Source organism: Micrococcus sp. 63XJN7_8_ISO-PGPR-S23-253, from assembly GCF_056173425.1.
On the sequence record NZ_CM149673.1, the window covers coordinates 954,933 to 1,070,275 of the forward strand.

General features: G+C 74.0%; 93 protein-coding genes and 2 pseudogenes (2 of these 95 cut by a window edge). 62 read left to right on the plus strand and 33 right to left on the minus strand.

Translation table 11 applies throughout. The features are described from left to right. The 3 genes in view from AC0VX4_RS04450 to lipB are tightly spaced (at most 26 nt apart) and all read right to left on the minus strand, a layout consistent with a single transcriptional unit that may run on beyond the window. On the minus strand, positions 1-513 hold the 5' portion of the coding sequence (locus AC0VX4_RS04450) for a DUF4191 domain-containing protein (protein ID WP_049161034.1). The gene continues 300 nt to the left of window position 1, outside the view; 513 of the gene's 813 nt are visible here — the first part of the coding sequence; it begins with the start codon at positions 511-513; the stop codon falls past the left edge of the window. A 26-nt stretch (positions 514-539) separates the two neighbouring features. After that, positions 540-1,547: a lipoyl synthase gene (gene lipA / locus AC0VX4_RS04455; protein ID WP_002857341.1), complete on the minus strand. Its 1,008-nt coding sequence runs from the start codon at positions 1,545-1,547 to the stop codon at positions 540-542. Beyond that, entirely contained in the window at positions 1,544-2,245 is a 702-nt protein-coding gene (gene lipB / locus AC0VX4_RS04460) for a lipoyl(octanoyl) transferase LipB (RefSeq protein WP_036335047.1), read from the minus strand. Before lipB ends, lipA begins: the two co-directional genes overlap by 4 nt. 108 nt (positions 2,246-2,353) lie before the next feature. Between lipB and AC0VX4_RS04465 the strand changes: the two genes are divergently transcribed. Then, positions 2,354-4,027 (plus strand): serine/threonine-protein kinase, encoded by a 1,674-nt coding sequence (locus AC0VX4_RS04465; protein ID WP_098471775.1) that lies wholly within the window; start codon positions 2,354-2,356, stop codon positions 4,025-4,027. A gap of 116 nt (positions 4,028-4,143) precedes the next feature. On the opposite strand, the gene AC0VX4_RS04470 is transcribed toward AC0VX4_RS04465, so the two are convergent. The 4 genes from AC0VX4_RS04470 to AC0VX4_RS04485 form a co-directional block, all read right to left on the minus strand. Then, entirely contained in the window at positions 4,144-4,488 is a 345-nt protein-coding gene (locus AC0VX4_RS04470; RefSeq protein ID WP_010078527.1) for a hypothetical protein, read from the minus strand. A gap of 18 nt (positions 4,489-4,506) precedes the next feature. Beyond that, on the minus strand, positions 4,507-6,372 hold the full coding sequence (gene sucB, locus AC0VX4_RS04475; RefSeq protein WP_144823936.1) for a 2-oxoglutarate dehydrogenase, E2 component, dihydrolipoamide succinyltransferase: 1,866 nt from the start codon (positions 6,370-6,372) through the stop codon (positions 4,507-4,509). 98 nt (positions 6,373-6,470) lie between these two features. Further along, complete coding sequence (gene lpdA, locus AC0VX4_RS04480) at positions 6,471-7,850, minus strand: dihydrolipoyl dehydrogenase (protein ID WP_036336938.1); 1,380 nt, start codon at positions 7,848-7,850, stop codon at positions 6,471-6,473. A gap of 115 nt (positions 7,851-7,965) precedes the next feature. Continuing rightward, the gene (locus AC0VX4_RS04485) at positions 7,966-9,498 is read right to left on the minus strand and encodes a leucyl aminopeptidase (RefSeq protein WP_144823937.1); all 1,533 of its coding nucleotides are present in this window, start codon (positions 9,496-9,498) and stop codon (positions 7,966-7,968) included. Positions 9,499-9,732: 234 nt separating this feature from the next. Here AC0VX4_RS04485 and AC0VX4_RS04490 point away from each other — a divergent pair, with 234 nt between their 5' ends. The 3 genes from AC0VX4_RS04490 (at position 9,733) to AC0VX4_RS04500 (ending at position 13,479) form a co-directional block, all read left to right on the plus strand. Further along, positions 9,733-10,689, plus strand: a complete 957-nt coding sequence (locus AC0VX4_RS04490; protein ID WP_144823938.1) for a PAC2 family protein — start codon at positions 9,733-9,735, stop codon at positions 10,687-10,689. Between the two features lie 36 nt (positions 10,690-10,725). Further along, positions 10,726-11,784 carry a DUF4192 family protein gene (locus AC0VX4_RS04495; protein WP_206480853.1) on the plus strand — a complete coding sequence of 353 codons (1,059 nt, stop codon included), beginning with the start codon at positions 10,726-10,728 and terminating at the stop codon, positions 11,782-11,784. 234 nt (positions 11,785-12,018) lie between these two features. Further along, positions 12,019-13,479 (plus strand): RNA polymerase sigma factor, encoded by a 1,461-nt coding sequence (locus AC0VX4_RS04500; protein ID WP_144824167.1) that lies wholly within the window; start codon positions 12,019-12,021, stop codon positions 13,477-13,479. Positions 13,480-13,544: 65 nt separating this feature from the next. On the opposite strand, the gene AC0VX4_RS04505 is transcribed toward AC0VX4_RS04500, so the two are convergent. Then, on the minus strand, positions 13,545-13,754 hold the full coding sequence (locus AC0VX4_RS04505; RefSeq protein WP_002858172.1) for a DUF7455 domain-containing protein: 210 nt from the start codon (positions 13,752-13,754) through the stop codon (positions 13,545-13,547). A gap of 252 nt (positions 13,755-14,006) precedes the next feature. Here AC0VX4_RS04505 and AC0VX4_RS04510 point away from each other — a divergent pair, with 252 nt between their 5' ends. Next, positions 14,007-16,112: a DNA gyrase/topoisomerase IV subunit B gene (locus AC0VX4_RS04510; RefSeq protein WP_065573151.1), complete on the plus strand. Its 2,106-nt coding sequence runs from the start codon at positions 14,007-14,009 to the stop codon at positions 16,110-16,112. A gap of 123 nt (positions 16,113-16,235) precedes the next feature. Here the strand turns inward: AC0VX4_RS04510 and AC0VX4_RS04515 are convergent, their stop codons facing one another. From AC0VX4_RS04515 to AC0VX4_RS04530, 4 genes are all read right to left on the minus strand, one after another. Next, entirely contained in the window at positions 16,236-17,309 is a 1,074-nt protein-coding gene (locus AC0VX4_RS04515; RefSeq protein ID WP_144823940.1) for an NAD-dependent epimerase/dehydratase family protein, read from the minus strand. Then, positions 17,306-20,242 carry an alpha/beta fold hydrolase gene (locus AC0VX4_RS04520; protein WP_400268623.1) on the minus strand — a complete coding sequence of 979 codons (2,937 nt, stop codon included), beginning with the start codon at positions 20,240-20,242 and terminating at the stop codon, positions 17,306-17,308. The genes AC0VX4_RS04515 and AC0VX4_RS04520 overlap by 4 nt, the downstream gene beginning before the upstream one ends. Before the next feature lie 18 nt (positions 20,243-20,260). Then, the gene (locus AC0VX4_RS04525; RefSeq protein ID WP_002858168.1) at positions 20,261-21,292 is read right to left on the minus strand and encodes a 3-oxoacyl-ACP synthase III; all 1,032 of its coding nucleotides are present in this window, start codon (positions 21,290-21,292) and stop codon (positions 20,261-20,263) included. Positions 21,293-21,432: 140 nt separating this feature from the next. Further along, positions 21,433-24,039, minus strand: coding sequence for a DNA gyrase/topoisomerase IV subunit A (locus tag AC0VX4_RS04530; protein WP_136940480.1), 2,607 nt, complete (start codon positions 24,037-24,039; stop codon positions 21,433-21,435). Between the two features lie 48 nt (positions 24,040-24,087). Here AC0VX4_RS04530 and AC0VX4_RS04535 point away from each other — a divergent pair, with 48 nt between their 5' ends. The 3 genes from AC0VX4_RS04535 to AC0VX4_RS04545 are packed head-to-tail and all read left to right on the plus strand — an operon-like array spanning position 24,088 to position 28,721. After that, entirely contained in the window at positions 24,088-26,817 is a 2,730-nt protein-coding gene (locus AC0VX4_RS04535) for a bifunctional acetate--CoA ligase family protein/GNAT family N-acetyltransferase (RefSeq protein ID WP_144823942.1), read from the plus strand. Between the two features lie 57 nt (positions 26,818-26,874). Then, on the plus strand, positions 26,875-27,543 hold the full coding sequence (locus AC0VX4_RS04540; protein WP_049158347.1) for a DUF5998 family protein: 669 nt from the start codon (positions 26,875-26,877) through the stop codon (positions 27,541-27,543). Further along, positions 27,540-28,721 carry an alkaline phosphatase family protein gene (locus tag AC0VX4_RS04545; protein WP_144823943.1) on the plus strand — a complete coding sequence of 394 codons (1,182 nt, stop codon included), beginning with the start codon at positions 27,540-27,542 and terminating at the stop codon, positions 28,719-28,721. The genes AC0VX4_RS04540 and AC0VX4_RS04545 overlap by 4 nt, the downstream gene beginning before the upstream one ends. Before the next feature lie 19 nt (positions 28,722-28,740). Here the strand turns inward: AC0VX4_RS04545 and sepH are convergent, their stop codons facing one another. Further along, positions 28,741-30,165, minus strand: a complete 1,425-nt coding sequence (sepH, locus tag AC0VX4_RS04550) for a septation protein SepH (RefSeq protein WP_475464645.1) — start codon at positions 30,163-30,165, stop codon at positions 28,741-28,743. 291 nt (positions 30,166-30,456) lie between these two features. Here sepH and AC0VX4_RS04555 point away from each other — a divergent pair, with 291 nt between their 5' ends. Then, a complete protein-coding gene (locus AC0VX4_RS04555) occupies positions 30,457-30,756 on the plus strand; it encodes a DUF4193 domain-containing protein (RefSeq protein ID WP_002858157.1) in 300 nt (99 codons plus the stop codon). Positions 30,757-30,775: 19 nt separating this feature from the next. Here the strand turns inward: AC0VX4_RS04555 and AC0VX4_RS04560 are convergent, their stop codons facing one another. Further along, complete coding sequence (locus AC0VX4_RS04560) at positions 30,776-31,318, minus strand: DUF3093 domain-containing protein (RefSeq protein WP_002858155.1); 543 nt, start codon at positions 31,316-31,318, stop codon at positions 30,776-30,778. 117 nt (positions 31,319-31,435) lie between these two features. Between AC0VX4_RS04560 and dut the strand changes: the two genes are divergently transcribed. The 4 genes from dut to AC0VX4_RS04580 are packed head-to-tail and all read left to right on the plus strand — an operon-like array spanning position 31,436 to position 33,733. Beyond that, positions 31,436-31,918 carry a dUTP diphosphatase gene (gene dut / locus AC0VX4_RS04565; protein WP_002858154.1) on the plus strand — a complete coding sequence of 161 codons (483 nt, stop codon included), beginning with the start codon at positions 31,436-31,438 and terminating at the stop codon, positions 31,916-31,918. Further along, the gene (locus AC0VX4_RS04570) at positions 31,915-32,691 is read left to right on the plus strand and encodes a DUF3710 domain-containing protein (protein ID WP_002858153.1); all 777 of its coding nucleotides are present in this window, start codon (positions 31,915-31,917) and stop codon (positions 32,689-32,691) included. Before dut ends, AC0VX4_RS04570 begins: the two co-directional genes overlap by 4 nt. Continuing rightward, entirely contained in the window at positions 32,688-33,005 is a 318-nt protein-coding gene (locus AC0VX4_RS04575; protein WP_002858152.1) for a single stranded DNA-binding domain-containing protein, read from the plus strand. Before AC0VX4_RS04570 ends, AC0VX4_RS04575 begins: the two co-directional genes overlap by 4 nt. Before the next feature lie 23 nt (positions 33,006-33,028). Further along, a complete protein-coding gene (locus tag AC0VX4_RS04580) occupies positions 33,029-33,733 on the plus strand; it encodes a DUF3159 domain-containing protein (RefSeq protein ID WP_060774506.1) in 705 nt (234 codons plus the stop codon). Here AC0VX4_RS04580 and AC0VX4_RS04585 read toward each other — a convergent pair. Together AC0VX4_RS04585 and AC0VX4_RS04590 are read right to left on the minus strand one after the other, a co-directional pair. Beyond that, positions 33,685-34,398 carry a potassium channel family protein gene (locus tag AC0VX4_RS04585; protein WP_060774505.1) on the minus strand — a complete coding sequence of 238 codons (714 nt, stop codon included), beginning with the start codon at positions 34,396-34,398 and terminating at the stop codon, positions 33,685-33,687. The genes AC0VX4_RS04580 and AC0VX4_RS04585 overlap by 49 nt on opposite strands. After that, complete coding sequence (locus tag AC0VX4_RS04590; RefSeq protein WP_060774504.1) at positions 34,395-35,096, minus strand: potassium channel family protein; 702 nt, start codon at positions 35,094-35,096, stop codon at positions 34,395-34,397. The genes AC0VX4_RS04585 and AC0VX4_RS04590 overlap by 4 nt, the downstream gene beginning before the upstream one ends. A gap of 134 nt (positions 35,097-35,230) precedes the next feature. Here AC0VX4_RS04590 and AC0VX4_RS04595 point away from each other — a divergent pair, with 134 nt between their 5' ends. The 4 genes and pseudogenes from AC0VX4_RS04595 to AC0VX4_RS04610 all read left to right on the plus strand — a co-directional run. Next, complete coding sequence (locus AC0VX4_RS04595; RefSeq protein ID WP_060774517.1) at positions 35,231-37,183, plus strand: APC family permease; 1,953 nt, start codon at positions 35,231-35,233, stop codon at positions 37,181-37,183. 159 nt (positions 37,184-37,342) lie between these two features. After that, positions 37,343-38,815, plus strand: a complete 1,473-nt coding sequence (locus tag AC0VX4_RS04600) for a class I SAM-dependent RNA methyltransferase (RefSeq protein WP_002858141.1) — start codon at positions 37,343-37,345, stop codon at positions 38,813-38,815. A gap of 201 nt (positions 38,816-39,016) precedes the next feature. Further along, positions 39,017-41,719, plus strand: a complete 2,703-nt coding sequence (gene acnA, locus AC0VX4_RS04605; RefSeq protein ID WP_002858140.1) for an aconitate hydratase AcnA — start codon at positions 39,017-39,019, stop codon at positions 41,717-41,719. A 225-nt stretch (positions 41,720-41,944) separates the two neighbouring features. After that, positions 41,945-42,369: pseudogene (locus tag AC0VX4_RS04610) on the plus strand (transposase); the annotation flags it as partial. A gap of 386 nt (positions 42,370-42,755) precedes the next feature. Here the strand turns inward: AC0VX4_RS04610 and AC0VX4_RS04615 are convergent. The 4 genes and pseudogenes from AC0VX4_RS04615 to AC0VX4_RS04630 all read right to left on the minus strand — a co-directional run bounded on the left by AC0VX4_RS04615 (position 42,756) and on the right by AC0VX4_RS04630 (position 46,719). Then, on the minus strand, positions 42,756-43,379 hold the full coding sequence (locus AC0VX4_RS04615; RefSeq protein ID WP_136940484.1) for a CueP family metal-binding protein: 624 nt from the start codon (positions 43,377-43,379) through the stop codon (positions 42,756-42,758). 181 nt (positions 43,380-43,560) lie between these two features. Next, positions 43,561-43,910: pseudogene (locus AC0VX4_RS04620) on the minus strand (metal-sensitive transcriptional regulator). After that, positions 43,907-46,042, minus strand: a complete 2,136-nt coding sequence (locus tag AC0VX4_RS04625) for a heavy metal translocating P-type ATPase (RefSeq protein WP_475464646.1) — start codon at positions 46,040-46,042, stop codon at positions 43,907-43,909. The pseudogene AC0VX4_RS04620 and the gene AC0VX4_RS04625 overlap by 4 nt, the downstream one beginning before the upstream one ends. A gap of 89 nt (positions 46,043-46,131) precedes the next feature. After that, entirely contained in the window at positions 46,132-46,719 is a 588-nt protein-coding gene (locus AC0VX4_RS04630; protein WP_136940486.1) for a YdhK family protein, read from the minus strand. 266 nt (positions 46,720-46,985) lie between these two features. Here AC0VX4_RS04630 and dxs point away from each other — a divergent pair, with 266 nt between their 5' ends. Genes dxs through AC0VX4_RS04650 form a run of 4 tightly spaced genes read left to right on the plus strand, consistent with a single transcriptional unit; the run spans position 46,986 to position 50,832 of the window. Next, positions 46,986-49,001: a 1-deoxy-D-xylulose-5-phosphate synthase gene (gene dxs / locus AC0VX4_RS04635; RefSeq protein ID WP_255166029.1), complete on the plus strand. Its 2,016-nt coding sequence runs from the start codon at positions 46,986-46,988 to the stop codon at positions 48,999-49,001. Next, complete coding sequence (locus AC0VX4_RS04640; protein WP_475464647.1) at positions 48,998-49,516, plus strand: hypothetical protein; 519 nt, start codon at positions 48,998-49,000, stop codon at positions 49,514-49,516. Before dxs ends, AC0VX4_RS04640 begins: the two co-directional genes overlap by 4 nt. A 3-nt stretch (positions 49,517-49,519) precedes the next feature. Beyond that, the gene (locus tag AC0VX4_RS04645; RefSeq protein WP_098471758.1) at positions 49,520-50,494 is read left to right on the plus strand and encodes an aldo/keto reductase; all 975 of its coding nucleotides are present in this window, start codon (positions 49,520-49,522) and stop codon (positions 50,492-50,494) included. Continuing rightward, positions 50,494-50,832, plus strand: a complete 339-nt coding sequence (locus AC0VX4_RS04650; protein WP_002857087.1) for a PLD nuclease N-terminal domain-containing protein — start codon at positions 50,494-50,496, stop codon at positions 50,830-50,832. The genes AC0VX4_RS04645 and AC0VX4_RS04650 overlap by 1 nt, the downstream gene beginning before the upstream one ends. A 7-nt stretch (positions 50,833-50,839) precedes the next feature. Here the strand turns inward: AC0VX4_RS04650 and AC0VX4_RS04655 are convergent, their stop codons facing one another. Further along, positions 50,840-51,352, minus strand: coding sequence for a Rieske (2Fe-2S) protein (locus AC0VX4_RS04655; RefSeq protein ID WP_049160898.1), 513 nt, complete (start codon positions 51,350-51,352; stop codon positions 50,840-50,842). Between the two features lie 94 nt (positions 51,353-51,446). On the opposite strand from AC0VX4_RS04655, the gene AC0VX4_RS04660 reads away from it, so the two are divergent. After that, positions 51,447-52,103 carry a hypothetical protein gene (locus tag AC0VX4_RS04660; RefSeq protein ID WP_002857084.1) on the plus strand — a complete coding sequence of 219 codons (657 nt, stop codon included), beginning with the start codon at positions 51,447-51,449 and terminating at the stop codon, positions 52,101-52,103. Positions 52,104-52,144: 41 nt separating this feature from the next. On the opposite strand, the gene AC0VX4_RS04665 is transcribed toward AC0VX4_RS04660, so the two are convergent. From AC0VX4_RS04665 to msrB, 4 genes are all read right to left on the minus strand, one after another. Beyond that, a complete protein-coding gene (locus AC0VX4_RS04665) occupies positions 52,145-54,316 on the minus strand; it encodes a 3-hydroxyacyl-CoA dehydrogenase NAD-binding domain-containing protein (RefSeq protein ID WP_475464648.1) in 2,172 nt (723 codons plus the stop codon). 76 nt (positions 54,317-54,392) lie between these two features. After that, on the minus strand, positions 54,393-55,643 hold the full coding sequence (locus AC0VX4_RS04670) for an HRDC domain-containing protein (protein WP_065573133.1): 1,251 nt from the start codon (positions 55,641-55,643) through the stop codon (positions 54,393-54,395). A gap of 71 nt (positions 55,644-55,714) precedes the next feature. After that, positions 55,715-56,329 (minus strand): DUF3000 domain-containing protein, encoded by a 615-nt coding sequence (locus AC0VX4_RS04675; RefSeq protein ID WP_036334927.1) that lies wholly within the window; start codon positions 56,327-56,329, stop codon positions 55,715-55,717. 75 nt (positions 56,330-56,404) lie between these two features. After that, a complete protein-coding gene (gene msrB / locus AC0VX4_RS04680) occupies positions 56,405-56,920 on the minus strand; it encodes a peptide-methionine (R)-S-oxide reductase MsrB (RefSeq protein ID WP_065573132.1) in 516 nt (171 codons plus the stop codon). An 87-nt stretch (positions 56,921-57,007) separates the two neighbouring features. On the opposite strand from msrB, the gene AC0VX4_RS04685 reads away from it, so the two are divergent. Continuing rightward, the gene (locus AC0VX4_RS04685) at positions 57,008-58,414 is read left to right on the plus strand and encodes an alpha/beta hydrolase family protein (protein ID WP_065573131.1); all 1,407 of its coding nucleotides are present in this window, start codon (positions 57,008-57,010) and stop codon (positions 58,412-58,414) included. 6 nt (positions 58,415-58,420) lie between these two features. Here AC0VX4_RS04685 and AC0VX4_RS04690 read toward each other — a convergent pair whose 3' ends face one another. Next, positions 58,421-60,514, minus strand: coding sequence for a M3 family metallopeptidase (locus AC0VX4_RS04690; protein WP_065573130.1), 2,094 nt, complete (start codon positions 60,512-60,514; stop codon positions 58,421-58,423). Between the two features lie 99 nt (positions 60,515-60,613). On the opposite strand from AC0VX4_RS04690, the gene AC0VX4_RS04695 reads away from it, so the two are divergent. From AC0VX4_RS04695 to AC0VX4_RS04730, 8 genes are all read left to right on the plus strand, one after another. Next, positions 60,614-61,375: a YebC/PmpR family DNA-binding transcriptional regulator gene (locus AC0VX4_RS04695; protein WP_065573129.1), complete on the plus strand. Its 762-nt coding sequence runs from the start codon at positions 60,614-60,616 to the stop codon at positions 61,373-61,375. A gap of 47 nt (positions 61,376-61,422) precedes the next feature. Continuing rightward, on the plus strand, positions 61,423-62,058 hold the full coding sequence (ruvC, locus tag AC0VX4_RS04700) for a crossover junction endodeoxyribonuclease RuvC (protein ID WP_053090895.1): 636 nt from the start codon (positions 61,423-61,425) through the stop codon (positions 62,056-62,058). Between the two features lie 80 nt (positions 62,059-62,138). Next, positions 62,139-62,783 carry a Holliday junction branch migration protein RuvA gene (gene ruvA, locus AC0VX4_RS04705; RefSeq protein WP_144823953.1) on the plus strand — a complete coding sequence of 215 codons (645 nt, stop codon included), beginning with the start codon at positions 62,139-62,141 and terminating at the stop codon, positions 62,781-62,783. Continuing rightward, positions 62,780-63,802 (plus strand): Holliday junction branch migration DNA helicase RuvB, encoded by a 1,023-nt coding sequence (gene ruvB, locus AC0VX4_RS04710; RefSeq protein ID WP_049159124.1) that lies wholly within the window; start codon positions 62,780-62,782, stop codon positions 63,800-63,802. The genes ruvA and ruvB overlap by 4 nt, the downstream gene beginning before the upstream one ends. A 59-nt stretch (positions 63,803-63,861) precedes the next feature. Then, a complete protein-coding gene (gene yajC / locus AC0VX4_RS04715) occupies positions 63,862-64,329 on the plus strand; it encodes a preprotein translocase subunit YajC (RefSeq protein WP_002857067.1) in 468 nt (155 codons plus the stop codon). Between the two features lie 70 nt (positions 64,330-64,399). Continuing rightward, positions 64,400-66,226, plus strand: a complete 1,827-nt coding sequence (gene secD, locus AC0VX4_RS04720) for a protein translocase subunit SecD (RefSeq protein WP_065573127.1) — start codon at positions 64,400-64,402, stop codon at positions 66,224-66,226. Further along, complete coding sequence (gene secF, locus AC0VX4_RS04725) at positions 66,223-67,263, plus strand: protein translocase subunit SecF (RefSeq protein WP_002857063.1); 1,041 nt, start codon at positions 66,223-66,225, stop codon at positions 67,261-67,263. The genes secD and secF overlap by 4 nt, the downstream gene beginning before the upstream one ends. 136 nt (positions 67,264-67,399) lie before the next feature. Beyond that, positions 67,400-69,679 carry a RelA/SpoT family protein gene (locus AC0VX4_RS04730; RefSeq protein WP_065573125.1) on the plus strand — a complete coding sequence of 760 codons (2,280 nt, stop codon included), beginning with the start codon at positions 67,400-67,402 and terminating at the stop codon, positions 69,677-69,679. An 11-nt stretch (positions 69,680-69,690) separates the two neighbouring features. Here AC0VX4_RS04730 and AC0VX4_RS04735 read toward each other — a convergent pair whose 3' ends face one another. Continuing rightward, on the minus strand, positions 69,691-70,308 hold the full coding sequence (locus tag AC0VX4_RS04735) for a hypothetical protein (protein ID WP_049159132.1): 618 nt from the start codon (positions 70,306-70,308) through the stop codon (positions 69,691-69,693). Between the two features lie 85 nt (positions 70,309-70,393). Beyond that, positions 70,394-71,890, minus strand: coding sequence for a DUF349 domain-containing protein (locus tag AC0VX4_RS04740; protein WP_002857058.1), 1,497 nt, complete (start codon positions 71,888-71,890; stop codon positions 70,394-70,396). 174 nt (positions 71,891-72,064) lie between these two features. On the opposite strand from AC0VX4_RS04740, the gene hisS reads away from it, so the two are divergent. Beyond that, positions 72,065-73,441, plus strand: a complete 1,377-nt coding sequence (gene hisS, locus AC0VX4_RS04745) for a histidine--tRNA ligase (protein WP_060775688.1) — start codon at positions 72,065-72,067, stop codon at positions 73,439-73,441. Positions 73,442-73,500: 59 nt separating this feature from the next. Here hisS and AC0VX4_RS04750 read toward each other — a convergent pair whose 3' ends face one another. Next, entirely contained in the window at positions 73,501-74,790 is a 1,290-nt protein-coding gene (locus AC0VX4_RS04750; protein WP_098471746.1) for an APC family permease, read from the minus strand. Between the two features lie 145 nt (positions 74,791-74,935). On the opposite strand from AC0VX4_RS04750, the gene aspS reads away from it, so the two are divergent. Continuing rightward, on the plus strand, positions 74,936-76,750 hold the full coding sequence (gene aspS, locus AC0VX4_RS04755) for an aspartate--tRNA ligase (protein ID WP_144823954.1): 1,815 nt from the start codon (positions 74,936-74,938) through the stop codon (positions 76,748-76,750). 139 nt (positions 76,751-76,889) lie between these two features. Here the strand turns inward: aspS and dtd are convergent, their stop codons facing one another. The 3 genes from dtd to AC0VX4_RS04770 all read right to left on the minus strand — a co-directional run bounded on the left by dtd (position 76,890) and on the right by AC0VX4_RS04770 (position 79,972). Next, positions 76,890-77,342 carry a D-aminoacyl-tRNA deacylase gene (gene dtd / locus AC0VX4_RS04760; protein ID WP_002857049.1) on the minus strand — a complete coding sequence of 151 codons (453 nt, stop codon included), beginning with the start codon at positions 77,340-77,342 and terminating at the stop codon, positions 76,890-76,892. Positions 77,343-77,501: 159 nt separating this feature from the next. Next, positions 77,502-79,241 (minus strand): choice-of-anchor I family protein, encoded by a 1,740-nt coding sequence (locus AC0VX4_RS04765; protein ID WP_144823955.1) that lies wholly within the window; start codon positions 79,239-79,241, stop codon positions 77,502-77,504. 140 nt (positions 79,242-79,381) lie between these two features. After that, the gene (locus tag AC0VX4_RS04770) at positions 79,382-79,972 is read right to left on the minus strand and encodes a DUF1697 domain-containing protein (protein ID WP_144823956.1); all 591 of its coding nucleotides are present in this window, start codon (positions 79,970-79,972) and stop codon (positions 79,382-79,384) included. Between the two features lie 52 nt (positions 79,973-80,024). Here AC0VX4_RS04770 and AC0VX4_RS04775 point away from each other — a divergent pair, with 52 nt between their 5' ends. From AC0VX4_RS04775 to AC0VX4_RS04895, 25 genes are all read left to right on the plus strand, one after another. Beyond that, positions 80,025-81,422 (plus strand): replication-associated recombination protein A, encoded by a 1,398-nt coding sequence (locus tag AC0VX4_RS04775; RefSeq protein ID WP_475464649.1) that lies wholly within the window; start codon positions 80,025-80,027, stop codon positions 81,420-81,422. Positions 81,423-81,725: 303 nt separating this feature from the next. Continuing rightward, complete coding sequence (rpsD, locus tag AC0VX4_RS04780) at positions 81,726-82,352, plus strand: 30S ribosomal protein S4 (RefSeq protein WP_002857042.1); 627 nt, start codon at positions 81,726-81,728, stop codon at positions 82,350-82,352. A gap of 184 nt (positions 82,353-82,536) precedes the next feature. Further along, positions 82,537-82,926: a hypothetical protein gene (locus AC0VX4_RS04785; protein ID WP_002857041.1), complete on the plus strand. Its 390-nt coding sequence runs from the start codon at positions 82,537-82,539 to the stop codon at positions 82,924-82,926. Further along, complete coding sequence (alaS, locus tag AC0VX4_RS04790; RefSeq protein ID WP_475464650.1) at positions 82,923-85,634, plus strand: alanine--tRNA ligase; 2,712 nt, start codon at positions 82,923-82,925, stop codon at positions 85,632-85,634. Before AC0VX4_RS04785 ends, alaS begins: the two co-directional genes overlap by 4 nt. Then, positions 85,594-86,163: a Holliday junction resolvase RuvX gene (gene ruvX / locus AC0VX4_RS04795; RefSeq protein ID WP_144823960.1), complete on the plus strand. Its 570-nt coding sequence runs from the start codon at positions 85,594-85,596 to the stop codon at positions 86,161-86,163. The genes alaS and ruvX overlap by 41 nt, the downstream gene beginning before the upstream one ends. Next, positions 86,160-87,428, plus strand: coding sequence for an endolytic transglycosylase MltG (gene mltG / locus AC0VX4_RS04800; protein ID WP_002857038.1), 1,269 nt, complete (start codon positions 86,160-86,162; stop codon positions 87,426-87,428). Before ruvX ends, mltG begins: the two co-directional genes overlap by 4 nt. Further along, entirely contained in the window at positions 87,428-88,351 is a 924-nt protein-coding gene (locus tag AC0VX4_RS04805) for a shikimate dehydrogenase family protein (protein WP_144824168.1), read from the plus strand. Before mltG ends, AC0VX4_RS04805 begins: the two co-directional genes overlap by 1 nt. A 79-nt stretch (positions 88,352-88,430) precedes the next feature. Beyond that, positions 88,431-89,666 carry a chorismate synthase gene (gene aroC / locus AC0VX4_RS04810; RefSeq protein ID WP_475464651.1) on the plus strand — a complete coding sequence of 412 codons (1,236 nt, stop codon included), beginning with the start codon at positions 88,431-88,433 and terminating at the stop codon, positions 89,664-89,666. Continuing rightward, positions 89,663-90,367, plus strand: a complete 705-nt coding sequence (locus tag AC0VX4_RS04815) for a shikimate kinase (RefSeq protein ID WP_144823961.1) — start codon at positions 89,663-89,665, stop codon at positions 90,365-90,367. Before aroC ends, AC0VX4_RS04815 begins: the two co-directional genes overlap by 4 nt. Then, entirely contained in the window at positions 90,364-91,533 is a 1,170-nt protein-coding gene (aroB, locus tag AC0VX4_RS04820) for a 3-dehydroquinate synthase (protein WP_002857032.1), read from the plus strand. Before AC0VX4_RS04815 ends, aroB begins: the two co-directional genes overlap by 4 nt. Before the next feature lie 118 nt (positions 91,534-91,651). Further along, entirely contained in the window at positions 91,652-92,215 is a 564-nt protein-coding gene (efp, locus tag AC0VX4_RS04825) for an elongation factor P (RefSeq protein ID WP_002857030.1), read from the plus strand. Beyond that, entirely contained in the window at positions 92,208-92,660 is a 453-nt protein-coding gene (nusB, locus tag AC0VX4_RS04830; protein WP_049159157.1) for a transcription antitermination factor NusB, read from the plus strand. The genes efp and nusB overlap by 8 nt, the downstream gene beginning before the upstream one ends. A gap of 169 nt (positions 92,661-92,829) precedes the next feature. Next, on the plus strand, positions 92,830-93,438 hold the full coding sequence (pyrR, locus tag AC0VX4_RS04835) for a bifunctional pyr operon transcriptional regulator/uracil phosphoribosyltransferase PyrR (RefSeq protein ID WP_002857026.1): 609 nt from the start codon (positions 92,830-92,832) through the stop codon (positions 93,436-93,438). 3 nt (positions 93,439-93,441) lie between these two features. Then, positions 93,442-94,425: an aspartate carbamoyltransferase catalytic subunit gene (locus AC0VX4_RS04840; protein ID WP_002857024.1), complete on the plus strand. Its 984-nt coding sequence runs from the start codon at positions 93,442-93,444 to the stop codon at positions 94,423-94,425. Further along, on the plus strand, positions 94,422-95,801 hold the full coding sequence (locus tag AC0VX4_RS04845) for a dihydroorotase (protein ID WP_144823963.1): 1,380 nt from the start codon (positions 94,422-94,424) through the stop codon (positions 95,799-95,801). Before AC0VX4_RS04840 ends, AC0VX4_RS04845 begins: the two co-directional genes overlap by 4 nt. Further along, positions 95,798-96,424, plus strand: a complete 627-nt coding sequence (locus AC0VX4_RS04850; RefSeq protein ID WP_002857020.1) for a PH-like domain-containing protein — start codon at positions 95,798-95,800, stop codon at positions 96,422-96,424. Before AC0VX4_RS04845 ends, AC0VX4_RS04850 begins: the two co-directional genes overlap by 4 nt. Next, complete coding sequence (gene carA / locus AC0VX4_RS04855) at positions 96,421-97,605, plus strand: glutamine-hydrolyzing carbamoyl-phosphate synthase small subunit (protein WP_144823965.1); 1,185 nt, start codon at positions 96,421-96,423, stop codon at positions 97,603-97,605. Before AC0VX4_RS04850 ends, carA begins: the two co-directional genes overlap by 4 nt. A gap of 3 nt (positions 97,606-97,608) precedes the next feature. After that, complete coding sequence (gene carB, locus AC0VX4_RS04860) at positions 97,609-100,914, plus strand: carbamoyl-phosphate synthase large subunit (RefSeq protein WP_144823966.1); 3,306 nt, start codon at positions 97,609-97,611, stop codon at positions 100,912-100,914. Then, entirely contained in the window at positions 100,911-101,798 is an 888-nt protein-coding gene (pyrF, locus tag AC0VX4_RS04865) for an orotidine-5'-phosphate decarboxylase (protein ID WP_144823968.1), read from the plus strand. The genes carB and pyrF overlap by 4 nt, the downstream gene beginning before the upstream one ends. Before the next feature lie 138 nt (positions 101,799-101,936). Then, the gene (gene mihF / locus AC0VX4_RS04870) at positions 101,937-102,251 is read left to right on the plus strand and encodes an integration host factor, actinobacterial type (RefSeq protein ID WP_036334906.1); all 315 of its coding nucleotides are present in this window, start codon (positions 101,937-101,939) and stop codon (positions 102,249-102,251) included. Positions 102,252-102,322: 71 nt separating this feature from the next. Further along, entirely contained in the window at positions 102,323-102,973 is a 651-nt protein-coding gene (gene gmk, locus AC0VX4_RS04875; RefSeq protein WP_049159167.1) for a guanylate kinase, read from the plus strand. A 66-nt stretch (positions 102,974-103,039) separates the two neighbouring features. Beyond that, positions 103,040-103,480: a DNA-directed RNA polymerase subunit omega gene (gene rpoZ / locus AC0VX4_RS04880; protein ID WP_049159169.1), complete on the plus strand. Its 441-nt coding sequence runs from the start codon at positions 103,040-103,042 to the stop codon at positions 103,478-103,480. 7 nt (positions 103,481-103,487) lie between these two features. Beyond that, complete coding sequence (gene coaBC / locus AC0VX4_RS04885; RefSeq protein ID WP_144823969.1) at positions 103,488-104,780, plus strand: bifunctional phosphopantothenoylcysteine decarboxylase/phosphopantothenate--cysteine ligase CoaBC; 1,293 nt, start codon at positions 103,488-103,490, stop codon at positions 104,778-104,780. Between the two features lie 15 nt (positions 104,781-104,795). Continuing rightward, complete coding sequence (metK, locus tag AC0VX4_RS04890) at positions 104,796-106,058, plus strand: methionine adenosyltransferase (RefSeq protein ID WP_081091314.1); 1,263 nt, start codon at positions 104,796-104,798, stop codon at positions 106,056-106,058. A 61-nt stretch (positions 106,059-106,119) separates the two neighbouring features. Then, positions 106,120-108,234 carry a primosomal protein N' family DNA-binding protein gene (locus AC0VX4_RS04895; RefSeq protein WP_241252942.1) on the plus strand — a complete coding sequence of 705 codons (2,115 nt, stop codon included), beginning with the start codon at positions 106,120-106,122 and terminating at the stop codon, positions 108,232-108,234. Between the two features lie 8 nt (positions 108,235-108,242). On the opposite strand, the gene AC0VX4_RS04900 is transcribed toward AC0VX4_RS04895, so the two are convergent. Beyond that, positions 108,243-109,298 carry an alpha/beta fold hydrolase gene (locus AC0VX4_RS04900; RefSeq protein ID WP_144823971.1) on the minus strand — a complete coding sequence of 352 codons (1,056 nt, stop codon included), beginning with the start codon at positions 109,296-109,298 and terminating at the stop codon, positions 108,243-108,245. 207 nt (positions 109,299-109,505) lie between these two features. Between AC0VX4_RS04900 and AC0VX4_RS04905 the strand changes: the two genes are divergently transcribed. From AC0VX4_RS04905 to AC0VX4_RS04920, 4 genes are all read left to right on the plus strand, one after another. Further along, positions 109,506-110,831 (plus strand): YkvI family membrane protein, encoded by a 1,326-nt coding sequence (locus tag AC0VX4_RS04905; RefSeq protein ID WP_144823972.1) that lies wholly within the window; start codon positions 109,506-109,508, stop codon positions 110,829-110,831. A gap of 157 nt (positions 110,832-110,988) precedes the next feature. After that, a complete protein-coding gene (leuS, locus tag AC0VX4_RS04910) occupies positions 110,989-113,496 on the plus strand; it encodes a leucine--tRNA ligase (RefSeq protein WP_041103717.1) in 2,508 nt (835 codons plus the stop codon). A 46-nt stretch (positions 113,497-113,542) separates the two neighbouring features. Further along, positions 113,543-114,517 carry a DegV family protein gene (locus AC0VX4_RS04915; protein WP_144823974.1) on the plus strand — a complete coding sequence of 325 codons (975 nt, stop codon included), beginning with the start codon at positions 113,543-113,545 and terminating at the stop codon, positions 114,515-114,517. A gap of 129 nt (positions 114,518-114,646) precedes the next feature. Continuing rightward, positions 114,647-115,343, plus strand: partial view of a ComEA family DNA-binding protein gene (locus AC0VX4_RS04920; RefSeq protein ID WP_144823975.1) — the 5' portion only. The gene runs 161 nt beyond the window's last position; the window shows 697 of its 858 coding nt (coding positions 1-697); the start codon lies at positions 114,647-114,649; the stop codon falls past the right edge of the window.

Genomic DNA, 115,343 nt, shown 5'->3' on the forward strand with positions numbered 1-115,343 from the left:
CACCACGCCCGGCCGGCCCACGGCGCGGTAGACGAGGTCCTGGGTCTTCGGATTCACGGCGGCCGGCTGCTCGGGCACGATCCAGCCGCGGCCCAGCGTGGAGAGCGCGGCGCCGGCGGCGCCGGGGCGGCCCTCGAGCTGGGCGAACCCGGCGCGGCGCGCCTTCCGGTTCAGGATGACGACGGCGGCGAGCACACCGAACGGGATCGCGATGAGCAGCCACGTGATCCAGTTGTCCAGCAGGAGGCCGATGACGAGGCCTACGACGAGGGCGCCCAGGAAGGCCAGCAGCATCCACAGGCCGACCTTGGGGTCGTGCGCCTTGGTCATGGCGTAGGCCTGCTTGAGCTGGGAGATCACGCCCGGGCCCTTCGCGGCGCGCTTGTCCCGGCGCTGGGCCTTCGTCTGCTCCTTCTCGTGGCGGCGACGCTCGCGCTGCATGGCCTTGACCTCCTTGAGCGTGGCGGAGGTGGAGCCGGAGGAGGACGCGGGGGGCTGGCTGTTCTTCGTCATGAGGGGGTCCAGTCTAGTCGGGCGGCTCAGGACATCTGGGCGACGACGGCGGAGGCCTCCTGGCGGGCGGTCTTCTCCCCGGCCAGGTGCGCCAGGTTCTCCGGCAGGGTCCGGCCGAGGCGCTGCATGGCCTGCGCGTAGAGCTTGCCCGCGCGGTACGACGAGCGCACCAGCGGGCCCGCCATGACGCCCTGGAAGCCGATCTCCTCGGCGCGCTGGGACCACTGGACGAACTCCTGCGGCTTCACCCAGCGGTCGATGGGGTGGTGCAGCTTCGAGGGCCGCACGTACTGCGTGATGGTGATGATGTCGCAGCCGGCCTCGTGCAGGTCCACCAGGGCCTGGTCGATCTCGTGGTCCTCCTCGCCCATGCCCAGGATGAGGTTGGACTTGGTGACGAGCCCGTCGGCCTTGGCCATCGTGAGCACCTTGAGGGACTTCTCGTACGTGAAGGCCGGGCGGATGCGCTTGAAGATGCGCGGCACCGTCTCCAGGTTGTGCGCGAACACCTCGGGCCGCGCGTCGAACACCTGCTGGACGAGCTCCGGCACCGCGCCGAAGTCCGGCGGCAGGATCTCGACGCCGGTCCCCGGGTTGAGCGCGTGGATGCGGCGGATGGTCTCCGCGTAGAGCCACGCCGCGCCGTCCTTCTGGTCGTCACGGGCCACGCCCGTGACGGTGGCGTACCGCAGGTCCATCTCACGGATGTTCTCGGCGACCTTCTGCGGCTCCTCCATGTCCAGGGGACGCGGCTTGCCGGAGGTGATGTCGCAGAAGTCACACCGGCGGGTGCAGATGTCGCCGCCGATGAGGAACGTGGCCTCGCGGTCCTCCCAGCACTCGAAGATGTTGGGGCAGCCGGCCTCCTCGCACACGGTGTGCAGGCCGGCGGACTTGACCTTGTTCTTCAGGCCGATGTACTCGGGGCCCATGTGGACCTTGGCCTTGATCCACTCGGGCTTGCGCTCGACGGGCACCTCGGCGTTGCGCGCCTCCACGCGCAGCAGGCGGCGGCCTTCGGGGGCGAGGCTCATGCGGGGATTCCTTCCGTGGGGGTGACGGCGATGTACGCCGGCCCGAGCTCGTCCAGATGACGGGTGAGCACCGGGACGACGTCGGCCGGCGTGATGGTCCGGCCCGTCTCGACCGACAGGGTGGTGGTGGCGGCGTCCGTGATGCCGCACGCGATGATCCCCTCGTAGGGGGCCAGGGAGTTGGAGCAGTTCAGCGCGAAGCCGTGCATCGAGACGCCGTCGTGGATGGACAGGCCGATGGCGCCGACCTTGCGGTCCGGGCGGGCCGCGCCGTCGTCGTCCCGGTCCGCGAGGACCCAGATGCCCGCCCGCCCGTCCACGCGGACGGCCGTGACGCCGAACTCGGCGGCGGTGCGGATCAGCAGCTCCTCGAGGAACCAGACGTAGTCCTTGACGTGGGCACGGTCGCGCAGCCGGACCACGGGGTAGCCGACCAGCTGGCCCGGCCCGTGCCATGTGATCTTGCCGCCGCGGTCCACGTCCACGACGGGGGCGCCGTCCGTGGGGCGCTCGGCGTCCTCGGTGCGGCGACCGGCCGTGTAGACGGCTTCGTGCTCCAGGAGGAGGAATTCGCCGTCGGAGCGGCCGGCGACGACGTCCGCGTGCAGGGCGCGCTGGGCGTCCCAGGCGGCGTGGTAGTCCACCAGGTCGGGCGCCAGGCCGAGCACGCGCAGGGGCGGCAGGGGTGTCTCGGGCATGACGTCCACTGTAGTCCTCGGGCCCGGACCTGTGGACAACCGCCGTGACGCTCGGGGACATGCGGCACCCTGGGCTGGAACGGACGGCGCGGCGGAGAGGGGAGACCGATGCGGGACTGGGACGAGGCGGACGGCGGCGCGGCCGGACGCGTCGGCGGCGGGCCGGAGACCGAACCGGAGAGGTCGTCGGAGCCGGGCACGGCTGCGCCGCGCGCCCCGGGCTGGGAACCCGTCCGGCTGCTCGGCGCGGGCGCCCAGGCGGAGGTCTGGCTCGTCGAGGACGGTCGGGGCGTCCGGGCCGCCCTGAAGGTGCCCCGTGCCGGCGCGGCGCCGGATGCGCTGGCGGCGGAGGCGCAGGCCGGACGGGTCGCGCATCCCCATCTGCTGCGCGTGCTCGGCGTGGTGGAGACGGACCGGGGCCTCGGGGTCCTCACCGAGCACCGCGCGGCCGGCACGCTGCAGGACATGGTGCAGCGGGTCGGACCCCTGAGCCCGGGGCAGGCCGTCACCGTGCTCGTCCCGATCGCCCAGGCTCTCGCGTGCCTGCACCGCGAGGGGGTGGTGCACGGCGACGTGTCCCCGGCGAACGTCCTGTTCGGCGTCGACGGCAGCCCGGCCCTCGCCGACCTCGGCGTCGCCCGGGTGGTCGGCGGGGCGTCGGGGGCCGGGGCGACGCCGGGCTTCGCGGCCCCCGAGGCGCTCGCCGCGGTGGAGGGGGCCGGGGCGGAACCGGGGGCGTCTCCGGCGGTGGGGGCGCCGAGTGACGTCCATGCGTGGGCCGCCCTGGGCTGGTACGCGCTCACCGGTCGGGCGCCGGGCGCCGCCGGGCATCGGGCGCCGCTGCCCGTCCTGGTCCCCGAAGCGTCCCCCGAGCTCGCGCTGCTGCTCGATGCGGCGCTCTCCCCGGACCCGGCGGCGCGGCCGAGCGCGGAAGAGGCCGCCGCAGCCGTATACGCGACGGCCCGGCCCGAGCCGGTCCCGCTGGGAGAGGCCGCCCCCGCCGAGGTGGCGCACCTGCTGCCCACGGTGCTGCCGGGCTCCGGGCCCACGCGGCGACGCCGGGGACGACGCGCGGCTCCGGGACGGCGCGCGCTCGCGCGCCGACGGGGGGCGGCGCCACGCCGGGGCGTCCTCGTGGCCGCCGGGCTGGCCACCGCGCTGGCCCTGGGCGGCGGCACCGTGGGGCTGTGGTGGCCGGCGTCCCTGGGCGACGCGACGGAGGGGGCGCCGGAGCCGGCGGGCGCGGTGCCGGCCGGCACCTCGGTGAACGCGGCGCGCCCGGAGGACGGGACGCCGGAGAGCGGGACGCCGGCGAGGGTGCCGGACGCGGGTGCCCCCGGGGAGGACGCCGCCGGGGAGGACGCCGTCGACGTGGGCGAGGCGCTGGCCGCGGTCGGCCACGCCCGGACGGCCGCGCTCATCGACCCGGAGCCTGCGCGACTGGACGCCTACGCCGTGCCCGGGGGACCGGCGTGGGAGAACGACCGGGATCTGCTGCGCCGGCTGACGGACGAGGGGTTCGCCTTCTCCGGCCTCGAGGTGACGGTGGAGCAGGCCGGACCCGCCCGGCGGGCCGGGGACGACGCGCTGCGTGTCGACGCCGTGCTCCGGACGTCGGCCCACACCGTGCTGGACCGCGCGGGACGCGTGGCGGCGCATCGGGAGGCGACGGCCGAGGAGGTCGTGCTGGTCCTGCGCAGCGGCCACGGAGAGGGCCCCGAGGGGCGGGACGGCGGCGCGGCGGGTCGGACGTGGCGGGTCGAGACCGTCGATCCGCGCTGACCCCGGGCCCGGATCCAGCGCCGGAGGCCGGCGGTCCAGACGGGGGGACGCCGCGGGCCCCGGGGAGAAGCTCCCCGGGGCCCGCGGCGTGGTGCGGCGTCAGCCGCCTGGGCTGCTCACTGCCAGAGGACGGCGACCAGGATGTTCACCAGGCCCAGACCGCCCACCGCGTGGGCCAGGCCCGTGGGCACGACCTCCCCGCGGTTGGACTTGCGGCGGCCGATCAGGGCGGCCACGAAGACGATGACGCCGATCAGGAACTTGACGCCCAGCTTCATGTGGTTCGGCTCCCCGCTCATGGCGAGGCCGAAAAGCACCACGCCGGAGACGATCATGCCCACGGAGCCCCACCACTGCGAGGTGGTGACGGTCGGGTTGCGGAAGTGCGCGAACCAACCGCCCACGATCGCTGCGGCGGACACGATGTGCACGGCCACCAGGATGCTGTGCAGGATATCCACAGTCCTTCTCCCTTTCCGTCAGAGACCCAGCTCGTTGGCGAACTCGCCGCCCTCGAGACGCTGACGCAGCGTCGTCAGGAAGCGGCCCGCGTCGGCCCCGTCCACCAGGCGGTGGTCGTAGGTCAGGGACAGGTACATCATGTGGCGGATGGCGATCGAGTCGTTGCCGTCCGCGTCGGTCACCACCATGGGGCGCTTCACGATCGCACCGGTGCCCAGGATCGCGACCTGCGGCTGGTTGATGATCGGCGTGTCGAACAGCGCGCCCACGGAGCCGATGTTCGTGATCGAGAACGTGCCGCCCGAGAGCTCGTCCGGCGAGATCTTGTTCGTGCGGGTGCGCTCGGCCACGTCGGCGATCTTCTGGGCGAGGCCCGTCAGGTTCAGGGAGCCGGCGTCCTTGATGACGGGCACCAGCAGCCCCTTCTCCGTGTCCACGGCGATCGCGATGTCCTCAGACGCGTGGTACGTGATCTCCTTGTTGTCCTCGGAGAACGACGCGTTCAGCTTGGGGTGCTGCTTGAGGGCCTCGGCGACCGCCTTGGTGATGAACGGCAGGTACGTCAGGTTCACGCCGGCCTGCTGCTGGAAGGAGGCCTTGGCCTTCTTGCGCAGCTGCACGATGCGGGTGACGTCCACCTCGTGCACCTGGGTCAGCTGGGTGGACAGGTCGAGGGACTCGCGCATGCGCTGGGCGATGACCTGGCGGATGCGCGGCGCCTTCTCCACCTCGCCGCGGACCGAGGGGTCCACGGAGGAGCTCGCGGCCGGGGCGGACGCAGCGGCCGGGGCCGACGACGGGGCGGCAGCCTCGGAGGCCTGCTCGGCCGGAGCCTCGGACCCGCCCGCGGCGGCCTGCGAGGCCAGCGCGGCGGCGAGCACGTCCTGCTTGCGGATGCGGCCGCCGACGCCCGTGCCGCGGACCGTGGACAGGTCCACGTTGTTCTGGTGGGCCAGGCGGCGCACCAGCGGGGTCACGTAGCCCTGGCCGGGCTCGGTGGCGGAGGGCGCCTCGGCGGACTCGGCCTGCGCGGAGTCGCGCTCAGCGGACTCGCGCCGGGAGGCCTCCTCGGACGGGGACGCCTCGGGCGTCTTCTCCGACTTCTCGGCGCCGGCGGCTTCGGCGGCCTCCTCGGTCTCCTCGGGGGCCTCGGCCTCGGTCGCCTTGTCCTCGATCTCCTCGGCGGACGCCTCGTCCTGACCGGAGGAGCCCTCCGACGGGGCGGAGCCGCCGCCGGCGGAGCCGGAGCCGACGAGCGCGAGGACGGCGCCCACCTCGACGGTGTCGTCCTCCTCCGCACGGATCTCCAGGAGGGTGCCCGCCACGGGGGAGGGGATCTCGGTGTCGACCTTGTCGGTGGAGACCTCGAGCAGCGGCTCGTCGACCTCGACCTCGTCGCCGACGGACTTCAGCCAGCGGGTCACGGTGCCCTCGGTCACGGACTCGCCCAGCGCGGGCAGGGTGACCTCGGAGGCCTCGCCGCCGGCCGACGGGGTCTCGTCCGAGCCCTGGTCGGTGGAGGCGCGCTCCTCCGGAGCCGGCTCGCCGGCGGGCTCCTGCTGGGCGTCGTCCTGCTGCGCCTCCTCGACGGCGGGCTCCTCGGCCGCGGCGTCGTCCTCCGACGCGTCGGCGGATCCGCCGCCGGAGCCGTCGCCGATCGTGGCCAGCGGGGCGCCGACCTCGACCGTGTCGTCCTCCTCGACCAGGATCTCCTCGAGCACGCCGGCCACGGGGGACGGGATCTCGGTGTCGACCTTGTCGGTGGAGACCTCCACCAGGGGCTCGTCGACGGCGACCTCGTCGCCGACGGCCTTGAGCCAGCGGGTCACGGTGCCCTCGGTGACGGATTCGCCCAGGGCGGGCAGGTTCACGGTTTCAGACATGGTTCCGATGCTCCTCATGAGGGGTGGGCGCCGGGGGCGCCCACCCGGGGTTGCGAGGTGGGCCCGACGCACGGACCCGGGATGGTCAGTGCGGTGGGTCAGCTGTGCAGCGGGTGGCCGAACAGGGCCATGGCGGCCTCGCCCAGGGCCTCGTTCTGCGTGGGGTGCGCGTGCACGAACTGGGCGACGTCCTCGGGGTAGGCCTCCCAGTTCACGATGAGCTGCGCCTCGCCGATCTGCTCGCCGATGCGCTTGCCGATGCCGTGCACGCCCACGATCGGGCCGTTCTTCTGGCGGATCATCTTGATGATGCCGCCGGTGCCGAGGATCGAGGACTTGCCGTTGCCGGCCAGGTTGTACTCGGCGACCTCGACGTTGTCCTTGCCGAACTTCTCCTCCGCCTTGGGCTGGGTGTAGCCCACGGACATGATCTCCGGCTCGGTGAAGGTGACCTTCGGGATGTTGATGTCCTCGACGACCATCGGCTTGTTGCCGGCGATCTCCTCGGCCACGAAGATGCCCTGCTGGAAGCCGCGGTGCGCCAGCTGCAGACCGGGGACGATGTCGCCCACGGCGTAGATGTTGCCGACGCCGGTGTGCAGGCGCTCGTCGGTGAGGACGAACCCGCGGTCCATCTTGACGCCCTGCTCCTCGTAGCCGAGGCCCTCGGTGTTCGGGCCGCGGCCGACGGCGACGAGGCACACCTCGGCCTCGAACTCCTTGCCGTCCGCGAGGGTCACCTTGACGCCCGAGTCGGTCTCCTCGACCTTGTCGAAGAACGTGCCCAGGTTGGTCTTGATGCCCTTCTTCTTGAACTCGCGCTCGAGGACCTTGATGATCGCCGGGTCCTCGTTGGGGACCAGGGTCTTCAGGCCCTCGATGATGGTGACGTCGACGCCGAAGGAGTTCCACAGGGACGCGAACTCGGAGCCGATGACACCGCCGCCGAGCACGATGGCCGACTTCGGGGTGTAGTCCAGCTCGAGGGCCTCCGTGGAGGTCATGATCTTCTTGGAGATGGGCAGGCCCATGGTCTTGGCCACGGAGCCGGAGGCCAGCACGATGTTCTCCGCCGTGTAACGGGTGCCGTCGACCTCGACCTCGTTCTTCGAGACGAGCTTGCCCTCGCCCTCGATGACCTGGACCTTGCGCATCTTCAGCAGGCCGGCCAGGCCCTTGTGCTTGCCGGCGACGATGCCGTCCTTGTAGTCGCGCACCTTCGCCATGTCCACGGACTCGAGGGTCGCGTTGACGCCGAACTTGGCGGCGTTGCGGGTCTCGTCGGCCACCTCGGCGGCGTGCAGGTAGGCCTTCGTGGGGATGCAGCCCCAGTGCAGGCAGGTGCCGCCGACCTTGGACTTCTCCACGAGGGCGACGGACTTGCCGTACTGCACAGAACGCAGGGCTGCGGCGTACCCGGCGGAGCCACCGCCGAGGACGAGGACGTCGAATTCCTGAGCGGTTGCCTTGTCGGCCACGGTGTTGCTCCTTGGTGCTGGGGTCGGTGGATCGTGGTGGTGGTGCGTCACCGCCACCCCCGGCCGTCGGCGGCGGGCCGCGCGGCCGGGGATGCGGTGGACATCGGGACCAACCTTACCGGGCACGCCCCTCGATGAGACCCACCAGGGTCCGCACCATCACGCCGGTGGCGTCCTGCGGGGTGTAGCCGTACGCGGCCGACTCGTTGAAGGAGGGACCGGCGATGTCGAGGTGGGCCCAGGGGGTCCGCGCGGCGGCGTCGCCCTCCGGCCGTCCGGCGTCGACGAATTCGCGCAGGAAGGTGGCGGCGGTCATCATGCCGCCGAAGCGGTCGCCCATGTTGGAGATGTCCGCGACGCGCGAATTGAGCGAGGCGCGCAGCTGCTCCGGCAGGGGCATGCCCCACGCGAGCTCCCCGGCGGCGTCGGCCGCGGCGACGACCTCGTCGCGCAGCGCGTCGTCACCCATGACGCCCGTGTGGCGCACGCCGAGGGCGACCAGCTGGGCGCCGGTGAGGGTGGCCACGTCGAGCACCGCGTCGGGGCGCTCGTCGGTGGCCGCCACGAGGGCGTCGGCCATGACGACGCGGCCCTCGGCGTCCGTGTTCATGACCTCCACGGTCTTGCCGCCGTACATCGTGATGACGTCGGACGGGCGGATGGCGGTGCCCGAGGGCATGTTCTCGGCCAGCGCCAGCCAGCCGGTCACCTTCACGGGGACGTCCAGGGCCGCGGCGGCGCGCACGACGGCGAAGACGGTGGCGGCGCCGGCCATGTCCGACTTCATCGTCATCATCGAGGCGGCGGGCTTCAGCGAGATGCCGCCCGTGTCGAAGGTGATGCCCTTGCCCACCAGCGCGATGTGCGCGGCGGCGTCGGCCGGCGCGTGCTCGATGCGCACGAGCCGCGGTGGGCGGGAGGAGCCCTGGCCGATCGCGAGGATGCCGCCGAAGCCCTCGGCGCGCAGGCGGTCCTCGTCCCACACGTCCACGCTCACGGGCGAGTCCGCGAGGTCCTCGGCGACGGCGTCCGCGAACGTGGCCGGGTAGAGGTGCGAGGGGGCGGTGTTCACCAGGTCGCGCACGGCGCAGACCGCGTCGCCCACGACGGCGGCTCGGCGCAGCACGGGGTCGGCGTCCGCGGCGGCGAGCGGGGTGACGACCTCGAGCTCGCGGACGGGCCGGGACGTGTCCGCCTCGGCGCGGGCGCGCTCGGACTTCTGGGCGGTGAAGGCGTACGCACCCAGGGCGGCGCCCTCGGCGACGGCGGCCAGCCGGGCCGCGGTGTCGGCCGGCAGGGCCAGAGCCACGGCGTCGGTGCCGGCCAGGGAGCGCACGGCAGCCCCGGCGGCGCGGCGCAGGGACTCGTCCGCGGCCTCGCCGTCGTCGTCCAGAGCGCCGACGCCGGCCAGGACCAGCAGCGGCACCGGCACGCCGCCCAGGCCCGGGAGGCGGTGGACCTCGTCCTCGGCGCCCCGCACGCCCAGCAGCTCGAACGAGGCCTCGAGGGCGGTGGCCGCCTCGGCCGGCAGCGCGTCCGTCAGGAGCACGGGGCCGTCCGGGCCGGTGCCCACCCCCACCACGAGGGCGGAGGCGGTCAGGTCCTCCAGGGCGCGGGCGGTCAGGGTCGGGCGGTCCAGGGTGATCACGGACGGGCCTCTCTTCCGGGGGTGGGGGGATGCGCCCGGCGGGGTGGGCCGGGCCGTCCCGCGTCATCCTAGCCAGAGGGCTCGCGCGCCCGTCCAGGGCGCGCGGGCGCGGAATAGGAGGGTGCCGTGCCGTGGTTGACTGACGCCAGAGGACAGGGAGGGATCCGCGTCCGTCGCCATCCGGGCGGCGGGGACGGCTCTCCCGCAGACGGACCACCGGAAGGGGAACGAGACGTGCAGGACGCCGCGCCGCTGTACACCCGTCATGAGGGGGCACCCGTGCCCCCCGGCCTGGGCATGCTCGTGGCCCTGACCGGGCACATGGACGCGGGCCGGGTCGCTCGGCAGGTGCGGGCCGCCCTGCACGAGCACCTGACCCATCGGACCGTCGTCTCCTTCGACGTCGACTCGATGTTCGACTACCGCGCCCGGCGTCCCCGGCTCCGGTTCGACCGGGACCGCTACCGCGATCTGCGTCTGCCCGCGCTCGAGGTGCAGCTGGTCGAGGACCTGCTCGGTCACCCCTTCCTGCTGCTGTCCGGTCCCGAGCCGGACTTCCGGTGGCATGCGGTGACGGAGGCTGTGCTGGGCCTCGCGCAGGAGTGGAAGGTGGACTCGCTCACGTTCCTCGACGCGGCCCCGCTGCCCGTGCCGCACACGCGACGGCTCGGGGTCACGACCCACGGGTCCCGCGCCGACGCCGTGGAGGGGCTGTCCACGTGGAGCCCGGAGGCGGACATCGTCGCGGGGCTGCTGCAGATGCTCGAGCTGCGCGCCGAGGAGGCGGACCTGCCGACGGCGGGCTACACCGTCCATGTGCCGCACTACGTGGCCGAGGCGTCCTTCCCCCAGGCGGCCGTGGCCGCGCTCGAGTACGCGGGGGCCGCCATGGGGCTCATGCTGCCCTCGGACGACCTGCGAGACGCCTCGCGGGACATCGAGGCCGAGCTGGAGCGTCAGGTCTCCGGGTCCGGAGAGATCCAGCAGATGATCGCCGGCCTGGAGCGCAACTACGACCAGAACGCCGAGGACCAGGAGCGGTCGCTGCTGGAGACCGAGCAGGGCCTGCCCGACGGCGACGAACTCGCCTCCGCCGTCGAGGCGTACCTCGCCGCGCGGGACGCCGGCGGCGGGTCCGCTCCTGCACAGGAGGACGGACCCGGTCGTCCGTCCACCGACGACGGGGACTGATCCCACCGCGGGTGCCCGGTCGGCGAGGGTGGCGGCATGGAAGCCCCCACCTCGCTCGACGCCCCCGTCCTGCCGGCCCGCGGCCCGGAGGACCTGCTCGCCTACGTCGGCCACGCCCTCGGGCGGTTGCCCGAGGACAGCCTCGTCCTCCTCACCCTGCGTGACGGGCGCCTGCGCGCCGTGGTGCGGGTCGATCTGCCTCCCGAGGAGGTCGACGTCGGCGCCTGGGCCTGTGCCGTGGCCGAGGTGTGCCGGCGGGACGCGGCAGCGGACGCGACGCTCTGCCTCGCGTTGCCGGACGGCGCCCGGGCCACGCTGACCCGTCCCGGTTGGGCCGCGGCGCTCGATGACGCCCTGGCGTCCGCGGGTCGCCCCCTGGCCGCGGCCTGGACGTGCGCGCACGGACGGGCGCGCCCCTGGTGGGGGAGCAGCGTCGCCGAGGAGGGCCCGCTCGACCCCCGAGCCGCGCCGCTGTCCCTGCACCTGATGACCCGCGGTTCGGTCTGGGCCCGCGCGGCGGTGCCCGACCCGGTCCCGCGCCGTGGTCCCGCCGCGGCCCGGCCCGACGACGCGCGGTGGCGGCCGCCCGAGCAGGACGTGCCCCGGGCACGCCGCGCGTGGCTGGCGCAGTGGGAGTCGGTGCTGACCGGCACGGCGCGTGGCCGCGGTGCGCCCGCACCCGCCGTGCTGGGCTCGCCTTTGACGCGTCCGGCCTGGCGCGACGGCCTGCTGCTCCATGCCGCCGCGCCGTCCGGCGTGGCCACGGGGGATCCGGGGGACGAGGAACGGATCCTCACCGCGGCTTCGAGCCGGGCGCCGGCCTGGGACCGGCTGGACGCGCTGCGGGCGGGGCTGCGCGCGCTCGTGCCCGTCGCGACGCCGGCCGTGGCGGCTCAGGCCCTGGCGCTGGCCGGGTGGGTCGGCTGGGCCCGCGGCCACGGCTCCGACGCGGACGCCCACCTGACGGCGGCGGCGGCGCTGAGTCCCGACGACCCGTTCGTCTCCGTCCTGCGACGCATCGTGGCCGCAGGGTGCGTCGCCGGCTGGGCGACCGACCCGGCCACCGCGTGGCGGTCCGACGGTGGCGGCCCATGAGAGAATGATGCGGCTTCACGACGGTACGGCCGACCGCAGCCCGTTTCCGGGGTTCGGAATAGATCGGTCTCAGCCGTCGTTGACACTCACGGACCCTGCAGTCGGCGGGCCCGGACGACGTCGGTCGTCCGGGCCGCGACTTGACAGGGTCACGTGTATATGGACTGCAAGGATCCGCGGGTGGCCGCGGACGAGACGGAAAGGCCTCGAGTGACCACTTCGACGACCAGCGGTGTGCAGGACGGCAAGGAGACCACTGCCTCCGAGGCCACGACCACGCGCACCCGCTCCACGGCAGCCAAGAAGTCGGCAGCCACGAAGAGCACCACGACCCGGACGACCGCGACGAAGTCGGCGGCGACCAAGACCGCTGCCACGCCGACGGCCAAGAAGAAGGCGACCCGGAAGCCCGCCGCGGCCAAGACCACCGCCACGGCCAAGACCACCGCCGCGAAGAAGACCGCCACGACCCGGGGCAAGAAGGCCACCGCCTCCGCCGCCTCCGCCGAGCAGGCCGAGGACGACGAGGAGCTCGTCGAGGCGCGCGAGCGCACCGAGGCCGCGGACGCCGTCGAGGAGGACGTGGTGGCGGACGAGACCGCCACCGAGGACTCGGACGATGAGGACGCGGACGGCTCGGACGCTCCGGAGCGCCCGGCGATGGACGCGGAGGCCGTGACCGGCACGACGGCCGCCACAGGCCAGAAGGTGGCCCAGTCCAAGGGCGCGTTCGTCATGGACGACTCCGAGGACGACGCCCCGGTGCAGCAGGTGGTCGTGGCGGGCGCCACGGCGGACCCGGTGAAGGACTACCTGAAGCAGATCGGCAAGGTCGCCCTGCTCAACGCCGAGCAGGAGGTGGACCTGGCCATGCGCATCGAGGCCGGCCTCTACGCCGAGCACGTCGTGCAGCACGAGGCCTCCGACGACTACCGCGAGCGCCGGGACATCCAGCTGATCATCGCGGACGGGCGCAAGGCCAAGAACCACCTGCTCGAGGCCAACCTGCGTCTGGTGGTCTCCCTGGCCAAGCGCTACACCGGTCGCGGCATGCTGTTCCTGGACCTCATCCAGGAGGGCAACCTCGGCCTGATCCGCGCCGTCGAGAAGTTCGACTACACCAAGGGCTTCAAGTTCTCCACGTATGCCACGTGGTGGATCCGTCAGGCCATCACCCGTGCCATGGCGGACCAGGCCCGCACCATCCGCATCCCGGTGCACATGGTGGAGGTCATCAACAAGCTGGCCCGCGTGCAGCGGCAGATGCTCCAGGACCTCGGCCGTGAGCCCACCCCGGAGGAGCTGGCCAAGGAGCTGGACATGACCCCGGAGAAGGTCGTGGAGGTGCAGAAGTACGGCCGCGAGCCCATCTCGCTGCACACCCCGCTCGGCGAGGACGGCGACTCGGAGTTCGGCGACCTGATCGAGGACTCCGAGGCCGTGGTGCCCGCAGACGCCGTCTCCTTCACGCTGCTCCAGGAGCAGCTGCACTCGGTGCTGGACACCCTCTCCGAGCGCGAGGCCGGCGTCGTCGCCATGCGCTTCGGCCTGACCGACGGCCAGCCCAAGACGCTGGATGAGATCGGCAAGGTCTACGGCGTGACGCGAGAGCGGATCCGCCAGATCGAGTCGAAGACCATGTCCAAGCTGCGTCACCCCTCCCGCTCGCAGGTGCTCCGGGACTACCTGGACTGAGTCGGAGCGGCATGACGAAGGGCCGGACCCCCGCGGGGGTCCGGCCCTTCGTCATGCCGGGCGCGTCAGGCGCCGGCGGTGAGGCGGTCCGTCTCGTCCTGCCACAGCGCGGCCTGGGGACGCAGCGCGTCCTCGACGGCGCGGGCGTGGTGGGCGCAGAACTGGAGGGCACCGCCCGAGTGCAGCACGGCGCGGACGTAGGCCTGCGCGCCGCAGCGGTCGCAGCGGTCGGAACGGGTGAGGGCGGCCGGCTCGGCCACGGCGGTGATGGACATGGTGTCCTCCTCGGGTCTCTCGGGGCTGGAGGGCGACGACGCCGGTGGGGCGGGCCGGTCCTCCTCTTGTCCCATGGAACAGCAAGGATGGCAGGGAACTTCCCCGCGCGCCCGCCCCGCACCCGCGTTTCGCCACCCGCGTACGCGAGCGCCCGGGCCGGGCGGCCCGGGACGACCGGCTCGGATCCTGGCGTGTCCGGCCCGCGGAGTAGGCTGGACCGGCCGCCGTCGTCCACCGAAAGGCCCGCCCCCGTGCCCGCGAACACCGAGTACAACGCCCGCCACCTCTCCGTGCTGGAGGGGCTCGAGGCTGTCCGCAAGCGGCCGGGCATGTACATCGGCTCCACCGATTCCCGCGGCCTCATGCACTGCCTCTGGGAGATCATCGACAACTCGGTGGACGAGGCCCTGGCCGGCTTCGGGCAGTCCATCGAGATCACCCTGCATCCGGACGGCTCCGTCGAGGTCGAGGACAACGGGCGCGGCATCCCCGTGGACGTGGAGCCGCGCACCGGCCTGTCCGGCGTCGAGGTGGTGTTCACCAAGCTCCACGCCGGCGGCAAGTTCGGCGGCGGTTCCTACGCCGCCTCGGGTGGCCTGCACGGCGTGGGCGCGTCGGTGGTCAATGCCCTGTCCTCGCGCCTGGACGTGCAGGTGCTGCGCGGCGGCAAGGTCCACCAGATGTCGTTCCGGCGCGGCGAGCCGGGCCGCTTCCAGGACGGGTCGCGCCCGTCGCCGGACGCCCCGTTCGAGCCGTCCACGGACGCCTCGCCGCTGGACGTCGTCGGGAAGGCCAAGCGCGGGCAGACCGGCACGCGCGTGCGCTACTGGGCGGACGAGCAGATCTTCGTGAAGGACGCGACGTTCTCCGCCGAGGAGCTCCAGGCGCGGGCGCGCCAGACCGCCTACCTGATCCCGGGCCTGCGGATCACGGTCAAGGACCTGCGCCGCCGACCCGGCACGCCCGGCGCCGACGGCCCGGTCGAGGAGGTCTTCCAGTACGACGGCGGCATCTCCGAGTTCGTGGAGCACCTCACGCCCGCCACCCCGGCGACGGACGTGTGGCGGATCCAGGGCTCCGGCACCTTCAAGGAGCGGGTCCCGGTGCTCGGCGAGGACGGGCGCACCTCCATGCAGGATGTGCAGCGCACGTGCGAGGTGGACGTCGCCCTGCGCTGGGACGTCGGCTACGACACCGTGTTCCGGTCCTTCGTGAACATCATCGCCACACCCAAGGGCGGCACCCACCAGTCCGGGTTCGAGGCGGCACTGCTGAAGGTGTTCCGCGCCCAGGTCGAGGCCAACGCGCGCCGGCTCAAGGCCGGGTCGGACAAGGTGGAGAAGGACGACGTGCTGGCCGGCATGACCGCCGTCCTGACGGTGCGCCTCGCCGAACCGCAGTTCGAGGGGCAGACCAAGGAGATCCTCGGCACCTCCGCGGTGCGGCGGATCGTCTCCCAGGTGGTGGAGAAGCAGCTGACCGCCCGCCTCACCTCCACGGCCCGCGCGCAGAAGCAGCAGGTGCACACGCTGCTGGAGAAGGTCGTCGCCGAGATGAAGTCGCGCATCTCCGCGCGCACCCACAAGGAGAACCAGCGACGCAAGAACGCCCTGGAGACCTCGACGATGCCGGCCAAGCTGGCGGACTGCCGCAGCAACGACGTCGCCTCCTCCGAGCTGTTCATCGTCGAGGGCGACTCGGCTCTCGGCACCGCCAAGCTGGCCCGGTCCTCCGACTTCCAGGCCCTGCTGCCGATCCGGGGCAAGATCCTGAACGTGCAGAAGGCCTCCGTCTCGGACATCCTGGCCAATGCCGAGTGCGCGGCGCTGATCCAGGTCGTCGGAGGTGGTGCGGGGCGCAGCTTCGACCTGGATGCGGCCCGCTACGGCAAGGTCGTGCTGATGACGGACGCGGACGTGGACGGTGCCCACATCCGCACCCTCCTGCTGACGCTCTTCTTCCGCTACATGCGACCCATGGTCGAGGCCGGGCGCGTGTACGCAGCAGTCCCGCCGCTGCACCGGATCGAGGCGGTGACCCGCGGCGTGAAGGAACGCGAGGTCATCTACACGTACTCCGAGCAGGAGCTGCACGCGACGCTCGCCCGCCTGGAGCGGGAGGGCCGCTCGTACCGCGAGCCGATCCAGCGCTACAAGGGCCTGGGCGAGATGGACGCCGACCAGCTGGCCGAGACCACCATGGACCCGCGCCACCGCATGCTCCGCCGCGTGAACATCGCCGAGGTGGAGGCCGCCGAGCGGGTCTTCGACCTGCTCATGGGTTCCGCGGTGGCCCCGCGCAAGGACTTCATCGTCTCCCACGCCGACGAGCTGGATCGCGAGCGTATCGACGCCTGACCCCCGCTTTCGTTCGGGAAACGGCGGCGCGGCCGCCGCCGTCTCCCGAACGAAAGCGGCGTGACCCGCGCCGTTTCCCGAACGAAAGCTCTGGGTGGGCGCCCGTTCCGGCCGCGGCGGACGTCAGCGGTCGCGGTAGTACGCCGCGACGCGGTGCAGGCCCTCGTCGATGCTCACGGTCGGCGTCCACGAGAGGACCTCGCGGGTGCGACGCTGGTCGAACCAGTGGGAGGTCGAGAGCTGTTCGGCGAGGAACTCGGTCAGCGGCGGCTCGCCGTCGTCGGAGCCCACGCCCCGGGACCGCAGCCCGAACAGGTCCCGCTCCCACGCCCGCTCGATCAGGGCGCCGGCGCGCCGGGCCAGGCCCGCCGGGACGCGGCGCTCGGGCTCCGCGGCGCCGCCCGCCAGCGCGATCTGGCGGATCAGCTCGCCGACCGGTCGCGGCTCGCCGTTGGTCACCACGAGGGCCTCGCCGTGGTGCACGTCCGCCGCGGACACGGCCGCCACCACGGCCTCGACGGCGTTGGCCGTGTACAGCGTGTCGACCAGGGGAGCGCCCGTGCCGAGCACGGGCATCCGCCCGGCCCGCGCGCGCTGCACGATCCGGTCGGTGAGCTGCAGGTCCCCGGGCCCCCACATCAGGTGGGGGCGCAGCACGAGGACGCGGAAGTCGTCGCGGTCGGCGGCCAGGGCCAGCCGCTCGCCGGCCGCCTTCGTGCGGGCGTAGGGTCCGCGCGCGTGCTCGGGGCTGGCGGCTCCGGCGCCCTCACCGACGATGGAGTCGCCGGCGTGCGCCACGGAGGGGGAGGAGACGTGGACGAAGCGTCGCACGCCGTGGCGCTGCGCGGCATGCAGGAGGATGCGCGTGCCCTCGACGTTCACGGCCTCATACTCGTGCTCGGGGCCGGACACGGACACCTTCGCGGCCACGTGCACCACGGTGTCCGCGCCGGTCAGGGCCTCCTCGACGGCGGCCGGGTCGGTCACGGACCCGCGCACGTCCCGCGCACCGGGCACGCCCGACGGACGCCGCTGCAGGGTGGTCACGTCGTTGCCGGCATCGGCGAGCACCCGGGCGACGCCCGCACCCAGCAGCCCCGAGGCGCCGGTCACCAGGACGCGGCGGGACTCGAGGCGCTCGACGAGGTCGGGCATGCCGGCGGCATCGAGGCCGACGTCGTAGCCGAAGCCGCTCACAGCGCACCCGCCTTCCCGCCGGCGAGCACGGACTCCGCCCAGTCGGCCACCCGGGCGCGGTCGATCTTCGAGTTGTGCCGGATGTCCGTGGGGATCTCATCGGCCACGAGCACCGCGGCCACCGGCAGCGGCTCGAGGGCCGCGCGCACGGCGGAGGCCAGCGCGGTCGGGGCGAGGCCCTGCTTGGGCCGGCCGTCCCGGTGGTGACCCGGGCGCCGCGCCGGGCGCGTGGCCGGCACTGCCGCCTCCACGACGACGACCACGGCCTGCGTGCCCCGGGGCCCGACGCCGACGACGGCGCTGCGCCGCACCGGCCCGAGGGCGTCGACGGTCTTCTCGGGCCCGCCCGGACCGACCGGGCCCTCGGGCGTGGTGATCACGTGCTGGAGCCGACCCTCGAGCCAGACGCGGCCCTCGGCGTCGAAGTGGCCGACGTCGGCGGTGCGGTGCCACACCCGGCCGTCCCGCCGCCACAGCCCGTCGCGCTTGCTCTGCTGGTCGGTGTGCCAGAGCGCGTCGTAGCGGTCCTTCAGGTGGGGGGCGCTGACCACGATCTCACCGAGCACGCCGTGGCCCCGCGCGGGGTCGAGGATGACGTCGTCGGCGCTGCCGTCCTCGAGCAGCGGCGCGATGGCCAGGGACACCGTGGGCAGCGCGGAGCCCACGCAGACGCCCTCGTCGTCGGCGGTGCGCAGGCGCTGCACCTCGGCGCCGTCGATGTCCGTGAGCAGCAGCCCCTCGGTCATGCCCCACGGCGTGTGGACCCGGGCGTTCGGCATCAGGTCCGAGACCTGACGCATCAGCTGCGGGTGCACGGGGGCGCCGGCCGAGAGCACGAGACGCACGGCGTCGAGCGCCTCGCGCCGGGGCGCGTCGAGGCCGTCGGCGGTCGCGACCACGTTCGCCAGGGCGGCGGGAGAGGCGAACAGCACGCTCGACTGCCCGGCGATCGCGGCGTCGGCCAGCTTCTGCGCGGTGAGGGTGGCCGGCTGGGTGACGTCCATGTCCGGGGAGACGGACGCGGCGCCGAGGGCGGGCCCGAGCAGCGCGAACGGGGCGAAGCCGGCCAGCAGGGAGCCGCCCGGACGGATGCCCAGGGTGCGGGAGATCAGCGCCACGAGGCGGCCCAGCCGCTCGTGCGTGTACACGACGCCCTTGGCCGGGCCCGTGGAGCCGGACGTGAACAGCACCGCGGCGTCCGCGTCCAGGGCGGGCTCGGGCAGCACGGTGCCGTGCTCGTCGACGGCGTCGCCCGCAGCCGGGTCGCGGTGGCGGTCGACCATCGCGTAGAGCGAGTCGGAGACGTCGAGCAGGCGGCGCTGGGCGGCGCCGGGCTCGGTCACGGAGATCCGGGTGCCCGGCCAGGACTGGGCGCGGGCGAGTGTCAGCCCGGGGTTGCGGCCGATGATCCAGCGGGGGCGGGCCGACTTCATCGCCCGGGTCATGCCCTTGACGCCGAGGCCCTGGTCCGCCACCACGGCGACGGCGCCCACGCGCAGCACGGCGTACAGGGCCGCCGACAGGTCGCGGCCCGGCGGCACGAGCATGGCGACCCGGTCGCCCGGCCGCATGCCGGCGGCCCACAGCCCGGTGGCGATGGCCGAGACCATCTCCTGCAGCTCGCCCCAGGTGACGGCCACGGGTCGGCGGGCGGTGCCCACGAGCGAGCGGCCGGCCTGGGCGCCGGCCATGTCCACCAGCGCGGTGTACTCGCGGTGGTCCGAGCCGGGGGCGCCCCAGTCTCGCAGGTGGTCCCAGAGTCGGACCGCGCCGGGCTCGCGGGCTCCGGGCTCCTGGCCGAGGTCCACCTCCAGGCCCGGGTCGGCGGCCGCGTCGGCGGTGGCGTGCGGGACGGGGCCCGGCAGCCCCGAGGCGGGGTCGGAGAGTTGGCCGCCGCGCAGCAGCTGGGCCCACTGCAGCAGGGGCGCGGTGATGTCGCGGTCGTCCACGAGCAGGTGCCCCGCCCGCTCGTAGCGGTGCACGCGCGCGTGGGGCAGGCGGTCGCGGAGGTCGTCGAGGTAGCGGTCCAGGAAGACCGGGTCGTCGGCGCCCCACAGGATGAGGGCGGGCACGTCGGTGCGGCCCAGGGCGGCGAGGTCCTCGCCCACCCGCTGCAGTTCGGGATGGCTGCCGTGGCCGGGGTCGGCCGGGATGTCCGCGACGAAGCCGCCGACGCCGCCGCGTCGGGCCGCCGTGTCGTAGGGCAGGTGGTAGGCGGCTCGGGTCTCGCGGTCGAGGGCCGGGGTGGCGAGGGAGGTCGTCACGGAGAGGAAGGCGTCCGTGGTGACGGTGGAGGCCGGCAGGACGGGCCCGGCGAGGGCGGCCTGCAGCGGGGCGGGGATCGGCGCCCCCTCGGGCTGGTGGACCGCGGTGTTCAGGGTCGCGACGCCGGCCACCAGCTCCGGATGACGCGCCGCCCAGCCGAGGGACACGACGCCGCCCCAGTCGTGGCCGAGCGTGATCAGCGGGTGGCCGGTGGCTGCCAGTTCGCGCAGCCCGAGGGCCGCCAGCAGGGCGTCCAGGTCGGCGATGCGGCCGCCCAGCGTGCGGTAGGTGTCGCCGGCGCGGCCCATCGACGCGGCGGACGGGGAGCCCGCGTGCGCGAGGCGCTCGGAGAAGCCCATGTCCAGCTGGTCCGGCGCCACGACGCGCCACGCGGCCATGCCCCGGCGTGCCCGGCGCACCGTCTCGGCGAGCAGGGACCGCCACAGCCAGGACCACGTCGGGTTGCCGTGCACCGCCACGATCGTGCCGACGATCTCCGCCCCGGCCGCCGCGAGCACGGGACCGGTGTCCGCCACGTGCAGCGTCCGCACAGTCCCCTCCGGGTCCGCGGCGGAGCGGATCTCCACGAGGCGGGACCACGCCGGGTCCCAGCCGGGCAGTCGGTCGGCCGGGGGCAGGGCGGCGGGGGCGGCGGGGATCTGGGGCATGGCTCTGTCTCCTTCAGCTCACCATTCGATCTCGAGCATCGCGGTGTTCAGGCCCGAGCCCACGCCCAGGCAGACCACCGTGTCCCCGTCCTCCAGGGCGTCCATCTCCCGCACGAGGGTGATGGGCAGCGACGCCGGGCCGACGTTGCCCAGCGTGGGGAACGTCGTCGGGATGCGCGCCGGGTCCAGGTGGGCGGACTCCGCGATCGCGTCGGTGTGCATCTGCGAGACCTGGTGGGTGATGAACCGGTCGGCCTCCGGCCACGCCCACTCCGCCGGGACGTCGTGCCACGCGTCCATCACGAGCTCGAGACCGTCCTTGAGCAGGGCGGTGGAGTCGGTGTACATGCCGTGGTGGTCGCCCACGCACAGGCCGTGGTGGTCGGTGCCGGCGCGGGTGATCCCGCGGACGATCCGGTGGGCGTCCGGATGGTCCTCGATGCGGCCGACGACGGCGGCGGCAGCCCCGGAGCCCAGCGTCAGGGACGCGAACTGCTCCATGAAGTTGCCGCGGTGCGTGGTCTCGGCGTGCAGGTTGGCCACGGTGGCGGCCTGCACCTTCGAGGCGTCCTCGGCGGCGACCACGACCGCGTAGTCGATCTGGCCGGCGTCCACGAGCGTGGAGGCGAGCATGAGGCCGTTGACGAACCCGAGGCACGCGTTCGTGATGTCGAAGTTGGTCGCGGAGGTCGGCAGCCCCATGAGGTGGTGGATCCGCACGGCCACGGAGGGCTCGAGCGTGGCCCGGGTGACCGAGGTGTTCACGAGCAGCCCCACCCGTTCCCGGGGGACGCCGGCCTGCTCCAGGGCCGCGACGCCGGCGCGGGCGGCGGCCTCCTGGAAGTCCTCGGTCTCGTCCCAGTTCCGTCGGCTGCGCACACCGGCCACCCGCTCCAGGAGGGAGCCGGGCAGGCGCAGGCGGGTGAGCACCTCCGCCAGCTGGTCGTCGAGGTCCTGCGAGGTGACTTCGACGGGGGCCTCCACCTCGGTGACCGCCAGGAGGGCGGCGCGGGAGTACTCGTAGCTGGCGTTGCCGGACACGTTCGTCACCAGGACCAATCTGCGGGGGGTCGGGGGAGGGGGTGCTCACCTGCGGTGAGACGACAGCCCACTGTATCGGAGGGGCCGGGTGGGGCGCCCATCGGGGGCGTCGATCGGCCCGGGGCGAACAGGGTCGCCCCGGGCCGGGATCAGTCCGCGGACACGGCCACGGCGTCGTCCTCGGCGGGCGGGGCCGGGACGAGTTCGGGGGAGGCGCCGGCGCCGACGGCCTCGATGCGCTGGTCCACGGGCACGCCCGAGCCGTCCCGGCGCCCGTACTCGATCGGCAGCGCGCGGGCCACGCCGGCCCGGGAGGCCGCGAGCGCGGGCGCGGCGCCGATCCAGCCGAGCTCGAGGCCGCTCTCGCCCTTGAGCAGCCGGTGGGCGCGCACGCCGCCGGTGCCGCGGCCCTTGGCCGGGTACTCCCCGAGCGGCGTGACCTTCACGGAGCCTGGGGCGGAGCCGAGCACGTCCGCCTCGCCGTCCGTCACGGTCACCACGACGGCGGGCCGCGGGTGGGCCGCGGCGTCCGCACCGGTCTCGGTGAGGGAGGCCGCGGGGGCCACCCCGAACGCGAGCACCGTGTCCCCGGCGGCCAGCCGGATGCCCGCGACACCGCCGCCGGCCGGGCCCTGGGGGCGCACGGCGGAGGCGGCGTAGCGCAGCAGCTGGCCGGTGCGGGTGAGGAAGACGAGCTGGTCGGCCTCGTCCGGGGCGGGGGCGGCCCCGACCACCGCGTCGCCGTCCTTCAGGGCGACGGCGTCGACGACCTGGCGGTTCAGGGGCCACTCGGGCCGGACGCGCTTGACGACCCCGTGGGCGGTGCCCAGTGCCATGACGGTGTCCAGGGGGACCAGGGCCACGAGCGTCTCGCCCTTGGCCAGGGGCACCAGCTCCGCGGCGGGGAGGGCCGTGGTCATCGCGGGGGCCGCGGACGGCTCGCCGGCCACCGGCAGGTCGACCGCCTGGAGGCGGTGCAGCGCGCCGGCGGAGGTGAGGGCCCCGATCTCGCCGCGGGCCGTCGTCGGGACCACGGAGGCGAAGGCGTCGTGCTTGCGGCGCCGGCCCTGCGGGGCGATCGGCGTGCGGTCCGCGGTGCGCAGCAGGCGTCCGGAGGTGGAGAGCAGGGCCCAGCACGCCGTGTCCGGGACCATCAGGTCCGCCCCGGCCTGACCGGCGCCGGCGGGGGTCGGCCCGGACGGCGCGGGCCCGGCGGCGGGGGCCGCGGCGGTCTCGGCCTCGAGCAGGACCGTGCGGCGGTCGTCGCCGTGCTCGTCGGCCACGGCCTGCAGCTCGGACGAGACCACCTCGCGCAGCCGCGCGTCGGAGGCGAGGATCGCCTCGAGCTCGGCGATCGCGGCCTGCAGCTCGTCGCGCTCGGCCTCCAGCTCGATGCGGGAGAACTTCGTCAGCTGGCGCAGCCGCAGCTCCAGGATGTGATCGGCCTGCACCTGGGTGAGGTCGAAGACGCCCATGAGGCGGGTGCGCGCGGCCGCGGTGTCGTCCGAGGAACGGATGATCTCGATGACCTCGTCGATGTCCACGAGCGCCAGCAGCAGGCCCTCCACGAGGTGGAGGCGGTCGCGGTGCTTGCCGAGGCGGTGCCCGGTGCGGCGCCGCACCACGTCCAGACGGTGGTCCACGTAGACGCGCAGCAGGGGCAGCAGGCCCAGGGTCTGCGGCTGCCCGTCGACGAGCGCCACGTTGTTGATCCCGAACGTCTCCTCGAGCGGGGTGTGCCGGTAGAGGGCGGCCAGCACGGCCTGGGGGTTGAACCCGGACTTGAGCTCGATCTGCAGGCGCAGCCCGTTCTTGCGGTCCGTCAGGTCCACGACGTCGGCGATGCCGCTGAGCTTCTTCGCGTCGACGCCGGCCTTGATCCGCTCGATGACCTTCTCGGGGCCCACGCCGTACGGCAGCTCGGTGACGACCAGGCCGGTGCGACGCGCGGTGACCTGCTCCACGGCGACGGCGGCCCGCATGCGGAACGTGCCGCGGCCGGTCGCGTAGGCGTCGCGGACGCCGTCGAGCCCCACGATCCGGCCGCCCGAGGGCAGGTCGGGGCCGGGGATGTGGGCCATGATCGCCTCGAGGTCCGCCGCGGGGTCCGCGAGCAGGTGGCGCGCGCCCGCCACGACCTCGCGCAGGTTGTGCGGGGCCATGTTCGTGGCCATGCCGACGGCGATGCCGGTGGTGCCGTTGACGAGCAGGTTGGGGTAGGCGGCGGGCAGCACGGCCGGCTGCTGGAGCTGGTTGTCGTAGTTGGGGATGAAGTCGACGGTGCCCTCGTCGAGGTCCGCGGTGAGCGCCAGGGCGGCCGGGGCCATGCGGGCCTCCGTGTAGCGCGGGGCCGCGGGGCCGTCGTCGAGCGAGCCGAAGTTGCCGTGCCCGTCCACCACGGGCAGGCGCAGGGAGAACGGCTGGGCGAGGCGGACCATCGCGTCGTAGATCGCGGCGTCGCCGTGGGGGTGGAGCTTGCCCATCACCTCGCCCACCACGCGGGCGGACTTCACGTGGCCGCGGTCCGGGCGCAGGCCCATGCGGGACATCATGTAGAGGATGCGCCGCTGCACCGGCTTGAGGCCGTCGCGGGCGTCCGGCAGGGCGCGCGAGTAGATCACCGAGTAGGCGTACTCGAGGAAGGACGCCTCCATCTCCTCGGAGACGTCGACGTCGACGATGTTCTCCTGCTCCAGCGGCAGCGGGCGCGGGGCGTCCTGCTCGGCGGGGCGGGAACGGGATGAACGGGCCATCATGGTGGTCGGGGAGTCCTCACGGCGTCGGGGATTGTCTACAGTGATCCTATGGGTGAGACCGAAGCCGACCGCGGATATCCCTCCCATTGGGAGGCCGATGTGGTGCTCCGTGACGGCGCCACGGCCCACCTGCGGCCCATCTCGCCCGAGGACGCCGCCGAGTTGCAGCGCATGCACGCCGGGCAGTCCGAGAACTCCATCTACCTGCGCTACTTCACGTACAAGTCCGAGCTAAGCGCCAAGGACCTGGACCGGTTCACCCACGTGGACCACCGGGACCGGGTGGCGTTCGTGATCACCCGCGGCGGCCGCCTGCTCGGCGTGGGCCGCTACGACCGCTACGGGGACTCCGACACCGCGGAGGTCGCCTTCAACATCTCCGACGCCGCGCAGGGCCGCGGACTGGGCTCCATCCTCATGGAGCACCTGGCCGCGGCCGCCCGCGAGAACGGCATCCGCCGCTTCACCGCCGAGGTCCTGCCCGAGAACCGCAAGATGCTCTCGGTGTTCCAGGAGTCCGGCTTCGAGGTGACCCGCCGGTTCGAGGACGGCGTCGTGGCCGTCGAGTTCCCCATCGACCCCACCGCCCGGTGGCGCGCCGTCGTCGAGTCCCGCGAGCACCGGGCCGAGTCCCGCAGCGTCGCCGAGCTGGTCGAGCCCGCCTCCGTGGCCGTCGTCGGCGCCTCCCGCGATCCGCAGGCCGTGGGCTCGCTCGTGCTGCGCCACGTCCTCGAGGCGGGCTTCACGGGTGCCGTCCACGCCGTGAACCGCGCCGCCGAGGACGTCCAGGGCCTCACCGCCCACCGCTCCCTGGCCGACATCGGCGAGCCGGTCGACCTCGTCGTCGTCGCCGTGCCCGCCGACGAGGTCGAGGCCCTCATCCCCGAGGCCGCCGCGGCCGGGGCCCAGGGGCTGGTCGTCCTCACCTCGGGCTACGCCGACGCCGGCGCCGAGGGACTCGAGGCCCAGCGCCGCCTGGTCTCCCTCGCCCGCGCCCACGGCATGCGCGTGATCGGCCCGGCCTCCACCGGTCTGGTCCGCACCGACCCCGCGATCCGCCTCAACGCCTCCCCGTCCCCGGGCCTGGCCCAGCGCGGCCCCGTCAGCCTGTTCAGCCAGTCCGGCGCCGTCGGCGCCATGGTCTCCGCCGGCGTCAAGCGCCGCGGGGTGGGGATCTCCACCTCGATCAGCGCCGGCAACCGTGCGGACGTCTCGGGCAACGACGCCATGCAGTTCTTCGAGGCGGACCCCCACACCGCCGCCGTCGGCGTGTACCTCGAGTCGTTCGGCAACCCGCGCAAGTTCTCCCGCATCGCCCGGCGGCTCTCCCGGACCAAGCCCGTCGTGGTGGTCCGCTCCGACGTCACCGGGCGCTTCCTGCCCCCGGGCCACGAGACCCGCACCACCCAGGCCCCCGAGGGCACCGTGGACTCGATGCTCGACCAGACCGGCGTGCTCGAGGCCCACACGCACGAGGCCATGCTCGACATCCTCATGGCCGTGGCCAGCCAGCCGCTGCCCACGGGCCACCGCGTCGTCCTCGTGGCCGACTCGCTCGCCCTGGACCGGCTGGGCCGCGACGCCGCGGCCGAGGCCGGGCTCGAGGTCACGGCCACCGTCGGCCTCGTCGGCAGCGAGCAGGGCATCGCCCCGCCCGCCGACACGCTGGTCTCCGCCGTCCGGGACGCCGTCCGCCACGAGCGGGCCGACGCCGTCGTGGTGCTGGCCCGCCTCGGCCTGCACCAGGCGGACGACGAGCCGGAGCGGCTGGCCCAGGCCCTCGCCGACGCGACCCGGGACGCCCGCATCCCCGTGCTCGGCTGCCTGACCGACGTCGTCTCCCCGCGCTACCGCGGCGCCACGCTCGGCGCCGCCGGGCCCGTGGACGACGACGCCGAGCCCGGCTCCCTGCAGCCCGGCCTGCCCTTCTACCCGTCGCCGCAGCAGGCCCTGTCCGTGCTCGGCGCGCTCGCGGACTACGTCCACTGGCGCTGCCAGGAGGTCGGCGAGCCGCTCGAGCCGACCGGCCTGCACCCGCATGAGGCCGAGGAGCTCGTGGAGGCGGCCGCCGCGCGCGCCGAGGGCACCGAACTCGTCCGGCTCCCCGACGAGGAGACCGAGACGCTGCTGGGCCACTACGGGATCACCGTGCTGCCCTCGGCCCGGTTCGAGACCGCCGACGAGGCCGTGGCGGCCGCCGAGCGGCTCGGCTTTCCCGTGGCCCTCAAGGCCGTGGACCCCCACCTGCGGCACCGTCTCGACCTGGGCGGCGTCCGCCTGAACGTGGTGGACGCCGACTCGCTGCGCCGCAACGTCGAACAGATGCTGCGTCTGCTCGCGCCGTTCGGCGTGCGCGAGCTCGAGGTCCAGGCCATGGCCCCCGCCGGGCAGGCCTGCATGCTCACGGCGCTCGAGGACCCGCTGCTGGGCCCCGTGGTCTCCTTCGGCATCGCCGGCGACGCCACGGACCTGCTCGGGGACTGGGTGCACCGCGTTCCCCCGCTCACGGACCGGGACGTGGCCCGCATGGTCCGCGCCCCCCGCGCCGCCGTGAAGCTGCGCGGCACCGGCGGGGTGCCCCCCGTCGACCTCGCCGCGCTCGAGGACCTCGTGGGCCGCGTCAGCGTCCTCAAGGACGACCTGCCGCAGGTCGCCCGCCTGCGCTTCGCGCCCGTGCTGGCCGCCCCCGAGGGCGTGACGGTGCTGCAGGCCGAGGTGCACGTCGCCAACGCGGCCCGTCGCACCGACTCGGCCCGGCGCGCGCTGCGCGGCCGCTGACCGGGCCGTCCACAGCGGGCCCGGGCGGCCCGGCGCCGGACCCGTAGCATGGGGGACATGAGCCCGTTCCGCAGGAGTCACGAGCCCGGCCGTCCCGACCACCGCCCCGGCACCCCCGAGGCCGAGGGCCGGCAGCGCGAGGCCCGCACCCTGGACGGCAGCGGCGGCCTCGACGCCTCGCTCGTCCGCGCCGGCTTCTACCCGGACCTCGTGGCGCACGCCATCGCCGTCGAGCTCGAGGGCCGCACCCCGGACGCGCACCTCGTCCACGTGGACACGCACTTCGACTACGAGGAGATCCACCGGCACATCACGGCCCTCGTGCTCGCCGGGGACACCCTGCTGGCCGTCCACCTCGACGATCACGCCGCCGACCCGGCCGGCCAGGCGGTCCTCGCCCAGGTCTCCACCGAGATGGTCCCGGTCCGCGCCCTCGGCTCCGTGGTCCTGACCACGGGCCACGCCGACCCCGCCCGCTTCCGGCCGTCCGACCCCGTGGCCGAGATGACCCTCGGGTTGATGTGGGCCGGCGGCCAGCGCCTGGACCTGCAGCCCGCCGGCTGCGCCGACCCCCAGTGCGACCTCGACCACGGCTACACCGGCACCGCCACCCGCGAGGACCTCGTGATCCGCGTCGCCGCCGACGCCGACGGGCAGGGGGCCGTCGACGGCGCCCTGGCCTTCGCCCGGGCCCTGCGCCGCGCCCACCTGGCGGCCACCACGTGACGGGGCCCGCCCTGCCCGCCGGCGTGGTCCCCCCCGACCGCGCCCTGCGCTCCGTCCTGACCTCCGCCGCGGCCGCCCTCGGCGTCCCGGGCTGTGAGAACGCGCTCGCGGTCCCGGAGGGGCGCCGCGTGGTCGTGGCCCTGGTGGACGGCCTCGGACGGTCCCTGCTGAAGCGCTTCGGCGGCCACGCCCCCACGCTGCGCGTCGCGATGGCCGACGGCGGCCGCGTCCTCGAGGTGGCCGTGCCCACCACGACGGCCGCCTCCCTCACGAGCCTGGGCACCGGGCTGGACGTGGGGGAGCACGGCGTGGCCGGCTACGACGTGCTCGACCCGGACCGGGGCGTGGTGATCAACCAGCTGGGCGGCTGGGACGAGGCCACCGACCCGGTGGGGTGGCAGCCGAAGCCCACCGTGTTCGAGCGCGCCGCCGCGGCCGGCGTGGACGCCGTCACGGTCTCGCTGCCCGCCTTCGAGCGTTCGGCCCTGACACGGGCGGGGCTGCGTGGCGGCCGGTTCGTGGCCGGCCGCACGCTGATCGCCCGCACCCAGGCCGCCGAGCGCGTGCTGAATGACGCCCGCGTGCCCACGCTCGTCTACTTCTACGTCAACGAGCTGGACAAGGCCGGTCACCGGGACGGCGTGGGTTCGGACCGGTGGCTGCACGCCCTCGAGGAGATCGACGCGGCGGTGCGGCGCCTGGTGGACCGCGTGCCCGCCGGCACGGTGGTGCTCGTCACCGGCGACCATGGCATGGTCGACGTGCCGCCGTCGCGCCGCGTGGACTACGCCGCCCTGGACGAGGCCGGGGAGCTCGCCGACCCCACGCTGCTCGAGGGGATCGCGCACACCGCGGGGGAGCCCCGTCTCGTGCAGCTGCACTTCCGGTCCGATGCGGGTCCGGACGTGCGCGCGAGGGTGCGGCGCGCCTGGGCCGAGCGCTGCGGGACGCACGCGTGGGTGCTCACGCGGGACGAGGCCGTCGACGCCGGCTGGTTCGGCACCGTCGTCGAGGACCGGGTCCGTGCCCGCATCGGGGATCTGCTCGTCGCCGTGCACGGGGATCTGGCCCTCTACGACGGCCGGCGGGTGCCCCCGCACGCCTTCGAGATGGTGGGCCAGCACGGCGCGCCCACGCGCGCTGAGCGGGAGGTCCCGCTGCTCACCTGGCACCGCTGAGCCCGCCCCGGGGCCGGGGTCAGTCGCCCTTGCGGCCGAAGACGATCTCGTCCCAGCTGGGCACGGACGCTCGGCGCGCGGCCGACCGGGCCCGGGGGCGCGGTGTGACGGTCGGCATGGCCGGGCGCGCCGCACGCTCGCGGGGCGCGGGCTCCGCCCCCTCGTCCTCGACACCCGGCTCCGCGACGTCTGCGGCAGTGTGCTCGGCGCGGTCGGTCTCGGTGGCCGGTTCCGGCTCGTCGATGCCCGGGGCGTCGTCGGCGGTCGTGAGGGCACCCTCGGCGTCGACCGGGGCGAGCCGCTCGGGCGCCGGGGCGGCCTCGCGCTGACTCCGGTCCTGGTGCTCGCGGGCGATCAGGTGGGCGAGCGCGTCGTCCGACTCCAGGTCCGCGCCCACGCGCTGACCCCGGCGCACCCGCAGGATCTCCAGCAGATCGGCGTCGCGGTCGGCGGCGGGCGAGTGCGCACCCGCGGGGGTCACGGCGTCCTCGGCGTCCACGTCGTCCGTCACCGGTTCAGCCGCGGGGGCGCGGGGGACCAGGTCCCAGGCCTCCGCCTCGGACAGGGCGCGGGCCCAGGCGTTCTCGGGTTCGAGGTGGCGTCCGGCCGGGCGGAACGTCCAGAGCGCCGGGGGCGCCTCGTGGGTGGGCAGACCCCTCGCACCGGCCACGGCGAACCGGGCGGCCACGGTCCAACCGGCCTGATCCTCGCGCCACGCGTCCCACTCGAGGCTCGCCTCGTCCACGCCCAGCTCGGCGAGCCGGTGCGCGGCGAGCTCGCCGAGCGTCGTGGGGCCGCCGTCCTGGACGAGGTCCGAGTAGAGGTCGGGCCCGCCGACCCAGACCTCGACGGCGCGGGCCTGCCGGGCGATCCAGTCGCGCTCGGCCAGGACGGGGTGACCGTAGGTGCGGATGCGCGAGAAGGCGTTCCCACTCTCCCGGGCCACCTGCTCCACGGAGGCGCCCGCACGGATGCGCTGCTGGATCTCCCGGGGGGTGAGGGGCACGGCCTCCTGGGTCGCGGCGGCCTTGACGGACTCCTGGTCGGTCAGCGGCGCCGGGGTCGGTCCGTCCGCGGTCTCGTCGTCGGCCACGGGCCGCGGGTCGATGCGCGGGGTGAGCGCGAGGTCCTCGTCCGGCCGGGCCGGGCCGGAGGGCGCCTCGGGAGTCCGCTCGCCCTCCTCCGCGGCATCGTCGGTGTGCGTCGTCGCGTCTACCGGTCCCTCGGCGTCCTCGTCGCCCGTCCCGGGGACGTCCGTCTCCGTCATGTCGTGCCAGGCCGCGGGGCCGTCCTCGGCCGGTCGCCCGTCCTCCGGCGCAGCGCCCTCGATGACCAGCCGGCGCAGATAGGGAGAGAGGGCGAGCGTGTGCTCCTCACCCTCCGGCCCGGACAGGCGCAGCGCGTCGCCGTCCTCGGTGGGTCCGGTCAGTCGCAGCTCTGCCATGGCGGTGGTCCCTCCCACGTCGTGTTCTGGTCACCGGGCATGCGGACGCCCGGCCGGGCATGCCCCGATCCTAGCCGCCGGGCCGCAGACCACGGCCCGGGCGAGGGACGAGTGCCCGCGCGAATCCGCCCTGGGCGAGCATGCCGGTCAACATTTGGCACGGGTTCGGCCATGGTGCACAATCTACGCGCAACGGCGCAGGCCGGTGATGCGTGGCCCGTCCACGACGCCGTCCGCGCAGTGCCGGCACCGGTCCCGGTGCCGTCCCCCACCAGCGGAGCGTGAAACCCCATGGCCACTGACTACGACGCCCCTCGCAAGAACGAGGAAGAGCTGAGCCAGAACTCCATTGAGGAGCTGAAGGCACGGCGCACGGACACCCAGTCCGCCGTCGTGGACGAGGACGAGGCGGAGGCCGCCGAGGGGTTCGAGCTGCCCGGCGCCGACCTCTCGGGTGAAGAGCTGATGGTGCGGGTGCTGCCCGCCCAGTCGGATGAGTTCACCTGCGCCTCCTGCTTCCTGGTCCGCCATCGCTCGCAGGCCGCGCGAGAGAAGAACGGCCTGATCTACTGCACCGACTGCGAGGGCTGAGCCCCCGCCGCCGGGGCGGTCAGCGGTCCTCGGCCGCCCCCTCCTGCCGGGCCATGGTCCCGCCGAGGGCCGCGACCAGCTCCTCCGGACGCCGGGTGCTGGTCAGCCAGTAGGGCGTGCGGTCGCGCTCGTCGGTCAGCTGGATCCGCACGACGGGCGCGATCCAGCCGCGCACGTTCACGAAGGCCAGCCCGTGCAGCAGCGGGCCGCGTTGGGCCCGGGCATCCTCGCCGCGATACCCCGTGACCTGACCGACGTGATGCCGTTCGATGCTGGCGCGGCCCACCTGGAGAGTGCGTTCGCGCACCACGATGCGCGGGGTGGTGGCCACCAGGATCAGGACCTCGACGGCCAAGAACACGACGGCGGCCGCGATGCCCAGCCCGAGGTCGATCGGCGCGAACACGAGGATCGTCAGCGCCGCCAGCATGAGCGCCACGGCCCAGACCCCCGCGGAGGGCGTCAACCGCTCCTCGAACAGGACCGGATCGGGTCCCGCCGCAGCACCCTCGGGGGCGCGGCGGGAGGCATCGGCGACGGGGTGCTGCTGGGGATCACGCATGGGTCCCAGCTTCCCACATCCGGACTCCGGTCCCGCCGCGCGGCACCGGCGAGGGCGCCCGCCCGGCCGCCTCGACACGGCCCCGGGCCGACGGGTGCTCGTGTAGGGTCGGGCCTCGTGACCGACTCCGCCGAGCTGCCCGTGCCCCTGCACGCCCTCGATCCGGGCCTGGCCCCGCCCGCCTACGCGCAGCGGGGCGACGCGGGCGCGGACCTGCGCACCGCCGTCGACGTGACCTTGGCCCCGGGCGAGCGCGCCCTCGTGCCGACCGGCGTGGCGCTGGCCATCCCGGAGGGCCACGCGGGGTTCGTGCACCCCCGCTCGGGCCTCGCGGTCCGCCACGGCCTGAGCGTCGTCAACGCCCCCGGCACCATCGACGCCGGCTACCGCGGCGAGATCAAGGTGCCCCTGATCAACCTGGACCCGACCGAGCCGATCGTGCTGCGCCGCGGCGACCGGATTGCCCAGCTCGTGTTGCAGCCGGTCGTGCGCGCCCGCTTCGAGCCTGTGGACGCGCTGCCCGACTCCGAGCGCGGGGTCGGCGGCTTCGGCTCGACCGGCGGCTTCACCGCCGACATCACCCCTGGGAGGACGTCGTGATCTTCGGACGTAACCGCACCGTGCGCCACGAGCAGGTCAGCCTGCCGGACGAGCTGCTGGAGGAGCGCGACCTCGAGATCGCCGCCGCGCCGGAAACTGTCGACGTCGGTCCGCACGACGTCGCCACCCGCCCGGACCCCGCGGGCATGATCGACCTGGGGTCGCTGCGCCTGCGGGCCGTCCAGGGCATGAAGCTGCGCCTCGACGTCGAGGACGCGACGAAGCGGATCGTCGCCGCCACCGTCAGCCTCGGACGCTCGGCCCTGCAGGTCCAGGCGTTCAGCGCCCCGCGCCGCACGGGTCTGTGGGACGACCTGCGCGCCGAGCTGCACGACTCCCTGTCGACCACCGCCCACGCGACCGTGCAGGAGCAGTCCGGCCGCTTCGGCATTGAGATCCTCACGCGCGTGCCGGCGGCGCTGCCGGACGGCTCGCCGGGGTGGAACGTCGCCCGGTTCGTGGGCGTGGACGGTCCGCGCTGGTTCGTCCGCGGTGTGTTCCACGGCGAGGCCGCCTTCCAGCCGGAGGCCGCTGAGGCGCTGGAACAGGTGTTCTCCGACCTGGTCGTGGTGCGGGGCGACGAGCCGCTTCCGCCGCGCGAGCTGCTGCCCCTGCGTCCGCCTCCCAACGCGCGCCCGCTGCAGCGTCGCCGCCCGGCCCCGGACGAGGGCCGGGACGTGCTCGCGGACACCGCTGCCGGCCCGGGGGACGGCGCGGCACCGGAGGCCACCGCGCTGCCCGAGCGCGGTCCGGAGATCACGGAGATCCGGTGAGTTCCGCCGTCGCGCCCCGCCCGGTCGGGGCCGCGGGCCGCATCGAGCGCCGCGGCGTCATCGCCTCCGTCACGCTGCCCGGCGCGGACGAGGCGACCGTCTTCCGCGCGTCCCTGGCCGACCGCCCGCCCGCACCCGGGAGCATGGCGCCCGCCGAGACGCTGCAGCTGGTCTGGCACGGGCGGCGCCGCGTGCCCGGCGTCATGCCGGGGGAGTGGCTGACGGTCCGCGGCCGCGTCACCCAGATGGACGGCGTGCCCACCCTGCACAACCCCGAGTTCGACCTGGTCGACGCGCCCGGCGCCACGCTCTGAGCACGGCCCCGAGAGGAGAGCCCATGACCGAGCCGCATGGCCCCGCCACCGCCGCCCCGGACGGCGCCGGCCCCCTGCCGTCTCGAGCCCGTCTGGATGAGCGCGGCCGCCTCGACGCGCTGGGCAGCGTCGGAGGCTGGCGCGGCATCGTCGAGGCCTCCCTGCCCACCCTCGTCTACATGGTCGGCTACGTCGCCACCCAGCAGGTGTGGCCCTCCGGCGTGGCGGCCGTCGTGGTCGCACTCGTGCTGGGCGTCGCGCGCCTCGTCCAGCGCCAGTCGCCGGTCCAGGTACTGGCCGGCCTCGCCGTCGTCGTCCTGTCCGTCGTGGTCTCCCTGACCACCGGCCAGGCCCGCGACTACTACCTGTGGGGCTTCGTCACCAACGCCGCCTATGGCCTCGCGTTCGCGGTGTCCGCCCTCGTGGGCTGGCCCGCGGCGGGCCTGGTGCTCGGCCTCGTGCGCGCCGAGGGGACCCGCTGGCGGGCCCAGCGGCGTCGGCGCCGCGCCTACGCCGCGGCCACCTGGATCCTGGTGGCCGTGTTCGCGCTGCGCCTGGCGGTGCAGGTGCCCCTCTACCTCGGGGACGCCGTCACCGCGCTCGGGGTGGCCCGCCTGGTGATGGGCCTGCCGCTCTATGCCCTGGGGCTCTGGCTCGCCTGGTCCGTCAGCTCGCCCGGTCAGGACGACGGCGTGCCGGCGGACTCCGCCGCCTCCGAGCGCCCCTGAACGCGGCCCTCGCCGACGAGGAGGCGACGCAGGGCCGGCTCGGCGGAGCCGGCGGCCAGGAAGAAGAGCTCGTCGCCCACCTCCAGGACCTCGTCCGCCGACGCCTGCCGGGGGGCACCGTCGCGCACGACCGCCACGAGCGGAGCCTCCTGCGGCCAGGACACGGTGCCGATGCGCCGGCCCTCGAGCCAGTGCCCCGCCGGGACCCGGAACTCGGACAGCGCCGCGCCGCCGGCCTCCAGTCTGAGCAGACGCACGAGGTCCCCGGTCTCGACGGCCTCCTCCACGAGCGCCGTCATGATCGAGGGGGTGGACACGGCCACGTCCACACCCCACGACTCGTCGAAGAGCCAGTCGTTGAGCGGGTTGTTGACGCGGGCCACGGTGCGGCCGACGCCGAACTCCGAGCGGCTCAGCAGGGAGCACACGAGGTTGACCCGGTCGTCGCCGGTCGCCGCGACGAGCACGTCCGCCTCCAGGGCGCCGCACTGCTCGAGCACGGTCAGGTCGCATGCATCCCCGAGGACGAGGCGCGCGCCGCCGACATCGGCCTTGCGGGCCGCGTCCGTGCGCGCCTCGACGACGACCACCTCGTGGCCGTGCGCGTGCAGCTCCCGCGCGATGGAGGCGCCCACGGCGCCCGCTCCGGCGATGACGGCCCTCATGCCCGTCCCTCCTCGTCCTCGTCCGTGCCGTCCGGCACGCGTGCCTCGCCCTGCAGGGCGGCCTCCACCCGGTCCCGGCGGTCCACCGGGTAGACGGCGTGGAGCACGTCGCCCTCCTGCAGGCGGTCGCCCGGCCGGGGCAGCTGACCGTCGCCGAGCCGGGTGAGGTAGGCGATGCGCATCCCCACCGTGGACTCGACGTCGCTCAGCCGACGGCCCCACCACGAGGAGTGGGGGACCAGCTCGGTCACGAGCAGTCGGCCGGAGCCGTCGCGGTGCTCCGCGTCGGCGGTGCCGGCCGGCAGCAGCCGGTGCAGCACCTGGTCGGCCGTCCACTGGATCGAGGCGACCGTGGGGATGCCCAGGCGCTGGTACAGCCGGGCCCGGTCGGTGTCGTAGATGCGCGCCACCACGTGGTCCACGTGGAAGGTCTCGCGGGCCACGCGGGCGGCGATGATGTTCGTGTTGTCGTCCGCGGTCACGGCCGCCAGGCCCTGCGCGCGGTCGATGCCCGCGGCGAGCAGCGCGGAGCGGTCGAAGCCCACACCGGCCACGAGCTCGCCGGAGAAGCCGGGGGCCAGCCCCTCCACGGTCCGCGGGTCGCGGTCCACGAGGGCGACGCCGTGACCGGCCGCGTCCAGCGCGGCCGCCAGCCGGGTGCCCACCCGTCCGCCGCCGACGATCACGTAGTGGGCCATGCCCGTCCCTGCCTCTCGTGCGGTGCTCCGTGCGCCGGGGAGCCGACGCGGGCTCCATCCTCGCATCCGGCGGGCACGTCCGGGAGCATCCGCGTCGCCGCGGTGCCCGGGCCCGGCGGGGGTACCGTGGTGCGGTGGCCTCGCTGTCCTCCCTCCTGCGCCGCGGCCTCCTCGGTCGCCCCGTGACGTCGCACGCCGCCGACGAGCCCCGCATGAACCGGTGGCGGGCGCTGCCCGTGACGTCGTCGAACGCCCTGTCCTCCCTCGCCTACGCCCCGGACGAGGTCATCCTCACCCTGGTCGCCGCCGGCACGTCCGCGCTCGCGCTCGGACCCGCCGTCGGCTGGGCCGTCGTCGCGGTGATGTTGCTCATCGTCGTGTCCTTCCGCGCCGCGGTCGCCGCCGTTCCGCACGGCGGCATCTACCACATGGCCGGCACGAAGTTCGGCCCGAGGGCCGGTGTCGTCGCCTCGGCCGCGCTCCTGCTGGACTTCGTGTTCACCGCCGCGGTCTCCGTGGCCGCCTTCGCCCACTTCGTGGCGGCGTTGGCCCCCGGGCTCACCGTCGGCAGCCGCGTGCTGGTGGCCTCGGCCGCGCTCGTGGGCGTGCTGCTGGCCGCACTCCGCGGGGTGCGGCTGTCCCGGTGGGTGCTGCCCGTGCTCGTGGGCGTGTTCGTCGCCCTGACCGGGCTGCTCGTCCTGGCGGGTCTGTGGCAGGAGGGTCGTGGGCTGCTCGGCGCGGCGCCGACGGCCGGGTGGACGCAGGAGGGCGCCGGGGTCGGCGAGACCGTCGGCACCGTGGCGACGGCGCTGCTCGCCCTGCGCGCGTTCAGCGCGGGATCGGTGCTGCTCACCGGCGTCGAGGTGCCGGTGTCGAGCACCCGCCTGATGGCCCGGCCGGCCGTGCCCATGGTGCGGTGGGTGCTCACCGTGATGGCCCTCACCCTCGGCGCGCTGACTGTGGGCGTCATGCATCTGGCCCAGCGCACCGGCGTCGTCGTCGGGCTGGAGCTGGAGAACCTCCGGGACGCCGCGGGCGCGGAGGTCACGCCCGACCGCGCCCCCGCCCCCGTGCTCGCCCAGCTCGCGGACACCGTGTACGGCCCGGGCAGCGTCCTGTCCGTCGCCACCATCGCGGCCACCGCCCTGCTCCTGCTGTTCGCGGCCAAGTCGGCGTTCCGCTCGTTCCCCGCCCTGGCCGCGCGCGTGGCCGAGGACGGCTACCTGCCCCGGCAGCTGAGGGTCCGCAGCGACCGGCTCGTGCACACGTGGAGCGTCCTCGGGATGGGGGCCGTGGCCCTCTCGCTCGTGTTGTTCTTCGAGGCCCGGACCGCCCTGCTGGTACAGCTCTACGTCATCGGCGTGCTCCTGGCCTTCACGCTCGCGCAGGCCGGCATGCTGCGGCTGTGGCGCCGTCGGCTCGTGCACACGCCGGGCGCCCGGGCCCGCGCGGCCGTCCGGCTGCGCCTGATCATCACGTCGGTGGCCTGGGTGGTCACGGCGCTGGCGGGCGTCGTCGTCCTGGTCACCCGCTTCACGCAGGGCGCGTGGGTGGCGCTGCTGGCGATCGTGCTCGGCTCGCTGGTGATGGGGCGGATCCGCCGCCACTACGCGGACGTGGACCGCGAGCTCGCACCGGACCCCCAGGACGACGCGCGGGCCCTGCCCTCGCGGGTCCACGTGGTGGTCGTCGTGACCACGCTGGACCGGCCGGCACTGCGGGCGCTGGCCTACGCCCGCGCGTCGCGGCCGTCCTCGCTCGAGGCCGTCGTCGTGGACGCCGAGCGCGCCGCCACCCTGGAGGTGATCGACGCCTGGGAGCGCGCCGGCCTGCCGATGTCGCTCACCGTGATCGCCTCGCCCTACCGCGACACGGTGGCCCCCCTGGTGCGGCATGTGCGCGAGCACCGACGCCGCTCCCCGCGGGACCTGACCATGGTGTTCATCCCGGAGTACGTGGTCCGGCCCGGCTGGCGCACGCTCCTGCACAACCGAACCGCCACCCGCCAGACGCGGCGGCTGCAGCGGGAGCCGGGCGTGATGGTGGGCTCGGTGCCGTGGCAGGTCCACGAGGGCCAGGGCTCCTGACCGCCCCGGCGCCCCCGGCGAGCGGCGGATGACGCCGTCCGACGGCGCGCCCAAGATCGAGGCGACACAGCCGCATCGGTCTGCAAGGATGGTGATGATCTGGCCAGTCGATGCTCAGGGCAAGACCTGAAGCGCGCTGCGATGCGAGAGGAGCCAGAGATGGCAGTCGTCGACACAACCACAGACGTCACCGGGATCGGAGGGACCATCGAGGTGGAGGTCGGGGCCATGGCCCACGGCGGCCATTGCGTGGCCCGGCACGAGGGGCGGGTCGTCTTCGTGCGCCACGCCGTGCCCGGCGAGAAGGTCCGGGTGGCCCTGACCGAGGCCGAGGAGGGCGCCCGCTTCTGGCGCGGCGACGTCGTGGAGGTGCTGCGGCCCTCCGAGTTCCGCCGCATCCACCAGTGGAAGCTGGCCGACATGCTGCGCGCCCACGCCTCGGGCCGCCCGCCCGTGGGCGGCGCCGAGTTCGGCCACATCGTGGTCCCGCACCAGCGCCGGCTCAAGGCCCAGGTCTTCCGGGACACGGTGCACCGCATCGCCGACCTCGCGGTGGAGCCGGAGGTGTGCTTCGCCGGCTCCGAGGACGAGCCCACCGGCCAGCGCTGGCGCACCCGCAACGCGTTCGCGGTGACCCCTCAGGGGCACATCGCGATGCACGCCTACCGTTCGGCGACCCTGCTGCCCGTGCGCAACATGCCGCTCGGCGTGCCCGCCCTCGACGCGCTCGCCCTGTGGGACTGGGACTTCACCGGGGCGGCCCGCGTGGACGTCGCGACGCCGGCCTCCGGCTCCCGCCCCCTCGTGCTGGTGACGCCCACCCCGCAGACGCGGGCGGACGAGGTCAAGCTCGGCCGGCTGCGCACCCGGATCCGCCAGGCCGCCAATGCGTGCGGCGTGGACGTCTCCACCGGCCTGGCCCTGCCCGGCCCGAAGCGGTTCCTGCCGGTCAAGGTCGAGCGCATCACCGGGAAGACCTGGGTCGAGGAGACCGTGGAGTCCGAGCGCGGCGGCACCAAGCGCTTCCGTGTCACGGGTGACGGCTTCTGGCAGGTCCACCAGCACGCCCCGGCCACCCTCGTGGACGCGGTGCTCGAGGACGCGCGCGTCGAGCCGGGCCAGGTCGTGGCCGACCTCTACGGCGGCGCCGGCCTGTTCAGCGCGTACCTGGCGGACGCCGTGGGACCCGAGGGCCGCGTGTACTCGGTGGAGGCCTCCCGCCAGGCCTCGAAGGACGCCCGCCGCAACCTGCACGACCAGCCGCAGGCCTCGGTGCTCAACGGCCCCACGGACAAGGTGCTCGGCAGCTGGCTGAAGTACCCCGAGCGCCCCGTGGCCGACGGCGGCCTCGGCGGTGCCGCGCTGGACACCGTCGTCCTGGACCCGCCGCGGGCCGGCGCGGGGCGGCGGGCGATCGAGCGCATCCTCGCGCTCGAGCCGGGCCGCATCGTGTACGTCTCGTGCGATCCCGCCTCGTTCGCCCGTGACCTGGCGTGGCTGCGCGACGGCGGCTACGAGGTGGAGCGCGCCCGCGTGTTCGACCTCTACCCGGACACGCACCACCTCGAGTCGGTGACCGTGCTGGTGCCGGCCGCCCAGAGCACCCCGGCCGCGGCCGTCGTCGAGATCTGATCCGGCATCCGCGCGGCGGCCTGCGGGCCGCCGCGCGCCATGCCCGCGTCACACGGGACCGGCGCGGTACCCTGGGACGCAGTGCGGCACCTGTGACGCAGACGACGCCCGTCCCGGACGGCGCGCGGTCCGCGACCGCGGGTGACCACCCCCCACTGGACGAGCGCCCGGAGGAAACCGGGCGGGAAGAGGAGTCCTCTTGTGACCACCGTCGACAGCTTCGGCTCCAAGGGCGTCCTGGACGTCAAGGGCGCCGAGTATGAGATTTTCCGTCTGAACAAGGTCGAGGGGGCGCAGAAGCTGCCCTACTCCCTGAAGGTGCTGCTGGAGAACCTGCTGCGCACCGAGGACGGCGCCAACGTGACCGCCGACCAGATCAAGGCCCTGGCCGCCTGGGACCCGAACGCCCAGCCGGACACCGAGATCCAGTTCACGCCGGCGCGCGTGATCATGCAGGACTTCACCGGCGTGCCCTGCGTCGTGGACCTGGCCACCATGCGTGAGGCCATCCAGGACCTGGGCGGCGACCCGGAGCGCGTGAACCCGCTCTCCCCGGCCGAGCTCGTGATCGACCACTCCGTGCAGATCGACTCCTTCGGCAACGACGCCGCCATCGAGCGGAACATGGAGATCGAGTACGAGCGCAACGGGGAGCGCTACAAGTTCCTGCGCTGGGGCCAGACCGCCTTCGACGACTTCAAGGTCGTCCCCCCGGGCATGGGCATCGTCCACCAGGTCAACATCGAGAACCTGGCCCGCACCGTGATGACCCGCGAGGTCGACGGCGTGCTGCGCGCCTACCCGGACTCCTGCGTCGGCACCGACTCGCACACCACCATGGTCAACGGCCTGGGCGTGCTCGGCTGGGGCGTCGGCGGCATCGAGGCCGAGGCCGCGATGCTCGGCCAGCCCGTGTCCATGCTGATCCCGCGGGTCGTGGGCTTCAAGCTGACCGGCAGCATCCCGTCCGGCGCCACCGCGACCGACGTCGTGCTGACCATCACCGAGATGCTCCGCCAGCACGGCGTGGTCGGCAAGTTCGTCGAGTTCTACGGCGAGGGCGTCGGCTCCGTGCCCCTGGCCAACCGCGCCACCATCGGCAACATGTCGCCCGAGTTCGGCTCCACCGCCGCGATCTTCCCGATCGACGAGGTCACCCTCGACTACCTGCGCCTGACCGGTCGCTCCGAGGAGCAGGTCGCCCTCGTGGAGGCGTACACCAAGGAGCAGGGGATGTGGCACGACCCGTCCTCCGAGGTCGCGTACTCCGAGTACCTCGAGCTGGACCTGTCCACCGTGGTGCCCTCCATCTCCGGCCCGAAGCGCCCCCAGGACCGCATCGAGCTCACCGACTCCAAGGACCAGTTCCGCAAGGACCTGCACAACTACGCCACGCAGGACGAGGCCGGCGAGGGCCGCCCGTCCAAGCTCGTGGACGTGGCCATGGCGGACGGCCGTCAGTTCCAGCTGGACCACGGCGCCGTGTCCATCGCCTCGATCACCTCGTGCACCAACACGTCCAACCCGTCCGTGATGATGGCGGCCGGCGTGCTGGCCCGCAACGCGGTCGCCAAGGGCCTGAAGTCCAAGCCGTGGGTGAAGACCTCCGTGGCCCCGGGCTCCCGCGTGGTCACCGACTACTACGAGAAGTCCGGGCTGCGCGAGTCCCTCAACGACCTCGGCTTCAACGTGGTCGGCTACGGCTGCACCACCTGCATCGGCAACTCCGGCCCGCTGGAGTCCGAGATCTCCGAGGCCATCCAGGAGAACGACCTGTCCGTGACCGCGGTGCTCTCCGGCAACCGCAACTTCGAGGGCCGCATCAACCCGGACGTGAAGATGAACTACCTGGCCTCCCCGCCGCTGGTGGTCGCCTACGCCCTGGCCGGCACCATGGACTTCGACTTCGAGAACGAGGCCCTGGGCCAGGACACCGAGGGCAACGACGTCTTCCTCCAGGACATCTGGCCGGACCCGACCGAGGTCCAGAAGATCATCGACGCGTCGATCGACACCGAGATGTTCACCTCGCAGTACGCCACGATCTTCGACGGCGACGAGCGCTGGCAGTCCCTGGAGACCCCCTCGGGCTCCACCTTCGAGTGGGACGAGAAGTCCACCTACGTGCGCAAGCCCCCGTACTTCGAGGGCATGACCATGCAGCCGGACCCGGTGTCGGACATCTCCGGCGCCCGCGTCCTGCTCAAGCTGGGCGACTCCGTGACCACGGACCACATCTCCCCGGCCGGCTCCTTCAAGTCGGACACCCCGGCGGGCCGCTACCTGCTGGAGAACGGCGTGCAGCGCAAGGACTTCAACTCCTACGGCTCCCGTCGTGGCAACCATGAGGTGATGATCCGCGGCACGTTCGCGAACATCCGCATCAAGAACCAGCTGCTCGACGGCGTGGAGGGCGGCTTCACCCGCGACTTCACCCAGGAGGGCGCCCCGCAGGCCTACGTGTACGACGCGGCGCAGAACTACGCCGAGCAGGGCACCCCGCTGGTGGTCCTGGGCGGCAAGGAGTACGGTTCCGGCTCCTCCCGTGACTGGGCGGCCAAGGGCACCGCGCTCCTGGGCGTCAAGGCCGTGATCACCGAGTCCTTCGAGCGCATCCACCGCTCGAACCTCATCGGCATGGGTGTGCTGCCGCTGCAGTTCCCCGAGGGTGAGAACGCCGACTCGCTGGGCCTGACCGGCACCGAGACCTTCGACATCTCCGGCATCATCGCCCTCAACGAGGGCACCACGCCGAAGACCGTGAAGGTCACGGCCACCGGTGAGGACGGCAAGGTCACCGAGTTCGACGCGGTCGTCCGCATCGACACCCCCGGTGAGGCCGAGTACTACCGCAACGGCGGCATCCTGCAGTACGTGCTCCGTCAGATCGCCTCGAAGGCCTGATCCACGGGACACCGCGCGCGGGCACCACGACGGCGGCCCGCCGCCCTCCGCACGGGGGGCGGCGGGCCGCCGTCGTCGTGGGCGCCGGGGGCGACTCCGGTGCACGACCGCTCTTCATCCCCCAGTGCAGGGACCGGCTAACCCTTGGGCCAGACGGGCCTCGGGCGTGTCTGACAATGAAGCCGGGGGGCGGCCGGCACCCTCGACGACACGTCCCGGTTCCAGATGCTCTCCCACGCCCCCACAGGCCGGCAGGGCCGGCCGTTCGCCGATACCCGCACGATGCTCGACGCCATCATCCACCGGTACAGGTGCATCGATCCCCTGGCAGGACCTGCCCGAGGTCTACGGGCCCTGACAGTGACGTGTGGACCTGGCACCGGCGCATGGCCGAACAGGGCACCTGGGACACGGTGCCGGCAACACTGACCCCCTGCAGCGGAGGCCGAAGGCCTGATCGATGGGTCGGCCTCGGTAGACTCCACGATCGCCCACGCACATCAGCGCGCCACGAACACCACCCGGCTCACAGGGGGCTGGATCGAACGACAGGAATCCGCGTGAAGGACCCCGCCGATCACGGCATCGGGCGCCCCTGGGGCGGGCTGAGCACGAAGACCCATCAGCTGATCGACGGGGCAGGGCTGCCGTGGTCCTGAATGCTGTGCTCGCGTGGTCGACGGCATTCTCAGACACGCCCTCGTAGCGTGTTCGAACTGATCAACGATCCAGGTCAAGTGCTCAAGAGGCTCGGCGAGGCTCAGCACCGGCAGGCATGAGCGTGAGGACCCGGACAGAGAGGATCCCCCACAGTGCACATCGTGAAGGGGCGTGAGTGATGTAGTGCTCTTCAGTTGGCACTGATTGATACTGGTCGACGAGGCTTCAGCCCGGTCTGCTTATGCCCTCCGATGACTCTGAAGCCGGCTCTCGGGCGAATCCTCACATCGGGACGCCGAGACCCTTGGGGCATCCAAGGACGGGACGTCTCGACGCCTGATCTGTCGGGGCTGCAGAGGAGCATGAGGCCTGGGCCTCAAGCCAGCTGAAGACCGGTCAAGCAGGTGGGGTCGTCGGGGCGGGTCGAGATGGCCTTTTCCGCGGTGCGGCCTTCAGCTGAGACCGTGAGAGTGGCGTCAATTCCACGCGGCAGCCAGACCCCGACGAATCCGTTGTCGTGAGTCGTCAGCGTTTCATCGAGGATGGTCTCCCCGGACGTCGCCTCGACCACGGTGACGTGGACGTCCGTATTGGCGAGTTCGCCGCTGCACGTAGTGAGGCTGTGGAAGTAGCATTCGTGAGTCTGGCTGCGATACGGGGCGATAGAGACGTAGAATTCGTCTTCTGGCATCCGCAGGGTGGTCTGATTGTTCTGATCGTCGGTCAGTACAAGCTGGTCCGGTTCAATCGAAGCGATGAATTCGGACGAGCGATCTGTCATCTTCGTTGAGTCGAGGCGCTCGATGATCTCGCGAGCATTCAATCCGTCTAGATCGTGCTCGACCACCAGTGAGCGATCGGATCCTGGATCAGCGGACGGTCCCGCATCAGCACAGCCGCTGAGCAGGAGGACGGCGCTGGTCGCCAGACCGGTGAAGGCCGCGCAGATTCTCAGGCGGATCCTGGAGGACTGGATCGGAGCAACAATGGCAAGTGGCATGCCCAACTCTTTTCTCAGGTGAACGTGTTCATGTCGTCAGGTTGGACCGAAGGCATCCGAGTTCGCCGGTGTCAAGGGTTCGACGAGGTGCGACGCACGCCTGCCCGGAGACATCGAGAGCCTTGTCCTGATCTGGGGCCAACCGGTCCGAGGCACCCTGTGTTGACGACATCGGATGGTGTCAGGAGCGCACGAGGCGATTGATGGCGTCGCTGGCCTCCTGGATCGTGGCGATGGCCGCGTCTTCATCGCCTTTCCTGACGGCGTCGGGCACGCACTGCTTGGGGTGGTCATCGAGCAGACCGGTCGCCACTCCTTGCAGGGCGCGGGTGAGGGCCGAGACCTGGGTGAGGATGTCGATGCAGTACTTTTCGTCGTCGATCATCGCGTGATGCCGCGGGCTTGGCCTTCGACACGCTTCATGCGGTTGCGGTAGCGGTCCTTGTCACTGATGTAGCCGTGCCGATGGGCTCCGGTGTCGGTGCCGGTCTCATCGGCTGCAGTGTCAGTGGTCACGGGTGTGTCCTTCACTTCTGGTGCTCCAGGACGGAGCGGGTGCTGGCAGCTGGGGCGAGGTCGATGCGACGCAGCAGCTGGGCGTTGAGCGCGACGACGACGGTGGAGATCGACATCAGGATCGCACCTACTGACATCGGCATGACGAAGCCGACGGGTGCGAGCACGCCAGCCGCGAGCGGCACAGAGAGCACGTTGTACCCTGCAGCCCACCACAGGTTCTGCTTCATTTTGCGGTATGCGGCGCGGGAGAGCTGGATCACCGAGAGCACGCTGCGCGGGTCGGAGCTGGCGAGGATGACACCTGCAGAAGCGATGGCGACGTCGGTGCCGGCCCCGATGGCGATGCCGACGTCGGCCTGGGCCAGGGCAGGGGCGTCGTTGACGCCGTCGCCGACCATGGCGACCTTCTTGCCCTCCTTCTGCAGCTGGTCGACCTTGGCGGATTTGTCCTCGGGGCGGACGCCGGCGAAGACCCGGTCGATGCCGAGCTCTCTTCCCACCTCGTTCGCCACGGCTTCCGCGTCGCCGGTGATCATGACGACCTCGACGCCGAGCTGATGGAGCGCATCGACGGCATCGCGGGACTCTGGGCGAATCTCGTCGGCGAGCTTGAGACCGCCGATGACCTTGCCGTCGCGGAGGACGTGCAGGATGATCGCACCCTCTGCCCGCCATTCGTCGGCGACACCGATCTCGTCCTGGCCGGTCTCCTCGAGCAGACGGGGTCCGCCGACGCGGATCTCGTGATCGGCCACCGTCGCGGTGACGCCGACCGCCGGGGAGGAGGTGAACCCGCTGGCCGGTTCGACGGCGAGGCTCTTCTCCTTGGCGGCGGTGACGATGGACCGGGCGAGGGGGTGCTCACTGTCGGCCTCGGCGGAGGCGGCCAGGGCGAGGACCTGTTCGGCATTCACGCCGCCGGTCGGCTCCACGCCGATGACGGTGGGCTCGCCCTTGGTCAGGGTGCCGGTCTTGTCGAAGAGCACCGCGTCGACCTGGCGCATGGACTCCAGGGCGAGGCGGTCCTTGATCAGGACCCCGCCGCGGGCGGCGCGCTCGGTGGCGATGGACACGACCAGAGGGATCGCCAGACCCAGCGCATGGGGGCAGGCGATGACGAGGACCGTGATGGTGCGAACGACCGCGTCGTCGGGGAGCCCGAAGAGCGTCCAGACGACGGCGGTGATCAGCGCAGCTCCGAGGGCGAACCAGAACAGCAGGGCGGCAGCCCGGTCGGCGATGCGCTGGGCGCGGGAGGATGAGCCCTGCGCCTCGGCGACGAGCCTGTTGATGCCCGCCAGAGCCGTGTCGTCGCCGGTGGCGGTGATCTCTACGCGCAGGCCGGAGTCGGTGGCCACGGTGCCGGCGGTGACGTTCTCGCCCTCGCCGCGGGCGACGGGGCGTGATTCTCCGGTGATCATGGACTCGTCCATGTCGGCGCGGCCGTCGACGATGGTGCCGTCGGCGGGGACGCTGCCGCCAGGCCGGACGATGACGACGTCGCCGACGCGCAGCTCTGCCGGGTCGACCTTGACGACGTCGTCTCCCTCTACGCGCTCAGCCTCGTCAGGGAGCAGCGCGGCGAGGGAGTCCAACGCTGAGGTGGTCTGGGCCAGTGAGCGCATCTCGATCCAGTGGCCCAGCAGCATGATGACGATCAGCAGCGCCAGCTCCCACCAGAACTCGAGCTCGGGGTGGACGAGACCGACAGTGGCGGCCCAGGAGGCGAGGAACGCGACGGTGATGCCGAGCGCGATGAGCAGCATCATCCCCGGCTGGCGTCTTTTCAGCTCGCTGACAGCACCGGTGAGGAACGGGGTGCCGCCCCAGGCGTACATGACGGAGCCGAGGACTGCGGCGACCCAGCCCGCCCAGCTGGGGACCGAGTAGCCCAGGAGCATGGCGAACATGGGGGAGAACGCGACCACCGGGATGGCGATGATCAGGTTGATCCAGAACAGCCGCCGGAACTGGCCGACGTGGTCGCCGTGGCCCGCGTGACCACTGCCGTGATGACCGTGCCCGGCGTGGTCACCGTGTTCCGTGGTGTGGTCTTTGTTCTCGGCGCGCGAGTCGTCACGGTGGCCGGACTCGATGGTCGCGACGCCGTCGTGGTCATGGTGATGCGTGGTCGGGTCCGTCATGCTCTTCGCTTCCCCTCGTCATTCCCCGATCTTTCCTTCGATCGGGTCGTATGTCGCCGCGGACCTTCAGCGCGCCCGCGGCGATCGGCTCAGGAGGCCGGCTTGATCTCGCTCTCGACGACCCACTTGTGGTTGGTCATCGTCATGCCGTCGGACTCGTAGTCGACCATGTAGACGGTCTCCTCGGTGGAGGAGGCGATGGTCGCCTCCGCGCCCTCCATGCCTTCCATGTGTTCGGCCTCGAGAGTGACCTCGGTGCCGTCGGCCAGACGTTCATCTCCGGCGTCCTTGATCTCCTGCTGGACGACCCACTTGTGATCCTTGACCGGCTCCCCGCCTGTGGACGGCGTGAAGTCCACCGCATAGGTGTACGTGTCGTACGCGCCGGCGATCGTCGCGTTCGCACCGTCCATGCCCTCCATGTGGTCGGCGGTGAGCGTGACCTCGGTGCCGACCGGGTATGTGGGCGACGCAGCCGTCTCGATGCCCTCGGGTGCGGGGCCGCCGTCCATCGGATGCTCCATCCCGCCACTGTCAGAGCTGCTGCCGTGGCCCTCGTGGTGGCTGGTCGTCGAGGGGGTCGCTTGGTCCTGGTCACCGCCGGTGCTGCAGCCGGTGAATACGAGCGCTCCTCCGAGCACTCCTGCGGCGACGGTGGTCCTGAGGCGCTTGCGCATGAAGTCTCCTGTTCGTTCTGGTCCAGTCGACATTATACCCCCCTGGGGTATCGATCGCATGCCGATCGGCGGGCGTGGACTCGCCCGGCCATGATCCAATCGACCCGGGGTGGTGGCACTGATGCTGCGATGGAGGACAACGGCTCGGCGGCTCTGGTGGCAGATGGAATCGCGGCCCGAACGGACGGGTTCACCTCGCTCGCCGTCGTGACGGGATCGGCTGCGTCCCGCCCGGGTGCGGGCCCGCGGAGTACGCTGGTCGGACCATGGAACATCTGCCCCCCACGAGCCCCGGCGCCCCGCTGCTGCCGCAGATCGCCCGCCCGGCGGACCTGTCGGCCCTCACGGAGGACCAGTTGACCGCGCTGGCGGCGGAGATCCGCGCCTACCTGATCGCCCACGTCTCCAAGACGGGCGGCCACCTCGGACCGAACCTGGGCGTCGTCGAGCTGACGCTGGCCGTGCACCGCGTGTTCGAGTCGCCGAAGGACGCGGTCATCTTCGACACGGGCCACCAATCGTACGTGCACAAGCTGCTCACCGGACGCCAGGACTTCACGACGCTCCGCCAGGAGGGGGGCCTGTCCGGCTACGGGGACCGCACCGAGTCCGAGCACGACGTGGTGGAGTCCTCGCACGCCTCCAGCTCGCTCTCCTGGGCGGACGGCATCGCGCGGGCCTGGGCGCAGACCGGGCAGGGGGACCGCACCGTGGTGGCCGTCATCGGCGACGGCGCGCTCACGGGGGGCATGGCCTGGGAGGCGGTCAACAACATCGCCGCCGGCCGGGATCGGCGCGTGGTGATCGTGGTCAACGACAACGGCCGCTCGTACGCGCCCACGGTGGGCGGCGTCGCCGAGCACCTGGGCGGACTGCGCCGCGGGGTGCTGGACAAGGTGCGCACCCACCACCGCTACGAGCAGACCCTCGACTACCTCAAGCACCGCCTCCAGGAGGCCGGCCTCGCGGGCGAGCTGGTGTACCGGCCGCTGCACGCGGCGAAGAAGGGCCTCAAGGACCTCTGGGCGCCGCAGGGCCTGTTCGAGGACCTGGGCATGAAGTACATCGGCCCGGTGGACGGTCACGACCTCACGGCCATGGAGGAGGCCCTCGAGGACGCGCGGGCGTACGGCGGGCCCGTGATCGTCCACGCGATGACCGAGAAGGGGCACGGCTATCCGCCGGCGGTCGCGCACGAGGCGGACCAGTTCCACGCGATCGGCGTGATCGACCCCTCCACGGGCGAGCCCATCACCTCGTCGACGGCCCAGTCGTGGACCTCCGTGTTCGGCGAGGAGATGGTCGCGATCGCGGACGAGCGGCCGGACGTCGTGGCCATCACCGCCGCCATGCAGAATCCCGTGGGCCTGGCCCCGATGGCGCTGGCCCATCCGGACCGGGTGTTCGACGTCGGCATCGCCGAGCAGCACGCGGTCACCTCGGCCGCCGGCATGGCCTTCGGCGGGCTGCACCCCGTGGTGGCCGTCTACGCGACCTTCCTCAACCGCGCCTACGACCAGGTGCTCATGGACGTGGGCCTGCACCGTGCGGGCGTGACGTTCGTGCTGGACCGCGCGGGCGTCACCGGGCCGGACGGCCCGAGCCACCACGGCATGTGGGACCTGGCCCTGCTGCAGTCGGTGCCGGGGCTGCGGATCTCCGCGCCCCGTGACGCGGACACGCTCCGGGAGGAGCTGCGCGAGGCCGTCGCCGTCGAGGACGCGCCCACCGTGGTGCGGTTCGCGAAGGGCTCGGTCGGCGAGCCGGTGCGCGCCCTGGAGCGGCTGTCGGACGGCACGGACGTGCTCGCCCGGCGCGGCGAGGCCGGCGGACGCGACGGCGCCGAGCGGGACGTGCTGATCGTGGCGGTGGGCGCGATGGCCGAGCTCGGCCTCGACGTCGCCGAACGGCTCGAGCGGCACGGCATCAGCGCCACGGTGATCGACCCGCGGTGGGTCCTGCCCGTGGCCCGATCCGTGATCGACACGGCCGCCCGCCACCGGATCGTCGTGTGCCTCGAGGACGGGGTGCGGGCCGGCGGCGTCGGCTCGCGGATCCGCCAGGAGATGCGCGCGGCCGGCGTGGACACCGCCCTGAACGAGGTCGGTCTGCCCGTCGAGTTCCTCGCCCACGGCAGCCGCGAGCAGGTGCTGGCCCGCGTGGGCCTCACCGCGCAGCGCATCACCCAGGACACCGTCGCCCAGGTCCTGGGCGCCAAGGTCCCGTACGCCCGGCCCGTCCCCGAGGACGCGGCCGCCCCCCACCACCAGGAGCAGGCATGAGCATCGTCCGGCTGTACCGTGAGACCGTCGGCGACGACGGCGCCCGGCTCTTCGAATACCGCGAGGCATGGGCCGACGCGGAGGCCGGGGAGTTCGTGGTCCACCACGGTCGGGTCGGCCAGCCCGGCACCGTCGGGGAGCAGCCCCTGGCCGACCGGGCCGAGGGCGATCAGCTGCTGGCCGCGTTCGTGGCGCAGGGCGCGGAGGAGGGCTTCGCCGAGGCGGACCCCGCGACCTTCGCCGTGCTGCCGGTGGCCTACCGGCTCCGCGGCCGGGAGGCCACGGCGATCGAGCGGCGCACCGTCGAGCGGCTGCGCGTCGAGGTGACCCACCAGCTGGCCTGGCGCGGTCTCGGCGAGGTCGAGGACGTCGTCGACGAGGCCGGTGCCCTCGTGCTGCGCGTCCGCACCCCCCACGCGCGCAAGGCCGCCGCCGAGATCCCGGCGGCCGCCAAGCGCGCCGACGGCGTGCAGTCGAACAAGGTCGACGTCCGCACCGCAGAGCAGGAGGGCTGACCCGTGCGCCACACCCGTCTCGGCCGCTCCGGGCTGACCGTCTCCGTCATCGGCCTGGGCTGCAACAACCTCGGCCGCCCCGGCACCGCCACGCTGGAGCAGGCCGGCACCGACGCCGTCGTCCACGCCGCGCTCGACGCCGGCATCACCTTCTTCGACGTCGCCGACATCTACGGCGCCGAGCCCGGCCTGTCCGAGGAGCGGCTCGGCCGCGCCCTGGGCGCCCGTCGCGACGAGGTGGTGATCGGCACCAAGTTCGGCATGGACATGGGCGGTCTCGCCGGCGACGACGGCGGCGCGCGGGGCTCGCGCCGGTACATCGTGCGCGCCGTCGAGGACTCCCTGCGCCGTCTCGGCACCGACTGGATCGACCTCTACCAGTTCCACACCCCGGACCCGGCCACGCCCATCGAGGAGACCCTCCGTGCGCTCGACGACCTCGTGCGCGCCGGCAAGGTCCGCTACGTGGGCCACTCGAACCGGGCCGGGTGGCAGATCGCCCAGGCCGAGTACGTGGCCCGCGAGCTGGGCGTGGAGCGCTTCGTGTCCGCGCAGAACCACTACAACCTGCTCGACCGCCGGGCCGAGCTCGAGGTGGTCCCGGCGGCGGCGGAGTTCGGGCTCGGCGTCCTGCCGTACTTCCCGCTGGCCAACGGGCTGCTCACGGGCAAGTATTCGCAGGGCGACGCCCCCGAGGGCTCTCGCCTGTCCCACGTGCGCCAGCACATGGTGGCCGACGCCGACCTGGAGCAGCTGGCCGCGTTCGGCCGGTTCGCCCGAGAGCGGGGGATCACCGAGGTCCAGGCCGCGATCGGGTGGCTGGCGGCGCAGGGACCGGTGTCGTCCGTGATCGCCGGCGCCACCCATGCCGCGCAGGTCGTGGAGAACGCGGCGGCGGCCGACTGGCTCGCCACCGCGGAGGACCTGGCCGAGCTGGACGCCCTGTTCCCGGGCCCGGAGAAGGTCGCGCTCTTCTGATGGTCGCCGCCCTGAGCGGCGCGGCCGCCGCGGCGGCCGCCAACCCGCTCGTGCCGACGCCGGGGGAGGCCGCCCTGGGATGGACCGTGTCCGTCGTGGCCGGCGCGCTGTGGGTGGCCGGCTTCGTCTCGCTGGGCCGCAGCCCCCTGGACGCGCGGGCGCGCCTGCCGTGGGTGGGCGTCATGCTGCTGCTGCCGGTGCTGGGGGCGCTCATCTGGTTCTGGTGGCGGCACCGCTACTACCCGGCCCGGCGGCGCGAGCAGCCGGGATGGGACCCCAACGACCGCGTCGCCGTCGTGGTGCCCCCGCGGCGGCGCTACGGCGCGCCGGAGGACTGAGCCGGGCTCAGAGCTTGACGACGATGCGGTCGTCGACGACGGCCGCGTCGTAGTCCATGAGGGCCTTGCGGGCCGGGCCGCCGAACGGCTTCCCCGAGGTGACGTCGAAGTGCGAGCCGTGGCAGGGGCACGCGTAGGCCGGGCCCTCCTGCCGGTCCACGACCTGGAGCAGGCAGCCCTGGTGCGTGCACACGTTGGTGAAGGCGGTCACCGTGGTCTCGTCCACGCGATGCATCATCAGGGTCCGGCCCTGCACCTGGACCTCGCGCGACGCGCCCACGGGCAGCTCGGCGGCGGGCAGCGCGTCGACGGCGTCGGAGCCGGTGTAGTGGTCCTGCGCGGTGTCCTCCTCGCGCAGCCGGTCTGTGCAGCCGGCCAGCGCGAGTGCGCCGGCACCCGCGGCGGCGACGGCGGCGCCGCGGCCCAGGACGGTGCGGCGGGAGGTGTCCGGGCGGGCGTGGCCGCCGCAGCAGCCGGGCCGGGAGGAGTTCGGGGTGAGGGGGGAGTCCTGCGTGGTCATCGACCCATTATCGCCCGTGGCGAGGGCGGATGCGACCGGGCCCGACGGGTGCGAGGATCGGGGGGACGGACCCCCGAGCCCCAGGAGCACCGCCGTGACCGACCCCGCCCCGCGCCCCACCGGCGCCGCCCGCTTCGACCTCACCCCCTTCGAGCGGTGGGAGGCCGTGACCCTCGACGACGTGCACGTCGGCTTCCTGCACCGGGTGCTGGAGGACGGCGTGCTGACCACCCGCATGGGCTTCGCCCCCACGCCCGCCCAGCGCGCCGCCCGCGGTGGACTGCCCGAGCGCTACCTCGCCCAGACGCAGGTCGGCTTCACGCCCGACGGCGACGGCTGGGCCTGGACGACCCACGAGGACTCCGCCGGCGCCCAGCGGGTGCGCATCGACCGCGAGCGGGCCGGCATCGACGCCGCGGTGCTGCCCTCGTACGCGGAGTACCTCCTCCTCGCCCGGGTGGCCGCCGAGGGCCCGCTCGCCGTGGACCGGCTCGAGGAGGCCTCGCCCCTGCAGGGCGGGCTGCGCGTGCCCCGCGCCGAGCTGCGCCCGGCGGACGCGGGCGGGTCGGACGTGCGGGTGGCCGTCGTCGCGGACGGCGTGGAGCTGGGGGCGCACCTCGTGCGCGAGGGCGCCGTGGTCGCCTCCGACTGGGGCGGGGGCACCGCCTCGACCCCCGTGGCCGACCGGGCCGCGGCGACCGCCGGGCTCGACGCGCACGTGGCGACGTTCGCCGGGCTGCCGATCGCCTGAGCCGTGGGCCGGGCCGTCGCGGACGGCCCGGCCCGGGCCGGTCAGGCCTGCGCGGCCGGGTGGAAGCGCCGCCCGTTCACCCGCTCGGCGGCCCCGCAGTCGTCCAGGTACGGCGTGATGCCGCCCAGGTGAAGAGGCCAGCCGGCACCGAGGATCATGCACAGGTCCACGTCCTCGGGGGCCGCGACGACGCCCTCGTCCAGGAGCAGGCCGATCTCCTCGGCCAGCGCGTCCTCGACCCGACGCAGCAGCTCCTCGGGGGCCTGCGGGGTCGAGCCCTGCTCCAGCAGGGCTGCGGTCGCCTCCGGGATCTGCTCGCCGGTCGCGCCGGCGGCCTCCTCGTCGCGCCGGTCCGGGCGGACGTCCTTGGCCCAGATCGCGGTCTTGCCGGCGTCGATCAGGCGCTGCAGGTTCGCCGAGACCGGGAAGCGCTCCGCGCCGAAGGACGCGGAGAGGGACTCGGACACGTGCTGGGCCACGGGGAGGCCGACCATGGCCAGCAGGGTGAACGGCGTCATCGGCAGGGCCAGCGGGTCCAGCGCGTGGTCGGCCTCGTGCGCGTCGGTGCCCTCGTCGAAGGAGTTCTGCACCTCGCCCATCATGCGCAGCAGGACACGGTTGACCACGAACGCGGTCGCGTCGTGGACGAGGACGCCGGTCTTGCGCAGCCGGCGGGTCAGCTCGAACGCGGTGGCCACGACCTCGTCCGTCGTCGCCTCGGTCCGCACGATCTCCACGAGCGGCATGACCGCCACCGGGTTGAAGAAGTGGAAGCCCACGAGGCGCTCGGGACGCTCGAGGACCTCGGCCATGGCGGCCACGGACAGGCTCGAGGTGTTGGTCATCAGGATGGCGTCCTCACGCACGATGCCCTCGAGCTCGCGGAAGACGGTGCGCTTCACCTCGAGCTCCTCGAAGACGGCCTCGATGACGACGTCGGCGTCCGCGTACACGGCCTTGTCCGTGTCGGCGGTGATCAACCCGGCCAGGGCCTGGCCGTCCTCGGCGGAGAGCCGTCCACGGGAGACCATCTTCTCGACCTGCGCGCGCACGCCCGCCAGGCCGCGCTCGACACGCTCGGCGTCGACGTCCGTCATCACGACGGGCACCCGCAGGTGCCGGGCGAAGACGAGGGCGAGCTGGCCGGCCATCAGGCCCGCACCGACGATGCCGACCTTCCGGACCTCGCGGGCGAGCTCGCGGCCCGGGTCGCCGGCGGGGCGCTTGGCGCGGCCCTGGACGAGGCCGAGGAACGCGTACACGGTGCGGCGGAACTCGGGGGAGTGCAGCAGCGTCCCGAGGGCGTCCGCCTCGGCCTGGGCGGACTCGGCGCGGGTGCGCGTGCGGGCCCCGGTGAACAGGTCCTCCAGGTGACGGCGTGCCGGCAGGTGGCGACCGGGACGGGCGGCCTGCAGCCGCTCCAGCGCCGCCAGGGCGCGGTCCCAGGCGGCGTCGGACACGTCGCGGTCGCGGTGGGCGGCCAGTTCGGCCGCCACGGACTCATCCCCGGTGACCAGGGCGGCGGCGAGCTCCAGGCCCGCGTCGAGGAGGTCCCCCTCGACGATCCGGTCCATCAGGCCGAGCCCGTGCGCGGTGCGGGCGTCGAGCATGCGGTTGTCGTCGAGGGGGTTCTTCAGCACGACGTCGACGGCGGCCTCCGGGCCGATCAGGTGGGGCACGCGCCACACGCCGGACCAGCCGGGGATCAGGCCCAGCCGGACCTCGGGCAGGCCGAAGCCCTTCGCGTCGGCGGCCACCACGCGGTGTCCGGCGGCCAGGGCCAGCTCGAGGCCGCCGCCGAGGGCGAGGCCGTTCACGAGCGCGACCGTGGGGATCTCGAGGGCCGCGAGCCGGTCGTAGACGGCGTGGCCGAGCAGGGCCAGGTCGCGGCCGACGTCGCCGGTGATGCCCGCGATCAGGGACAGGTCCGCCCCGGCCGCGAAGGTCCCCTCCACACCGGTCACGGCCAGGGCCTGGATCTCGCCCGCCGCGGCCCGGGCGGCCTGCTCGTCGAGGACCCGGCCGAGGCCGAGGAGCGTGGCCGGGCCCAGGGTCGCGGGCCGGCGGGGTCCCTGTCCGTTGTCCAGCGTGAGCAGCGCGAGCGTGCCTGCGCCCTCGGGCAGGGCGTGGTCGGTCACGGTGACGGCGGTGACGACCTCATCCGGGGCCAGGGCGGGCAGGTGGTCGAAGGAAGCAAGAGAAACGGATGTCATGCGGCTCACACTACCGGCGGGTAGCCTCCGCGTCGACGCGGCGCGACGGGCCGATCCGGCGGGCCGCGACGGGGGCTCAGGCGTCGGCGGGATCGGGGTCCAGCAGCGCGACCGTGACGATCGCGCCGACGTTCTCCACCTGCCACGGACGCGCGCCCCGCTCCGTCAGGAACGCGTCCACGGTCTCGGGGGTGATCGGGGCGGGCGGGGTCCAGCAGATCCGCCGGAGCGCGTCCGGGGTGAGGAGGTTCTCGGTGGGCATCCCCAGCTGTTCGGCCCGTCGGGCGACGCGGGCCTTGGCCGTGCGCAGGCGGCGGTCCGCCACCGGGTCCCGGTCCTTCCAGGCCCGGGGTGGGGGCGGGCCGTCCCCGGTGCGGATCTGCGCCGCGGGGGCGTCGCCCCGCTCGGCGTCCTCGACGCCGGCCCGGATCGCGGCGATCCAGCGCGGGGCCTCGCGGCTCGCGGCGCGGCCGTGGAAGCCGGAGGTCTGGCGCAGGGCGGGGACGGTGCGCGGCAGGGCGGCCGCGGCGGCGACGATCGACCGGTCCGGGATGAGCCGGCCGGGGGCGACGTCGCGGTGGCGGGCGAGGTCCTCGCGGGCCTCCCACAGGCGCTTGAGGACCGCGCGCTGCACGGGGCGGCGCAGCGTCTGGGAGCCCGAGGTGCCGCGCCAGGGGTCCTTCTTCGGCGCGGGCGGCGCGGCCGTGCGCACGTGCTCGAACTCCTGCTCGGCCCACGCGAGCTTGCCGTCGGCCTCGAGGCGCGCGATCAGGGCCTCACGCAGCGGGACGAGCAGCTCGACGTCGAGCGCCGCGTAGGCGAGCATCGCCTCGGGCAGCGGACGCACCGACCAGTCGGCGGCCGAGTGCTCCTTGGCGAGGGTGACCCCCAGCAGCTCCTCCAGGACCGCGGCCAGGCCGACGCGCGGCAGGCCTGCCACCCGGGCCGCGAGCTCGGTGTCGAACAGCCGATCGGGGCGCAGCCCCTGCTCGGCCAGGCAGGGCAGGTCCTGGCTGGCCGCGTGCAGGATCCACTCGACGCCCGCGAGGGCCTCCTGCAGCGGGGCCAGCCCGTCGAGGGCCTCGGGGTCGACGAGCCAGATGCCGGCGCCCTCGCGCTTGAGCTGGACGAGCATGGCCCGCTGGCCGTACCGGATCCCGGAGGCGCGCTCCGCGTCGACGGCGACGGGCCCGGTCCCCGCGGCCAGCGCCGCGGCGCAGGCCTCCAGGCCCGCGCGGGTGTCGGTGAGCCGGGGGACTCCACCGGCCGGTGTGGCGATCAGCCGCGGGGGCGCGTCCGGGACGGCCGTCTCGGGGGCGTCGGTCATGCTGCTCCTGTTCGGGGAGGTCGGGGCGGGGACGGGCCGGGGCCCGGTGCGCCGGAGGCGCGGGCGTGCGGTCAGGGGCCGGCGGTGGAGACGTCCGCGGCGTGCTCCGGCGGCAGGCCGGCGAACGCGCAGATCATGTCCGACCACGCCTCCAGATGCGAGCCGAGGTCCCGCGGGGCCGGGGTCCACGAGGCGCGCAGCTCGATGTCGGTGGTGTCCGGGGCCGCACTGAGCGTCCCGAAGCCCTCCGCGATGCTGCGCGTCGCGGTGCCGCCGGCGTGGGAGTGCTCGGCGTGGCGGCGCTCGAGCGCCTCCACGAGCCACGTCCACGCGACGGCGCCGGCCAGCTGGTCCAGCGCGACGTCCGGTTCCAGGCTCGCACGGATCCAGGTCACCGCCCGGAACCCGCCCGGCCACCGGGCGTCCGGGGCCGGGTCGTGCAGGAGGACGAACCGCCCCGTGGCCAGCACGCCGCCGGTCGCACCCGGCCCGCCGCACACGTCGGCGGCGAGGGCGACGGCGAAGGGCGCCTGCCCCTCGGGCGCCGGGATCTCCCGCAGCCGCACCTCGGTCCGCGGCCGCGCATCGCGCAGGTCCGCCAGGGCACGCCGGAACACCCCCGGCGGCACGGGCGCCTCGACCGCCCCGGGGGCGGCGGCGAGGCGACGGGGCCCGATCACGCTCATGCCCGTCAGCCTAGGCCGCGGGGCCCACCGGGCCACGGGGGCGCGCCGTGGACGCCACGGCGCTCCCGCACCGGCTCAGCGCGCCCCGTCCGGGGCCGCCGCGTCGTCGGCGGGGGCCAGGCGCAGCGAGACCGAGTTGATGCAGTAGCGCAGGTCCGTGGGGGTGTCATAGCCCTCGCCCGCGAAGACGTGACCCATGTGGGAGCCGCACGCCGCGCACCGCACCTCGATCCGCTCCATGCCCAGGGTGGTGTCCTTCAGGTACTCCACCCGGTCCTCCGCGAGCGGCGCGAAGAACGAGGGCCAGCCGCAGTGCGCGTCGAACTTCTCATCCGAGCGGAACAGCTCGGACCCGCACGCCCTGCACGCGTACACGCCCTCCACGTGCGAGTCCCAGTACTCGCCCGTGAAGGGCCGTTCCGTGCCGGCCCGGCGCAGCACCTGGAACTCCTCGGGCGTGAGCCGTCGGGCCCACTCCTCGTCCGTCAGGCGGGCGCCGCCCGGGGCGGCCAGGGTCTGCTCGGGAGCCGGGGCGTCCCGCGCGGGGTCGGGGGTGGGACCGTCATGGAGGGTGTGGTGAGTCTCGGTCATGCCCGGTGCAACGGTCCGCAGCGCCGTCGTGTTCCCGGCCCGCGCCGCATTGGCGGGCGCGCCCGCCCGTGGAGGACAATGGCGCGCATGGCCGCACCACCCCGCCGACCCCGTTCCCGTCCCCACCCCGCCGACCTGCCGCCCGCGCTGGCCGCCGCCGTCGTCATGGCATCCCGGCGGGGCGGGGGCCGCGACTCCCGCGTCCGCCGAGCGGGCCGCCTGGTCCGCCGCGGGGTCACCGGGTCGGTGCGCGGCGGCGTGGCCGTGGCCTCCCCCGCAGCCCGCTGGGCCCCGCCCGTGCTCAGCGTCGCCGCGGCCTCCGCCTTCGTGCTGGCCGGGGCGAGCTCGGCGCTCGCGGGCGTGTTCGCGCGGACCGTGGTGACCCCCGTGCGCCGGCACGCCGAGTCCACGCCGATCCTCGCCGTCGTCGACACGCCCGCCGGGCAGGACGTGATCCTGCGGGCCGACGAGTACACCACCGTGCCCGGCCAGTACTCCCTCACGTTCGACGACGGCGCCGGGTGCGCCCGGATCGGGGAGATCACCTCCTTCGACCCCCGGGACGGCACGGTGCAGCGCGGGGTCGAGGAGGTCTTCTCCGGAGATCTGACGACGGCGACCCGGGGCCGGTTCACCGGCTTCGTCTACCCGACCCCCGCCGACGCCGGGCTCGACGCCGAGGACGTGCAGGTGCCGGTGCCCGGCGGCCACGCCCGCGCATGGCGCATCGCGCCGGGCCCCAGCGAGGACGGCCAACCCCGTCCCGCGGAGGGGCTGTGGGCGGTGATGGTCCACGGCCGCGGCGCGCGCCGCAACGAGGGCATCCGCGCCGTCCCGACCGCCCGCCGCCTGGGCATGACGTCGCTGCTGATCTCCTACCGCAACGACGGCGACGCCCCGGACGCGGCCGACGCCCGCTACGGGCTCGGCACCACCGAGTGGGAGGACGTCGAGGCCGCGATCCGCTACGCCCTGGACCATGGCGCCCGGGACGTCGTCCTCTTCGGCTGGTCCATGGGCGGGGCCGTGGTGCTGCAGACCGTGGACCGCTCCACGCTGGCCCCGCGCGTGCGCGGCGTGGTCCTGACGGGCCCCGTCGTGGACTGGGTGGACGTGCTGCGCCACCAGGCCCGGCTCAACCGGATCCCCGAAGCCGTGGGCCTGCTCGGCCAGTGGCTGCTGGCCAACCGGGCCGGCCGGTTCATCACGGGCCTGGCCGCCCCCGTGGACCTCAAGGCCCTGGACTGGGTGACCCGCGCCGACCACGTGCGCGTGCCCACGCTGATCCTGCACTCCGAGGACGACGAGTACGTGCCCGTCGGCCCCTCGCAGGACCTGGCCGAGCGCAACCCGGACCTGGTGCGGTTCGTCCGCTTCCACCAGGCCCGCCACACCCGGGAGCAGAACGTGGACCCGCGCAAGTGGGACACCGCCGTGCGCGGCTGGCTGCGCGCCGTGCTCAGCGCCCCCCGCCCCGGCGACAGGAGGCGCTGACCGCGCTCAGGCCGCGGCGTCCGCCAGCCCCCGACGGCGCAGCAGCGGCTCGAGCTCGGCGTCCCGGCCGCGGAACGCGCGGTAGGACTCCAGCAGGTCACGCGTGTCGCCCCGCGAGAGCAGCTCGTCCGCGAACCGGCGGCCGTTCTCCCGCGTCATGCCGCCGTGCTCGCGGAACCACTCCACGGCGTCCGCGTCCAGCACCTCGGCCCACACGTAGGAGTAGTACCCGGCCGCATAGCCGCCGCCGAAGATGTGCTTGAAGTAGCCGGTGCCGTAGCGCGGGGGAACCAGGTCCGGGTCGATGCCCGCCTCGATCAGCACCCGGCGCTCGAACGCGGCCGGGTCGGCCGTGGCGGCGTCCACCGTCTCCTCCGTCAGCGAATGCCAGGCCCAGTCCACGAGGGCCGCGCCCAGGTACTCGACCGTGCGGTGCCCCTCGCCCCACAGGTCCGCCGCCTCGAGCCGCTCCAGCGTCCCGGCCGGCAGCGGCTCGCCCGTCTCCACGTGCCGCGCGTACGCGGCCAGCAGGGACGGCTCACGCAGCCACACCTCATTGACCTGCGACGGGAACTCCACGACGTCGCGCGGCACGTTCGTCCCGGTGAGCGAGGCGTACTCGCCCCGGGCCAGCAGTCCGTGCAGGGCGTGGCCGAACTCGTGGAACAGCGTGGTGGTCTCATCCAGCGTCAGCAGGGCCGGACGCCCCGCCGCCGGGGCCGGCACATTCATCGTGGTGAACACCACCGGGCGCTCGCCCAGGGCGTCCGCCCTGTCCCGCACCGTGTGCATCCAGGCACCGCCGGACTTGGTCGGCCGCGCGAACAGGTCCGCGACGAACAGACCCACCCCGGCACCGTCCTCACCCGTCACCTCGAACACCCGGATCCCGGGGCGGTACAGGTGCCGCGCCAGCTCCGGGCGCTCGGCGAACGTGAGGCCGTACAGCGCCGTCGCCGCCGCGAACACGCCCTCCGTCAGCACCCGGTCCAGCTCGAAGTACGGGCGCAGGGCGTCCGCGTCCACCGCGAACTCCTCCCGCGCGTACGCCGCGGACAGCGCCGGCCAGTCCCACGGGGCCACCTCGGCGTTCGCCCGGCCCGCGTGCGCCGCCGCCGTCGCCGCGTCCGCCCGCGCGTTGGCCATCGCCCGCGGCGCCATCGCGGCCAGCAGCTCCTCCACGGCCGCCGTCGACGGCGCCGCCCGGTCCTTCAGCGCCTGCTCGGCCCAGCTCTCCGCCCCCAGCAGCCGCGCCTTGCGCAGCCGCAGCCGCACCATCGCCATCGCCGTCGTCAGCGTCTCGTGCTCCCCGGACCCGCCCCGGCCCGTCGACGCCTCGAACACCTCACGCCGCATGCCCTCGTCCTGCAGGGACGCCAGCCACGGCTGCGACGTGAACAGGGACAGCGTCAGCAGCCACGGGCCCGCCGCCGCGTCCCCGTCCCCGTGCCCCGCCTCCGCGGCCGCCCCCGCCGCCGCGGCCAGGTCGTCCTCGCTCAGGCCGGCCAGGCGCTCGCGGTCCGTGACCAGCACGGCGCGGGCGGCGGTGTCCGCGACGAGGCGGCGCGTGTAGGCGGCCGAGAGGGACGCCAGCTCCGTGTTGATCCCGCGCAGCTCCTCGCGCGCGGCCTCGTCCAGGTCCGCCCCCGCCAGGGAGAGGCGCAGGCGCAGCGTCTCCAGCAGGCGGGCGTCCTCGCCGGTGAGGCCGCCGTCATCGATCGCCGCGACGCGCGCCGCCAGCCGCGGGTCCAGCAGGATCGCGTCCTCGTGGGCCGCGAGCTCGGGGGAGAGCTCCTCGGCCAGGGCCTGCCGCGCGTCCGTGCCGTCCGCGCCCACGAGCGTGAAGAACATCGCGGCGGAGCGGCGCAGCAGCTGGCCGGACAGCTCGAGCGCACGGACGGTGTTCTCGAAGGTCGGCGCCGTGGCCGCCCCGAGGATCTGGTCGACCTCGGCCCGCTGGGTCGCCATGCCCGCGCGCACGGCCTCGGCCAGCTGCGCGTCGGAGACGGCGGAGAAGTCGGGCAGCCCGTAGGGCAGGTCGGAGGGGGTCGCCAGCGGGTGGTCGGCGGGCAGGACGGAGGACGCGGAGGTGTGGGTCATGGGCGCGAGTGTAGTCAGCCGTGATCCGCACCACCCCACCGGGCGTCGCTAGACTGGGCGGTCGAGCCAGCAGACGAGATCCAGACCTGAGGAGGCGTGATGTCAGGACATTCCAAGTGGGCGACCACCAAGCACAAGAAGGCCGTCATCGACGCGCGACGCGCCAAGGCGTTCGCGAAGTACATCAAGAACATCGAGGTCGCGGCGCGGGCCGGCGGCCCCGACGTCGCCGGCAACCCCGCGCTCGACCTGGCCGTGTCCAAGGCCAAGAAGGCCTCGGTGCCCAACGACAACATCGACCGCGCCGTCAAGCGCGGCGCCGGCCTGACCGGCGAGGTCATCGACTACGCCGAGATCATGTACGAGGTCCGCGGCCCCCAGGGCTCGGCGCTGCTGGTCGAGTGCCTGACCGACAACAAGAACCGCGCCGCCGCGGAGGTGCGCGCGGCCGTCACCCGCAACGGCGGCACCATGGCGGACTCCGGCTCCGTCTCCTTCCTCTTCGAGCGCAAGGGCCTCGTGCGCCTGCCCGCCGAGGGCAACACCGAGGACGGCCTGCTCGAGGCCGTGCTCGAGGGCGGCGCCGACGCCGAGGAGGTCGTCCTCTCCGGCGAATCCTTCGAGATCCTCTCGGACCCCTCTGACCTGCAGTCCGTGGCCAAGGCCCTCGACGAGGCGGGCGTGGAGTACGAGTCCGACGAGCTCGAGTTCGTCCCCACCATGAAGGTGGAGCTGGACGCGTCGGGCGCCCGGACCTTCCTCCGGCTGACCGATGCCCTCGAGGACCTCGACGACGTCCAGAACGTCTTCTCGAACGTGGACATCGCCCCCGAGGTCCTCGCCGAGCTCGACGAGGACTGATCGCGCTGAGCGCGCGCCGGCCCGCCGACGTCGTCCGGATCCTCGGGGTGGACCCGGGGCTCACCCGCTGCGGGATCGCCGTGGTGGACGTGGACGCGCGACGTCGGGCCGCGCTCGTCCACGTCGAGGTCGCGGGCACCCCGCCCACCGCCTCCCTGGATCAGCGGCTCCTGCGCATCGACGAGGCCGTCTCCGCGGTCCTCGTCGCGCACCGGCCCGACCGCGCCGCCGTCGAGCGCATGTTCGCGAACACGAACACGCCGACCGTGCTGGGCACGGCCCAGGCCGCGGGCGTGGCGATCGCCGCGGCCGCACGCGCCGGCGTCCCCGTGGGCCTGCACACCCCCTCCGAGGTCAAGGCCGCCGTCACCGGACACGGCGACGCGGGCAAGGAGCAGGTCACCACGATGGTCACCCGGATCCTCCGCCTCGACGCCCCGCCGCGCCCGGCCGACGCCGCCGACGCCCTCGCCCTGGCCATCGCCCACGGCTGGCGCGGCACCGCCCTCGGCGCCGCCGCCGGCCAGACCGGCCTCGACACCGCGGACCTCGCCTCCCGTGCGGGGCGCTCGCAGTTCGCCGCCAAGGCGCCCGCGCGCGCCCGCCCGCGGGGCCAGCTCACCGCCGCGCAGCGGGCCTGGCTCGACGCCGAGCGCTCGGCGGGCGGCGGGCGACGCCGGTAGGCCGCTGCCACGTCGGCGTTCGATGATATGTTCGAATCCGCGCCGACCGGCGTCCGTCCGTCCCGACAGGAGGGCCCCTCATGATCGCCTCGCTCAGCGGCACCGTGGAGCACGTGGCCCTCGACCGGGCGGTCATCGCCGTCGGCGGCCTGGGCGTGCAGTTCTCCGCCACCCCGCAGACGCTGGCCACCCTGCACGAGGGCCGGCCGGGGGCCGTGCAGACCCACCTCGTGGTCAAGGAGGACGCCCTGACCCTCTACGGCTTCGCGGACCGTGACGAGCGCGAGGTGTTCGAGGTGCTCATCACGGCCAACGGCGTGGGTCCCCGCCTCGCCCTGGCGATCCTCTCCGTCCACCACCCCGAGGCCGTGCGCCGGGCGGTCACCGAGGAGGACGAGAAGACCCTCACCCGCGTGCCCGGCATCGGGCCGAAGATGGCGCGCAAGATCATCGTCGAGCTCTCCGGCCGCCTCGCGCCCACCGGGGAGCCGGTGCCCGAGGAGGAGGCCCAGGTGAGCGACGAGCCGGCCGTCGAGACGGTCTGGCACGCCGACGTCGTGCAGGCGATGGCCGGCCTGGGCTGGTCCGAGAAGGAGGCGCTCAAGGCCGTCGAGGCCACCGTGGCGGCCCGCCCGGAGCTGGACGAGGGCCGGGACGTCGCCGCGCTGCTGCGCGCCACCCTGCGCGACGTCGGCATGGCCGGCTCTGTGCGAGGCGGACGATGAGCGCGGAGTCCTCGCCGCTGTCCGCGGCGGCCGTCGACCCGGAGGAGCGTCGGCTCGAGGCCGCGCTGCGCCCCAAGCACCTGGACGAGTTCGTGGGCCAGATGCGCGTGCGCGAGCAGCTGGACCTCATGCTCGCCTCCGCCCGGCTGCGCGACCGCGCCGCGGACCACGTCCTGCTCTCCGGTCCGCCCGGGCTCGGCAAGACCACGCTGGCGATGATCGTGGCCGCGGAGATGAACGCCCCCCTGCGGCTGTCCTCCGGCCCCGCGATCCAGCACGCGGGCGACCTCGCGGCCATCCTGTCCTCGCTCACCGAGGGCGAGGTGCTCTTCCTCGACGAGATCCACCGGATGTCCCGCCCGGCGGAGGAGATGCTGTACATGGCCATGGAGGACTTCCGGGTGGACATCGTGGTGGGCAAGGGCGCCGGCGCCACCTCGATCCCGCTCGAGCTGCCGCCCTTCACGCTCGTCGGCGCCACCACGCGGGCCGGCCTCCTGCCGGGGCCGCTGCGCGACCGCTTCGGCTTCACGGGCCATCTGGACTTCTACACCGAGGAGGAGCTCGAGCGCGTCCTGCGCCGCTCCGCCCTGCTGCTGGACATGCGGCTGGCCACGGAGGGGTACCGGCAGATCGCCCGGCGCTCGCGCGGCACCCCGCGCATCGCCAACCGCTTGCTGCGTCGCGTGCGGGACTGGGCGCTCGTGAAGGGGCTGGCCGAGGTCGGCGCGCACGACGCCGCCGCCGCCCTGGACATGTACGACGTCGACGGGCGCGGCCTGGACCGGCTCGACCGGTCCGTGCTCACCGCCCTGTGCACCACGTTCGGCGGCGGGCCCGTGGGTCTCAGCACGCTGGCCACCGCCGTGGGGGAGGAGGCCGAGACCGTGGAGACCGTGGCTGAGCCCTTCCTCATCCGCGAGGGCATGGTGGCCCGCACCCCCCGTGGCCGCGTCGCACTGCCGGGGGCCTGGGAGCACCTGGGCATCGCCGCCCCGGAGGCCACGCCGGGACCGTGACGCCCAGGGCGGGCCCTACACTGGACAGGCCCGCCCACCCCGAGCATCAGGAGTCCCCCATGCCCGTCGCCACCGCCGCGACCCTGCCCGTGATCGCCCAGCAGGCCCAGGGGGGTGGCGGCAGCCTGCTCATGCTCATCGCCTTCGCCCTGCTCGCGGTGATGCTCTTCCTCTCCTTCCGCAAGGGCAAGAAGATGCAGCAGCAGCAGGCGCAGATGCGCAGCACCCTCGCCCCGGGCGTCGAGGTCATGACCGGCGCCGGCATCTTCGGCACCGTCGTGGCCGTGGACACCGAGGGCCAGCGGGTGACGCTGGAGACCGCCCCGGGCACCCGCATGGACGTGCACCTGCAGGGCATCACCACCGTCGTGGAGCCCGAGACGGCCGCCGCGTCCGAGGCCCCGGCCGGCGTCGACCCCGCCGCCGCGCCCACCGCGGACCCGTCGCGTCTGGATGACGCCCCCGGCACCGAGTACCGCGCCGACGACGCCGCCGACCCGCGTCCGCGCCGCGACGACCTGGCCTGAGGCCCACCCACCCCAGCACACGCGGCCCCGCCTGGCGGGGCCGCTCGGATGTGACGGAAGCACCTGAGCAATGGCGAAGAGAACACCCACCGGCTCCGCCGGGCGCACCCTGGCCTGGCTGGCCGCCCTCCTCGTGGTCCTGGCCGCGATCCTCGGCGGCGGCGTGGCCTCCGGCGCGGCCTCCTGGGCTCCCAAGCTCGCCCTCGACCTCGAGGGCGGCACGCAGATGGTGCTGGCCCCCGAGACCTCGACGGGCGAGTCCGTCACCCCCGAGCAGCTGGACCAGGCCGTGGAGATCATCCGCCAGCGTGTGGACGGCTCCGGCGTGGCCGAGGCGGAGGTCGCCACGCAGGGCTCCCAGAACGTGGTCGTCTCCCTGCCCGGGGTCCCGGACGAGGAGACCCGCCGCCTGATCCAGGCGTCCGCGGACATGCAGTTCCGCCCCGTGCTGCAGTCCGGCCCGGGGGAGGCCACCCCCGAGGACCAGCGCCTTCCCGAAGACCAGCTGCCGAAGCCCGACGGGGAGCCGGCGGACGCCTACGACCCGAACTGGGTCACCCCGGCCCTGCTGGCCGAGTTCCAGGCCAAGGACTGCACCGCCCCGCGGGACCCGGCCGCGCCCCCGCCGCCGTCCGACCGGGCGATCGTCGCCTGCCAGCCCTCCGAGGAGCTCGCCGACGGCGTCGTCACGCCGGCCCAGAAGTACATCCTGGGCCCCGTGGTCATCCCGGGCACCCAGATCAAGGGCGCGTCCAACGGCATGGCCCAGGCCCAGAGCGGCGTCTCCACCAACCAGTGGGTCGTCAACATCGACTTCGACGAGGAGGGCGCCAAGACCTTCACGGAGGTCACCCAGAAGCTCACCCCGTACCCCGAGGGCGACCCGCGCAAGCAGTTCGCGATCCTGCTGGACGGGGACGTGATCTCCGCGCCGCAGTCCAACGTGGTCATCACCAACGGCAGCGCGCAGATCAGCGGCCCCACCCTGAACGAGCAGACGACGGCGCAGCTGGCCGAGCAGCTCAACTACGGCTCCCTGCCGATCTCCTTCTCGATCGAGTCCGAGCAGCAGATCTCCGCCACGCTCGGCCGAGACCAGCTCTTCTGGGGCCTGATCGCCGGCCTGATCGGCCTCGGCCTCGTGGCCGTCTACCAGTTCTTCCAGTACCGGGCCCTGGGCCTGCTGACCTTCGCCTCGATCATCGTGGCGGGCGTGCTGACGTGGCTGGCCATCGCGATCCTGGGCTGGACGGACAACTACCGCCTGTCCCTCGCGGGCATCGCCGGGCTCATCGTGGCGATCGGTCTGACGGCGGACTCGTTCATCGTCTACTTCGAACGCATCAAGGACGAGCTGCGCGCGGGCCACACCGTGCCCGTCGCCGTGCACGAGGGCTGGAAGCGCGCCCAGCGGACGATCACCGCGTCCAAGGCCGTGAACCTGCTGGCCGCCGTCGTGCTGTACTTCGTGGCCGTCGGCAACGTGCGCGGCTTCGCGTTCACCCTCGGCCTCACCGCGATCGCCGACCTGATCGTGGTGTTCATGTTCACCCACCCGCTCATGGTGCTGCTGGCCCAGACCCGCTTCGTGGGCGAGGGACACCCGATGTCCGGGCTGGACCCGTCGCTGCTGGGCGGGCCGTCCCTGTATCAGGGCGCCGGCCGCGTCCGCGAGCCCGCCCCCGCCCCCCGCACCGGGGTTCCGGCGGAGGACTCCGACGAGCCGGCCGACGCCGACGACGCGGCGACCGCCGACGCCCCGCGGCCGCTCGCCGCGACGGGCGCCCCCCGCGCGGGCTCGTCCGCCCGGGGCGGCCGCCGCTCACGCACCGCGCCGCCCATGACGATCGCCGAGCGACGCCGCGCCGAGCGCCGCCGCCAGGAGGAGGACCAGTGAACCGCTTCGCCGACTGGGGCAACGCCCTCTACTCGGGCCGCATCTCCTACCCGTTCATCCAGCGCTGGCGGCGGTGGTTCGCCCTCGCCGCCCTGCTGCTCGTCCTCGCCGGCGGCCTGACCGCCCTGCGCGGCGGCTTCAACCTCGGCATCGAGTTCCGGGGCGGCTCCGAGTTCACCGTCTCGCAGACGGCCTCCACCGACGTGGCCGCGGGCGAGCGCGCCGTGACCGACGTGCTGGCCGACGGCCACGCCACCGTCACGAACGTCGCCCCGGGCACCGTGCGCGTCCAGACCGAGCAGCTCGACGACGCCCAGACCCGAGCCGTGGCCGCGAACCTGCAGGAGGCCTACGGCGTGGGCCAGGACCAGGTGACCTCGACCTTCGTGGGACCGACCTGGGGCGACGCCGTGTCGCAGCAGGCCCTGATCGGCCTGGTGATCTTCGTGGTGCTCGTGACCCTGTTCATGGCCGTGTACTTCCGCACCTGGAAGATGTCCCTGGCCGCCGTGCTCGGCATGCTCTACGTGGTCGCGCTGACCGCCGGCATCTACGGCGCCACCGGCTTCGAGATCACGCCGTCGGCCATCATCGGCTTCCTCACGATCCTGTCCTACGCGCTCTACGACACCGTGGTGGTCTTCGACAAGATCCGCGAGAACACGATCGGGGCCGAGGAGGACCCGGAGCGCTCCTTCGTCGAGAACGTGAACCTCGCGGTGAACCAGACGCTCGTCCGGTCCATCACCACCTCCGTCGTCGGCATCCTGCCGGTCGGCTCGATCCTGTTCATCGGCGCGGGGCTGCTCGGTGCCGGAACGCTGCGGGACATCGCGCTCGCGCTGTTCGTGGGCATCATCGTGGGCACCCTGTCCACCCTGTTCCTCCAGGCGCCGCTGTACGCCCTGCTGCGCCGCAACGACGCGGACGTGCGCGACCACGACGCCCGCGCCGCGGCCCGCGCCGCCCGGGAGCGTGGCTCCGACACGGTCACCGATCCCGACGTCGCCCCCTGGGACGACGGCGCGCGACTCTGACGGAGCCGCTGCGGCTCCGGTGCACCTGCCACCGGGCCCGGCGGTCTTTCTGGGGCGGGGCGGGACGGGCGCGGGTAGACTCGCCGATCATCCCGGCCGGAGCGGTCGGGGCCGCACGAGTCAGGAGGCGTGGCCCATGAGCGAACAGGACCCCACTCCCGTCCCGGTCCGGCCCCGCAGCCGGATCGCACGCCTGACCGGCCGGCACGCCACCGAGTACTCGCCCCTGCTCGAGCCGCTGATGCGCACGGTGCGGCAGCGAGCCACCAAGACCGAGCTGGCCGACATCGTCCGCGCCTTCGAGGTCGCCCGCGCGGCACACGAGGGGCAGATGCGGCGCTCCGGGGACCCGTACATCACCCACCCCGTCGCGGTCGCCACGATCCTCGCCGAGATCGGCGTGACCGGCCCGACTCTCCTGGCGGCCCTGCTGCACGACACCGTCGAGGACACGGACTACTCCCTGGAGCGCCTGCGCGCCGACTTCGGCTCCGACGTCGCCCTCCTCGTGGACGGCGTGACCAAGCTGGACAAGGTGACCTACGGCGCCGCGGCGCAGGCCGAGACCGTGCGCAAGATGGTCATCGCAATGGCCCAGGACGTGAACGTCCTGCTCATCAAGCTCGCCGACCGGCTGCACAACGCGCGGACGTGGCGGTACGTCTCCCCGGAGTCCAGCGCGCGCAAGGCCCAGGAGACCCTGGACATCTACGCCCCGCTGGCCCACCGGCTCGGCATGAACACCGTCAAGTGGGAGCTCGAGGACCTCTCCTTCGCCGCCCTCAAGCCCAAGATGTACGCGGAGATCGTGCGCCTCGTGGGGGAGCGGAACCCGGAGCGGGAGAAGCACATCGCGGCGCTGCGCACCGTGATCGAGGAGCATCTGCGCGAGCACCGGATCCGGGCGACCGTCACCGGACGGCCGAAGCACTACTACTCGATCTACCAGAAGATGGTGACGCGCGGGAAGGACTTCGACGACATCCACGACCTGACGGGCATCCGGGTGCTCGTGGACTCCGTGCGTGACTGCTACGCCGTGCTCGGCGTGATCCACGCCCGCTGGAACCCGGTCCCGGGCCGGTTCAAGGACTACATCGCGGTCCCGAAGCTGAACATGTACCGCTCCCTGCACACCACGGTGATGGTGCCGGGCGGCAAGCCGGTGGAGATCCAGATCCGCACGCAGGAGATGCACCGCCAGGCCGAGTACGGCGTCGCCGCGCACTGGCGGTACAAGGCCCAGGCCGCCGGCCAGGCACCGGTGCAGGCCACACCGGCCTGGCTGCGCTCGGTGATGGACTGGCAGGCGGACACCCGGGACCCGGACGAGTTCCTCGCCTCGCTGCGCACCCAGATCGGGGCGGACGAGGTGTACGTCTTCACGCCGAAGGGGGAGATCCGCACCCTGCCGGCCGGCTCCACGCCCGTGGACTTCGCCTACGCCATCCACACCGACGTCGGCCACCGCACCATCGGTGCCCGGGTCAACGGCAAGCTCGTCCCGCTGTCCACGCCGCTGAGCCACGGCGACACCGTGGAGGTCTTCACCTCGCGCGCCGAGGACGCGGGCCCGAGCCGGGACTGGCTGGGCTTCGTGGTCTCGCCACGGGCCCGGTCCAAGATCCGTCACCACTTCGCCACGCAGCGTCGCGGCGAGCAGGCCGACCGGGGACGCGAGTCGCTGACCCGTCAGCTGCGCAAGGCCGGCATGGCCGTGCAGCACGTGCTCGGCGGCGAGGAGCTGGTGCAGGTGGCCACGGATCTCGGCTACGCGGACCTCGATGGGCTGTTCGTGGCCCTCGGCGATGGTCACGTGTCCGCGCAGTCCGTGCAGGAACGCGTCGCGGAGCGCCTCGCCCCGCCGACGCCGACGCAGGCCGAGCCGGAGGGCGAGCTGACCGTCGGCGAGGTGGACCTGCAGGAGCTGGTCCCGGCACAGGCGCGGCGCGCCCCCGCGCGGGCCACCAACGACGCCGGCGTGCTCGTGGACGGCGACGGCGGTGTCATGGCCAAGCTGGCCCGGTGCTGCAACCCTGTGCCGCCGGACGCCATCGACGGGTTCGTCACCCGCGGCTCCGGGGTCTCCGTGCACCGGGTCGACTGTCCGAACCTGGCGACCCTGCTCGAGCAGGAGCCGGAGCGGCGCACCCCGGTCAGCTGGGCGCCGTCGCGGGACACCGTCTACCTGGTCGAGATCCAGATCGAGGCGCTGGACCGCAAGTCGCTGCTCTCCGACGTCACACGGGTCCTCTCCGAGAACCACGTGAACATCCTCTCGGCCTCCGTGAACACCACCCGCGACCGCGTGGCGATGAGCCGGTTCGTCTTCGAGATGGGCGACCCCCGGTTCCTCGGCCACGTGATCGACGCGGTGCGCCGCATCGACGGCGTCTTCGACGTGCACCGCACCTGAGCCTGACGGCCTCAGTCGGGGACGTCCAGCGCCGCCAGCAGGGCGCCCAGCCGGCGCCTGGCCGCCACGACGCCGGCACGGCGGGTCCGGCGGGCCAGCCGCTCCCGCAGCCCGGCGGCGCCGTGGGCGCCGATCACGGCGGCGGCGCGCCGCGCCGCATCCGGGTCCGCGCTGAGCAGCAGGTCTTCGACCGTCCGGGCGGGCGTGGTGACCCGCACGGGGCCGAACCGGAGCACGTCCTGCTCGGCGGGGGCGACGCCCGTGGCATCGGCGGCGACGTCCGACTCGGTGAGCGTCCAGGGCAGCAGGCCCCCGCCGGCGGGGCGCCGGTGGAAGTGCGGCACGGCGGCGTGCAGCCGCCCGGGCGCCGCGCCGCCGGCCAGGATCCAGGCCGCCGACGGGCCGATCGCGGTCCAACCGGCGGCCAGGAGCGGGCCGCCGAGGGTCCACAGGGCAGCGGCCCGGACCGCGGGGTCGTCCGCCGCGTCCGGCCGCGCCCACACTCCGGGCAGCAGCGGCCGCACGGCGCCCCGCGCGCCGAGCGCCTGCAGCTCCGGCTCCGTGAAGGGGTCGCCCGCCAACACGAGCGCCCCGGTCGGGGCGGTCTCCTCGATCGTCACGGTCGTCATGCCCGGAGCCTGCCAGAGACGAGGACGCCCCCGCGGCCGCCTGTGGACAGGCGGGCCGCGGGGGCGTGCTCGAGACGCGTGGGGCTCAGCGGAGCTCGGAGGCCGAGGCCTCGAGGGCCTGCTTCCACTGCAGGCGCGCGTCGAGCGCCTCCTGGGCCTTCGTGACGGCGCGCTGGTCGCCCTGGGCCTGGGCCCGGGCGAGATCCGCCTCGAGCCCGGCGATGGTCTCCTCGAGCTGCGTGAGGGCGGAGTTCGTGCGGGCCTTGGTCTCCGGGTCGGTGCGGCGCCAGTGCTCGTTCTCCGCCTGCTTGAGGGCGTCCTCGAGCTTGCGGAAGCCCTCCTCCATGCGACGGACGTCCCCGCGGGGCACGCGGCCGGCATCCTCCCACCGCCCGCGCAGCTCGTTGAGCGCGCGCCGCCCGGCCTTGACGTCCGTGAAGGGGAGCAGCTTCTGGCCGTCGGCGAGGATCTGCTCCTTCACCTTCAGGTTGGCCCCGTACTCGCGGTCGATCTCCTGGTTCGCGGCCTTGCGGGCGGCGAAGAAGACATCCTGGGCGGCGCGGAAGCGGGCCCAGAGGGCGTCGTCCTCCTTGCGGGAGGCCCGGGGGGCGCGCTTCCACTCGTCCATCAGGTCGCGGTACTTGCCGGCGGTCACGCCCCAGTCGGTGGAGGTGGACAGCTCCTCGGCGCGGGCGATGAGGCGCTCCTTGACCTGCTTGGCCTCGGCCGAGGCGGCGTCCAGCCGGGAGAAGTGGGCGCGGCGGGTCTTGTCGAACGTGGTGCGGGCGCCGCGGAAGCGCTTCCACAGGTCGTCCTCGACCGACTTGGCCAGACGCGGGCCGGCCTTCTGGGCGGCCTTCCACTCCTCGAACAGCTCCGTCATGCGCTGGGACGCGGTCTTCCAGGGCATCCGCTCGGCCGGGGTCTGGGCGAAGGTCTCGGCCTCGGCGACGATGGCCTCGCGGGTGGCCAGCTGCTCGGCCTGGGCGGCCTGCCGGGCCTCCTGTTCCGCGGCGCGGTAGTCGCCCAGGAGGGTCTCCAGGGCCGCCAGGCGGGTGCGGAGGGCGTCCATGTCGCCGACCATGTGGCGCTCGTTCACCGCGGTCGTCATCTGGCCCAGCGCCCGGCCCAGCTCACTCGAGGGGGCGCCGGCGGCGATGCGCTGCTCGAACAGGGCCATCTGGGCGCGCACGTCGTCGTACTTGCGCACGAAGTACGCCAGCGCGTCCTCGGTGCTCGCGTCCGGCACCTGGCCGACCGCGTGCTCCTCCTGCCCGTCCAGCAGCGTGACGTGGCCGTCCTCGCTCACCCGGGCGAACGCGGCGGCCTCCTCCACCGGGGTGGGGGGCACGGTCGGGGCCACGACGGGGGCCGGGGCGGCGGGCGTCGCGGGGCGCACGGCGGCCGGGCTGGCCTTCTTCATGGCGGCCGGGGAGGGCGCGGCGGGCGCCTCGGCGGGCTGGGCGGAATCACCGTGCGCCGGCGCGTCGGGGACGGGCCGCGCCTCGGCGGCCTCGGCCGGCGCGGGGGTGGCCTCGGTGGTGGGGGACTGCTGGTCGTCGGGCTGCATGTGATTGGTCACCGCTGGAACTCTCCCTGACTGCGCCGGCGCGCAGTCGTCGAGGGATGCGGCCGGTCGGGATGGACACGAACAGGGCCAGCGTACCGGGCCGGACAGCGCCCGCGCCTAGACTGGGCCGGTGCGCCGGCGGGGGACCGTCGTGCGTCCCCGCCGTCGTCGTCTCGAAGGATCGCCATGTCCCGCAAGGCCTCCCTGTCCGGTTTCCACGAGTGGCTGCCCGCCGAGCGGCTCGTGGAGCAGCACGTGCTCGACACGCTGCGACGGACCTTCGAGCTGCACGGGTTCGCCGGCATCGAGACCCGTGCCGTGGAGACCCTGGGCCAGCTGCTGCGCAAGGGCGAGGTGGACAAGGAGGTCTACGCGGTCTCGCGCCTGGCCGAGGACGAGGAGGTCGCCGCGGGCCGGCGCGATCCCAGGGACCCGGCCGACCCCAAGCGCCTGGCCCTGCACTTCGACCTCACCGTGCCGTTCGCCCGCTACGTCGTGGAGAACGCCGGCCACCTCGCCTTCCCCTTCCGTCGCTACCAGATGCAGAAGGTCTGGCGCGGGGAGCGCCCCCAGGAGGGCCGCGCCCGCGAGTTCACCCAGGCGGACATCGACGTCGTCGGCGACGGCGCCCTCTCGCCCCGGTACGACGCCGACGTCGCACTGGTGATGGCCGAGGCGCTCGGCGCCCTGCCGATCGGCGACTTCCTCATCCGCGTGAACAACCGCAAGCTCGCCGAGGGCTTCTACCGGGGCATCGGCCTGGAGGACACCGCCGGCGTGCTGCGCAGCATCGACAAGCTGGAGAAGGTCGGCCCGGAGGAGGTCGCGCGGCTGCTCCAGGAGGAGGTCGGCGCGAGCCCCGAACAGGCTGCGCAGGCGCTGGCCCTGGCGGACATCCGTACGCCGGACGCCTCGTTCGTCGAGCGGGTCCGCGCCCTGGGGGTGACCCACGAGCTGCTCGAGGAGGGGCTGACCGAGCTGGCCGACGTCGTCGCCACCCTGCACCGCCGCGCCCCCGGGCGCGCCGTGGCGGACCTGTCCATCGCGCGCGGCCTGGACTACTACACGGGCACCGTCTACGAGACCGTCCTGGTGGGCCACGAGCAGCTCGGCTCGATCTGCTCGGGCGGCCGCTACGATGCGCTCGCGTCCAAGGGGAACCGCGTGTTCCCCGGTGTCGGACTGTCCATCGGCGTGACGCGGCTGGTGATGCGCATGCTGTCCCAGCAGATGGCCGTGGCCTCCCGCTCCGTGCCGACCGCGGTGTACGTGGCGCTGACGGCGGACGAGGACTGGTCCGAGGCCCAGGACGTCGCGGCCCTGCTGCGGGAGCGCGGCATCCCCGCGGAGGTCGCGGTGTCCGCGGAGAAGTTCGGCAAGCAGATCAAGTACGCGGACCGCCGCGGCATCCCGTTCGTGTGGTTCATGGGCCGGAACGACGCCGGCGCGCGGGTCCACGAGGTGAAGGACATCCGCTCCGGCGAGCAGCACGCCGCGGACCCGGCCGACTGGACCCCGCCGGCCGAGGACCTGCTGCCGCAGGTCGCCCGCGCGCAGGACTGAGCGGGCGGGCCGGTGCGTCGGCCCCGGCGCGCGACGCCGACACCCGTCCGCGCGTCGGGTCACCGGCGGCGGCGCCCAGCCCGCACGAACGCGCGCCCGCCCACCCCGATCAGGAACACGCCCGCCATCGCGGCCACGGACATCGGCGGCAGGCTGAAGGCGAGCAGCAGGCACAGGGCCAGGCCGAGCACGTTGACGGCGCGCGGGACGCGCAGCGGGCGCGGCCGGGCCGGGCGGCGGCCGTCGTCCCCGCGCAGGGTCAGGGCGGACAGGTTCGCCACCGCGTAGTAGACGAGCACGCCGAACGAGCTGAAGCCCACCACGGTGAGGATGTCCGTGGTGAGCAGGAGCAGGATCACGGCCACGGCCACCGTCAGCTGAGCCGTCCACGGCGTGCCGGTCCCCGCATGGACCCGTGCCAGGGGGCGGGGCAGGTCGGACTCGCGGGCCATGGCCAGGGCGGTGCGGGAGATGCCCGTCAGCAGGTTGAGCATGGCCCCGGCCGCGGCGAGGGCGGCGCCGGCCACGGCCACCCAGCCCCAGCCGGAGCCCAGGGCGGTCTCGAGCAGGTCGCGCACGGGCGCCGGGGACCGGGCCAGCCCGGAGGTCCCGAGGCCCGAGATCAGCGCCGTGGCGAGCAGCAGGTACAGCGCCACGGTCACGGCGAGGGCGATCAGGATGGCGCGCGGGATCGTGCGTGCGGGGTCGATGACCTCCTCGCCCATGGTGGCCACGCGCGCGTAGCCGGCGAACGCGAAGAACAGGACGCCCGCGCCCATGAGCACGCCCTGCACGGGGGAGCCGTCGCCGAGTGCCGCGGCCGAGCCCCCGGGGGCCTCGCGCGCCAGGCCCGCGCCGATGGCCAGGACGAGCACGGCGAGCACGGGCATGAGGATCGCCGTCGTCGCCTGCGCGGTCCGCGTCACGCCCGCCATCGCCACGCCGGTGAGCACGACGACGGCGGCCACGCCCGTCCACCGGGCCGCGGCGGCGTCGTCGGGGAAGAGGTACAGGCCGAGGGTGGCCGCCATCGCGGCCACCGACGCGGTCTTGCCCGTGACGAAGCCCCAGCCGGCGACGAAGCCGGCCCACGGGTGCAGCTGCCGCCGGCCGTAGACGTAGGCGCCGCCGGACTCGGGGTGGACGGTGGCCAGCTGCGCCGTGGACAGGGCGTTGCACAGGGCCGCGACGGCCGCGACCGCCAGGGCCGCGTACAGCAGGCCCGGGTGGCCGCCGGTGAGCGCGGCCGCCAGGCCGATCGCGGTGAACACGCCCGCGCCGATCATCGAGCCGAGGCCGATCGCGACGGCGTGGAGCAGGGTCAGGCGGCGCTGCAGGGCGGCGGTCATGACGGGGTCCTCCTGGGCTGGGGCAATGCGGGCGGGGCACTAGACTGACGGGAACGGCGCGCGCCCGCCCCGCAGGCGTATCACACGGCGTCGACCATCACATGAACCCCGCACATCGTCCGGCGAACGGACGGAGAGGATCCTCGTGCTGCGCACCCACTCCCTCGGCGAGCTCAACGCCTCGCTCATCGGCCAGACCGTCACCGTCACCGGCTGGGTGGCGCGGCGGCGCGACCACGGCGGCGTGGCCTTCGTGGACCTGCGCGACGCCTCGGGCTTCGCCCAGGTCGTGGTGCGGGACGAGGCGGACTTCGACCCGCTGCGCAACGAGTGGGTCCTGCAGGTCACCGGCACGGTCGAGCGCCGCCCCGAGGGCAATGAGAACCCGAACCTGCCCTCCGGTGAGATCGAGCTGATCGCGGAGACCGTGACGGTGCTCAACACCGCCGCCGCCCTGCCGTTCCAGGTGGACGAGCACGTGGAGGTCGGCGAGGAGGCCCGGCTGCGCCACCGCTACCTGGACCTGCGCCGCCCGCAGCCCTCGCGCATCATGCGCCTGCGCTCCGAGGTCAACCGGACGGCACGCGAGCTGCTGCACGGCGAGGGCTTCGTGGAGGTCGAGACCCCGACCCTCACGCGCTCGACGCCGGAGGGCGCCCGCGACTTCCTCGTCCCGGCCCGCCTGGCTCCCGGCTCCTGGTACGCCCTGCCGCAGTCGCCGCAGCTGTTCAAGCAGCTGCTGCAGGTGGGCGGGATCGAGAAGTACTACCAGATCGCCCGCTGCTACCGCGACGAGGACTTCCGCGCCGACCGTCAGCCCGAGTTCACCCAGCTGGACATCGAGGCCTCCTTCGTGGAGCAGGACGACGTGATCGCCCTCGGCGAGAAGATCGTCAAGGCCCTGTGGGCCCTCGTGGGCGTGGACGTGCCGACACCGATCCGCCGCATGACCTACGCCGAGGCGATGGAGAAGTACGGCTCGGACAAGCCGGACCTGCGCTTCGGCCTCGAGCTGACGGACCTGACCGAGTACTTCAAGGACACCCCGTTCCGCGTGTTCCAGAACGAGTACGTGGGCGCCGTCGTGATGCCGGGCGGCGCCTCCCAGGCCCGCCGCACCCTCGACGCGTGGCAGGAGTGGGCCAAGCAGCGCGGCGCCAAGGGCCTGGCCTACGTGCTCATCCAGGAGGACGGCGAGCTGACCGGCCCGGTGTCCAAGAACATCTCCGAGGAGGAGAAGGCCGGCCTGGCCGCCGCCGTGGGTGCGAACCCGGGCGACTGCGTGTTCTTCGCCGCCGGCAAGCCGAAGGAGTCCCGCGCGCTGCTGGGTGCGGCCCGCGTGGAGATCGGCCGTCGCTGCGGGCTGTTCACCGACGCCGGTGACGGCGTGGCCGCGAAGGACGCCGACTGGGCGTTCGTGTGGGTCGTGGACGCGCCGATGTTCGAGCCGGCGGCCGACGCCGTGGCCTCGGGCGACGTCGCCGTGGGCGCGGGCGCCTGGACCGCCGTGCACCACGCGTTCACCTCGCCCAAGCCGGAGTTCGCGGACACCTTCGACACCGACCCGGGCTCAGCCCTGGCCTACGCGTACGACATCGTGTGCAACGGCAACGAGATCGGCGGCGGCTCCATCCGCATCCACCGTCAGGACGTGCAGGAGCGTGTGTTCGAGGTCATGGGCCTGTCCTCGGAGGAGGCGAACGAGAAGTTCGGCTTCCTGCTCGAGGGCTTCAAGTACGGCGCCCCGCCGCACGGCGGCATCGCGTTCGGCTGGGACCGCGTGGTCGCCCTGCTGGCCGGCACCGACTCGATCCGCGAGGTCATCGCGTTCCCGAAGACCGGCGGCGGCTTCGACCCGCTGACGGCCGCCCCGGCGCCCATCACCGCCCAGCAGCGCAAGGAAGCCGGCGTCGACGCGCAGCCGGAGCCGACGAAGGCCGAGGCCGAGCCGGAGGCCTGATCCGGGCCCGCGGCGGGCCCGCCGTCGGAGCGGGCACGGGGGATCATCTGCGCAGACGACCCTTCCGGGCCTCACCCAAGGCGCCGGAAGGGTCGTTTCCGCAACAGATCGGTGGCAGAGGTCGTGCTGCGGCCCGGCCTCAGCCGTGCCGCGGGCCGGCCAGCTCGTCCGAGTCCACGATCAGCGTGAACGGCCCGGAGTTGGTGAGGGAGACGTCCATCATCGCGCCGAACACCCCGCGCTCCACGCGCACGCCCGAGGACTCCAGCTCGGCCATGAACCGCTCGTACAGCGGCTGCGCCTGCTCGCCCTTGGCGGAGCGGGTCCACGACGGGCGACGTCCCTTGCGGACGTCCCCGTAGAGGGTGAACTGGCTGACCACGAGCGCCGGGGCGCCGGCGTCGGTGAGGGACCGCTCGCCGTCGAGCATGCGGAGCCCGGCCACCTTGCGGGCCACCTGCTCTGCTACAGCCGCCGTGTCCGTGACCGACACTCCGAGCAGGATCACCAGTCCTTCACCCGCGAAGGAGCCGACGACCTCTCCGTCGACGGTCACGGACGCGGACTGGGCTCTCTGGCAGACGGCACGCATGCAGCCATCCTCACATGACCGCCCTCGTCCAGGGCGGGGCCTCTGACACGGACCGGGGAGGCGAGCGGTCGGAATGAGGACCGTGCCGGCGCTCATTCCGACCCCTCGGCTGCCCGGTCGGCCCGGGACCTCAGCTCAGCGTTCTCGCCGCCCGACGCCTCACTTCCACTTCGTGGGCTCCACCTCGTACACGGTGGTCGAACCGGAGACCTCGTTGGCCACGATCAGCAGGGCCGAGCCGGAGGGGGACTCGTGGGCCGGCACGAAGGCCAGGCCCTCGGCGCCCATGTCACCCAGGCCGACTGTGGCGTCGTCGCCCGCGGCATCCCCGTCACGGTCGTTGACGTAGTCCACGTAGGTGGCGTTCCGCGGGTCACTGATGTCAAAGACCATGACACCCCCCACGCGCTCCAGGCCCACGAACGCGTAGGTGCGGCCCTGGATCGTGCCCACCACCACGGACTCGGGCTCGGGGCCCTTGTCGTCCGAACGGGAGTCCCCGGACGGGGTCGCGTCGTTGTCCGCGTTGAACGCCCACTGCGGCAGCGCACCGGCGCCGACCATCCGGGCGATCTGCTCCTCGATCATGCCGGCGGAGTCGAACAGGCGGGTGCCGTCCGCGGTGTAGATGGAGAAGGATCGGCCGCCCAGCGTGGTCAGGGAGGAGTGGCAGCCGCGCACGGAGGCGTCGCCGAGGTCGGTGAGCACCTTCAGACGGCCCAGGGCGCCCTTCTTCTGCAGGGCCTGGGCGTCCGGGAACTCGGCGGCGCACAGGTCCAGGTCGCTGACGCGTTCGGAGTCGCTGTAGTCGCCCCACTCCCGCCCGTCACCCTCGTTGGCGGTGACGATCAGGTCCTGGCCGTGCCAGCGGTAGGTGTCGATGCCGTCGGGCATGGGCAGGCCGTAGACCGGCCAGTGGTGCAGCTCGATGCCGCCGTCCTTGTCCGAGACGTCCAGCACGCCCTCGGTGGACCAGTCGGTGGGCGTGAGCGCCCAGAGGTCCGTCAGGGTCGCGGACTTCAGGTCCACGACGGCGACGGCGTTGGCCTCCTGCACGGACACGTAGGCGGTGCGTCCAGTCGGGTCGATGCTGACGTACTCCGGCTCGAGGTTGCGAGCCACCCGGCCGGCCGGTTCGTGACCGGCGGGCACGGCCACATCGGGGCCGGAGACGCGCACGCCGGCGGGCAGGGCGGTGCCGGCGTCGTAGGCGCGGAAGTCCACGGTGCGCACCGCGTCCTGGGTCAGGCGGGAGAACTGCTGGGCGTTCTTCGGCACGGAGACCACGGAGATCGTGCCCTCCGGGTCCACCGAGAAGTCATCGGCCGGCTCGCCCTCGTTGGCGACCACCACGTGGGCACCGTTCGGGGAGAAGGCCAACGAGTCCGGCAGGGCGCCCACCCGCACGCCGCCGAGGTAGCGCAGGGTGGTGGTGTCGAAGAACACGACCCAGCCGTGGTCGGTCTTCTCGGCGGCCTCGACGGCGACGGCCATCACCCCGCCGGAGACGGCCACGGAGTTCACCGTGACGCCCTCGTCCGTGACGGATCCGTCCGCGGTGCGCAAGCCCTCGGTGGAGAGGGTCCGCTGGGCCACGGGGGCGGCGTCGGCGCCCAGGCGCATGATGTCGACGGCGCCGCGCTGCGCGTTCACCACGAACAGGCGGCCGGAGACCGCGTCGAAGGCCGGGATCTCGGCGGCGGACTCGCCGAACACGCCGGTCTCATGGGTGCCGGCGCGGGTGAGCTCGACGCCCTTGCCGGACGAGGCGTCGGCGACGGCGGCGCGCTGGGCCGCGGCCGAGTGCGGGGCGGGCGCGCTGAGGGAGGCCGGGGCCAGGAAGGCCGTGGACAGGGCCGCGGCCGTGACGGCCGTGGCGAGGCGTGCGAAGCGACGCATGGATGCTCCAGTCAGGGCAGGGAGGCGGAGGACGGGGTCACCCCATCGCACCGATGTGAACGGACCGTGACGTCCCGGCCAGCGCGCGGTGTCCCGCGGGTGTCGACGTCGCCGGACGCCCCGCGTGCTGTCCGCCGCGGTCAGGCCCCGGCCGGCAGCCCCGCGAGCACCCGCACCGTCGTGAGGTTCCGGGCCGTGCCGCGCACCCCGAGCGCCCGGTCGAGGCGGGCCGGGGTGAGCGGGGAGTCGGCGACCCCCGTGGCGCAGCGCGTCCACAGCAGCCGTCCCTCCAGCGCCGTGCGATCCGGCCCCGCGGGTCGGTCGTCCCCGTGGTCGAGCGCTGCCAGGGCGGCGGCCGCCTCGGGTGCGGGGTCGTCCTCGAGCACGGTGAGCTGGGTGCGCTTCGGCTCGCCGCCGGCCCAGGGGAGCGCGTCGTGCAGCTCCAGGGCGCGGCGGAGCGTGCCCACGTCCACGAGGACCACGGGGACGTCGAGGCCGCCCTCCTCACGCGCCCGTCGCGCGAACCCCTGCCGCACGCCCTCCGCGGCCGCGTCGGAGGACGCCCGGAACAGGACGTTGCCGCTGGCCAAGTGGGTGGTGACCGCCTCCCCGCCGGCGGCCTGGGCCCAGCGGATCAGCGTGTCCCTGCCGACACGGTTGCTCCGGCCCACGTTGATCCCGCGAAGCAGCAGGACGTGGGTGTGGTCGGTGCGCGGGGCGGCGGGGCTCATGCGGCCAGGATGCCACCCACGCCCCCGCGGGCCGAGGACTACCCTGGACCCGATGGACGACCTCTTCAGCGCCGCGCACACCGGGGCCGACGACGACGGCCCGGCCGGCACCGTGGCCGCCCCGCACCCCGGCGCACCGCTGGCCGTGCGCATGCGCCCGCGCACGCTGGATGACGTGCTGGGCCAGCGGCACCTGATGCGGCCGGGCTCCCCGCTGCGCAAGCTCGCCGAGCCCGATCCGGACTCCGCCGCGGGACCGAGCTCGGTTATCCTGTACGGGCCGCCGGGCATCGGGAAGACGACGCTCGCCCACGTGATCGCCCGCGCCCCCGGGCGCACGTTCACGGAACTGTCCGCCATCACGGCCGGCGTGAAGGACGTGCGGCAGGTGATGGAGCAGGCCCAGCGCGAACGCGACCTCTACGGCCGCACCACCGTCCTGTTCCTCGACGAGATCCACCGCTTCTCCAAGGCGCAGCAGGACGCGCTGCTGCCGGGCGTCGAGAACCGCTGGGTCGTGCTCGTGGCGGCGACCACGGAGAACCCGTCCTTCTCGGTGATCGCACCCCTGCTCTCCCGGTCGCTGCTGCTCACGCTGCGTCCGCTCACGGACGACGACATCGTCGGGCTGCTGGACCGTGCCGTGACCCAGGAGCGCGGGCTCAACGGGGCCGTGGTGCTCGAGGACGACGCGCGGGACTACCTGGTGCGGATGGCCGGCGGTGACGCGCGGCGGGCGCTCACGGTGCTGGAGGCCGCGGCCGGCGTCGCCCTGGACAAGGCGCGCGAGGCCGGCCGGGCGGGGAAGGGCGCCGTCGCGGTCACGGAGGAGGACGCCGCGCAGGCGATGGACCACCACGTCCAGCGCTACGACAAGGACGGCGACCAGCACTACGACGTGATCAGCGCCTTCATCAAGTCCATCCGCGGCTCGGACGTGGACGCGTCGATGCACTACCTCGCCCGGATGCTGGAGGCGGGGGAGGACCCCCGGTTCATCGCCCGGCGGCTGATCATCTCCGCGTCCGAGGACGTGGGCATGGCCGACCCGACCGCGCTGCAGACGGCCGTGGCCGCCGCCCAGGCCGTGCAGCTGATCGGCATGCCGGAGGGACGCATCATCCTGGCGCAGGCCGTGACGCATCTGGCCACCGCGCCGAAGTCCAATGCGAGCTACACCGCCGTGAACGAGGCGATCGCGGACGTGCGGGCCGGCCACACGGGCGCGGTGCCCGCGCACCTGCGGGACGCGCACTACCCCGGCGCGGCGGCCCTCGGCCACGGCCAGGGCTACGTCTACAGCCATGACGAGCCGCACGCCGTGGCGCGCCAGCAGTACGCCCCGGACCCGCTGGTGGGGAAGGACTACTACCGGCCCAAGGCCATCGGCCACGAGAAGCGGCTCGCCGAGCAGGTGGCCGCGCTGCGCCGGATCATCCGCGGTGAATGACGGCGGGCGCCCTCCCGCCCGCCAGAGTGTGGGCGCCGACCCGGCTCTGGTAGAGTGGTCCGCTGTCTGGCAGGCGCTGCGCCCCGGACGCATCCCCCTCGAACGGTTCACGGGACACCCGCGTGCCCGGGCGAGGGACGCGCAGCGCATCAGTGGATGACGGGCGGCGGCACGCCCCTCAGCTCTCCTCAGGATCGCGGGGAGGCCAGGTTCGAGTCCCCTTGACCCGTGCGCCCCGGCGCCCGGACGAGACCTCGAGACAAACCCGAACCGTGCCGCACGTCAAGGAAAGGCAGGTCCACCATGAGTGGCAACCTTCGCACCCGCCGCACCGTGCGGCACTCCCGCGCCCTGGGCATCGCGCTGACCCCCAAGGCCGAGAAGTACATGGAGCGTCGTCCGTACGGCCCCGGCCAGCACGGCCGCGCCCGCCGCAAGCAGGACTCGGACTACGCGGTGCGCCTCAAGGAGAAGCAGCGTCTGCGCGCCCAGTACAACATCCGCGAGGCCCAGATGCGCCGCTACTTCGAGGAGGCCAAGCGCACCGCCGGCCTGACCGGTGAGAACCTGGTCGAGCTCCTCGAGCAGCGCCTCGACGCCCTCGTGCTGCGCGCCGGCTTCGCCCGCACCATCCAGCAGGCCCGCCAGCTCGTCGTGCACCGCCACATCCTGGTGGACGGCAAGCGCGTGGACATCCCCTCGTTCCGCGTGAAGGAGGGCCAGATGATCCACGTGCACGAGCGCTCGGAGAAGATGGTCCCCTTCCAGCTGGCCGCCGCCGGCGCCCACCAGCAGGTCCTGCCCGCCACCCCGGGCTACCTGACCGTGGAGATCGACAAGCTGCGCGCCACCCTCACCCGTCGCCCGAAGCGCTCCGAGGTCCCCGTGACCTGCGAGGAGCAGCTCGTGGTCGAGTACTACGCGCGCTGATCCGCCCCGTCCGGGTCCCTCCCGGACGACGGCGCCCCGCGCGTCCCGCAGGCCCGGTCACCTCTCGGAGGTGACCGGGCCTGCGGCGTCCCCCGGGCCCGCCGCCGGGGATCGGCGCCGGGGATCGGCGCCGCGCCCGGTAAGGTGGGGCCGGAATCCCTGCCGTCCGAAGGAGGCCCCCGCCATGCTCCGCTCGCTGCTGCTCGTCGGCGCCGGCGCCGCATCCGGCTGGTTCGCACACCGCGCCCTCGGAGACCGTGCCCACCCGGCCACCGACGGGACCGACGCGCCGACGTCGGATCCCGGCTCCGCTGGGGGGCGCGCGGGGTTCTCCGCCCGCCTGGACCCGGAGCGTCTGGCCCGCCAGGCCGGTGAGGCCGCCGCCGACGCCGCCACGGCCGCCCTGCAGGACGGTGCGCGGCGCCTGGCCGACCGCGTGCGCGCCCAGGCCCCCTGGGCCGCCCCCTACCTGCCCCACACGGGGCCGATCATCGCCGGGGAGACCGTGGAGCCGCCGTCGCACGGCGCCGCCCGCCCCCAGACCACCACCACGCAGAAGGACACCCCCGCATGAAGTCCCAGGAGATCGCCCGCCGCTGGACCGCCTTCTTCGAGTCCAGGGGGCACCGCGTGGTGCCGTCGGCGTCGCTTATCTCGCCGGATCCGTCGCTGCTGTTCACGGTGGCCGGCATGGTCCCGTTCATCCCGTACTTCCTGGGGGAGCAGACCCCGCCGAGCCCGCGCGTCGTCTCGGTGCAGAAGTGCATCCGCACCGCGGACATCGAGGAGGTCGGCAAGACCGTCCGCCACGGCACCTTCTTCCAGATGTGCGGCAACTTCTCCTTCGGCGACTACTTCAAGGAGACGGCCATCCCGATGGCCTGGGAGCTGCTGACGTCCTCGGTCGAGGACGGTGGCTTCGGCCTGGACCCCGAGCGCCTCTGGGTCACCGTGTACCGCGAGGACGACGAGGCCGAGCGCATCTGGCGCGAGGACGTGGGCGTCCGTCCCGAGCGCATCCAGCGCATGGGCAAGGACGACAACTACTGGAACACCGGCCAGCCCGGCCCGGGCGGCCCCTGCTCGGAGATCTTCTACGACCGCGGCCCCGCGTACGGCGTCGACGGCGGCCCGGCCGCGGACGACACCCGCTACATCGAGATCTGGAACCTCGTGTTCATGCAGTACCGCCTCTCCGCGGTGCGCTCGAAGGACGACTTCGACGTCGCCGGCGAGCTCGAGCACAAGAACATCGACACCGGTCTCGGCCTCGAGCGGCTCGCCATGATCCTCCAGGGTGTGGAGAACATGTACGAGACGGACCAGGTCCGCCCGGTGCTCGACCGCGCGGCGCAGCTGGCCGGCCGGGCCTACACCTCCACCGAGGACCCGGCCGACCCGCACTACGACGACGACGTCCGCCTGCGCATGGTGGCCGACCACGTGCGCTCGGCCCTGATGCTGATCAGCGACGGCGTGCGCCCCGGCAACGAGGGCCGCGGCTACGTGCTGCGCCGCCTCATCCGCCGCGTCGTCCGCGCCCTGCGCCTGATGGGCGTCACCGAGCCGGTGTTCCCCGAACTGCTGCCGGTCTCCCGGGACGCGATGAAGGGCACCTACCCGGTCGTGGCGGACGAGTTCGAGCGCATCTCCCGGATCGCCTACGCCGAGGAGAAGGCGTTCCTGCGGACCATCGCCGCGGGCACGGCCCGCCTCGACGCCGCGGTCGGCCAGGCTCGCTCGGCGGGCGGCGGCATCGCGGGCCCGGACGCGTTCGAGCTGCACGACACCTACGGCTTCCCGATCGAGCTGACGCTGGAGATCGCGGAGGAGGCCGGCGTCGCCGTGGACGAGGCCGGGTTCCGTGCCCTCATGGCCGAGCAGCGCGACCGCGCCCGCGCGGACGCCAAGGCCAAGAAGTCCGGCCACACGGACACGGCCGTGTACCAGCGCCTGCGCGCCGAGGGCCAGACCCATTTCACCGGCTACACCGAGCACACCACCGAGTCCGTGGTGCGCGGCCTGCTGCAGAACGGCGAGGAGGTCCCGTCCGCGGGCGCCGGCACGGAGCTCGAGCTCGTCCTGGACGCCACGCCGTTCTACGCGGAGTCCGGCGGCCAGGCCGCGGACACCGGCCTGATCACCGGCGACGGCTTCCGCCTCGAGGTGCTCGACGTGCAGGCCCCCGTGAAGGGGCTGTCCGTGCACAGGGTCAAGGTCCTCGACGGTGAGGTCGCCGCCGGCGCGCAGGCCCTCGGCGCGATCGACCTGCAGCGCCGCCTCGACGGCGAGAAGGCCCACTCCGGCACCCACCTGGTGCACGCCGCGCTGCACCAGATCCTCGGCCCCGAGGCCACCCAGTCCGGCTCCTTCAACAAGGAGGGCTACCTGCGCTTCGACTTCCGCTGGGCCGAGTCGCTGTCGGCCGGGGCCCGCTCCGAGGTCGAGGACGTGGTGAACATCGCCATCCGCGACGACCACACCGTGCTCACCCAGGAGATGAGCCTCGAGGAGGCGCGCGCACTCGGCGCGATGAGCCTGTTCGGCGAGAAGTACGGCGACCGGGTGCGCGTCGTGGAGATCGACGGCGCCTGGTCCCGCGAGCTGTGCGGCGGCACCCACGTGGGCCGCACCGCGCAGATCGGCTCGCTGACCCTGCTCGGCGAGCAGTCCGTGGGCTCGGGCAACCGCCGCGTCGAGGCGCTCGTCGGCCTGGACTCGTTCCGCCACCTCGCCGCGGAGCGCACCCTCGTCTCCGAGCTCTCGGAGATGTTCAAGGCCCCGGCCGAGGAGCTCAAGGACCGCATCGGCGCCACCCTGGACCGGCTCAAGGCGGCCGAGAAGCAGGTCGCGGAGCTGCGGGCCCAGGCGCTGCAGGCCCAGGCCGGCCAGCTCGCCGGGCAGGCCCAGGACGTCACGACCTCCGCCGGGACGGCGGTGCGGGTGCTGGCGCACCACGCCGGCGACGTGGCCGGGGACCAGCTGCGTTCCCTCGCGCTGGACCTGCGCGCCCGGATCGAGTCGGCCGGCGGCAACGCGGCGGGCACCCCCGTGCTCGTGGCCCTCACGGCCGAGGCCAAGGGCCGGCCCCTCGTGATCGTGGCGACCAACGAGGCCGCCCGCGCGGCCGGCCTCAAGGCGGGCGCCATGGTCAAGATCGCCACCGGCGTGCTCGGCGGCGGGGGCGGAGGCAAGGACGACGTCGCCCAGGGCGGCGGCCAGGACGTCACGCGCGTCGGGGATGCGCTCGACGCCGTCGTCGCCGCGGTGCGCGCGGCCTGAGGCGGACGTGAGCGCAGGTCAGGACGGGGCCGCCGTGGCGAGCGACGCCGTGCGCCGGGGGCGCACCCTCGGCGTCGACGTCGGCCGTGCCCGCGTGGGCGTCGCGTCGGCCGACCCCGACGGCCTGATCGCCACCCCCGTGGCCACCCTGCGGCGGGATGCGCGTCGACGTCGCGACGTGGACGAGCTCGTCGCCCACGCACGCGAGCTCGACGTCGTCGCCGTGTACGTCGGCCTGCCGGTGAATCTGCGGGGCGAGCACACGCCGTCCACGCAGGACGCCCTCGACTACGCGGACGCCGTCGCCGCCGCCCTGGTCGAGACGGGCCACCCCGTGCCGGTCCGGCTCGTCGACGAGCGGCTCAGCACGGTCTCCGCGCAGGCCGGACTGCGGGCCGCGGGCCGGTCCGTCAAGGACAGCCGCGGCGTGATCGACCAGGCGGCCGCCGTCGCGATCCTGCAGGCCGCCGTGGACGAGCAGCGCCGCACCGGACGCTGGGCCGGCCAGGACCGGGAGCAGATCCGGTGACCGGCGAGCACCAGCACGCTCGTGGTGAGGACCACTGGGACGATCTGCTCGGCGACGAGGCCGACGTCCACGACGACCTCGACGTGTTCGGCTTCGTCCACGACGAGGCGGACGAGGCCGATCTCGGCGCCCCGTCCCAGCCGGTCGACGCGGCCGGCCCACGCCGGCCTCGCAGGCTCCTGCGTCGCCGGGGCTCCGGGTCCCACCCGGCCCCGCGGGTCGACCGCGGCGCCGGTCGGCGGCGGACCGCGCTGGTGCTGGGCACCGTCCTCGTGGCGTTCGCCGTCGTGGTCGGGCTGATCGTGCGCGGCTTCCTGAGCGGCTCCGACCACACGGCCGTCGAGGGTGACGAGGTGACGTTCTCAGTGGAGCCGGGCGAGGACCTGGGCTCCGTGGCGGCCCGCCTGGACCGGGCCGGCATCGTCGGCTCCGCCCGTGCGTTCGAGCGCGCGGCCCGGGACACGCACAGCGGTCTCGTGCGTTCGGGGGACTTCGTGCTGCGCGAGCGGATGCCCGCGGCCGACGCCCTCGCGGTGCTCCAGGGCGCCACGGACGGCGCCGTCCACTACGTGCTCGTGGAGCGCGGCCGGCGACTCACCGAGGTGCTGGACGCGGTCGCCGAGGCCACGGGGCTGCCCCGCGAGGAGCTCGAGGCCGCCGCCCAGGACCCGACCCGCTACGGCGTCCCCGCGGAGGCGGGCACGCTCGAGGGCTGGCTCGACGCGGGGGAGTACCGCATCCCCGTCGACGCCACCGCCGAACAGGTGCTCGACGCCCTGATCCGGCCCACCCTCGCCGAGCTCGAGTCTCTCGACGTCCGCGACCCGGCCGAGCAGCGGCGCGTGCTCACGATCGCCTCCATCCTCGAGGCGGAGGCCCTGCCCCAGGACTACCGGCAGGTGGCCGGCGCCATCGAGAACCGCCTCGCCCCGGACAACACCGAGACGCACGGGCTCCTACAGATCGACGCGACCGTCACGTACGGCCTCGGCGTGCGCAGCCTCAGCTTCACCTCGGGCCAGCGCCAGGACGCCTCGAACCCCTACAACACGTACGTGCACCCGGGCCTGCCGCCGGGTCCGATCGGCATGCCCTCCGACGCGGCCGTCGAGGCCGCCCTCGACCCGGCCGAGACGGACGCCTACTACTGGGTGACCACGGACATCGGCACCGGCCACACCGAGTTCTCCCGCACCTATGAGGAGCACCAGCAGCACGTGCGCACCCTGCAGCGCTACTGCGCGTCCAATCCGGGGGTGTGCTGATGCGCCCCGTGCTGCACGCGGCGGTCCTGGGCCGGCCGATCGCCCACTCGCTCTCCCCGGTGCTGCACGCGGCCGCCTACCGGGTCCTGGGCCTCGACGTCGACTACGGCCGCCGGGACCTGGGCGAGGGCGAGGTGCTCGCCTTCGCGGCCGAGCACCTCGGCGCCCCGGGCGCGGCCGACGGCGGCGCGGCCGCGGCCCGCGGGCAGGACTGGCTCGGCTGCTCCGTCACCATGCCGCTGAAGCGGGCGGCCGTCGCCGCCGCCGGGCACGTCAGCGACCGCGTCCGGCTCCTGGGCACCGCGAACACCCTCGTGCGCGACCACCCCGCCGCCCCCGGGGTCGTCCACGCCGAGAACACGGACGTGGACGGCATCCTCGGCGCCCTCGCCGCGGCCGGCCTCGACCGTGCCGCCCGGGGCGGGACCGTCGGCGTCCTCGGGAACGGGGGGACCGCGACGGCGGCCGTCCTCGCCGCCGCCACGCTCGGCGCGGACTCGGTGTTCTTCGGCGTCCGCGCCGCCGCCCGCGCCGCCGAGGTGACGGCCCTGGCCGACGCGCTCGGGCTGCGCTGGGCGACCCTGACCCAGGCGGATCTGCTCCGGCGGGCGCCGGGGCTGCGTGCCGTCGTCGCCACCCTGCCGCCGCGCGCCGCGGACGCCCTGGCCGCACACGTGCCGGCCGAGGCCGCCCTGCCGCCCCTGCTGGACGCGGCCTACGACCCGTGGCCCTCCGTGCTGGCGGCGGCCTGGTCCCGGAAGGGCGGTCCGGTGGCGTCGGGGCTGTCCATGCTGCTGCATCAGGGCGTCGAGCAGGTCCGGCTGTTCACGGCCCGGCCCCGCGCCGCGGCCGGGATGCCCGAGCCGGACTGGGCGGCGGTGACGCGCGCCGCGGCGGACGCCCTGGGGCCGGCCGCCGGCTGAGCGCCGGACGGCGGATCCGGCGCGTCCCGTCCGGTCACACGTGGCGGCGCGGTGCCCCGTGCGTGAGAGACTGCACGCCATGGTGCGCTGGTTGACAGCGGGGGAGTCTCACGGCCCCGCGCTCACAGGAATCGTTGAGGGACTGCCGGCCGGGATCCCGGTCACGACGCAGGACGTGCAGGACGCGCTCGCGCGCCGCCGCCTGGGGTACGGCCGCGGCGCGCGCATGAAGTTCGAGCAGGACGCGGTGACGATCCTCGGCGGTGTCCGCCATGGCCGCACCCTCGGCTCGCCCGTGGCGATCCAGGTGGGCAACACGGAATGGCCCAAGTGGGAGAAGGTGATGGCCGCCGATCCCGTCCCCGCGGAGGAGCTCGACGGTCTGGCCCGCAACGCGGCGCTCACCCGCCCGCGGCCCGGCCACGCCGACCTGACCGGCATGCAGAAGTACGGCTTCGACGAGGCCCGCCCCCTCCTCGAGCGCGCCTCCGCCCGCGAGACCGCCGCACGCGTGGCCATGGGCACCGTCGCCCGCGCCTTCCTCGGTGAGCTCGGCGTGCGGATCGTCTCCCACACCGTGGCCTTCGGGGAGGCGGCCCTGCCGGCGGGCCACCCGTTCCCCGTCCCCGAGGACGAGGCCCGCCTCGACGCCGACCCGGTCCGCTGCATCGACCCGCAGACCTCGGCGGCGATGGTCGCCGAGGTCGACGACGCCCACCGCGCCGGGGAGACCCTCGGCGGCGTCGTGGAGGTGCTGGCGTACGGCGTGCCGATCGGCCTGGGCTCCCACGTGCACTGGGACCGCCGCCTCGACGCTCGGCTGGCCGGGGCGCTGATGGGCATCCAGGCGATCAAGGGCGTGCAGGTCGGCGACGGGTTCGCCACGGCCGCGCGACGCGGCTCCGCCGCCCACGACGGGATCGCCCGCGGCGCGGACGGTCGCCCCCGGCGCACGAGCGACCGGGCCGGCGGCATCGAGGCGGGCATGTCGACGGGCGAGCTGCTGCGCGTGAGCGCCGCGATGAAGCCGATCGCCACGGTGCCGCGCGCGCTGCCCACGGTCGACGTCGCCACGGGCGCGGAGGCCACGGCCCACCATCAGCGCTCCGACGTGGCGGCCGTGCCCGCCGCGGGCATCGTCGCCGAGGCCATGGTCGCCCTCGTCCTGGCCGACGCGATGCTCGAGAAGTTCGGCGGCGACTCCGTGGCCGAGACGCGCCGCAACCTCGAGGCGTTCCAGGCCGCGGTCCCCGCCCTGCCGGAGCCGGGCGCCGACGTCGTGACGGACGGCCCGATGGGCGACCCCCTGCCGTGACCGACACCCCCGGGACCGCGCCGGCCCCGGGACCGGACCCGAGCACGCGTCCCGTCCCCGGGCCCGTCACCGTGTGCCCGTGGGAGGGCATGACCGGCGCCCTCGAGGCGCGCCTGACGGCCGCGGTCACGGTGGCCGCCGCGGCCGACGAGGACCCGGATGCGCGCCCGGCCCGCCGGGTCGTCCTCGTCGGCCCGATGGGTGCCGGGAAGACGACGGTCGGCCGGGCCCTGGCCGCCGTGACCGGGCTGCCCTTCGTGGACTCCGACGAGCTGTTCACCCAGGTCCACGGCCCGATCCCCGAGTTCTTCGCCGAGCACGGCGAGGCCGCGTTCCGGGCGGAGGAGGCCCGCGTCATCGGCCACGTGCTCGGCCGTCCCGCCCCGTGCGTCCTCTCGTGCGGCGGCGGCGCCGTCCTGCATCCGGGCACCCGACGGGCGCTGGCCGAGTCGGATTCCGACGTCGTCTACCTCGCGGTCGGGGAGGCCGAGGCGCTGCGCCGCGTGGGCGGCGGCGCGGGCCGCCCCGTCCTGGCCGGCGACCCCGTGGGGACCTGGCGGCGCATCCTCGCCGAACGGGAGGGGCTGTACCGCGAGGTCGCCGACCTCGTGCTCGACACCACAGGCCTGACGGCCGCCGAGGCGGCCTGGCGTATCGTGGGGGACGCCCACCGCCCCCGAAGGAGTGAGTCACACCCATGACCGACAGTCAGCCGGACAGCACCGAGCAGGAGACCCCGGGGGCGGCGCCCGCGGCCGCTCCGGCCGCACCCGAGGACGTCACGGTCATCCCCGTGGCCGGCGGCCACGAGGCGGCCGTGCACGGCGGCTACGACGTGGTGGTGGGCCGGGGCCTGCTCGCGCGCCTGCCGGACATGCTCGGCCCGACCGTCCGACGCGTGCTGGTCATCCACCCGCGCGCCCTCCGGGCGACCGGCGACGTCGTCAAGAACGACCTCGAGGCCGTGGGCCTGACCGCCCTGACCGCCGAGATCCCGGACGCCGAGGAGGGCAAGCACCTGCAGGTGGCCGGGTTCTGCTGGCAGGTCCTCGGCCAGAACGACTTCACCCGGTCGGACGCGATCGTCTCCGTGGGCGGCGGCGCCGTGTCCGACCTGGCCGGCTTCGTGGCGGCCACGTGGCTGCGCGGCATCCGCGTCGTGCACATGCCCACCACCCTGCTGGGCATGGTGGACGCGGCGGTGGGCGGCAAGACCGGCATCAACACCGCCGAGGGCAAGAACCTGGTGGGGGCGTTCCACAATCCGGTCGGCGTGCTGGCCGACCTGGACACGCTGCTCACCCTGCCGGCCAACGAGCTGATCTCGGGCCTGGCCGAGGTCGTGAAGTGCGGCTTCATCGCCGACCCCGTGATCCTCGACCTCATCGAGGAGGACCCGGCCCAGGCCCAGAACCCGCACTCCGCGCGGCTGCGCGAGCTGATCGAGCGCTCGATCCGGGTGAAGGCGGACATCGTCTCCCGCGACCCCCGCGAGTCGGGCGCCCGCGAGGCGCTGAACTACGGCCACACGATGGGGCACGCGATCGAGCTCGCCGAGCGCTACCAGTGGCGCCACGGCGCCGCGGTGTCCGTGGGCCTGGTCTTCGCGGCCGAGCTGGCCCGGTCACTCGGCCGGCTCGACGACGCCACCGCGGACCGGCACTGGTCGGTGCTGACCGCCCTGGGCCTGCCCGTCTCCTACCGCGGGGACCGGTGGCAGACCCTGCTCGAGGGCATCCGCCGGGACAAGAAGAACCGCGGCGACCAGCTGCGCTTCGTCCTGCTGGACGGGCTCGCGCAGCCCACCACCGTGGACATCCCGGACGCGTCCCTGCTCTTCGCGGCGTACCAGGAGATCGCGGAGTGAGCCGCCGCTGACCCCGGCCCCGCGCGGGGCCTCCCGTAGACTGGCCCGCGCACATCCAAGACCCCACCCACTGCAGGCGGACCCGTGACGGTCCGCGAGACCGATCGGGAGCACACACGTGGCAACGAGCAACGACATCAAGAACGGCGCCGTCCTGAAGCTGGAGGGCCAGCTCTGGAACGTCACCGAGTTCCAGCACGTCAAGCCGGGCAAGGGCGGCGCGTTCGTCCGCACCAAGATGAAGAACATCACCACGGGCAAGGTCGTGGACAAGACCTTCAACGCCGGCGCCAAGGTCGAGTTCGCCACCGTGGACCGCTCCGACTACCAGTACCTCTACCAGGACGGCGCGGACTACGTGTTCATGGACGTCAAGGACTACGACCAGATCACCGTGCCCGGGGCCGTGGTCGGCGACGCCGCGAAGTACATGCTCGAGAACACCCAGGTGGTCATCGCCCTGCACGAGGGCACGCCCCTGTACCTGGAGATGCCGGCGTCCGTGGTCCTGGAGATCACCTACACCGAGCCGGGTCTGCAGGGGGACCGCTCGTCCGCCGGCACCAAGCCCGCCACCGTGGAGACCGGCGCCGAGATCCAGGTGCCGCTCTTCGTGGAGCAGGGCACCCGCGTCAAGGTCGACACCCGCACCGGCGACTACCTCGGCCGCGTCAATGACTGAGCGGGCCTCCGCCGGCTCCGCTGCCAAGCGGGGGACCACGGCGCGCAGCCGCTCCCGGCAGCGTGCGGTGGAGATCCTGTTCGAGGCCGAGCAGCGCGGCTCCACCGCGCTGGAGGGCATCCGCACCCGCCGCGAGAGCACCGATCTGCAGGTGAACGCCTACACCCAGCGGCTCGTGGAGGGCGTCATCGCGGACCAGGAGCGGCTCGACGAGGCCCTGAGCTCCTACTCCCGCGGCTGGTCCCTGGACCGCATGCCCGCCGTCGACCGGGCGATCCTGCGCGTGGGGGCCTGGGAGCTGCTGTTCCAGGACGATGTGCCGGACGCCGTCGCCATCTCGGAGGCCGTCGCCCTCGCCGCCCAGCTGTCCACGGACGACTCGCCCGAGTTCGTCAACGGTCTGCTCGGCCGCCTGCAGCAGGTCAAGCCGACACTGCTCGCCTGAGCCCCCGAGGGCTCCGTCACGAGGCCCGTCCCGCACCGCGTCATCCGCGCCGCGGGGCGGGCCTCGCTGGTAGAGTCGACGACGTCCCGCGCGGGGCCACAGCGGCGCCCGGGGACGAACCACGCATCCTTTAAGAGCCGTCCTGTGAGGCGGGGAAGGAGGCGCCGGCATGGGAACTGATCCCGCCGCACCTCGTGCTGCCCGGACCGTGCTGTCCGCGTCCGAGATCGACCGGGCGCTGACCCGGATCGCCCACGAGATCCTCGAGTCCAACAAGGGCGCCGAGGGTCTCGTCCTGATGGGGATCCCGCGCCGCGGGGCCCCCCTGGCCCGGCGACTCGGCGACCTGCTGGCCCGCATCGAACCGGCCTTCGACCCCACCGCCGCCGTCGGCGAGGTGGACGTCACCCTCTACCGGGACGACCTCCGCCGCGGCACGGCCCGCACCCCGATGCCCACCCGCCTGCCCGAGGTTCCCCTCGACGGCGCCGTCGTCGTGCTCGTGGACGACGTCCTCTTCTCCGGCCGCACCGTCCGGGCCGCCCTCGACGCGATCGCCGACCTGGGCCGCCCCGCCGCCGTGCGCCTGGCCGTCCTCGTGGACCGCGGGCACCGGGAGCTCCCCGTCCGCGCCGACTTCGTGGGCAAGAACCTGCCGACCTCCACCGCCGAGCGCGTCCAGGTCCGGCTCATGGAGGTCGACGGCCCCGAGGGCACCGGCGAGGTCACCGAGGACGCCGTGAGCATCGTCGACCGTGTCGCGACCCGGGAGGGCTGAGCCGTGCGCCACCTGCTGTCCACCGCCGACCTCTCCCGCGCCGACGCCCTCGCCGTCCTCGACACCGCCGAGGAGATGGCCGCCGTCAACCAGCGCGAGGTCAAGAAGCTGCCCGCCCTGCGCGGCCGCACCGTGGTGAACCTCTTCCTCGAGGACTCCACCCGCACCCGCATCTCCTTCGAGGCGGCCGCCAAGCGGCTCTCCGCGGACGTGATCAACTTCTCCGCGAAGGGATCGTCCGTCTCCAAGGGGGAGTCGCTCAAGGACACCGTCCAGACGCTCGAGGCCATCGGCGCGGACGCCATCGTGATGCGCCACTGGTCCTCCGGCGCGGCCCGCCAGCTGGCCGACTCCGGCTGGGTGCGCTCCGCCGTCGTGAACGCCGGCGACGGCACCCACGAGCACCCCACCCAGGCCCTCCTGGACGCCTTCACCCTGCGCCGGCGCCTCGCCGCGGCGACGGGAGAGGACCTGGTCGGCCGGGACCTGACCGGCATGCGCGTGGTGATCGTGGGCGACATCCTGCACTCGCGCGTGGCCCGGTCCAATGTGTGGCTGCTCAGCACGCTGGGCGCACAGGTCACCCTGGCCGCCCCGCCCACCCTGCTGCCCGTGGGCGTGGCCGCGTGGCCGTGCCAGGTCACCTACTCGCTCGACGAGGCCCTCGACGCCGGCCCCGACGCCGTCATGATGCTCCGCGTCCAGGCCGAGCGGATGGGCGGCGCCTTCTTCCCGTCCGCGGGGGAGTACACCCGGACCTGGGGGCTGACCGATGACCGCTTCGCCCGCCTCACCGCCGGCCGCGGTGCCCTGCTCGACGAGCCCGTGGTCATGCACCCCGGCCCGATGAACCGCGGCCTGGAGATCAGCCCGGCGGCGGCGGACTCGCCCCGCAACACCGCCCTCGAGCAGGTCGCCAACGGCGTGTCCGTCCGCATGGCGGTCCTGCACCTCGTCCTCAACCACGACCAGGAGGTCCGCCTGTGAGCGCCCCCAGCCCCGCCCCCCTGCTGCTGCGCAGCGCGCGCCTGACCACGGGCGAGACCGCCGACGTGCTCGTCGCCGAGGGCCGGATCGCCGCCCTCGGCCCGGACGCCGCGGCCCACGCCGCCGGCCTCGAGCCGAGCCCCGAGGAGGTCGACTGCGCCGGCCTGGTGCTGCTGCCCGGGCTCATCGACCTGCACACCCATCTGCGTCAGCCCGGCAAGGAGGATGCGGAGACGGTCGAGACCGGCACCCGCGCCGCCGCGATGGGCGGCTTCACCTCCGTCCACGCGATGGCCAACTCGACGCCGACGGCGGACACCGCGGGCGTGGTGGAGCAGGTGTGGCGGCTGGGCCGGGACGCGGGCTGGTGCGATGTGCACCCCGTGGGGGCGGTGACCGTGGGCCTGGCCGGCGAGGCCCTGGCCGACCTCGGCGCGATGGCCGACTCGCAGGCCCGCGTGCGCATGTTCTCGGACGACGGCATGTGCGTCCACGACGCCGTGCTGATGCGCCGGGCGCTCGAGTACGTGAAGTCCTTCGGCGGCTTCGTGGCCCAGCACGCGCAGGAGCCGAACCTCACCGCCGGCGCCCAGATGAACGAGTCCGAGCTCTCCGGCGTCCTCGGCCTGGCCGGCTGGCCCGCCGTGGCGGAGGAGGCCGTCATCGCCCGTGACGTGCTGCTGGCCCAGCATGTGGACTCCCGCCTGCACGTGTGCCACGTCTCCACGGCCGGCTCCGTCGAGCTGATCCGCTGGGCCAAGGCCCAGGGCGTGGCCGTGACCGCCGAGGTCACCCCGCACCACCTGCTGCTCACCGAGGAGCTCGTCCGCTCCTACGACCCCGTGTTCAAGGTCAACCCGCCGCTGCGCCGCGAGTCCGACGTCCTGGCCCTGCGCGCCGGCCTGGCCGACGGCACCATCGACACCGTGGGCACCGACCACGCCCCGCACACCGCCGAGACCAAGCAGTGCGAGTGGACGGTCGCGGCGATGGGCATGACGGGCCTCGAGACCGCCCTGTCCGTGGTGCAGCAGGCGATGGTGGACACCGGCCTGATGGACTGGGCCGGCGTCGCCCGCGTGATGTCCACGGCGCCGGCCCGGATCGCCGGCCTGACCGATCAGGGCCAGGCCGACGAGCGCGGTGTCCCACGCGTCGGTGCCGTGGCCAACCTCGTGCTCGTGGACCCGCAGGCCCGCCGCACGGTGGACCCCGAGCAGCACGTGACCAAGTCCCGCAACAGCCCGTACCGGGGCATGGAGCTGCCGGGCGCGGTGCGCCACACGGTCTATCGCGGTGCCCGCGTCGTCGCCGACGGCGCCCCCGCCCGGCCGTACCGCCACCCGGCCCTGACGGAGACGGGGGAGCGCGCGTGAGCATCACCCCTCTGGCCGCCGCCCTGGCGGCCCGACCCGTCCCGCCGCGGACCCCGACGAAGGACTACGCGGACGTGTGGCTGCCGGTGACCCTGGGCACCCTGGCCGTCGTCCTCGTGCTGCTCGGCCTGCTGGCCCTCGGGTGGCGGGCACGCCGCCGGGCGCAGGCCGGGATCCCGGCCCCGGCCCCCGTGCCGACGGCCCTCTACGACGCCGAGCCGACGCTGTCCGCGGAGGGCATGCACGTGGGCACGGTGCGCGGCGAGGACCGGCTGGATCGCGTGGCGGTGCACGGCCTGGGCCTGCGCTCGCGCGCGGTCCTCGAGGTCCACGACGCCGGCGCCCACCGCGGCCTGCTCGTGCTCCGCCCGCGGGCCGCCAACCTGTTCATCCCCGCGGACGACCTCGTCGAGGCCGGCCTGTCCGCCGGGATTGCCGGCAAGTTCGTCGAGCCGGGCGGGCTCGTCGCCTGGGGCTGGCGCCTCGGCGACGTCGAACTCACCTCCGCCTTCCGCCCCGACCGTCCCGAGGACCGCGACCGGCTCCTCGCCGCCCTGCAGACCATCATCGACCCCGCCCCGGCCGACCCGGCCGGCCGCGCAGGAGAAGGAGACCCCCGATGATCACCCCCACCGACGACCTGGCCCTGCTCGTCCTCGAGGACGGCACCGTCCACCGTGGCCGGGCCTACGGCGCCCGCGGCCGCACCCTGGGCGAGGCCGTGTTCACCACGGGCATGACCGGCTACCAGGAGACCCTCACCGACCCGTCCTACGCGGGGCAGATCATCGTGCAGACCTCCCCGCACATCGGCAACACCGGGGTCAACGACGCCGACCGCGAGTCGCGGGCGATCTTCGCCGCCGGCTACGTGGTCCGCGACGCGGCCCGGCGTCCGTCCAACTGGCGCGCCGAGCGCAGCCTCGACGAGGAGCTCGAGGCGTTCGGCGTCGTCGGGATCCGGGAGGTCGACACCCGGGCCATCACCCGTCGCCTGCGCACCGAGGGCTCGATGCGCGCCGGCGTGTTCTCCGGCGGGCACGCCGCCCGCCCGGAGGCCGAGCTGCTGGCGGAGGTGCGCGCCCAGGCGTCGATGGCCGGCGCCCGCCTCGCCGAGTCCGTCACCACGGAGGAGCCGTACGTCATCGAGCCGGCCGCGCACGGCTGGGAGGGCGAGCCGATCGCCGAGATCGCCGCCCTCGACCTCGGCATCAAGGCCGCCACGCCGCGGCACCTGGCCTCCCGCGGCATCCGCGTGCACGTGCTGCCCGCCGCCACGGACCTGGCCGGCATCCGCGCCGTGGACCCGGACGGCGTCTTCCTGTCCAACGGACCCGGCGACCCGGCCACCGCGGACGCCCAGGTGGAGCTGCTGCGCGAGGTCCTCGACGCCGGCCTGCCGTTCTTCGGCATCTGCTTCGGCAACCAGATCTTCGGCCGCGCGCTCGGCTTCGACACCTACAAGCTGAAGTTCGGCCACCGCGGCCCGAACCAGCCGGTGCTGGACAAGGCCACGGGCCGCGTGGCCATCACCTCCCAGAACCACGGCTTCGCCGTGGACGCCCCCCTCGGCGAGCCGATCGAGGCGCCGGAGTCGCGCTTCGGCCGCGTCGAGGTCTCCCACTGGTCCCTGAACGACCAGGTGGTCGAGGGCCTGCGCCTGCTCGACCGGCCCGCCTTCTCCGTGCAGTTCCACCCGGAGTCCGCGGCCGGCCCCAACGACACCCTCGACCTGTTCGACCGCTTCGTGCAGCTCCTCACCGAGCACCGCACCGCCACCACCCCCGCCACCGAAGGAGCCTGATCCATGCCCAAGCGCACCGACCTGAAGTCCGTCCTGGTCATCGGCTCCGGCCCCATCGTGATCGGTCAGGCGGCCGAGTTCGACTACTCCGGCACCCAGGCCATCCGCGTCCTCAAGGAGGAGGGCGTCCGCGTCGTCCTCGTCAACTCCAACCCGGCCACGATCATGACCGACCCGGAGCTGGCCGACGCCACCTACGTCGAGCCCATCACCCCGGCCGTGGTCGCCAAGATCATCGAGAAGGAGCGCCCGGACGCCCTGCTGCCCACCCTGGGCGGCCAGACGGCGCTGAACACCGCCATCGCCCTCGACAAGGACGGGGTGCTCGAGCGCTTCGGCGTCGAGCTGATCGGCGCGAACATCGAGGCCATCGAGCTCGGCGAGAACCGCGAGCTGTTCAAGGGCGTCGTGGAGCGCGCCGGCGGCGAGTCCGCCCGGTCCCACATCGTGCACACGATGGAGGAGGCCCTGGCCGCCGTCGAGGACCTGAAGTACCCCGTGGTGGTGCGCCCCTCGTTCACGATGGGCGGCCTCGGCTCCGGCATGGCCTACGACGAGGCCGACCTGTACCGCATCTGCGGCGCCGGCCTGCAGTACAGCCCGACCTCCGAGGTCCTGCTCGAGGAGTCCATCCTCGGCTGGAAGGAGTACGAGCTGGAGATGATGCGGGACAAGAACGACAACGTCGTCGTCGTCTGCTCCATCGAGAACGTGGACCCCGTGGGCGTGCACACCGGAGACTCCATCACCGTGGCCCCGGCCATGACGCTGACGGACCGCGAGTACCAGAAGCTGCGGGACATCTCGATCAACGTCATCCGCGAGGTCGGCGTGGACACCGGCGGCTGCAACATCCAGTTCGCGGTGAACCCCGTGGACGGCCGGGTCGTCGTGATCGAGATGAACCCGCGGGTGTCCCGCTCCTCGGCGCTGGCCTCGAAGGCCACCGGCTTCGCGATCGCCAAGATCGCCACCAAGCTGGCCCTGGGCTACACGATGGACGAGATCCCCAACGACATCACCCAGAAGACCCCGGCGTCCTTCGAGCCGGTCCTGGACTACGTGGTCGTGAAGGTCCCGCGCTTCGCGTTCGAGAAGTTCCCGGCGGCGGACCCCACGCTGACCACCACCATGAAGTCGGTCGGCGAGGCCATGGCCATCGGCCGCAACTTCACGGAGGCCCTGCAGAAGGCGCTGCGCTCGCTCGAGCAGAAGGGCTCGGAGCTCGCGTTCCCGCAGGACGCCGACTCGCAGGCCCTGCTCGCGGCGGCGCGCACGGCCACCACGGACCGGCTCTCCCAGACCCAGCAGGCGCTCTACGCCGGCGCCACGATCGAGGAGGCCTTCGACGCCACCGCGATCGACCCGTGGTTCCTGGACCAGTTCGTGCTCATCAACGAGGTCGCGGACGAGATCCGCGACGCCGAGGTCCTCGACGAGGCCCTGCTGCGCCGCGCCAAGCGGCACGGGTTCTCCGACGCCCAGATCGGCTCGCTGCGGCACATGGACGCGGCGGTGGTGCGCGGCGTGCGTCACGCCCTGGGTGTGCGCCCCGTCTACAAGACCGTGGACACCTGTGCCGCCGAGTTCGAGGCCTTCACCCCGTACCGGTACTCCAGCTACGACCTCGAGACCGAGGTAGCCCCGCACGAGGGCGAGTCGGTGATCATCCTCGGCTCGGGCCCGAACCGGATCGGCCAGGGCATCGAGTTCGACTACTCGTGCGTGCACGCCACCATGGCGCTGCGCGAGGCCGGCTACGAGACCGTGATGGTCAACTGCAACCCGGAGACCGTGTCCACGGACTACGACATCTCCGACCGCCTCTACTTCGAGCCGCTCACGCTCGAGGACGTCCTGGAGGTCATCGCGGCCGAGGAGGCCTCCGGCGGCGTGCGCGGCGTCTTCGTGCAGCTCGGCGGCCAGACCCCGCTCAAGCTGGCCCAGCAGCTCGCCGACGCCGGCGTGCCGATCCTGGGCACCTCGCCCGCGGCCATCGACCTGGCCGAGCACCGCGGCGAGTTCGCGCGCGTGCTCGAGCGCGCGGGCCTGGTGGCGCCGAAGAACGGCACGGCGGTCTCCTTCGACGACGCCAAGCGCGTGGCGGACGAGATCGGCTACCCCGTGCTCGTGCGCCCCTCCTACGTGCTCGGCGGCCGCGGCATGGAGATCGTGTACTCCGAGGAGGCGCTGGCCCACTACGTGGAGCACGCCACGGAGATCACCCCCGACCAGCCGATGCTCGTGGACCGCTTCCTCGAAGACGCGATCGAGATCGACGTCGACGCCCTCTACGACGGCACCGAGCTGTACCTCGGCGGTGTCATGGAGCACATCGAGGAGGCGGGCATCCACTCGGGTGACTCCGCGTGCGTGCTGCCCCCCGTCACCCTGGGCCCGGACGTGCTCGAGCGCGTGCACCGCGCCACCGAGCGCATCGCGGCCGGCGTCGGGGTGCGCGGCCTGATCAACATCCAGTTCGCGCTCGCCTCGGACGTGCTGTACGTGATCGAGGCGAACCCGCGCGCCTCGCGGACCGTGCCGTTCGTCTCGAAGGCCACGGGCGTCCAGCTGGCCAAGGCGGCCGCGCGGATCGGCGTCGGCGAGAGCATCGCCGACCTGCGCGCGGCGGGCATGCTGCCCACGGCGTACGACGGCGGCACCCTGCCGATCGGCGCGCCCGTGGCGGTGAAGGAGGCGGTGCTGCCGTTCACCCGCTTCCGCACCGCGGAGGGCCGCGTCGTGGACTCGCTGCTGGGCCCGGAGATGCGCTCGACGGGCGAGGTCATGGGCATCGACAAGCACTTCGACACCGCGTTCGCCAAGTCCCAATCCGCCGCCGGCGGCCCGCTGCCCACCTCGGGGCGCGTGTTCGTGTCGGTCGCGAACCGGGACAAGCGCACCCTCGTGGGCCAGGCCAAGCGCCTCGTCGACCTCGGCTTCCAGGTGGTCTCCACCGGCGGCACCGCCGAGGTGCTGCGGCGCAACGGCATCCCCGCGGAGGTCGTGGCGAAGATCGCCGACGCCGGGCACGAGGACGGCGCGGGCACCGTGCTGGAGCAGCTGCACGCCGGCACCGTCGATCTCGTGCTGAACACGCCCTCCGGCGGCGACGCACGCACGGACGGCTACGAGATCCGCGCGGCCGCGACCTCGCTCGGCGTGCCGGTGATCACGACCACGGCCGAGTTCGGGGCGTGCCTGCAGGCCATCGAGGCCATGCGGTCCTACGAGTGGTCCGTCACCTCACTGCAGGAGCACGACGCGCGCCTGCAGCAGGCCGTCGCCGGGCCGGAGGCCGCGGCGTGACCACGACGGCGACGGGCGGCGCGGGGCCCCGCGCCCCCTTCGGGCGGCGGCTGGCCCACGCTATGGAGACGGCCGGTCCGCTGTGCCTCGGCGTGGACCCCCATCCGACCCTGCTGCGGCAGTGGGGCCTGAGCGACACCCCGGCGGGCCTCGAGGCGTTCTCGCTGACCGCCCTCGAGGCGGCGGTGGGTCCCGAGGGGCCCCGCGTGGCGGCGATCAAGCCCCAGGTGGCGCTGTACGAGCGCCACGGCTCGGCCGGCCTGGCGGCCCTGGAGCGGCTGCTCGCGGCCGCCCGGGACGCCGGGGTGCTCACGATCGCGGACGCCAAGCGCGGTGACATCGGCTCCACCATGGACGGCTACGCCGCCGCGTGGACCTCCGACGCCTCGCCCCTGGCCGCGGATGCAGTGACGCTCAGCCCGTACCTGGGTTTCGGCACCCTCGTGCCGACCATCCGCGCCGCCCACGAGGCCGGCCGCGGCGTGTTCGTCCTCGCGCTGACCTCCAATCCGGAGGGCCGCGAGGTCCAGCACGTGGGCGAGGGGTCGGCCGAGGGATCGGTGGCCCGGCGCATCGCCGCGGCCGCGGCCGCTGAGAACGCGGCCCTGCGCGGCGACGACGCGTGGGGGCCGGTGGGACTCGTCCTGGGCGCCACGGTGGCCGCCGAGGCGGACCGCCTCGGCCTGGACCTGCCGGCCCTCGGCGGGTCCCTGCTGGCCCCCGGGTTCGGTGCCCAGGGCGCCACGGCCCCGGGCATGCGGGCCGACTTCGGCACGGCCTGGGCGCAGGTCTTGGCAACCTCGTCCCGCGGCATCCTGAGCGCGGGTCCCTCGGTGACCTCGCTGGTGGACACGATCGAGGAGAATCGCGCCGCTCTGCGGTGACGCCCGCGTCCTCCCGGCGCGCTGCGTGCCTTCTGCACGGGATGGTATCTTCCCTGTCGATCGGCTGTGCTCGTTGTCCTTGACCGTGGACGGGTCTCGACGGGGCCGGTGAGGAACACGAGGCATCGAGGTCAGACCATGGCGTTGCGGCAGCTCAGTGAGCAGGAGCGGGCGGAGGCCCGGAGGAAGGCCCTCCAGGCCCGCCAGGCGAGGGCGGAGCTCAAGGCGGCCTTCGCCGCCGGTGAGGTCGGCCTGGCCGACGTGTTCGCGCGCGCGGACGCCGAGGACGCCGTTGCCCGCCTGCGGGCCGTGGACCTGCTGTTGGCCCTGCCGGGCGTGGGCGAGGTCCGGGCCCGGGAGACGATGGCGGGGTGCGGCATCTCGCCGCGGCGTCGGCTGGGTGGCCTGGGGCGTCGTCAGCGCGAGGCGTTGATCGCCTATATTGGCCGGTGACCCCCACACCCCGGCGGGTCGGCGCCGGCCCGGGTGAAGGGCCTGCGAGGCCCGTCCCACCAGGAGGATGCGTGACCGACACGTTCGACCCCGGACCCGCCCCCGCCGTCCCGGTGGCCCGCACCGCCGTCCAGGAACGCCCCCCGGGCCCGGGCGTCACCGTCCTGGCCGGCCCCACCGCCGTCGGCAAGGGCACCGTCTCGGCCTATGTCCGCGAGCACTACCCCGAGGCCTGGCTGTCCGTCTCCGCCACCACCCGCCCGGCGCGCCCGGGCGAGGAGGACGGAGTGCACTACTACTTCACCGCGCCGGAGGAGTTCGACTCCCTCGTCGAGGCGGACGAGATGCTGGAATGGGCCGTCGTCCACGGCGTCCACCGCTACGGCACGCGGCGCGACCGTGTGATGGAGGCCGTGGCGCAGGGGCGCCACGTCCTGCTGGAGATCGACCTGCAGGGCGCGCGCCAGGTCCGCCGTGCGCTGCCGGAGGCCACCTTCGTGTTCCTGGCGCCCCCGAGCTGGGAGGAACTCGTGTCCCGACTGCTCGGCCGCGGCACCGAGAGCCCGGAGGAACAGCGCCGCCGGCTCGAAACGGCTAGACTGGAACTCGCCGCGGAACCCGAGTTCGACGCTGTCGTCGTGAACGACCGCGTGGAGCGGGCCGCCGAGGAACTGGTGAGACTCATGGGGCTGGACCCCGAGCGCCGTCCGACCGAGGCCTGAGGACCGGCCGCACCGACGCCGCACCCGGCGCCGACGTGACAGTGAGATGAAGACTTTGGAGACCCCGTGACCGAACAGTACGAAGGCATCGTCAACCCGCCCATCGACTCCCTGCTGGAGCGGGTCGACTCGAAGTACGCCCTGGTGCTCTTCGCCGCCAAGCGGGCCCGGCAGATCAACGCCTACTACTCGCAGCTGCACGAGGGGCTGTTCGAGTACGTCGGCCCGCTCGTGGACACCCAGCTGAACGAGAAGCCGCTGTCCATCGCCCTGCGCGAGATCGAGACCGACCTGCTCGAGTCCCACGAGGCCGTCGAGGCCACCCCGGAGGCCGAGCTGGCCGCCGAGGACTTCGGCGACTTCTCCCTGCCGGGCGAGGACGACCCGTTCGCCACCCTCGAGTCGTCCGACGCCCACCAGCCGATGGGCGATCCCGCCGCCATCGAGGAGGCCGCCGAGACGGTGCGCGCCGAGGAGGGCACCTCCGAGGACGCCCCGGAGGCCTGAGCCCGCCATGGAGATCGTCCTCGGGGTCGGCGGCGGCATCGCGGCCTACAAGGCGGCGCTGCTGCTGCGCCTGATGACCGAGGCCGGCCACGGCGTGACCGTGGTGCCCACCGCCAACGCCCTCGAGTTCGTGGGCGCGGCGACGTGGGAGGCCCTCTCGGGTCGCCCGGTCCGCACGGACACGTTCGAGGCGGTCGACGAGGTGAACCACGTCCGGCTCGGCCGGCGTGCGGACCTCGTGGTGGTCGCGCCGGCCACGGCCGACCTGCTCGCGCGCACCGCCGCGGGGATGGCGCCCGACCTGCTGGGCAACGTGCTGCTCACCGCCACGTGCCCCGTCGTCCTGGCCCCCGCCATGCACACCGAGATGTGGCACCACCCCGCCACGGTCGCCAACGTCGCCCTCCTGCGCGAGCGCGGGGTCACGGTCGTGGATCCCGCCGTGGGCCGCCTCACCGGGACCGACTCCGGCGCCGGACGTCTGCCCGAGCCCGCCGAGATCTGGGAGCGTGCGCAGGCCGCCGCGGCCGCGGGCGCCCCGCGCCGTCCCCGGGCCTCCGGTACCGGGCCCGACGCCGAGCCGACGCCCGGCCCCCTGGCCGGTCGCACCGTGGTGGTCACGGCCGGGGGCACCCGCGAGGCCCTGGACCCGGTCCGCTACCTGGGCAACCGCTCCTCCGGCAAGCAGGGGGCCGCCCTGGCGCGCGCCGCCCTCGACGCCGGCGCCACCGTGCGGTTCGTCGCCGGGTCCATGTCCGTCCCGGCGCCCGAGGGCGTCGAGCGCGTCGTGCAGGTGGAGTCCACGCAGGACCTGCTCGAGGCCGTGCTGGCGGAGGCCGCCGACGCCGACGCCCTCGTGATGGCGGCGGCCGTCGCGGACTTCCGGCCGGCCGAGGTCTCCGACGCCAAGATGAAGAAGGGCGACGACGACGGCGCGCCCGTCATCGTGCTCGAACGCACCCCGGACGTGCTCGCCACGGCCGTGCGGACCCGCTCCGAGGGCGGGCCCATGGCCCCGCTCATCGTCGGCTTCGCCGCGGAGACCGGCGACGCGACGTCCTCCGTGCTCGAGTACGGCCGGGCCAAACTGGCACGCAAGGGCTGCGAGATGCTCGTGGTCAACGAGGTCGGCACGGACAAGGTGTTCGGCCGGGACGAGACCGCCGTGACCATCCTGTTCGCCGACGGCCGCCCCGCCGTGGAGGCGGCGGGCTCCAAGGACCAGGCGGCGGCCGCCGTCGTGCGGGCGATCGTGGATGACCTCGTCGGTCGTGACCCCGCCGGCGCGTCGGGCCGCTGACCTAGACTGTGCGGCATGACCGATGCCGCCTCGCTGAGCCCCGCCCGCCACGCCGACCCGTATTCGGGGGTGGGCGGCGGAGAGCTCCGTCTCTTCACATCCGAGTCCGTCACGGCGGGCCACCCCGACAAGATCTGCGACCAGATCTCCGACGCCATCCTGGACGCGATCCTCGCCGCCGACCCGTCGGCGAAGGTGGCCGTGGAGACCCTGACCACCACGGGCCTGGTGCAGGTGGCCGGCGAGGTGAACACCTCGGCGTACGTGGAGATCCCCAAGATCGTGCGCGAGACCATCCTGGACATCGGCTACGACTCCTCGGCCAACGGCTTCGACGGCGCCCAGTGCGGCGTGAACATCTCCATCGGCCAGCAGTCCTCGGACATCTTCGCCGGCGTCTCCCGGTCCCTCGAGGCCCGCGAGTACGGCTCGGCGGACGAGGTGGACGAGCAGGGCGCGGGGGACCAGGGCATCATGTTCGGCTACGCCACGGACGAGACCCCGGCGTACATGCCCATGCCCATCTACCTCGCGCACCGGCTCTCCGAGCGGCTCACCGCGGTGCGCCGGGCGGAGAACACGCCCATGCCGTACCTGCTGCCGGACGGCAAGACGCAGGTCACCATCGGCTATGCGCCCGGCCACGTGCCCACCACGGTCGAGGCCGTGGTGGTCTCCACGCAGCACCACGAGTGGGTCACGCAGGAGCAGCTGCGGGCGGATGTGGAGAAGCACGTGATCCGGCCCGTCATCGAGCGCTCCGGCCTCGACACCTCCGGCATGCGGATCATCATCAACCCGGGCGGCAAGTTCGTCATCGGCGGGCCCGTGGGCGACGCCGGCCTCACCGGTCGCAAGATCATCGTGGACACCTACGGCGGCATGGCCCGGCACGGCGGCGGCGCCTTCTCCGGCAAGGACCCGTCCAAGGTGGACCGCTCCGCCGCCTACATGCTCCGCTGGGTCGCGAAGAACGTGGTGGCCGCCGGCCTCGCCTCGCGCGCCGAGTTCCAGGTGGCCTACGCGATCGGCTCGGCCCGGCCCGTGGGCCTGTACGTGGACACCTTCGGGACGGCCACAGTGCCGGAGGAGAAGATCATCGAGGCCGTGAACGCGGTGTTCGACCTGCGTCCGGCCGCCATCGTGAAGGAGCTGAACCTCCTGCGGCCCATCTACCGACGGACCGCAGCGAACGGCCACTTCGGCCGGGACGACGCCGACTTCACGTGGGAGCGCACGGACCGCGTCGAGCAGCTGCGCGCCGCGGCCGGCCTCTGACCCGGAGGCGGGCATCACGGACGCGCTGTTCGCCCTCCCGGAGCCGGAGGACGCACCCCGGTTGCCGGAGCGTGCCGAGGGGTGGCCGGAGCGGCCGATCGCACGCGTCCTGCTGGACTCGCCCGTGCCGCACCTGGACCGCGAGTTCGACTATCTCGTGCCCGTGGCCCTGGACGCCCGGGCGGTCCCCGGCTCCCGCGTGTCCGTCCGCTTCGGCGGACGGGCCATGACGGGCTGGCTCGTCTCGCGGGAGCAGGAGCCGGCCACCGGCGCCCAGCTCACCGAGCTCACCGGCGTGCTCACCGCCATCCCGCCGCTGACGGAGGAGGTCCTGGCGACCGCTCGCGCGGTGGCCCGCCGCCAGGCCGGTGTCGTCACGGACGTGCTGCGGGCCGCGGTGCCCCCGCGCGTGGCGCAGGTCGAGAAGGCCGCCCTGGCGGAGGACGCGGAGGCCGCGGCGGACCACCCCGTGACGCTGACCGGAACGGACGCCGAGCGTCCGGAGCCTCCCGCGGCGGAGGAGGGCCTCGTGCCCACGGTGTGGGAGTCCCTCGAGGGGGGCACCGCGTTCGTGTCCGCCGTGCTGGCCGGGGACGCCGCGCGGGCGGCCGCCGTCGTGCCCTCGCGCCTGTTCGAATGGGATGAGGCGGGCGCGCTGGCCGCCCTGGCGCGCACGGTGGCCGCCTCGGGCGGCGGCGTCCTGCTGCTGGTGCCCGACCACCGCGACCTCGACCGGCTCTGCGCCGCCCTCGACGAGCACGTGGGCGAGGACGCCTACGCGCGGATCGGCTCCGAGGACGGCAACACGCCCCGGTACCGCGCCCACCTGGCCGCGCTGCGCGGCACCCGGCGCATCGTGGCCGGCACCCGGGCCGCCGTGTGGTCGCCCGTGCGCGACCTGCGGCTGGTGGTGCTCTGGGACGACGGCGACGACGCGTGGGCCGAACCCCGCGCGCCCTACTTCCATGCCCGAGAGGTCGTGCTGGAGCGGGCCCGCGCGACCGGCGCGGCGCTGCTCTTCGCCGGGCCCTCCCGATCGGTCCCGGTGCAACGGCTCGTCGAGTCGGGCTGGCTGCTGCACCTGGGCCCCTCCCGCGCGGCCCAGCGCGAGCTCGGGCCACGGGTCGTCTCCACCGCCGACGCCTGGGAGACGGCGCGCGACCCGTTCGCGCAGCGGGCGCGGCTGCCGCAGGCGGCCTGGGCCGCCGCCCGCGCCGCGCTGCTCGGGCCACGGCCGGGCCCGGTGCTCGTGCAGGTGGCCCGGGCCGGCTTCATCCCCGCCCTGGTGTGCGAGCGGTGCCGCACGCCCGCCCGCTGCCGCGTCTGCGCGGGGCCGCTGGGCTTCCGCGACGTGCGGGCCGCCCGGCACGGGGAGGTGGCGTGCCGGTGGTGCGGCACCCGGGAGCGCGGCTTCCGGTGCACCGAGTGCGGCGGCACGACGCTGTGGGCCGGCGCCCGCGGCGTGGACCGCACGGCCGAGGAGCTGGGCCGGGCGTTCCCGCGCGTGCCCGTGCACGCCTCCTCGGCGCAGCACATGCTCGGCTCGGTGCCGCCCGGGCCCTCCCTGGTGGTGGCGACCGTGGGGGCCGAGCCGATGACGCCCGACGGCTACGCGGCCGCCCTGCTGCTCGACGGGGACAGCCAGCTCCAGCGCGAGGGCCTCGACGTGCCGGGCCGCGTGCTCGCCCGCTGGCTCGCGGCCGCCTGCCTGGTCCGCCCCGCCTCCGACGGGGGCGTCGTGGTGGTCACCGCGGACGCGGGGGAGGCGGTGAACGCGCTCGTCCGACGGGACCCCGACGGCTTCGCCGCGCGCCAGGTCACCGAGCGGCGCGAGCTGCACCTGCCTCCCGCCGGCCGCCTCGCAGAGGTCACGGGGGAGGCCGCCGCCGTCGCGGAGTACCTCGAGCTTGTGGAGGCCGCCCGCCGGGAACGGCCGGACGAGGACGTCCACGAGGATCCGCACTCGGCCCCGCTCGACGGCGGCCCGGCGCGGCTGCCCTGGATCGGGCCGGTGCCGGACCCCGCCGACGAGACCCGCTCCCGCGCCCTGCTGATCTTCCCGTACGCGGCGGCCGAGGCCACCGTCGGCGCCCTGCGCGCCGCCCGGTCCGCGGCGAGCGCCCGGCGCGAGACCGCCCCGGTGCGGGTGCGGCTCGACCCGGCCGGGGTGCTCTGAGGAGCCCGTCAACGGCCGGCGCGGCGGAGCCAGTCGCGGATCAGCGCCGCGCAGGCGGCCGGTCGCTCGTAGTGCAGCAGATGCCCGACGCCGTCGAGGACGTGCAGCTCCGCTGTGCCACCCGCGGCGTCGATCGCCGCGGCGAGCGCCTCCTGTGCCGGCACTGAGCCCAGCGGATCCTCCCGCCCCGCGACCAGCAGCACCGGCAGGCTGAGGCGGGCGGCGACGTCGGCCACGGAGCCCGTGCTCGAGGCGCGGTACGCCTCGGAGAGCATGCGCGCGGAGGCGAAGCCTGAGAAGTGGCACCGGTGCTGGTCATGGGTGTATGCAAGGACATCCCTGTCCCTGGTGCGGGTCATGGCGAGCGTGGTCACCCACACGACCGGCGGCGCGCCCAGCAGCAGCCGCGCCGAGCGCTCGGGCAGGCGGGCGGCGACCTCGTAGTACCCCTCGGCGACGGCCGCCAGCACCCGGCTCGTCACGGACGCGGACGCCTGCAGCGCGGGTTCGGCGATGGGGTTGAGCAGGACCAGCCGTCCCCACCGGGACGGCTCCCGGGCGACCAGCTCGGCCGCCACCGTCGTCCCGTAGGAGTGTGCGACCAGCACGGGGGCGGCCGGCAGCCCCAGGGCGGCGATGACGGCGGCCACCGCGTCCGCGTGATGGGCCACGGTGTGCTCGGCGTGGGGGAAGGGCTCCGAGGCCCCGAAGCCGGGCAGCTCGATCGAGTGGATCGGATGCTCCGGGAGCGCGTCGGCCAGCAGGGCAAGGCCGTGGTGGTCCCCGCGGAAGCCGTGCACGAACACGAGCGGCGCAGTGGCCGCGTCCCTCTTCAGCCCGGAGGGCGATCCCGGGGCGGCCTCCGGAACGGGGGCATACTCCCACACGGCCACGGACGACCGGGTCCCGCTGACGGGATCCGGGACGGTCAGGGTGCGCCGGCGGGGCGTCCGGGCCGGGTGGCCCGTGAGCACGCGGGGATCGGCGGGCGCCGCGGGCGGGCGCAGCAGATCGCGCAGGCGGACGGGCGGGCCCGGGGAGGCGGGCGGCGTCGGGACAGGCACGTCCCCACCCTAGCCAGGCCGGCCTGGAACCTCACCGACGTCACCCACGCCTCCCGCACACTGCTGCTGCACCTGAGGCCACGCCGCCCGGAGCCCGGCGACGCCTGGTCCTGGCCACGATGGCGCGCGGATGCCTACGGTGTTGCGGCCCGTCCTCGGCCCCGGGGCCCGGACGGGCGCGCCCCGCCCCCCACGAAAGGCCCCTGCGTGCAGCACCCCGTCGCCCTCAGATCCCTGAAGATCGCCCTCGCCTTCGTCGGTTTGCTCGTGGGCGCCGGCTTCGCCACCGGCGCCGAAGTCATCCAGTACTTCGTCGGCTTCGGCTGGATCGGCATCGTGGGCGCGGGACTGGCAGGCCTGCTCGTCACCGCCGGCGGCGCCGTCATCCTCCAGCTGGGCAGCGTGTTCCTCGCGGCCGACCACAAGGTCGTCTTCCGCAGCGTCTCGCACCCCGTGATGGCCCGGATCCTGGACGTCGTGGTGACGGTGACGCTTTTCGCGATCGGCGTCGTCATGCTCGCCGGGGCGGGCTCGACGCTCGCCCAGCAGTTCGGCTGGCCGACGTGGGCGGGCTCCACCCTGATGACCCTGCTCGTGCTCGTGACGGGCATGCTGGACGTGGAGAAGGTCTCCGCGATCATCTCCCTGATCACGCCCCTGGTGGTCGTCGCGGTCGTGGCCGGGTTCGTCCACGTCCTGGTCACCCGCGACGGCGGCTTCACCGCCCACGAGTCCCTCGCCGTCCAGGCCACCACGCCGGTGGACCCGTGGTGGCTGTCCTCGGTCAACTACTTCGGCCTCGTCGTCGTGATGGCCGTGTCCATGTGCCTCGTGATCGGCGGGTCCATCACCCACCCCCGGGAGGCGTTCCTCGGCGGCCTCACCGGTGGCCTGATGTACACCGCCCTGCTCCTGATGGCCTCCACGCTGCTCTACCTCGGCTACGCCGAGATCGGCCGCGCCGACGTCCCCATGCTGCGGCTGTTCGCCTCGATCGCGCCCTGGCTGGGCTGGGCGATGGTCGTGGTGATCTACCTGATGATCTTCAACACCGCGATCGGCATGTTCTACGCGCTGGGACGCCGCCTCACGGCCGACCGCCCGGGCCGCTACCGGCCCGTGTTCGCCGGCGTCACGCTGCTGGCCTTCGCGGTGAGCTTCGTCGGCTTCGGCGACCTGATGAACGTCGTCTACCCGGCGCTGGGCCACCTGGGGATCGTGCTCGCGCTCGTGCTCCTCGTCTGGTGGCTCACCCACCGCCGGCAGATCTCCGCCGAGTCGGGGCTGCGTCTGCGCCTGCTCGCGCTGCTCCGCCTGCGTGAGCATCCGGAGAAGACCTTCACGGCCCAGCACGCCGTGCAGCTGCAGGAAGCGGTCGGGGACTCCGTGGCGGCCCCGGACGCGGTGACGGAGGCCCTCGAGGACGAGGTCGCCCAGGTGCTCGAGGAGGACGACGCGCTCACCTCCGAAGGGGCGCGCCCCGGTCCCGACGCCGGGCCCGAGCGTCCGGCAGGCGGCAGCCACTCCGCCTGAACGCGCCTGCCCGGCCGGGCACGGCGTCTCGGAGCGGCCCTGCGGCCGGGCCGGGGCGCCGTCGCCGTAGGATGGGGTGGCCGGCCGTGCCGCCGGCCCCGTCCGCGCCGCCCGAGGGCCGGCGCCCCATCCCGACTGCGTGAGGACTCGAACCGCCGTGAGCCAGACCCCCGACAGCGCCGTGCCGGCCACCCCCAGCATCCCCGCCGACGCGGAGTACTCGTTCCGTGACGTGGAGGCCCGCTGGGCCGGGTACTGGGAGCAGGCCGGGACGTTCGCCCCGCGCGAGGACGGCTCCGAGACCCGCACCGTGGTCGACATGTTCCCGTACCCGTCGGGCGACCTGCACATGGGGCACGCCGAGGCGTTCGCGATGGGCGACGTCGTCGCGCGCCACTGGATGCAGCGCGGCTTCGACGTGCTGCATCCCATCGGCTGGGACTCCTTCGGCCTGCCGGCCGAGAACGCCGCCATCAAGCGCGACGCCCACCCGGCCGAGTGGACCTACGCGAACATCGAGACGCAGAAGCGCTCCTTCCAGCGGTACGGCATCGCCGTGGACTGGTCCCGTGAGCTGCACACCTCGGACCCCGAGTACTACCGGTGGACCCAGTGGCTGTTCCAGCAGCTGTACCGCAGGGGCCTGGCGTACCGGAAGGACTCCCCGGTCAACTGGTGCCCCCAGGACCAGACGGTGCTCGCCAACGAGCAGGTCGTGGACGGCCGCTGCGAGCGCTGCGGCACCGAGGTCACCAAGCGGACCCTGAACCAGTGGTACTTCCGCATCACCGAGTACGCGGACGCGCTGCTGGACGACATGGACCAGCTCACCGGCCACTGGCCCGAGCGCGTGCTCGCCATGCAGCGCAACTGGATCGGCCGCTCCGAGGGCGCCCACGTCGACTTCCAGGTCGAGGACGGCCCCGTCGTCACGGTCTTCACCACCCGGCCGGACACGCTGTACGGCGCGACCTTCATGGTGGTCGCCGCCGACGCCCCGCTGGCCGCCGAGCTCGCCGGCGACGACGTGCGGGCCGAACTCGAGGCGTACCGCGAGGACCTGAAGAAGGTCTCGGACATCGACCGCCAGGCCACGGACCGCCCGAAGAGCGGCGTGTTCCTGGGCCGCCACGCCCTGAACCCGCTGACCGGTGAGCGCCTGCCGATCTGGGCCTCGGACTACGTGCTGGCCGACTACGGCACGGGCGCCATCATGGCCGTGCCGGCCCACGACCAGCGGGACCTCGACTTCGCCCGCGCCATGGGCCTGCCCGTGCGCACCGTGCTGGACACCGGCGAGGAGGACCCGGCCGTCTCCGGCGTCGCGACGACCGGTGAGGGCATCCTGGTGAACTCCGGGGAGCTCGACGGCCTGGACAAGACCGCCGCCATCGCGCGGGCCATCGAGATCGTGCAGGAGCGCGGCACCGGCCGAGGCACCACCACGTACCGCCTGCGCGACTGGCTGCTCTCCCGTCAGCGCTTCTGGGGCACCCCGATCCCCGTGGTCCACTGCCCGGACTGCGGCGAGGTCCTCGTGCCGGAGGACCAGCTGCCGGTCACCCTGCCGACCGACCTCAAGGGCGAGCAGCTCGCCCCCAAGGGCCAGTCGCCCCTGGCCGCGGCGACGTCGTGGGTCGAGGTGGACTGCCCGCAGTGCGGCGGCCCCGCGCGACGGGACACCGACACCATGGACACGTTCGTGGACTCGTCCTGGTACATGCTCCGCTACGCGTCCCCGGACGACGACGCCCGCGTCTTCGACCCCGAGGCCCTGCGCCGCTGGCTGCCCGTGGACCAGTACGTGGGCGGCGTGGAGCACGCGATCCTGCACCTGCTGTACGCCCGCTTCTTCACCAAGGCCCTGCACGACCTCGGCCTGGTGCCCTTCACCGAGCCGTTCCGCGCCCTGCTCAACCAGGGCCAGGTGCTCAACGACGGCAAGGCCATGTCCAAGTCGCTGGGCAACGGCGTGGACCTGGGCGACCAGCTGGACCAGTTCGGCGTCGACGCCGTGCGCCTGACCATGGTGTTCGCCTCGCCGCCCGAGGACGACGTGGACTGGGCCGACGTCGCCCCGGGGGCGGCCGGCAAGTTCCTGGCCCGCGCGTGGCGCCTGGCCCGCGACGTCCGCGCGACGGGCACCCCGGCCGGCACGGACCCGGCGGGCGGGGCCGTGGCCCTGCGCCGGGTGACGCACCGGACCGTGCACGAGGCCCAGCAGCTGCTGGACGACGGCAAGTTCAACGTGGTCGTCGCCAAGACGATGGAGCTGGTCAACGCGGCCCGCAAGGAGATCGACGCCGGCGCCGGCGCGGCCGACCCCGCCGTCCGCGAGGCCGCCGAGGCCGTGGCCGTGCTGCTCTCCCTCGTGGCGCCGTACACGGCCGAGGACATGTGGGTCCTCCTGGGCCACGAGCCCTCCGTGGTCCGCGCCGGCTGGCCCGCGGTGGACGAGGCGCTGCTGGTCGAGGACACCGTCACGGCCGTCGTCCAGGTCAAGGGCAAGGTCCGCGACACCCTCGAGGTGCCCGCGGACATCACCGCCGAGGACCTCGAGGCGCGCGCCCGCGCGTCGCAGAAGGTGCGGAACTTCATCGGGGACGCCGAGATCGTCAAGGTGATCGTGCGCGAGCCCAAGCTCGTGAACCTGGTGATCCGCTGACCGCGTGAGACCGGCCCCGACCAGGCCGGGGGAGAGGAGGCAGGCCGTGGCGAGCATCGAGCAGTGGCGCGACGACGCGCTCGTCCGCCTGCGCTCCCGCCGCTCCCAGCTGGCCGGGCGGGCACGCTACGGGCTGCGCCCGCCCCGCCGGGACCGCACGGCCGTCGTCACGGACTCGGCCGCGGCCCTGCCCGGCGCCGTCCTCGGACACGGTCTGGCCGCGGGGATCCGCCAGGTGGCGCTGCCCGTCATGGTGGGCGAGCAGATCCACACGGAGGGCACGGACGAGCTCGCGCTGGAGCTGCCGCTGGCCCTGGCCGCCGGCACCCCGGTGCGCACCTCACGGCCCTCGCCGGGCGCGTTCCGGACGGCCTACGCCGAGCTGGCCCGCGCCGGCTACGCACGCATCCTCTCCGTCCACCTGTCCGGCGAGCTCTCCGGCACCGTGGAGGCCGCGCGCCTGGCCGCCGCGGACGCCGAGCGCCCGGTGACCGTGGTGGACTCGCGCACCGTGGGCTTCGCGCTGGGCATGGCCGTGGTGGACGCCGCCGTGGACGCGGGGGTGGGCATGCCCGTGGCCCGCATCCGCGAGCGGCTCGAGGCCACCGTGGACTCCAGCCATGTGCTGTTCACGGTGCCCAGCCTCGAGCAGCTGCGCCGGGGCGGGCGGATCAGCGGGCTGGCCTCGCTGCTGGGCACGCTGCTGCAGGTGCGCCCCGTCATGGCCGTCGACGACGGCGCGATCGGCCTGGTCGACCGCCCGCGGTCCGCGGCCCGGGCCGTCGACCGGCTCGTGGAGCTCGCGACCGAGCGGGCCGGCGGGGACCCGGTGCGGATCGCCGTGCACGAGTACGGCGACCCCGAGACGGCCGTGCAGCTCGCGGAGCGGCTCCAGCCGGTCTCCACCACCCCCGTGCCCGTCGTCGAGCTGCCCGCCGTGCTCGCCGCGCACCTGGGCCTGGGCGCCCTGGGTGTGGTGATCTGCCCGCTGGAATCGCCCACGGGGGGCTCGGGGGACTGAGGCCGCCCGTGCGGGAGCGCCGAGGAGACGGGCGCGTCCGTTCCTGCACACCGCCCCGGACCGCGGTGGTGATCCCCAGGCCGGGTGCGGGACGCGCCCGACTCGGCGACGGGGACGCAGACTGCCCGCATGAGCCCCAGCCACCGCCTCTGCGACGATCCGCCCGCCTTCGCCCCGGACCCCGCGCCCGCGGCCGTCCCCGACGTCGACACGGCCAGCCCGCACGCCGCGTCCCGGTGGGAGCGCACCCCGCCCCGGGGCCCGGTGCTGCGGTGGCGGCCGGCCCTGCTGGCCGTCACCGTGCTGCTCGTCGCCGCCACGGCCTGGTGGGCGGTGGCCTGGCTGACCACCCCGGCGCCGCCCGCGGCGATCCCGGCGGCCGCGGCCGGTGCGGGCATCCCGCAGACCGACGCGCCCTCCGCCGCCCCGTCGGCGGCGGGCACCGACGCGCGGACGCCGGAGGCGGGGCCGTCGGGGGAGACGTCCGGGTCCGCCGGGCCCACCCCGCTGCGGGTGCACGTGGTGGGCGAGGTCGCCCGGCCGGGTGTGGTCAGCCTCGCGCCGGGCTCCCGGGTGGCCGACGCCGTGCGCGCCGCCGGCGGCCCGACCCGGCACGCCCGGGCGGAGCGCATCAACCTCGCGGCCCCGTTGGACGACGGCCAACAGGTCCTCGTCCCCTCCGCCCACACACCGCAGGACGCCCTGGACCGGGTGGCCGGGGCCGCGCAGGCGCAGCCCACGCCGACCACGGGCAGGGCCGGTGCCACAGGCGAGCCGGGCGGCGCCGAGTCCGGCGACACCGTGGACCTGAACACCGCCGACGCCA

What these genes read in the sequence shown, in the direction of transcription:
- ruvB (WP_049159124.1), top strand. Translation starts at nt 62,780, where the DNA reads ATGAGCGCGGAGTCCTCGCCGCTGTCCGCGGCGGCCGTCGACCCGGAG.
- AC0VX4_RS04560 (WP_002858155.1), bottom strand. Translation starts at nt 31,318, where the DNA reads ATGCGTGATCCCCAGCAGCACCCCGTCGCCGATGCCTCCCGCCGCGCC.
- carB (WP_144823966.1), top strand. Translation starts at nt 97,609, where the DNA reads ATGCCCAAGCGCACCGACCTGAAGTCCGTCCTGGTCATCGGCTCCGGC.
- msrB (WP_065573132.1), bottom strand. Translation starts at nt 56,920, where the DNA reads ATGACCGAGACTCACCACACCCTCCATGACGGTCCCACCCCCGACCCC.
- metK (WP_081091314.1), top strand. Translation starts at nt 104,796, where the DNA reads ATGACCGATGCCGCCTCGCTGAGCCCCGCCCGCCACGCCGACCCGTAT.
- carA (WP_144823965.1), top strand. Translation starts at nt 96,421, where the DNA reads ATGATCACCCCCACCGACGACCTGGCCCTGCTCGTCCTCGAGGACGGC.
- sepH (WP_475464645.1), bottom strand. Translation starts at nt 30,165, where the DNA reads ATGGCAGAGCTGCGACTGACCGGACCCACCGAGGACGGCGACGCGCTG.
- AC0VX4_RS04530 (WP_136940480.1), bottom strand. Translation starts at nt 24,039, where the DNA reads ATGATGGCCCGTTCATCCCGTTCCCGCCCCGCCGAGCAGGACGCCCCG.
- mihF (WP_036334906.1), top strand. Translation starts at nt 101,937, where the DNA reads ATGGCGTTGCGGCAGCTCAGTGAGCAGGAGCGGGCGGAGGCCCGGAGG.
- AC0VX4_RS04735 (WP_049159132.1), bottom strand. Translation starts at nt 70,308, where the DNA reads ATGACGACCGTGACGATCGAGGAGACCGCCCCGACCGGGGCGCTCGTG.
- AC0VX4_RS04555 (WP_002858157.1), top strand. Translation starts at nt 30,457, where the DNA reads ATGGCCACTGACTACGACGCCCCTCGCAAGAACGAGGAAGAGCTGAGC.
- AC0VX4_RS04650 (WP_002857087.1), top strand. Translation starts at nt 50,494, where the DNA reads ATGGTCGCCGCCCTGAGCGGCGCGGCCGCCGCGGCGGCCGCCAACCCG.
- aroB (WP_002857032.1), top strand. Translation starts at nt 90,364, where the DNA reads ATGACCGACAGTCAGCCGGACAGCACCGAGCAGGAGACCCCGGGGGCG.
- alaS (WP_475464650.1), top strand. Translation starts at nt 82,923, where the DNA reads ATGAAGTCCCAGGAGATCGCCCGCCGCTGGACCGCCTTCTTCGAGTCC.
- AC0VX4_RS04465 (WP_098471775.1), top strand. Translation starts at nt 2,354, where the DNA reads ATGCGGGACTGGGACGAGGCGGACGGCGGCGCGGCCGGACGCGTCGGC.
- ruvX (WP_144823960.1), top strand. Translation starts at nt 85,594, where the DNA reads ATGCGCTCGACGCCGTCGTCGCCGCGGTGCGCGCGGCCTGAGGCGGAC.
- AC0VX4_RS04675 (WP_036334927.1), bottom strand. Translation starts at nt 56,329, where the DNA reads ATGAGCGTGATCGGGCCCCGTCGCCTCGCCGCCGCCCCCGGGGCGGTC.
- rpsD (WP_002857042.1), top strand. Translation starts at nt 81,726, where the DNA reads ATGAGTGGCAACCTTCGCACCCGCCGCACCGTGCGGCACTCCCGCGCC.
- lipB (WP_036335047.1), bottom strand. Translation starts at nt 2,245, where the DNA reads ATGCCCGAGACACCCCTGCCGCCCCTGCGCGTGCTCGGCCTGGCGCCC.
- yajC (WP_002857067.1), top strand. Translation starts at nt 63,862, where the DNA reads ATGCCCGTCGCCACCGCCGCGACCCTGCCCGTGATCGCCCAGCAGGCC.
- AC0VX4_RS04695 (WP_065573129.1), top strand. Translation starts at nt 60,614, where the DNA reads ATGTCAGGACATTCCAAGTGGGCGACCACCAAGCACAAGAAGGCCGTC.
- AC0VX4_RS04690 (WP_065573130.1), bottom strand. Translation starts at nt 60,514, where the DNA reads ATGACCCACACCTCCGCGTCCTCCGTCCTGCCCGCCGACCACCCGCTG.
- secD (WP_065573127.1), top strand. Translation starts at nt 64,400, where the DNA reads ATGGCGAAGAGAACACCCACCGGCTCCGCCGGGCGCACCCTGGCCTGG.
- AC0VX4_RS04685 (WP_065573131.1), top strand. Translation starts at nt 57,008, where the DNA reads ATGGCCGCACCACCCCGCCGACCCCGTTCCCGTCCCCACCCCGCCGAC.
- AC0VX4_RS04505 (WP_002858172.1), bottom strand. Translation starts at nt 13,754, where the DNA reads ATGTCCATCACCGCCGTGGCCGAGCCGGCCGCCCTCACCCGTTCCGAC.
- sucB (WP_144823936.1), bottom strand. Translation starts at nt 6,372, where the DNA reads ATGTCTGAAACCGTGAACCTGCCCGCCCTGGGCGAATCCGTCACCGAG.
- AC0VX4_RS04670 (WP_065573133.1), bottom strand. Translation starts at nt 55,643, where the DNA reads ATGACCGACGCCCCCGAGACGGCCGTCCCGGACGCGCCCCCGCGGCTG.
- ruvA (WP_144823953.1), top strand. Translation starts at nt 62,139, where the DNA reads ATGATCGCCTCGCTCAGCGGCACCGTGGAGCACGTGGCCCTCGACCGG.
- AC0VX4_RS04580 (WP_060774506.1), top strand. Translation starts at nt 33,029, where the DNA reads ATGACCGAGCCGCATGGCCCCGCCACCGCCGCCCCGGACGGCGCCGGC.
- AC0VX4_RS04640 (WP_475464647.1), top strand. Translation starts at nt 48,998, where the DNA reads ATGAGCATCGTCCGGCTGTACCGTGAGACCGTCGGCGACGACGGCGCC.
- AC0VX4_RS04495 (WP_206480853.1), top strand. Translation starts at nt 10,726, where the DNA reads ATGGAAGCCCCCACCTCGCTCGACGCCCCCGTCCTGCCGGCCCGCGGC.
- AC0VX4_RS04585 (WP_060774505.1), bottom strand. Translation starts at nt 34,398, where the DNA reads ATGAGGGCCGTCATCGCCGGAGCGGGCGCCGTGGGCGCCTCCATCGCG.
- AC0VX4_RS04615 (WP_136940484.1), bottom strand. Translation starts at nt 43,379, where the DNA reads ATGCCACTTGCCATTGTTGCTCCGATCCAGTCCTCCAGGATCCGCCTG.
- AC0VX4_RS04775 (WP_475464649.1), top strand. Translation starts at nt 80,025, where the DNA reads ATGGACGACCTCTTCAGCGCCGCGCACACCGGGGCCGACGACGACGGC.
- AC0VX4_RS04540 (WP_049158347.1), top strand. Translation starts at nt 26,875, where the DNA reads ATGAGCCCGTTCCGCAGGAGTCACGAGCCCGGCCGTCCCGACCACCGC.
- dxs (WP_255166029.1), top strand. Translation starts at nt 46,986, where the DNA reads ATGGAACATCTGCCCCCCACGAGCCCCGGCGCCCCGCTGCTGCCGCAG.
- coaBC (WP_144823969.1), top strand. Translation starts at nt 103,488, where the DNA reads ATGGAGATCGTCCTCGGGGTCGGCGGCGGCATCGCGGCCTACAAGGCG.
- AC0VX4_RS04730 (WP_065573125.1), top strand. Translation starts at nt 67,400, where the DNA reads ATGAGCGAACAGGACCCCACTCCCGTCCCGGTCCGGCCCCGCAGCCGG.
- AC0VX4_RS04630 (WP_136940486.1), bottom strand. Translation starts at nt 46,719, where the DNA reads ATGCGCAAGCGCCTCAGGACCACCGTCGCCGCAGGAGTGCTCGGAGGA.
- AC0VX4_RS04625 (WP_475464646.1), bottom strand. Translation starts at nt 46,042, where the DNA reads ATGACGGACCCGACCACGCATCACCATGACCACGACGGCGTCGCGACC.
- AC0VX4_RS04750 (WP_098471746.1), bottom strand. Translation starts at nt 74,790, where the DNA reads ATGACCGCCGCCCTGCAGCGCCGCCTGACCCTGCTCCACGCCGTCGCG.
- AC0VX4_RS04590 (WP_060774504.1), bottom strand. Translation starts at nt 35,096, where the DNA reads ATGGCCCACTACGTGATCGTCGGCGGCGGACGGGTGGGCACCCGGCTG.
- AC0VX4_RS04520 (WP_400268623.1), bottom strand. Translation starts at nt 20,242, where the DNA reads ATGCCCCAGATCCCCGCCGCCCCCGCCGCCCTGCCCCCGGCCGACCGA.
- AC0VX4_RS04535 (WP_144823942.1), top strand. Translation starts at nt 24,088, where the DNA reads ATGGGTGAGACCGAAGCCGACCGCGGATATCCCTCCCATTGGGAGGCC.
- AC0VX4_RS04655 (WP_049160898.1), bottom strand. Translation starts at nt 51,352, where the DNA reads ATGACCACGCAGGACTCCCCCCTCACCCCGAACTCCTCCCGGCCCGGC.
- AC0VX4_RS04770 (WP_144823956.1), bottom strand. Translation starts at nt 79,972, where the DNA reads ATGAGCCCCGCCGCCCCGCGCACCGACCACACCCACGTCCTGCTGCTT.
- dtd (WP_002857049.1), bottom strand. Translation starts at nt 77,342, where the DNA reads ATGCGTGCCGTCTGCCAGAGAGCCCAGTCCGCGTCCGTGACCGTCGAC.
- aroC (WP_475464651.1), top strand. Translation starts at nt 88,431, where the DNA reads ATGGTGCGCTGGTTGACAGCGGGGGAGTCTCACGGCCCCGCGCTCACA.
- AC0VX4_RS04665 (WP_475464648.1), bottom strand. Translation starts at nt 54,316, where the DNA reads ATGACATCCGTTTCTCTTGCTTCCTTCGACCACCTGCCCGCCCTGGCC.
- AC0VX4_RS04600 (WP_002858141.1), top strand. Translation starts at nt 37,343, where the DNA reads ATGGCAGTCGTCGACACAACCACAGACGTCACCGGGATCGGAGGGACC.
- AC0VX4_RS04765 (WP_144823955.1), bottom strand. Translation starts at nt 79,241, where the DNA reads ATGCGTCGCTTCGCACGCCTCGCCACGGCCGTCACGGCCGCGGCCCTG.
- AC0VX4_RS04785 (WP_002857041.1), top strand. Translation starts at nt 82,537, where the DNA reads ATGCTCCGCTCGCTGCTGCTCGTCGGCGCCGGCGCCGCATCCGGCTGG.
- lipA (WP_002857341.1), bottom strand. Translation starts at nt 1,547, where the DNA reads ATGAGCCTCGCCCCCGAAGGCCGCCGCCTGCTGCGCGTGGAGGCGCGC.
- pyrR (WP_002857026.1), top strand. Translation starts at nt 92,830, where the DNA reads ATGGGAACTGATCCCGCCGCACCTCGTGCTGCCCGGACCGTGCTGTCC.
- AC0VX4_RS04805 (WP_144824168.1), top strand. Translation starts at nt 87,428, where the DNA reads ATGCGCCCCGTGCTGCACGCGGCGGTCCTGGGCCGGCCGATCGCCCAC.
- nusB (WP_049159157.1), top strand. Translation starts at nt 92,208, where the DNA reads ATGACTGAGCGGGCCTCCGCCGGCTCCGCTGCCAAGCGGGGGACCACG.
- hisS (WP_060775688.1), top strand. Translation starts at nt 72,065, where the DNA reads ATGTCCCGCAAGGCCTCCCTGTCCGGTTTCCACGAGTGGCTGCCCGCC.